The organism is Roseibium aquae, assembly GCF_008711285.1.
Lineage (GTDB): Bacteria > Pseudomonadota > Alphaproteobacteria > Rhizobiales > Stappiaceae > Roseibium > Roseibium aquae.
The window spans coordinates 170613-285955 of the sequence record NZ_VXDC01000003.1 but is presented as its reverse complement, the minus strand read 5'-3'; the positions used below and the strand labels follow the sequence as shown (position 1 = coordinate 285955).

The window sequence follows — 115343 nt, the reverse complement described above, 5'->3', positions numbered from 1 at the left end:
GCGCACCGCCGGTTTGCCGGATGCTGCGACGGCGGGTCAGGTTCTTGCGCGGAACTGGCCGGACAGGCCGTAGGGTCGCCGGCCGCTTGGGCTTCAAAGTCAAATGTTCATAACTGCGAGACTCCGTTTCAGCGAGCAAATCCCTCGATGATAGCGTTACGGCATGACATCAATGGCACGCAGCCGCGTGCGGGAACCGGCCATGCCCTCCGACACCCCTTTGAAATCAAGGCGATCCGACGCCATTCACGACATGCTGGCCGCCTGGGGTCGCGAGATTGGCGAAGCGCGCGCTCTGTATGGACTGAGTGAAGCGGCCTTTGCCAGCTGCCTCTTCGTGCCGCCCGAGACAATCCTCCGGCTCGAACGCGGCGACCCGGCCGTCAGCCTCGGACTGTTTGTCAATGCGCTATGGGCCCTTGGACTGCACGAGCAATTGGAGGGAGACTATGTCAGCCTGATGGAGATTTTCCCGCAAGCTGAAGAAGGCGCGGATGCCTTTGGCGCGCGTCCGGAGGGGGTGGATCTGGATCTTGGACAGGACCCCGGCAGCGGGGTCAAGGCCCTCCAGCAGGCGGTCGCCCGGGCGCTCGAACAGGAAAACGCAGCAGGTCAGGCACGTCCGTTCCCTGTCTCCAACGCAAAGGCCGGCCGGGTGCGAAATCTCGGCGATTTGCTTGCCGGCGCGAGGTCGGTTGGCGCAGTCCTGGTCCGGGCGCCCGTCGAAGGCGCGTCGTGGCTCCGCGGGCGGCTCGACACCGCCTTCAGGCGTTTCCGTCGGGAATACAGGGTCCGCCACAGGGCTTTGCGCCGCATGCGGGCTCACAGACTGAAGTGGCTCAAAGCCTGCGGGGTGGATTTCCGCTACCGGGCCGCCTGGGTGGTCGACATGATCCGGCGTGGGGGGCGGCGGTCCGTGCACCGCCAAGGTCCGCCGTCCCAAACGCCGCGCGTTCCGACCCGGCGCGAGTTGCGCCGGCAGATCGTCAGTCAGGCTGTTGCAAGAGCGCGCCGGCTGAACAGCGGGAACACGAATATTCCAGCGCCCGGCCGGCGCCGGGCTTAGTTCGCGTCCTCCACGAAGATCGACGACGGCCGCTCGCCGGTTTCCATCCAGTTTTCCAGGGGGGTCAGCGGATCCAGGTTGGCCTGGGACACACCGCCGGGGCTCGGCAGGATGCCGCAGTGATCCATGCCCGGAATCATGAACAAGGCCACGTTTTCCTCGAGGTTTTCCCGTCCCCCGGCGATTTCGGCGGCTTCCTCGAACCAGGCGACAGTCTTGAACGGCGTCACGATGGCATCGGCCCAGCCGTGCCAGACGATCATCTTGCCGCCCGCTTCGCGGAATTTCGAAATGTCGGGATCGTCGGAGTTGTAAACGCGCGCCATTGGCTCCATCGCGGCCGGATGGGTGTCGAAGTCGAAGTCCCGGGGGCTCCAGCCCGCGCCCGGATCTTCGGCGAAGGCCATGTGCGCGCCGAACCCGGTGGTAAAGGCGTTTACGAGCCTGCCGCCGCCCTGTTCGTTGCCGGTGAGCCAAAGCCACCAGTACGGCTCGGATCCGGCCGGAACACCCCCGGGGTAGAGTTGCTCGCCATCAGAATCGACGGGTCCCTGCCACCATTTGGCAAGGACGCCGAGTTCCGCTTCGCTCAGGCAATCGGGACCCGTTTGCGCCGTGCATTGCAGTGCGGACAGGTCCGGGGCGCAAAGGCGGGGATCGCTGATTTGACCATCCTCGGCCCCGTCGAGGCCATCGCACCCGGCCATGACCGCGGCGCCGATCAGCTTTTCTTTCCCCGGTTTCAGGATGGCGTCTCCATTGGAATCCGTATTGGCCTGCATCAGCCAGCTCATCTTGGTTCCCACGAGCCCCGTGTAGTCCAGAGCCGGAGCGCCGGAGATAATGCCGTCGAACATTTCCGGATACCGCAAGGCCGCCATATGGGCCATCCGGCCGCCGGTCGAGCAGCCCTGAAAGACCGATGTCCCGGCCGCATTTCCATAAAATGCCTCGATGAGCCGCCCCGCCACGCGATTGGTCTCACCGATGGACCGCCAGCCCCAATCGCGTTCTGCCTGCGGGTTTTCGTGGGCCCAGGTGGCATCGACCACCGAAAGCCCGTGGTGGCCGCTGTCCGATGTGGCGGTGGCGTAGCCTTTCATCAGGCCGGGGCGCATGGCGTTGATCCAGCCTGCGCTGGCATCGGCCCGCCCGAGAATGCCGCAAAACCCGCCGCATCCGGCTTGGTAGTACTTCCCATTCCAGCCGTCCAGCGGCAGGCGCACCTCGATGGTGATCGCTGGCAGGGCGACCGCCCGGATCTGGCAAAATGCCGGCAGATCGCCGGCGGCGGGTACAACGTTGGCGGATGTCACGAAGCCACCTTCCAGCGGCAGATTGGCAAGGGCCGTGCACCCCTCTGCCGTCTGGGCCGCAGATGGCAGCACGGCCCATCCGAGAATGCCGGCAGCAAATACCGGACTGATAAAAATACGCATCAAAGGTCCTCCCAAACCATGAAAACGCCACGGCACCGTGGCGTGCGGGATCATTCTCGTCCGAATGCGGGGAAGGTCTCAAGGGCGGTCTGCGGCAGACCGCCCACATTGTGGATGATCCTATCAAAGCGCCAGAACACAGTTCCAGAAGGGCAACATGGCCGCAGGCACGGGAAGACCCATGGTTGCGGCGGCCGTATCGGTTCGCTATCGTCACTCGCTGAGCGAGATGGGGAAGTCGTTGCGGCAGTATATGAATTTACGGCATGAATCCGCGAGAGCTGCGCGGGCGGTATCGCTCGTCCTGGCGCTGGTTGTCCTTCTGGCCGCCTCTACTGCGGGCCGGGCGCAGGAGCGCGCGCTTCTCGTCACCGGGTTTCAAGCTCCCCCGTTTCTGTATCTAAACGAAGCGGATGAACCGTCGGGGTTGCTGGTCGATCTTCTCCAAAAGGCGTCCGGCGATGCCGATGTTCCGGTCCGTTTTCTCGTGACCAGCTGGCCGCGGGCGCAGCATGAGGCGCGGCTCGGCAGGGCCGATCTCATCTTCCCTGTCGTTTTCACTGAGAACCGGAGCACCTGGCTGGACTACCCCGAAAAGCCGATCACCCGCTTTGAAATGATGATTTTCGCGCGCGAGGACGCCCCGTTCCAGTTTTCCGGATCGGCAGAAGACCTTCACGGTCTAACGATCGGAAAGATCGAGCGTGGCCGCATGCACCCGAATTTCAAGGCTCTGGAAGACAGTGGCCAAGCGCGGATTGAAGGACGGGAAGATATCGGGGAGTTGTTGAAGGGTACCGCGCTCGGACGCCTTGATGCTTTCATTGCCCCGCATCTCATGACGCTGTACGTGGCCCAGCAACTGTCGATCGACAGTGTCAAACCGTTCTCAACTCCGATGGGCGTTTCGGACGTCTACCTCGCCTTTGCGAAAAACAGCCCAAACCGGGATCTTTGGAATCAGCTCCAGCGTCATTTGCCGAATCTGGACGACGCCCGGCGCGGGTATCTCGCCTCGCTCGGCCTTTGAGCTCATCTGAATTGGTGGCCCGGCGGACATGATGGAAGTTGATAGGTCTGGAAATTCAGAACTCTGGTCTGTGATTTGAAGTGGTTTTGATCTTAAGTGCATGACTGTTCGTGTTTGACAGGTCTTTAAAAGAGTTCGACTCTACGTAATATGATATGAATTTGTTAATAGTATTTTTGCGAATGAGTAAAAGATTTTGCTTGTCCGGTTTAGAGGTAGATATCTGTTTCCAGTCCTTTTTAAGGGGCTGAATACAGTCGCTTAACCCTCGGGTGTCATATTCAATTTAGATGAAGAGTGCTCTCGTTGTATGCACTGTACGACTCATTGTTTCCCGCCATTTAAAATTGACAAGCTCCGGAATACACCATGCCGCTTTTCTCCCGGTCCTCTCCGTCCTCCGCCATGCCTCTCATCGCGCTGCTGTTGTCATCGACAGCCCTCGCGCCGGCCAATGCGAGTTGCTCGACAAGCGCGGACGGGCTGACACTGACGTGCTCTGGCGATGTGCAACCGATCTCCGTCAATGGCGGCACGTTTAATGTGGTCGTTCAGAACCTGACGTCGGACATGGTCCGCAGCGGCGACCAGCCGGTGCTTATTCAGGTTGAGTCGCGCGTTGTGACAGTCGGCCCCTACGATGATGGTTTCAGGGCGGTGGAAAGGGACGACGATGGCAAGACTGAGACATGGGGCAAAGGCGGAAACGGAGATGCCGGTTCCAGTCAGGTGACGACCTTGTCGCTGGGCGATGGCTTCGGCTTGACCAGCGGTGCCGGTGGCATTGCCCAGAAGTCGTTCGGCGCCAGGGGGCATAACGGGAAGGACAACTCGGGCGCCGGAGCGCACACCCACCGCGGCGGTTACGGCGGTGATGGCGGACGCGGCGGAAATATAACCCTCAATGCGTCTGGAACGGTCAAGAACGGCAAGGGTGCGGGCATTTCGGCGGGCACTCTTGCCGTGTTGGATCTTCAATCGTTTGGCGGCGGCGGCGGCTTTGGCGGAGAAGGCCATAGCGAAGGCGGTTTCAATGATGGCTATGGCGGGTTTGGCGGGGTTGGAGGCGCTGGTGGGTACGTCTCGGTCACGCTCTCCGGCGACACCCATCTGACGGCCAATACAAACGACGCTTCATCCGCCGTGGCTGGCGTCTATCTGGTCAGCGCCGGCGGAGTTGGCGGAGTGGGCGGGGAAGGTGATGGCAGGGGCGCTACGGGTGGCTATGGCGGCGACGGCGGCAGCGGGGGATCGGGCGGCAAGGTTTCGCTGTCCGCAACCTCGACCAGCAACAATATCAGCACGGCGGGCGTTCATGGGCTCGCGTTGATTTCCCGTGCGGGCGCGGGGGGAGACGGTGGCAGGGGTGTTGGCGGCGGCGCACATCCCGGAAGTGGTGGAACAGGCGGAAACGGTGGCACCGTGACCGCTGAATTCGCAGGAAAGGTGACCACCACAGGTGAGGAAATCCACGCGATCGTTTTGCAGTCCGCCGGTGGCGCCAACGGGGATGAGGGCACCGAAGGCCGCGGCGTCAGCCATCCGGGCCATCCGGGCGACCCCGGCATGGGAGGAGAGGTCAATGGCACCTTCACGGCGCTCTCCGCGACGACCAACGAAGACGGGGCGATCGGGATCCTTGCCCACAGTGTGGGCGGCTTTGCGCCGGACGCTCCGGCCAGCAGCGGTTTTTCCAGTTTCGGAGCCACCGGCGGCAGCGGCGGCGCGGCCGGGGACGTCGGCCTGCTCGTTCGCGGCGGCAGCCAGGTAACCACAAAAGGAGACTATGCCATCGCCGTCACGGCCCACAGTGTGGGCGGCGGAGGCGGCGCGGGCGGCTCATCGTCCGGCGTGACAGCGCTTGGCGGGGTTGGCGGCGCCGGGGGGTATGGCGGCGATGTGAATGTCACCCTGGAGAAGTCCGGACTTGAAACCCAGGGGCTTGCCTCGATCGGGCTCGCGGCCCTGAGCGTCGGCGGCAGCGGCGGAGTGGGCGGCAGTGCCAAGGGAATCGTTTCGCATGGCGGGAGCGCCGGGTCGGGCGGCCTTGGCGGAACGGTGAGCGTTTCGTTCGATGGAGCCACGATCAGCACCCAAAAGGATAGCGCGCTCGGCGTGATCGCGGCCAGCATCGGCGGCGGCGGCGGCGTTTCTCAAAGCCCGTCTGGTATCATCGCCCACGGCGGGTCAGGTGGCGATGGCGGCGATGGTGGCAACGTGAACTACACGTCAGGCACCGGCGGGCTTTCCGTTTCCACCAAAGGTGCCAATGCGGATGGCGTTTCACTCGTTTCCGTGGGCGGCGGCGGCGGCCAGGGCGGAAGCACTTTTGCCCTCACCCTGTTTGCCACCCACGCGATGGGCGGGAGCGGGGGCAATGGGGGCAGAGGGGGCGACATTACCCTTTCCGGTTCCGCCGAGGACACCATCACGACAACCGGTAACACGGCAGCTGGCTATGCTGTGGTGAGCGTCGGTGGCGGCGGCGGCCGTAGCGGGAGTTCGACGACCATCAACCTAATCGGTGCGGGGCCAAGCAATTCTTCCAATTCCGGCATAAACTTCGGGCTGGGATCGTCCGGCGGCGGCGGCACTGGTAATCATGGCGGCGCAATCTCCGGCAATCTGGCAGGCAAGGTGACCACATCCGGTCATGCCTCTCCGGGAGTACTGCTGGTCAGCACAGGCCAAGGCGGGGGGGCGGCCGGAAACTATTCCAAAACGACGATTGGGGTCAGTTTCTCGCATACTCTCGGCGCTTCCGGCGGCGCGGGCGGTAATGGCGGCGATATCAACGTGTCACTGGCCAACGATATTACCACGGCGGGGCATGACGCGGGTGCGATTGTTGCCGTTTCGGTCGGCGGCGGCGGTGGCCACAGCAGCAATATAGTCAATACGACGGTCGGCGTTGATCTGGCGTTCACGACCCGGCAGGGCGCCTCCGGCGGGAATGCCGGGAATGGCGGGAATGTCACGCTGAACTCGAACGGGGCTCTGACGACCGGTGGACATCTGGCCGGCGGTATTCTGGCTGTCAGCGCTGCCAAAGGTGGCGGCAAGTCGGGCAATTCAGTGATCGCGGGTGTCGATGTCGTCACGCTTTCCGACATGACGGCTGGCACAGGCGGCGCAGGCGGCACGGCGGGGGCCGTGACCGTGACCCATGGCGGGACCATCACCACGGGCGGCGGCCTGGCCTACGGCATTGTGGCCGCGTCGGTTGGCAGTGGGGGCGGCGCGTCCGGAACCTCCGTGAACGGCAACGTTTCAGCTCTCAATCTGGGCGGGGACACGGGCGGCCAGGGCGGCACCGGCGGCATCGGTGGGATCATCAATGTCACCACCAATTCCGGATCGGGCATCACGACCACGGGCGACATGGCGACAGGCCTTCTTGCGCTCAGTGTTGGCGGCAAGGGCGGCGCTGGCGGGTCTGTCTACTATGGCGCGGTGTCTGTTGTTGGAGGGGTCGCAAATATCGGCGGTGGTGGTGCCGACGGGGGCACCGGCAGCGAGGTAATTGTTACGAACTCTGGGACAATCACCACCTCTGGAAACAAGGCGGCTGCAATCCTGGCACAAAGCCGTGGCGGCAGCGGTGGTGTGGGCGGGATGGTCGCGGGCGGAACCGCAGGCATTTCGCCGGACCCGGAGGTGCCGTCGATCAATCTGAACGTCTCGATTGGCGGATCCGGCGGAGCGGGCGGCACTGCGGACACTGTCACCATAACCAACAACGGCGTCATCAAGACAAGCGGATATCAAGCCTCCGGTGCCGTTGGGATGTCGCATGGCGGAAGCGGTGGCTCCGGCGGGACCGTTTGGGCAGGAAGCGTCAATGCCGGTGCCGGAAAAAGCGGTTCTTTTACGCTGACCGTTGGTGGGAGCGGCGGCTCCGGCGGTAAAGGCGGCGCGGTTGTTCTGACCAACAATGCAGGGATTACCACAACCGGGCACTTTTCCTCCGCCATTTACGCCCAGTCTGTGGGCGGCGATGGAGGGCAGGGCGGTTCAAGCCACGGCATCATCTTGAAGGGAGGCAATCCCGGTGGGCTGAGTGCCAGCGTTACGGTTGGCGGCGGCGGCGGGGACGGCGCGGTCGGCGGTGAGGTCACGGTGACCAACTCCAGCGTCCTGGCGACAACCGGCGGCAACGCGCATGGCGTCTTCGCCCAGTCAATCGGAGGCAACGGCGGGGACGGCGGTGCGGGAATTGGCTTTCTCGGCAACTATACGCCCAAGGTTGAGAGCGACTTTATTCAGGTGAACCTGGACACCCAGGTCGGCGGCGGCGCGGGAAAAGGGATGGATGCCGGAGCCGTCAACGTAACCAATTCGGGAAACATTTCGACCACACAGGACACGTCCTACGGAGTGTTCGCTCAATCGGTCGGCGGTGGCGGCGGACAAGGGGGCAATGCCGGTGCCTATACCTTTGGTTATTCCAATCTGCCGGAAGAAGGTGAGCGGCCGGAGAACAAGGGATACAGCCTCAATGTGGCCTTGGGCGGCAGTGGCGGCGGCGCGGGCGACGGAAAGGATGTGACCGTCACCAACGACACCGGCACGACGGTCAGCACTCAGGGGATCGCCTCTTATGCCCTGTTCGCGCAATCCATCGGCGGAGGTGGTGGAACCGGCGGCAACGGTGAACCCGGACTGGAAGGATGGCTCGCAGATGTCTACGATTGGGCCGAAAAATTCAAAAGTGCCAAAGAGGCCTGGGAGCAGCTCAATGAGGTGATGAAAGGCGAGTTCAAGGACATCTTCCGCGAGAGCTTTGCGGTCAGCGTCGGTGGGACCGGCGGAGCCAGCGGGAAAGGCGGAACCGTCCTGGTAACCAACGACGGTTTCCTGACAACGTCTGGCAATGATGCAACCGCCATCTTTGCCCAGTCGGTCGGCGGCGGCGGCGGCGTCGGCGGCGACGGGGCACAAGGTCTGATGAACGAGTTCGGGATTGGCGGCTCGGGTGGCGGCAGCGGGGATGGCGGCGCGGTCACTGTCAAAAGCGGAACCATCACCACGACCGGCGACCGGGCTCTGGGCGTGTTCGCCCAGTCGATCGGCGGCGGTGGGGGTGTCAGCGGCGAAGCTGAAATGTCGATCATTGACCGGATCGGCGACACGGCCGAAGACATGATCGTTGGCGCATTCTCCGATGATCGGGATGCATCCGATGGCGATGGCGGGGCTGTCAAGGTCACGGTCCAGAGCGGGGCGTCCATCACCACCAGCGGTGAGACGGCGCATGGGATCTTTGCCCAGTCCGGCGGCGGCGGCGGCGGAGCCGCCAGCAAATACAAATACGACAAGGATGCAGCAAATTTCGTCGTTGACGAGGCCAAGGCCGGGTCGGGCGGCGGGGCCGGTGACGGTGGCCGGATCGAGATCAATATCGATGGCCGCGTCTCGGTTTCCGGCAAGAATGCCAACGCCATCTTCGCTCAAAGCGTTGCCGGTGCCGATGACAGTCTGTCTGACGGGGTTAAGGTGACGGTTAACGGGACCGTTGAAGCGAAGGGCGAGAATGGCCGCGCAATTCACCTGCAGGTCGGAGAGAGCAAAGACAGCGACTCAAGCTCTGGCGGCGTTTCGCATGTCATCGTCAACAAGGGCGGCATCGTTCAGAAACTGACCCATGAAGATGGCTTTGAAGCGATCGCGTTTGTTGGGGGCCGGTCTACCTACAACAGTGACGGGACGGTTGCGCACTCCAACCTGCTGACCAATGACGGCTATATTTTCAGTCCGACAAACGCAATCACCACTGACGGAAAGAGCGCTCTACGGGTAGAAAACACCGGGACGATCTACGGCCAGTTCAACCTCAAAGGTGATGCGCAAACCCGTATCACGAACGCGCAGGGCGGCCTCATAAACATCGGCGGTTCCAATCTCGGGACATCAAGCAAGAGCACGTTCATCAACAGCGGAACGCTGAAGCCGGGCTGGGCGAACGACACCCGTACCATCACAATCACGTCCGGTGGCTCGTTCGTGCAAACCAGCACGGGCAAGCTGAAATTTGATGTCGACCTGTCCTCGTCCGCGCCAAAGAATGGCCAGTTGGTGCTCAACACCGGATCCGCGACCCTTTCCGGCAGTTTCCTGCAGAACTTCATCCACAACCCCGATCTCGCGACCGGGGACAAGGGCACCTTTACCGACATCGTCACCTATTCCGGGTCCGGCAGCTTCTCACGAGACGGCCTGTCGGCGCCAAGCGGAACGGCGCTCGCCTATACGCTCAACTGGGGCAGCCAGAACAACTTGTCGGTCGACTACGAGGTCGATTATTCCGGTGTCAAATCCGGTGCCAATCTTGGCCGGAATGCGCAGCGCTTCGGGATCTTCTTCGATGGAGCCATGCAGGCCGTGCGCGAAGCGCGGCTCGAGGTCAACCGCCACAATGCTCTGTCCAATCTCGGCCGCCGGATTCTCAACGCTGGCAGCAATGACGAACTGAAATCGATCTATCGCGAGCACATGGCCGATGAAGCGGCCGTGGGCGCCCAAAAGGCACTGTCCGCAGGCCAGGCGATCCAGAGCCTGTTGCGCAGCTGCCCGGAACTGGACCCCAACGATCCGAAAGGGTTCTACCGGCAGCGCGAATGCGTCTGGGGCAAGGCCATCGGCGGGATCGTGGACCAGGAGACCACGGATTCCATGCCGGGCTTCGAGGAACGGGTGGCCGGGTTCGCGGTCGGCGCGCAAAGGGCCATCGGCGAAGGACTGTTTGTCGAGACCGTCGGCCAATATGAAGAGGTCTGGGTCGAGGGATCGAACTTCAAGCAGGAGGGCCACCAGATCAGCGCGGGCGTCGCCTTGAAGAAGGAGATCGGCAATCTCGAGCTGTCGGGCAGCGTCTCCGGCGGGATGTACATGTACGATCATCAGCGCACTTACTCGGCGGGGACCGGCTGGCACAACGCGAGCGGCGACATCGACGGGCAGTTTGTGTCCGGCGAGTTGCGCGCGGCGGCGATTTTCGAGGAGAACGGCACTTACGCCAAGCCGAGCGCTTCGATTGCCGTGACCCGTATCTGGCAGGACGATTTCTCCGAAACGGGCGATGGCGCCCTGAATTGGGACGTCGGTGCTGTGACCCACACGGCTGTCTATGTTCGTCCGATGCTGGAGATTGGCCGGGCGTTCGATCTGTCGGGTTCGGCCGCGGTCGGCTTTGTCCGGGCCGGCCTGGTGCATCAGCTCACCGATCCGGATATGGCATTCACGACGGAGCTCACGGGTGGCCGCGGCGATCTGGACGGTCTCAATCTCACACTCGCCTCGGAACGCACGAAACTGGAATTCGAGGCGGGCCTGAACGCGGATCTGAGCGACCGTTTGTCCCTTGAATTGCTGGGCCAGAGCGCGTTTTCCGACAGCAGCCAGGCCTTGGCCGGACAGGTGCGCTTCCGCTTGCAGTTCTGACCCTTCGCGGCTCTTCTGCCATCATGGCTTGAACAGAAAAGGCCGGGCCAAATTGGCCCGGCCTCAGTTTGCGGACAAACCCAGTTTTCGTCATCCCGGATGCAGCATAGCGGAAATCCGGGATCGGATTTGAAAGAGATTATGCAACTAAAACAAAGTCTTGAGGCTCTCCGGCCCCGGCTCGCACTCCGTTTGGCCGGGATGACCCCATAGACAGCGCTGATTTTTCATTTAGCTGAGGCCGGGCCAGATTGGCCCGGCCTTTCTAAGGGTCAACCGATTGGCCGGTTACTGCTGCAGGCTGCTCAGCGGCACGAAGGCGGGGCGTTCAGGCAGGGTGTAGCTGACGATTTCCGTGGCGCCGTCTTGAAAATCGCCGAAGCTGATGGAGTTGAACGCCATCGCATCGTGGGATCGGACATAATAGGCACCGTTCTTCATGTCCGCCATGACGGACCATTGGGTGTAGTCGTCCGCGCTGTCCTCGCCGCCTTGCTGAGCCGCGCCGGGCTGGATCCAGCCGACCGGGATATCGAAATTGTTGAGCACGTGCGCGGTGGCCCGCAGGGCGTCCTCCGCGGTGTCGCCGGTCTTGACGCTGGCTACGAAACTGGCCGCCCGGATGAAGCGGGACGGGGGTGTCGGGTCGCCGGGAAGACCAAGCCACCCCGACCCCTGGCCGAAGGAGTTGACGGTTTTTTCAAGCGCTTGGGCGCTGTCCTTGTTGACCGGCGACAGGTTCACGAAGTTGCGCAGATTGGTCAAGTGCCACTCGAACCCGGGGGAATTGGTCATGATCTGGGTGGGGTTGTCGAACACCTTCAATCCGCCGTCCACCGGTTCGATGACGATGGAGTTCCCATCCTTGTCGTGCAGCGTGTAGTGAAAAGGCGGAACGGCCCCCAAGGCCTCGAGTTTGACGCCAACAACCACGACCTCGCCCGCCTCGACGGCTTTTTTCACCTGATCCACGGTCTCGAAGTTGGCAAGTGCCCAATAGAGGAAGTCGCCCGGTGCCATTTCCCTGTCGGCGGTCTCAGCGGAGCTTTCCGCGTAATCCGCAAAACCGGGGAAATAAAGAATTCCGCCGGCCATCCCGGCTTCGTTCATCCCGTCGGAGACAAGCGTCGGGTCGTCGAACGCGTTCATGGCGATCACGTTGTGCTTGGCCGTCCAGCTCATGGGGGCGTCAGCCCCGGTCTGAGCGGCGTAGGTGTAGCCCTTCGGGATCAGCGAGACGCCGGACCGGGTTTCGATGCCGAATTCCATCGTCCGTCCGTAGACCGGCGATCCGTCGCCGGCGGTCAGGACGAAGCTTGTGCAGGCTTGGGCGCTCAGCGGAGTGAAAACCATGCTGGCGGCAACGCAGGTTGTGGCCAGAAATGATTTGAGTGAGGAACGGCGGAGGAATGCCATGGGGTGTCTCCTGAATGTCTTGGCTGTATCGCCACGCGGGGCACACTTAACGGTTGGATATCACCAAAAATTTAAGCCAGGAGACATGCTCGATCTATCCTGGTGATTATTTGGCCGCCGAGGCGGCGCTCTCGGAGATCTGTTGCGCGATCCGGGCCGCGCGCGCGATCAGCTGGTTTCGCGGGTCCCCGATATAGGCGGCGGTGAACCTGAGCGGGCTCGGTTGCCAGCCCGGATCAAAAGTGGCGATCCGCTTTTCACGCACCAGCCGCCGTCCCAGCACGCGGGGCAGGATACCGACGCCGATCCCCGAGGCGACCATCTCGAAACCGGTGGACAGCGAGTTGGTCGGAAAGATCTGCGCGGTGCTTCCGTGACGGTCGCGCAGTTCCTGGGTCAACTCCCGGTGCGGCCGGGAATTGCGGTTGTAGGTAATCACCGGGACGGCGCTCAGATCCGGTTCGCCCATGCCTACGGGCTTGTACCAGGCCAGCTCGAATGGCGGCAATTCCACATTGTCCACGCTGTATTCGGAAATCGGCCCCATCAGGATGGTCAGATCGAGTGACCGGTCGAGCAGCAGTTCGCGCAGATTGAGCGAGATGTCGACGGAGACCTCGATGGTAATCCGCGGAAACACCGCGTGAAGTTCCTTCAGGAAGTCGGGCAGCCAGGTTTGCGCCACGGTTTCCGCCACACCCAGCCGCAGCAGGTTCGTGTGGCTGTCATCCGACATCACATCGGCTTTGATCCGCTCCGTGATGGACATGATCTGTTCTGCATGCTGACGCAGCAGCACACCGTGCCGGGTCAGCACGACTCCCGTGGGTGTCCGGGAAAAAAGCTCGGTTCCCAGATAGGTTTCCAGACCCGATATGCGTGAGGAAACAGCGGGTTGCGAAATATTAAGCTGCTCGGCGGCGCGCCGGACGCCGCCCATCCGGGCAACCGCGAGAAAGGTGCGGAGCTGCTCAAATGTCATGCAGAATTCCCCCAGAGCGATAGAAAAAATGGATCACTTTGGACAAGAAATCACGATTTGACTTGATCGTGCAACCGCCTCAGCATTTGTGCCGAGATGGTGCGGAGGATACGGAGTGGACGGTTTCCAGGCAGAGCAATACGGCGGGGTTTCCTTCGGCCAGTTGGTGGCAGCCGACGTGCAAACCGTGCGCGCCGCGATACGTGCCGGTCGGTACACCGGCCACACCGCCGGACTCGCCAAAGGCCGGCTTCAGTGCAATCTCGCTATTCTACCGCTGGACGTGGCCGATGCCTTTCATGCCTATTGCCGTGAAAATCCGAAACCATGTCCGCTGGCCGGCGTCTCGGAACCGGGAAGTCCGGTGATCGGCAGGATTGGCGTGGATGTCGACATCCGCACCGATGCATCGCGTTACAACATCTATCGCGGCGGCGTGCTGGATGGCCAGGTTTCGGATCTCACCGACATCTGGCAGGACGACTTCGTCGCCTTCGCCATCGGCTGCTCCTTCACCTTTGAGGACGCGCTTTTGCGCGCTGGCATCGGGATGAGGCATATCGCACAGGATGTGACGGTTCCCATGTTCCGCTCTACGATCGAAACCGTGCCCAGCGGCCCTTTTGGCGGCGGGATGGTCGTGTCCATGCGGCCGATCCCGCAAGACAGGCTGGACGAGGCCAAGGCCATTTCGGGCCGCTATCCTCTCGCGCATGGCGCGCCGGTTCACGTTGGCGATCCCCGGACCATCGGCATTTCCGATGTGATGCGGCCCGATTGGGGCCAGCCGGTCGAGATCCGCGATGGCGAGGTTCCCGCTTTCTGGGCCTGCGGGGTCACGCCGCAGGTCGCGATCATGGCGGCGAAACTGCCGCTGGCCATCACCCACGCACCGGGCGCCATGCTGATCTGCGACGTCGACGACCGGACACCGGCTCTTTATCCGGAACAACAAGAAACGCAAGCAACCCACCCAGAGGACACAAACCCATGACATATCTTGGAAGACTGACCACATGTTCGCTGCTCGCGCTGAGCGTCGGCGGCCCGGCTCTCGCGGAAGAACTGGCCGTTGTCGGCAGCTGGAGCGGCTTGCCGCTGCACAAGCAATACGAAGCCCCGTTCTGGTCGGAAAAGCTGCCCGAGCTGTCCGGCGGCGGGCTGACGGCGGCACTGACCACCCATGACCAGATGGGCATTGGCGGGGGCGATGTGTACCGCATGCTCAGCCAGGGGGTGTTCGATGTCGGCATGACGGTGGCCGATTATGCCGTGGCGGACAGCGCCGCGCTCGAAGCGCTTGACGTACCGCTGATCGCCACCGATGCGGCCACCGCGAAAAAGGCCGTGGAGGCGGCCCGTCCGATGGTCGACGATATTTACCGCGATGTGTTCAACGCCAAGGTGCTTGGCATTGCGCCCTATCCGCCGCAGGTCGTCTTCTGCAACACCGAGATCGGTTCGCTGGACGACCTCCAGGGCAAGAAGGTCCGGGCGTCCGGCCGCATGACGGCCAAGTTTCTGGAAGCGCTGGGCGCGGAGGGTGTGAACATCGGCTTTGGCGAAGTGCCCGGAGCTCTGCAACGCGGTGTGGTCGATTGCGCCATCACGGGTGCGGGGTCGGGATACAATGCCGGCTGGTGGGAAGTGTCGACGCATCTGCTGCCCCTGCCGCTCGGCGGCTGGGACCCGGTCGTGACCGCGATCAATCTCGACAAGTGGAACACGCTTTCCGAGGATCAGCAGTCGGTGCTGGAAACCGGAGTTCGCGATCACTTTGAAGCCCCGGCATGGGAAACGGCCCAAACGGCGCTTGAGAACGATATCAAGTGCCTGACCGGCTCGGGCGAGTGCCCCTATGGCGATGCCCGCGGCATGATCCTTGTGGAGGCGAGCGCGGCGGATGCGGAAAAAGCCAAGGCCGTTCTGATTTCGGAGGTTCTTCCGGATTGGGCCGCGCGCGCGGGCGGCGATTGGGCCGAGCGCTGGAGCGCGTCGGTTGGTAAGGTGACCGGCGTCAGCATTCCGGCGAACTAAGGATCCTTGTCGTGACCCTCCCCATATCCGCTCTTCGAACGCTCAACGACCGCATTGCGATCCTTGTGGGCATCGGCCTTTTGGGCTGCGTTCTGCTGACCCTCATTGAAATCGTTGCCCGTCAGCTGGGTGGATCGCTCGGGGGGGTCGATGAGATCTCTGGGTATGCCATGGCCGTGACCACCAGTTGGGGGGTCAGTTATGCCTTGACGGAGCAGGCGCATGTGCGCATCGACCTGCTCCGTCAGCGCCTTGTTCCCCTGGGCCGGGCGGTGTTCGACATCATTTCGCTGGGGTGTCTGTCCGGCACCGCGATCATGATCGCCTGGCGCGGCTGGGACGTGGTCGCCAAGACCCTGTCTACCGGCGCGCGGGCCAACACCCCGCTGGAGACACCGCTCTGGATTCCGCAGATGCTGTGGTGGAGCGGGTGGCTGTGGTTCGCTGTCTCCGCCCTGATCCTTCTCGTTGCGGCCGGAGTGAAACTGATCTCGGCGGACTACGAGGCCGTCGACACCATTGCCGGCGCGAAGGGCGAAGCATGATTGCGTTCACATCCGCAGGCCTGCTCGGCCTACTCAGCCTGTCCATTCCGGTCGGCATCGTCCTCTTCCTGCTCGCCTTCGGCATCGATCAGTTCTTCAGCCCGTTCCCGCTGATGCGCGGGCTGGGCCAGATCGTCTGGTCCTCCTCCAACAGCGCCACGTTGATCGCGATCCCGCTCTTCGTCCTTCTCGGCGAGATCCTGGTGCGCAGCGGCGTCGCCGCCCGCACCTATGGCGCCCTTGAAAAATGGGTCGCCTGGCTTCCCGGTGGCCTGATCCACGCCAACATTGCAACGGCGACGATGTTCTCGGCCACCTCCGGGTCTTCGGTCGCGACGGCGGCGACCGTGGCGACGGTGGCCATGCCCCAGGCCGACAGGCTCGGCTACAATCAGAAGCTCTTCTCGGGCGCGATCGCGGCGGGCGGCACGCTGGGCATCATGATCCCGCCGTCGATCAATCTGATCGTCTACGGTTTCCTGACGGAAAGCTCGATCCCGCAGCTTTTCCTGGCCGGTTTGATCCCGGGGCTGATGCTGGCGGCCCTGTTCATGGTCGTCACGGCGATCCTGTGTGTGGTCAAGCCGGGTCTTGGCGGGCCGAGCCGCCCCAGTTCCTGGAGCGACAAGGTGCGCGCGCTCGCCGATCTCGGTCCGATCCTGGGTCTGTTCGGGGCAATTGTCGGCTCGATCTACGCCGGCTGGGCCACGCCCACGGAAGCGGCTGCCGTTGGCGTCGGCCTGGCGCTGCTGATCGCGGCGCACCAGAAAGCCCTGTCGCGCGCGATGATGGCGGATGCCCTGCGCGGCGCGATCAAGACCTCGGCCATGATCATGCTGGTCGTTGTCGGTGCTTATGTGTTGAATTTCGCCCTGACGGCGGCGGGCGTGAGCCGGGCGCTTCAGGACATGCTGACAGGCCTGGGTCTCAGCCCCTTTGAAATGCTGCTGGTCATCATCTTGATGTACATCGTGCTCGGCTTTTTCATCGAAACCCTGTCCTTGATGGTCGCGACCATCCCGATCGTCGTGCCGATCATTGTCGGGCTTGGCTATGACAAGATCTGGTTCGGTATCCTGATGATCATTCTGGTGGAAATGGCGCTGATCACCCCGCCGGTCGGGCTCAATCTCTATGTCGTGCAGGCCGCACGCAAGAACGGCCGGTTCGGCGACGTCATGCTTGGGATCATTCCCTACGCGCTGACGATGCTCGCCATGGTCGGCCTCCTGATCCTTGCGCCGCAGCTTGCGCTGTATCTTCCTTCGACGCTTTAACGGATAGTGGTCATGGAGTTTCAAACCGAACGGGGTATGCTGTCCTGCGCGCCGTCCCGCCTGATCGTTGCAGGCTGGACCGGCCGGGACACGGCGGCTGTGGATCATCATATCGCTGAATTGGCTGCACTCGGCGTGCCCGCACCATCCAGTGTGCCGCTCTATTATCAGTGCGCGCCCGCTCTGCTGACCCAAGAGCCCGCGATCCAGGTCCTTGGAACGGGAAGTTCCGGCGAGGCGGAGCCATTCTTGCTCCGGCAGGACGGCACGATCTGGATCGGGCTTGGCTCCGATCACACCGATCGGGATCTCGAAACCTATTCCGTCGCCCATTCGAAGCAGATCTGCGCCAAGCCAGTGGCCGGTACCCTCTGGCCTCTCGAGGAAGTGGCGGACCGGTTGGATAGCCTGAAACTCCAGTCCTGGATCTTGGAAAACGGAAGCTGGGTCCTCTACCAGGACGGTACGCTGGCCGCGATCCGTCCGCTCACGGAGCTGATGGCGGGCGCCGGATTCGGCGACGGCGATGCGATGCTGTGCGGCACGCTTCCGGCCGTCGGCGGCGTTCGGCCGGCCGCCGGTTTCAAGATGGCCCTGACCGATCCGGTAGCCGCGCGGTCCATTGAATGGGCGTATCAGACGCGGGTTTTGGACGTGGTGGGCTGACAAGGCTTGAAGCGGCCTCCTGTCCCGACTTAGGGTATGTCTGCGGACGCTGCGAAAAAGGGCGGCCGTCGCACCCGGTTCCGGCCCCTGGCGGGATCTTGCGTTCGGCGTGGCGATCCCTTGCCACGGAATTCCCACTTCACGTCAAAAAAACATCCAACTTTGTCGGCAAATCTGGAAAATTGTTGCGGTCGAAAGAAAAATGCGTGACGACAGGTTTGTCTTTGGGAGGACAGCATGAAAAAGACACTACTTCGCGGGCCGAAGGGCCTGATTGCAACGGCTGCGCTGATCGCGTTTGGTTTCGGTGCTCCGGCGCTGGCGCAAAGCCAGCTCTCGATTGCCACCGGCGGAACCGGCGGCGTTTACTACCCGATGGGCGGCGGCCTCGCAGAGGTGATCAACAACCATGTTGACGGCTATTCCGCCGCTGCCGAGGTCACCGGGGCGTCGGTTGAGAACATGGGTCTCGTGGCCACGGGCGACGCGGATCTGGGGATCGGCTTGGCCGATACGGTGGCGCAGGCCTATACAGGTACCGGCCGGTTCGAGGGCCAGCAGTTGCCGATGATTCGCGGTCTGGCCTCGCTCTATGCCAACATGATCCATATCGTGGCGCTGGAAGGCAGCGGAATTTCTACGCTCGAGGATCTGCGCGGCAAGCGCGTCTCGATCGGTGCGCCCGGTTCCGGCACGGAGGTCAACACCGCCGCGATCCTCGAAGCGAACGGCATCACCTATGACGATATCGAGGAGCAGCGTCTGAACTTCAACGAAACGGCAGACGCGCTGGCCAACGGCGACATTGATGCGGGCTTCTGGTCGGTCGGCGCGCCGACATCGTCGATCCTGAACCTGGCGACGACACAGGACATTGTCATCATCGCCCTGACCGAAGAGCAACTGGCCGCCGCCATGGCCGCCGACAGCACCTTCGCGACGACAACGCTGCCGGCCGGAACCTATAACGGCGTGGACGAGGACATCAAGGTGCTGGGTATTCCCAATGTGCTGACCGTGTCCTCCGAAATGCCGGACGACCTGGCTTATGCGATCACCAGCGCAATGTTCGAAAACATTGCCGAATTGCAGGCAGTCCACCCGGCAGCGAACCAGACCACGGTCGAGTTCACTCTGGCCGCGACGCCGGTGCCGCTGCATCCGGGCGCGATCCGCTACTTCGAGGAAATCGGAGCAGCCATCCCGGACCGCCTGCGTCCGTGAAACAGCTGATGAGAGGAGGGCTTGCAGCCCTCCTCCTGTCCGGCGCAGCGCCGGCCTGCGCGCAGACGCTGGTCGCCGCGCGGGACGACGGTTCCCAGATTGCGCGCTTTGCCATGCCCGAAGGTCAGGGCTGGTGCGTCTTGTGGAACCATTCTGTGCAGGGTTTCCCCGTCACGGACTGCTACGAGAACCGGCAGGGCCGCATGGTTCTGGTCCGCTCGCGCCAGCCCGATTTTGCCGCCGGTCTGGGACATATCCCGGGCCGTGGCCGGCAGGTCTCGGACGGCGAAGGCGGGTATTGGATTCTGGACATCGACGAACCCGTGCCCGGCAACGCCTATGTGCTGCGCCCCGGGGCGGGGCCGGTCGATCATCGGCTTCAGGTTGACGGCAAGATTGTCTCCCTGTCAAAAGCCGCCGCGCGCCAGAGGGTGCGCATTGAATTGAGGAGAGAGTGACGCGATGGTGAATGACACCGAAGGTCAACGGCTTCAGCGTCCACAACCCCGGCTCGTGCTGCGGGTCATCGCCGTGGTCGGCATCGCATTGTCGCTGTTCCAGCTTTGGGCGGCCGGCGTGCAGCCCCTGGGCCTGTTTTACCAACGGCCCATCCATCTGGGCTTCATTCTCGTCCTGTGTTTTCTGATCTACCCTGTTTTTGGCGGCCATCGACCGCGCGGGGTTGTGGGGTGGATCATTGACGGTTCACTGATCGCCGCCTCCATCGTCGTGGGCGCTTGGCTTCCCGTGAACATCGATATCATCGCCAACCAGGTCTTTCCGCGCGACATCGATGTCTGGATCGGTCTGTTGACTATGGCCGTGGTGCTCGAGGGCGCACGCCGCGCGGTGGGCCTTGGCATGACGATCATCGGAGCGGTGTTCATTGTCTATGCTTTCGCGGGTAACCGGGGCGAGTTGCCGTTCCTCGCGGACTGGATGCCGGGCATCTTGAACCATCGCGGCTATTCCCTCGACCGGCTGGCCAGCCAGATGACGCTGGGGGCGGAAGGCATCTACGGTATTCCGCTTGGCGTCGCCGCGACATTCGTCTTCATCTTCGTGCTGTTCGGCGCGTTTCTTGAGGTGACTGGCGCCGGCAAGTTCTTTATCGATCTTGCCTATGCCGCCACGGGGCGCCAGCGCGGCGGTCCGGCCAAGGCCGCGGTCATCGCGTCGGCCGGCATGGGCTCCATTTCCGGCTCGGCCATCGCCAATGTCGTCACCACCGGTGCCTTCACGATACCTCTGATGAAGCGGCTGGGGTACCGGCCCGCGCAAGCAGGGGGGATCGAGGCCGCCGCCTCCACGGGCGGCCAGATCATGCCGCCGCTGATGGGCGCAGGCGCCTTCCTCATGTCCGAATTCACCCGGATGCCCTATGTCGACATCGTCCTCGTGTCGATCTTTCCGGCCATGCTTTACTTCGGCGCGGTCTATCTCCTGGTACATATTGCCGCGGTGAAACAGGGCATGACCGGGATGACTGCCGAGGAACTGCCCAGCGTGCGCAGCGTTCTGGCCGAGGGCTGGCATTTCCTGTTGCCGCTGGTGGCGCTGGTGGGTCTCTTGGTCGCGGGCTTTTCGCCCATGCGCGTCGGGTTCTATGCCATCGTCGCGATCGCCGCCGCCGCCGCCGCCCGCGCGCTGTGGGTGTTCTCCACGGATGGGCCCACAATGGCGAAATTCCTTGCGCTCTGCGGCAGGGGGGTGTCCCTGACGCTTCAGGCGCTGGAGTTGGGCGCGCGCAACGCCGTTGCCGTCTCGATGGCCTGCGCGGTGGCCGGGATCATTGTCGGCGTGGTCGGGCTGACGGGTCTTGGGCTCAAATTCTCGGCCATGATGATCGCGTTTTCGGGCGGCAACCTGATCCTGGCGATCCTGCTGGTCGCCATCGCCAGCCTGATCCTCGGCATGGGCCTGCCGGTGACGGCGGCTTACATCGTTCTCATCATTCTTGTCGGTCCCGCACTGACGCAGGAGTTCGGCATTCCGATCCTGATCGCTCACCTGCTGGTGTTCTGGTATTCGCAGGACAGCAACGTCACGCCCCCCGTGGCGCTCGCGGGCTTTGCCGGGGCGGCGATCGCCGGATCGAAACCGATGGAGACCAGCGTTCAGGCGTGGAAATACGCCAAGGGTCTTTATCTCATTCCGCTGTTCATGGTCTTCAACGAGGAGATCATCCTCGGCGGACCGCTTCCCCTGGTTCTTTGGGGCGGCTTCATCGCCATCGTCGCCCTGGTCGGTTTCGCTGCAGCGTTGGAGGGATTCTTGTTCCGCGCCATGGCGCTCTGGCAAAGGGTGCTCATCGTGCCCGGGGTCATCGCCTGTTTCTGGCCCGACCTGATCGTGGAGATAGTGGGAGCCATCCTCATCATCGGCATTCTCCTGTTGAACAGGGCACAGGCCCGGATGGAGTCCAGCCGGCCAAAGGCGCTGGCCCCAGGCGGCAATGCCCGTCCCCCGGAACCTTCATGACGCAAGCCGGCGCGGGGCGATTGCGGCCGCGCCGCGCGGCGGGTGCGAATGATGCCATGACATTTGCGCGTCCGATTGCCCTTGCCCTGCTTCCGGCGCTTCTGGCGTGGTTCGTCGCGCAGTCGATCGGTCTTGGATCGGCCCGGCAGGGGCTTGATCAAACGCTGCTTCTGACCACCCGCGCGGTCGAGGCCGAGGTGGAGCGTCTGCGCGCCTTGCCGGCCGTGGCGGCCGAGGATGCACGCATCCGGGCGGCCCTTGCAGGGACCGGCTCCTTGCGGGACGCCAACAACTATCTTGAGCACATCGCAGCCCATGCGGGTGCGGATGAGCTTTTTCTCATTGATGGCGAGGGGCTGACCATCGCGGCCTCGAACTGGAACCGGCCGGGCAGTTTCGTGGGCGAGAACTACGCCTTCCGGCCCTATTTCCAGGATGCGTTGAGCGCCGGGCGCGGCCAGTTCTATGCCATTGGCGTGACCACGGGCGTGCCCGGCTATTTCCTGTCCGCCCGGGTCGAGGTTGGGCAAACGCTGGGTGTTCTGGTGGTGAAGCTTGACCTGCGCCCGCTGCAGGACACCTGGCGCGCGGCCGATGCGGATGTGGCTCTGGCCGACGAGCATGGGGTGGTGTTCCTCTCGGCGCGTCCCGACTGGCAGTATCGCCCGCTTCTGGATCTGGCGCCGGAGACACTAGAGCATCTGGTGGCCAGCCGCGCCTATGAAGGCGTGGGCCTCGGCCAAACAGCACCGCTTCTGACGGAGCCGCCCCGTGGTGCGGACGCGGCCGGCGCAGGCTGGATCGCGCGGCTTGGTCCCGTCCCGGCGACTGGCGGGCAGGTCATCGCGGTGCGCCCCACGCGCGGCGTTTATCTCATGGCACTCGGCTGGGCGGTGCTCGCGGCGTTGGCCACCCTGGCCACGGCCGCGGCGGTCAAGGCGCTGGACCAACGCCGCCAGATCGTCGCGTTGCGCTTGTCCCAGTCGGAAAAGCTCGAAGCGATGGTCATCGCCCGGACAGCCGATCTCGCGCGCGAAATCGAGGCCCGCACCCAGGCCGAGGGCGATCTGCGCGCAACACAGGAAGCCCTGATCCACACCGAGAAGATGGCCGCAATGGGCCGCATGTCCGCGGCGATTGTCCACGAGATTAGCCAACCGCTCTCCGCGATGGAGGCGACGCTTGCGGCCGCCGAACTGGGCATGCAACCCGGCGACAGCGGCACGGCCGGCCGGATCGCCAAGGCCCGGGACATGATCCGCCGGATGCAGCGCACCACCAAGCATCTGAAAAGCTTCGCGCGCAAGGATGCGGTGGAACTGACCCTGATTGATCTGCGCGCGCCCGTCAGTTCCGCGCTCGATCTGGTTCTGCCCCGGGCCAAGGCGGTCGGTGTGATACCGGGCCTCACCATGCCCGAGGACCCGGTTCCGGTGATGGCGGGGGTGGTGCGGATCGAGCAGGTCGTCGCGAACCTGCTTCTGAATGCCCTGGATGCGGTTGAAAAGGTTCCCGGCGCCCGGATCGGCGTCACGTTGACCGTGGTGGACCAGGAAGCCCGGATCATGGTCAGGGATACCGGGGCGGGGATTGCCGAAAGCGACCTGCCGCGCGTGACCGAGCCGTTCTTCTCCACCAAACTGACCGGGGAAGGTTTGGGCCTCGGGTTGGCCATCTGCATGGCGATCCTTGCCGATTTCCACGGAATGCTGGACATTTCGTCCGAGCCTGGGCAGGGAACGGTTGTGACGGTAACCCTGCCTTTGGCGCCGACCGGAAAGGGCGCGCGATGACCGCCATCATCAACATCGTCGACGACGATGCCGACCACCTGTCGGCGCTCTGCGATCTGGTTGAGACAGCCGGGCATCAGGTTCGGGCCTTCGGCTCGGCGCAGGCCATGCTCGCCGCTCTGCCCGACCGGGCGGACATGGTGATCAGCGACCTGCGAATGCCGGAGATGGATGGCTTGGGGCTTCTGAAGGCGTTGCGCGCGCGGTCCGTATCCTTGCCCGTGGTGCTGCTGACGGGCCATGGCGATGTGGCCCATGCGGTGGAGGCGATCCGCGCCGGGGCCGAGGATTTCCTGGAAAAGCCTTACGATTCGGCCCACCTCCTGTCTGTTATTCGGCGTACGCTCGACGCGCAGACGGCCCGCAACGAGGTCGCCCGTCTGCAGCAGGTGCTCGCCGAACGGGACAAGGCGGCCATTCTTGGCGCGTCCCGCGCCATGCGCGGCCTGCGCGCCCGGATCGCGACGCTCGCCTCGGTCGATCTGGACGTTGTCATCACCGGAGAGACCGGCACCGGCAAGGAACTCGCCGCGCGGGCGATCCATGCCGACAGTGCCCGCAGCGAGGGGCCCTTCGTCGCTCTGAACTGTGCGGTTCTTTCCGAGGCCTCTGCGGAGACCATCTTGTTCGGTCACGGGGCGGGCGTGTTCGCCCATGATGCCGGGGGGCGCGCGGGCAAGCTCGAAGCAGCCCATGGCGGCACCTTGATGCTGGACGAAGTCGAGACCATGCCGCCGACGATCCAGGCCAAGCTCTTGCGGGTCCTTCAGGAGCGCATGGTCGAGCGGATCGGAGAGACAAGGCCGCGCCCGCTCGACATCCGCGTGATCGCGACCACCAAGAAGCCTCTGAGGCTGATCGACGGATTCCGGTCCGACCTTTTCTACCGTCTCGCCGGGACAGAACTCGCCACTCCGACCTTGCGGGAAGCCGGCGAGGATATTCCGTTGATCTTCGCGCATTACGCCCAGCTTGCCGCCCGCCGCTACGGCCGTCCCGACCCGGAAGTGCCCTGGCTGCTCCAGCAGCGGCTGAAGCGCCTGGCCTGGCCCGGCAATGTCCGGGAACTGAAAGCCAGCGCCGAAGCCTACGCGCTGGGATTGTCGGAAATCTCCGGTGGGTCGCCCGCGTCCGGCCCGGCCCCGGCCCAGGCACCTGGCCCGGCGACTCTTGCCGACCGGGTCGCCGATTTCGAGGCGCGTGAAATCGCGGCCGTGCTCGATGCCCATGGGGGCAATACCCTGCGCGCGGCCGAAACGCTGGGCATTCCGCGCCGGACCCTCAATGACAAGATGCGCCGGTACGGGCTCTCCTCCGATCAAGGCGCCGCCGGGGGCGGGTCATGAGGGGCGCATCGGCCTTTTTGCCGTTGTCCGGCGGATCCGCCTTGCGCCTGGGCGCGCTCTGACCCGGCAGCTTGGCTCTTTCGCTTGGCCATGGCCGCTTGGGTCCGGTCCGTTTCCCCCGAAACGCCGCCCCCCGAAACGCCGCCCCGAAACGTTGCCCACTCAGACCGCGCGCCCATCTTCTGCTGTGGTGTTGGTCCTGCGGTCTTGTGCTGGTATAGGGGGCCGGTTGTGGGACACGGCGCGCGGCAACGGATCGTCGCGGCGGAACGGAGCGAAGTGCAATGACTGAGAAGCGGCAGGTTTCCTATGATCTGAACGATTCCGCCATTCCCCGCTTTTCCGTCGCCCCCATGATGGACTGGACGGACAGGCACTGCAGGAGCTTTCACCGGCAGTTGAGCCGTCATGCGCTGCTTTATACGGAAATGGTGACAACGGGCGCGGTGATCCACGGCGACCGGGACAAGCTTCTCGGATTTTCGCCGGGCGAGCATCCGGTCGCCTTTCAACTTGGCGGCTCCGATCCGGCCGATATGGCGGCGTCGGCCCGGATCGTCGCGCAATTCGGCTATGACGAGGTGAACATCAATTGCGGATGCCCCTCCGACCGGGTGCAGTCCGGCAGCTTTGGCGCGTGCCTGATGCGCGAGCCGGAGACCGTGGCCGCCTGCGTTTCGGAAATGAAGACGGCGGTCTCGATCCCGGTCACCGTCAAATGCCGGATCGGGGTTGACGAACAGGACACCGAACAGGCCCTCGATGCCATGGCCGCGGCGGTTTTCGCCGCGGGCGCCGACGGCCTTTGGGTGCATGCGCGCAAGGCCTGGCTGCAAGGCCTCAGCCCAAAGGAAAACCGGGATGTTCCCCCGCTTGACTATGACCGTGTCCTGCGGCTGAAAAAACAGTATCCCGACAAGTTCATCGGGCTCAATGGCGGGCTCGCCAGCCTCGAGGCGGCCGAACCCTTCGTCGGACCGCTTGATGGGGTTATGCTCGGCCGTGCCGCCTATCACGATCCGGCGCTTCTGGGGGCGGTCGACCGGCGGCTCTACGGGGCTGGGACCGGCGATGTCACGCCCTGGCAGGCGGTGGAGCGGTTCCTGCCCTATGTCGAGGCCGAACTCGTCAAGGGCACGAAGCTGTCGAACATTACACGCCATATGCTCGGCCTGTTCCATGGCCGGCCTGGTGCCCGTTCCTGGCGGCGCATCCTGACGGTGGAGGCGATCAAGCCGGGGGCGGGGCCCGAAGTGGTCGAAAAGGCCCTTGCCGCTGTCACGGCTCCGGGACAAGGTCGCTCCGTGGCCGGGAATCGCTCGGACCACGCCGCCTGACCTGACTTTGGCTTTTCCGGCCGCCCGCGCGAAAGCACCCGATCATGGAATTCAGTCTGCTCACCGGCGAAGCCCTGGGGCTCGGCCTCGCCCTCGTCGCATCCGGCCTTCTGGCGGGGTTTCTCGCCGGTCTGTTCGGGATCGGCGGTGGCGCTGTGCTGGTGCCCGTTCTCTACCAGTTCCTGAGCTTCTTGAACGTTGACGAAAGCGTGCGAATGCATGTGGCGGTGGCGACGTCGCTGGCCATCATCGTGCCCACGTCCACCCGCTCGTTTCTGGCGCACAAGAAGCGCGGCGCCGTGGACCTTCAGTTGCTGAAGACCTGGCTGATCCCGCTGCCATTGGGCGTGATCGCGGCCGCCCTCGTCGCGGCCTCCGTTTCCGGAACGGGCTTGAAGGCGATCTTTGCGGTTATCGCCCTTGTTCTCGGCCTTCGCATGTTGCTTGACCGGCCCCATTGGCGGCTCGGCACGGATATTCCCGGCAATCCGGTCCGCGCGGTGTGCGGTTTTCTGATCGGCCTGTTTTCCACCCTCATGGGGATCGGTGGCGGGGTGATGAACAACACCTTCATGACGCTGTACGGGCGGCCGATCCATCAGGCGGTGGCGACCTCGTCCGGCACCGGCCTGATGATCTCCATTCCCGGAACCATCGGGCTTATTTGGGCGGGCTGGGGCGCGGCCGGCCTGCCGGCCTTTTCCGCCGGCTATGTGAACCTGCTGGGCGTGGCGCTGATCATTCCGGTCACCACCTTCGCCGCCCCCTTTGGCGTGCGCGCGGCCCATGCCCTGTCCCGGCGCACCATGGAGATCTGTTTCGGGGTTTTCCTGCTGCTCGTTGCCGCGCGGTTCTTCGCGAGTGTGTTCGCTTAGCGGAATTCCCGGTGAACCCGAAACACCAAGCTTCGATCTGACGGGCAAGGTCTGCGCGCGTTCCTGAGATGTCAGGAGATGCCCTAAGGCGAGAGGATGAGCCGGTCGCCCTCAATCCGCCAGCTTTGCAGCCGGTCGAGGGCGGTCATGCCGAACAGGCTGGTTTCGAGCGATCCCTCGCGCGCCACGAAGGCCCGGACATTGGGAAAGTGCGCGTCCCCCACCTTCAGGTCCTCGATCCGCACAGGAGCGACCAGGGTGCGGCCGTTGGCGGTGGACACCGGCACACGGAAGGACAGATCCGCGTCCTTGAACCCGGCGCGGCGGGCGTCCTCCAGGGTCAACACGACGGCGCTGGCTCCGGTGTCGAGGAGGAACGGAATGCGCGCGCCATTGGCCCGGCCATCCAGCATGAAGTGGCCGCTCGCATCGCGCACGATCAGGATCGTGCCGTCCGGCTGGGAAACGGCAAGCCCGGGCGCCAGCGCGCCGAGAACCCGGTATCCGCCTTGCACAAGGTCGTGGCGAAAGGTGTATCCCACCACCAGAATGGCGGCGAGCCCGCCCCAGAACAAGGTGGCGCGGAGGATGTCCTTCACTTTGGGCTGGCCGAACAGCAGGCTCGCAACGAAAACGGCGGCCAGGGCTGACAGGGCGGCAAGCCGGGGACCTGTCTGGTCGAAATCAAGCTCTTCCGGCGATGCTGGCCAATCGACCAGGGCATACACCCCGGCGCCCGCGATGACACAGATCAGGACCGCAAGAACGATACCCCGGATCGGGTTGCTGCCACGCATGGCCTAACCCGCGGCGAAAGCAAGCCGCCTGCGGTCGAGATCGTTCATCACCTGGTCCCGTTGGGCATCGGTCAGCCGGGCCCATGTGGCGATCTCCTCAAGCGTGCGGAAGCACCCGAGGCACAGACGGGAGGGTTCGTCGATTTTGCAGACTTTGATACAGGGCGATTTCATAGGCTGGATATAGCTGTCGAACTGTGGCGGCGCCAAGGCCGCGTCAGCGGTTTCCGGTGGCAAGGGCGATGGGTGCGGTGATGAGTGTGATCGGCAAGGTCACGGCAATCTGGGCGGTTGATCCGACAAAGGCTCCCAGATTCGAACCGGCCGAGGTCAGGGCATCGCCCTGGTTTGGATGGATTTCTGTCACGTTGGCTTGAAACAGGGCCGATCGCAGTTCGGGGGTAAATTCGGCAAGCTGGGCAAACTTTCCGTGATTGGCGGCATCGTCGCCTTTGAGACCCGTCAGATCGACCACGACAGCGCCAAGTTCTGCGAGTTCTTCGTCATTGGAATAGGCCCCAACGCGTTCTTTGCCGCCAGCGATGGCCCGCGACGCGCGCAAGGCGCGGTCGTCCCGAGATACGACCACGATATAGGGTGTTTCCGGCTTTCCCATCCGACGCAGTTGGGCCTTGAACAAGTCGATGTCGATGTCGGGCGCCGCCATCACGACATGGTCAACCTTGCGCATAAGCTTGTCGCGCTCTTGCCTGGGCACACGGGCGCCGGTTTCCAGGAGAAGCCAGTTGCCCATCGAATGGGCCATGATGACAATATTTTCGGCCTTGCTCTCGGCTGCAATCCGCACCGTTCGTTCCAGCGAATCCCGCGCGATCGCGGCGCTGTTCAAATCATAAACGTAATCCTGAAGCTGACCGCGGGAGGCCCAGGTGAACAGCAGTGGCACTCCGGGAAATTCGGCATCATGGATAAACTGTGTGAAACGGTAGAGGCCCTCGGCAAAGTTGGTGTTGTAGCCGTGGATGAAGATGAAGATTGTCCGCTCGCCCTTCGGACGCTGTGCCAAGCTATTGTTCAACCGGGTTGTGAACGCCGCTTCGCTGTCAATATAGGACGCGCCGCGTGCAACGAATTCGGTTTGAGGATCGCCGGGAAAGGTGGCGGGCCACTCGATCTTGCCGGGCTGGTGGTTGGGTGGCACGGAGATCTGCGCTTCGGCGAAATCCAGTCCTGCCTCCCGCCGCTCGCCGTTGAAATAGGTGTCGGGCCGGTCGTCGCGGGCCCGGGTTGTCGCGATCAGGATATCGTGGACCCTTGCTTCGGGCGCCGGTGCTGTGTTGATCGCGAGAGCGCCTTCACCGGGTCTTGTGCCGCAGGCGGCCACGATCAGACACATCAAGATGGCGGCCAAAAGCCGCCAGCGGTTGATGACCTTGCCGCATCTATGGCCGGGCGGGACCGATCCGGGTGGAACGAATTGAACGAGTTGGATCGGCATTCGGGTTCTCTTGCATGATCTTTGCGCGATCCGTTGCAGGTTTCCGGCGGCAGCGCAACGCCAAAAGGCGGGTGGCCACAGATCTGAAGCCATCATGGCAGCACAAGCACACCGGTCAGGAACCCGAGGAAACCGGCCTGCTGGACCGCCCCCAGAACATCACCAGTCATCCCGCCGATCTTGGCAATTGCGAGCTGGCCGAATCCGAATGCCGCAGCCATCGCGAGCAGGGCGCCGAGGCCGGTTGCAAGGAAGCCGGACTCTATCAACACCGGAACTAGGCAAAGCAGACCGATCCCCAATGCATGAACCGTTGTGTTTCGGGAGGGTTGCCCGAACCGGGCGCCAAGCCCGCCGGGCCGGGCCGGGGGTAGCCGGTGCCATTGCCACACCATGAGCGCGCGGGACAGGGCCGCCGCCGCGAGCACACTCAACATTGCATCGGCGCTCCCGTATCGCATCAAAAGCTCGGCAATCAGCGCCGTGTTCAGTCCAAGGGTCAGGATCAGCGCGATGGCGCCAAAGGCGCCGATGCGGCTGTCTTTCATGATTTCAAGGCGCCTTTCGGGCGTCGCGCCGCCAAAAAAACCGTCTGCGGAATCCGACAGGCCGTCTTCATGAAGGGCGCCCGTAACGGCGGTCAAACCCGCCACAACCAGGACGGCCACCGCATAGGCTGGCAAGGCTGTGGCACCAAGCGCCAAACCCAGTGCCGCCGCCGGCACGGCGACGAAAAGACCTGCCAGCGGCGCGGCCCGCGCGCTGCGAGTGAAGTCGGGCAGGGAGGCGGGATCGTCCAGGCTGTTGACCGGTGGCAGGGGCAGCCTGGAGAAGAAGCGGATACAGGCCGCCGTATCCGCAGCAAAACGAAGGACCGGCAGGAACCGGTGGCCAGCCGCCGGGGCCGGTTTGGGATCTGGGCGAGTCTCAGGGGCTGCAGCCATCGAAGCCGGTCCTGCGCTTGTGTTTTGATCAGCCGCCGTTATAGATCGGCAACCTGAGAACACAAACCCACCCCGTCTGCAGCCCATCTGGAGCGAACGAGCCATGTCCTTGTCCGAAAGCGCTTTGCCCTTCAACGATATCCGGAACCTGGTCAAGTCCATGCCCGGTCCGGATGAAGGCGCAGTGGCCGCGGTTCGGGCACGGGATGCGCAACTGACGAAGCCTGCCGGGTCGCTGGGAAAGCTGGAAGACATTGCCGAATGGCTGGCCGCCTGGTCCGGCAAGGACACCCCAAAGGTCGGGCGCGGACTGGTGGCGATCTTTGCCACAAGCCACGGTGTTGTGGAGGAGGGGGTGTCGGCGTTTCCGGCCGCCGTCAACCGGCAAATGGTTGAAAATTTCGCCGCCGGCGGAGCCGCGATCAACCAGATCTGCCGCAGCTTCGATATCGGGCTCAAGGTATTCGATCTGGCGGTGGATCTGCCGACACCCAGCATCGCCCGCGAGGACGCCATGGATGAACCCAATTGCGCGGCGACGATGGCTTACGGCATGGAGGCGCTGGCCGGCGGTATCGACCTGATCTGTCTCGGGGAGATGGGGATCGGCAACACCACCGTCGCCGCGGCGATTTTCCACGCCCTTTTCGGCGGAGAGCCCGAGGAGTGGGTGGGCCGGGGCACCGGGGTCGATGATGAGGGATTGAAACGCAAGGCCGGGGCCGTTCGCGCGGCAGTCGCCCGGCTCGGTCCGGAGCGCGACCCGCTGGAAGTGCTGCGCCGCGTCGGCGGCCGGGAAATCGCGGCCATGGCGGGGCTGATCATCGCTGCGCGCCTGCAGCGCGTCCCGGTGATCGTTGATGGCTTCGTCACGACAGCCGCAGCGGCCGTTGTGCACGCGATGGACCCTGAAGGTCTCGATCATTGCCTGTTCGCCCATCTGTCGTCGGAGGCCGCGCATGGGCGGGCGCTCCAGCACATGGGCAAGACGCCGCTGTTCGACTTCGGCATGCGGCTGGGAGAGGGATCCGGTGCGGCTCTGGCCGCCGGTATCGTCAAGGCCGCGGCCGCGACCCATTCGGGCATGGCAACCTTCGACACGGCCGGTGTCTCGGAAAAAAGCGGCGCCTGATTGGCGCAGCATGGGGCGGCCGGTTGCCGTCGATCCAGGTCAGGCCATCCGGCGGGTCGAGGAGGCCGCGAAGTCGGCTTCGTCCGGATCATCGGCCGGGACGGGCTCGGTTGTGTAGTTCATCACCCGCGATTTGGGCAAGGTGACCACGGCTTCCGTGCCATGCCGCAGCTTGGAACGCAGCTTGAACTGGCCGCCATGCATGTTCACCAGGGCCTGCACGATGGACAGGCCGAGGCCGGTGCCCTGTTCCGCGCTCTTGATCGCCATGGAGCCCTGACCGAACGCTTCCATCACCGTCGGGATTTCCTCTTCCGGGATGCCCGGGCCACTGTCGCGAACGGAGACATATTGTCCGCCGCCGGACGTCCAGCCCGCTGTCACCCAGACATCGCCGCCGATCGGGGTGAATTTCACCGCGTTGGACAGCAGATTGAGGATCACCTGGCGCAGAGCTCGCTCGTCGGCCCAGACGTTCGGCAAAGTGATTTCCCTTGCGTCATGAAGGGTGATGTTTCTCGCCTTGGCCCGGATCTGCATCATGGCGATGCATTCGGCGACAATCGGACCCAGGGAGAGGGATTCTTCCTGCAACTCATGCCTGCCGGCCTCGATCCGGGACAGGTCGAGGATCTCGTTGATCAGGTTGAGCAGGTGTTGGCCGGACCCGTGAATGTCTGCCGCGTAGGATTTGTACTGATCATTCTTCATCGCCCCCAGCACCTCGTCCTTCATGACTTCGGAAAAGCCGAGGATCGCGTTCAGCGGGGTGCGCAGCTCGTGACTCATGGTCGCCAGAAATCTGGACTTGGCCATGTTGGCCGCTTCGGCCCGGCGGCGGGATTCGTCCGACAGGGCATTGGCGGTTTCCAGCTCCGCGATCAGATGATCCTTTTCCGCGCGGTATTCCAGAATCGTGTTGGCGTTCTTGATGAGCTGGTTGCCCAGAATCAGGAAGAAGCCTTGCGCCCCGATCGCCATGGCCGCGAGGGTGTAATGGATGGGCGCCGCCAGGGACAGGAAGCTGAAGGTTATCACCAGCGTGATCGGCAACGTGCTGGCGATCAGGGCCTTGGGGATCGTGGCCGATTGCATCGTGTTCATTGCCACGACGATCAGCATGGTCGCGAACTGAAAAACGAGAAAGCCCTCGGCGGTTTCCTCTCGGACAGGCAGGAGGAAGAACATCGCCCAGCTCGTGCCGTAGAGCAGGTCGCCGAGCGCGAACCGGGGCAGCCAGCGCGATTGGGCCCGGGTCTCCGAGGAGGCCCGCTCATAGGTGTTGCAGGTCAGCACCATCAGGCCGTGGGTACCGATCGTGGCCAGACACCAAAGCGCGACCAGGGTCGGTTCGATCCACAGCGTGGAGATGCCGGCCACGATCAGGGCAAGCATCGGGACGGCATAGGCCGCGCTGATCCTTGTGTCTGCGAACAGGTGCAGGCGCTCGAGCGTATACTGGGCGGCCGCCGTGTCCGGCCGGCTGTACCTGGCCCGGCTGTCATGAACTGTCTTTGCGACCTTGCGCCGGCGCATCGCCCGTTGCCGGTTGATGACCGCTCTGCCCTCGTCTGCATTGTCTGACAGTGAATCCATGAAATCGTGTGAACCGGTTGTCGAAGTATTGCATTGACCTTACGCGTTCACTTGTTGTGACTCATCCTTTCTTAAGATCGTCCTCAAACACGTGGTAAATGAAGGGTAAGCATGTGAGGTCGAATTGTTCGGATTTTGCTGGTGGTCTTGAACAGCTTGCAGCCGAAATCCGCGATTGCCGGATCTGTGTCGAGGCCCCGGAGCGTGCGCCGCTGCCGCATGATCCGCGCCCGGTTCTTCAGGTGTCCAGGACGGCCCGGCTGTGCATTTGCGGCCAGGCACCCGGTACCCGCGTTCATCGCAGCGGGCGGCCGTTCACCGATCCGTCCGGCGACCGGCTGAGAAGCTGGATGGGCATTGGCCCGGACCTCTTTTATGACCCGGATCGTCTGGCCATCGTGCCGATGGGCTTTTGTTTTCCCGGCCTCGACGCCAAGGGGGGCGATTTGCCGCCGCGCCCGGAATGCCGCAAGGCCTGGCATGATCAGCTCTTTGCGGCGATGCCGCAGATCGAGCTGGTGCTGGTGATCGGCCAATATGCGCAGGCCTATCACCTGGGCACGCGCCGTCGCAAAAGCCTGACGGAAACCGTTGCCAACTGGCGGGACTACTGGGAAGAGGCCCCGGAGCCGGGCAAGCCACGCGTCCTGCCCCTGCCGCATCCGTCCTGGCGGAACAATGCCTGGCTGAAGAAGAACCGCTGGTTCGAAACCGATCTCTTGCCCGTTCTGCGAAACGAAATCGCCCGGCTGCTTGGGCCGGGCGATGGTGATAGGGGCGGAACGTGCATGGATGTTCAGTTGGCGGCCGGGACCTGAGGAGCCGCGACCGGAAGGTCGGCGCGCTGGCTCCAGCCGACGATGCTGTCGTCATAGAGCGTCACGTTGTCCTTGCCCAAAACCTCCCGCAGGACGAACCAGTTGGTGGCGGCCCAATGGCCGGTGTTGCAATAGGACACAATATCTTCCTCCGTCTCCCGCAGGTTGGCCGGCAGGAGGGCCGCGATCTCAGACAGCGGCTTTAACCGGTTGGCCTGCGCGTCGTAGAAGGAGGCGTTGTCCAGGTGCTGGGCGCCCGGAATGTGCCCGAAGCGGGTTGCCTTGTCGTGTTTCTTTGCGCCGAGAAACTGCTCTTCCGGCCGGCCGTCGATCAGGATCGTTGACGTATTGATCCGCCCGGCCACCTCGTCGGTGGAGATGATCAGGTCCTGGTTCGGCTCGGCCACGAACAAGGCGCTCTGGGGCTGCACGTTGCCAGCCTCCAGCGTCCGTTCCTCCGCGACCCAAGCCTTGTGGCCGCCGTCGAGGATCGCGACAGATTCATGGCCCAGATACTTGAAGGTCCAATAGATGCGCGCGGCGGCGCCGAATTCCGTGTGCGATGTGCCGGCCGGAACGATCACGACAGTCTTGTCCTCGTCGACACCCAGGTTTGACAGCTCCGCTTCGAGTGTCGAAATGCTCGGAACGACCCCCACGACCCCGTCGCGGGAGGTGCGCCAGAACCCTGGATAAGGGCTCCACAGGGCGCCCGGGATATGGCCCTTCAGGTAGTCATCCTTGCCGGATTTGGCCATCTCGGAGCGGATGTCCAGCACGAGGAGGTTTTCGTTTCCGATATTGTCTTCCAGCCACTGGGTGGAGACAAGAGGGGTCACCCCGGACACGGTCGCGTGGGCCGCCGCCGGCAGGGCGATCAGGGCAGCGGCGAGGGCGGCTGCGATGCGCTTGAAGACAACCATATCGATCTCCATGGATCTATTTGAAAAAAAATTCTTCTGGGGCGGGTTATTTGACAAATGAAACGAAAAAGGCAATGGAGATCATCGTGTATTTGAGAAGAAAAATCTAAATTTCTGATCGATAGGGCTGTATTGGAATTGAATTCCATGCCGGCCCGAAACCGCGCAAGCTGAATCCAGCCCCATCCCGGCTTGTCCGCCGGTTTTGGAATTGAAAGGGCCGACAAACATGATCGACCGTATCGATCGCCGCATCCTGTCCATCCTCCAAGAAGACTGCACGGTGCCCGTTGCCGAGATCGGCCGCCGGGTCGGCCTGTCGACGACGCCCTGCTGGCGCCGGATCCAGAAAATGGAAGAGGATGGAGTGATTACCGGCCGCGTCGCGATCCTTGATCCGCGCAAGGTCAACGCCAAGGTGACCGCCTTCGTGTCGATCACAACCAACACCCATTCCGAGGATTGGTTGCGCAAATTCGCCGACGTGATTCAGGAGTTTCCCGAAGTCGTCGAGTTCTACCGCATGGCGGGGCAGGTGGACTATCTGTTGCGGGTCGCCGTCCCCGATATCGAGGCCTACGATGTGTTCTACAAGAAACTGATCTCGAAGATCGCGATTACGGATGTCTCCACCACCTTCGCGATGGAGCAGATCAAGAACACGACCGCGCTGCCGCTGAATTATGTCGCGACTGAAAAGCCGAAACCTGACAAAGATGCCTGAAGCTGGCCAATTCCGCCCTTCGAAGGCGGACCCATCCGGCTGAGGATGAATGTGCGCGGGATGAGCGGTCTCCGGATGAGCGGCCGCTCGTCGTTTGGGACGTCTTGGCCACCCGGAGGGGCGGGCGGCACCGGACACCGGCGGCGAACGACCCCTTTCTGATCAAATCAGGCCGGGTGCCGGGCAAAGAAACGGGCGGTCTCCGCGTCGGTTACCGGTTGGCCCGAGAAAATCTCGGCATAGTGCGGCATACGGTCGAGACGGGGGCGGAGCGGCTCCATCGGTCCAGTCTTCTTCATCGATATGTATCCGATCTGGGTCAGATAGACCGTGTTGGCCCGTATATTGGCCGAAAACGGCGGGTAGCCGAAGCGCTCGAACATGGCTTGAAAGGCCTCCACGCGGACCGTGTCGGCCTCATCCAGCAGATTTTGCAGATGGGCGTCGGTGTGAGCCCAGTTGCGCACGGCGAATTCCAGCCGGGAATCGAACAGATCGGGCAACAGCCAGAGGTCGAAGACGTTCAGGATCGCTTCCGTGATGCTGTCCGCGTAGTCCGAGGTGCGCCGGATCAGATTGCCGGTGTTCTTGGTCTGCCAGAGGGTGATGAGCCCATCCAGAAGTTCGGCCCGGTCTGAGAAATGACCGTAAAAACTGGTCCGGGACAGGCCCAGCCGGTCGGCAAGCGGCATGACTTTCACCGCATCGATTCCGGCCTCGATCAGCGCTTCATAGGCCGCCTGGATCCAGATCTCCCGGCTGCCCCGCCATCCCGAAGTCTTTTCGATCAGATGTCTACCCATGGCCGGTGCCTAGCAATTGAAATCCGAACCGGCAAGGAAAATTGACACCTGTGTTTTTAAAAGCGACATGAATGTCGTTTTCTCGCATTTTCAACCCAGATCCGCGATGGCTAGACTTGGCGCCTTGCCCGACTTGGCGGCGGCACCCGCATGTCTGGCCGTGCCCATCTGGAGAGGATTGCCGATGTCGAAGGACCCGTTGCTTCAGCCTTACCAGCTCAAGCATCTGACCCTGAAGAACCGGATCATGACCACGAGCCACGAGCCGGCCTATCCGGAAGACGGGATGCCGAAGGACCGGTACCGCGCCTATCACGAGGCGCGGGCGCGGGCGGGCATCGCGCTGACCATGACCGCCGGATCCGCCGCCGTCTCGCGCACCAGTCCGCCCGTCTTCAACAACATTCTGGCCTACAAGGACGAGGTGGTGCCGTGGATGGCGAGGCTCGCGGACGCCTGCCACGCACACGGTTGCGCGGTGATGATCCAACTCACCCATCTGGGCCGCCGGACCCATTGGAACAAGGGTGACTGGTTGCCATGTGTCGCGCCGGGTCACGAACGGGAGGCGGCCCACCGCGCCTTTCCGAAAAAGCTCGAGGACTGGGAGATCGCCCGGATCATCACCGACTACGCGGACGCTGCCGAGCGGATGAAGGCGGCGGGCCTCGACGGGGTCGAGCTTCAGGCCTACGGCCACTTGATGGACCAGTTCTGGTCGGAGCGCACAAACCAGCTCGATGCGCCCTATGGCGGATCGCTCGACAACCGCCTGCGGTTTTCGATGGAAGTGATTGACGCCGTTCGCGATAGGGTGGGCCCGGATTTCATCGTCGGCATTCGCTACACCGCGGACGAGGTGGCGCCGGGAGGTATTTCTGTGGAGCAGGGGATTGAGATCTCCCGCCGCCTAAAGGCAACAGGCAAGATCGATTTTCTCAACGTGATCCGTGGTCATATCGATACCGATCCCGGCCTGACAGATGTCATTCCGGTTCAGGGTATGAAGAGCGCGCCGCATCTTGACTTCGCGGGCACAATCCGGCGGGAGACCGGTCTGCCGACGTTCCATGCTGCCCGGATCCCGGATGTGGCAACCGCCCGGCACGCGATTGCCGAGGGCATTCTCGACATGGTCGGGATGACCCGGGCGCATATGGCGGATCCGCTGATCGTGAAGAAAATCCTGGAGGGGCGGGAGCACGACATCCGCCCGTGCGTGGGGGCGACCTACTGCCTCGACCGGATCTATCAGGGCGGCGAGGCGCTGTGCATTCACAATGCGGCCACGGGACGCGAGTTGTCCATGCCGCATGAGATCGGGCCGGCCCCCGAAAGCGCCCGAAAAAAAATCGCGATCGTCGGCGCGGGTCCCGGCGGACTCGAGGCCGCGCGCGTGGCGGCCGAACGCGGGCACAAGGTGACCGTGTTCGAGGCGGCCCCCGATCCCGGCGGACAGATCCGGCTGACGGCATTGTCGCCGCGTCGGCGGGAAATGATCTCGATCATCGACTGGCGCATGGACCAATGCGCGGCGCGCGATGTGGAATTCCGCTTCAACACCTTTGCCGAAGCCGAGGACGTGGAGGCGCTGTCGCCCGATGTCGTGATTATCGCGACCGGCGGCCTGCCGGATACAGAGGTTCTGGAGGCAGGCAACGAGCTTGTCGTGTCCTCCTGGGACATCATTTCCGGCGACGTGAAGCCGGGCCGCCGGGTGCTGGTCTATGACGATGCGGGCGATCATGCCGCGCTTCAGGCGGCCGAGGTCATTGCCGCGTCCGGCGCTCATGTGGAAATCATGACACCCGACCGGTCCTTCGCCCCCGATGTCATGGCCATGAACCTTGTGCCCTACATGCGCGCGCTTCAGGACAAGGATGTGACGTTCACCGTCACCTACCGGCTGAAGGCGGTGGCCAGATCCGGCAACTTGCTCAGCGCGCAGATCGGCACGGATTACTCCGCGCATCGCGAGACCCGCGAGTTCGACCAGATCGTCGTCAATCACGGCACCATTCCGCTTGACGACCTTTATTTTGACCTGCGTCCCCGGTCGCGCAATGGCGGGGCGGTCGATCAGGACGCCTTGCTGGACGGCCGGCCCCAGACCATCGTGAGCAACCCGGATGGCGCTTTCCAGCTTTTCCGGATCGGCGATGCCGTTTCCGCCCGCAACACGCACGCGGCGATCTATGACGCCCTGCGGTTGATGAAGGATATCTGAGGGCTCCGGCCCGAGCCCCCAAGGAGAGCACTGCCATGTTGTCCCATGCCGAGGTCCTGTCCGCCCTCTTGCGCCGCCGCCCGGGGTACTCGTTGCCGCGCGCGTTCTATGTCGATCCCGGCGTCTATGCCGCGGATCTGGAGCAGATCTTCTTCAAGGACTGGATCTTTGCCTGCGCGTCCGCCGAGCTGCCGAAAAGCGGGGCCTACATCACGCTGGAGATCGGCGAGGCGCCGGTCATCGTGGTTCGTGGTGCGGATGGGCAGATCCGCGCCTTTCACAATTCCTGCCGCCATCGGGGCAGCCGGATTTGCTCTGCGGCCAAGGGCTCTGCCCCCAAGCTCGTCTGTCCCTATCACCAATGGACCTATGAACTGGACGGACGGCTGCTGTATGCGCGCGACATGGGGGCGGATTTCGATCCGTCCGCGTTTCCGCTCAAGCCGGTCCATTGCCGGTCCGCCGCCGGGCTGGTGTTCATTTCGCTGGCGGAGGTTGCGCCGCCGTTCGATGCCTTCGCGCATATGGCGGCGCGCTATGTGGGGCCGCATGGGCTGGAGAACACCAAGGTTGCCCATCAAAGCACCATCGTCGAAAAGGCGAACTGGAAGCTGGTGCTGGAAAACAACCGCGAGTGCTACCACTGCTCGGGCTCGCATCCTTCGCTCTGCCGGACCTTTCCCGACAATCCGCGTCTGGTCGGCAGTTCGGCAAGCGACTCGGCTCCCGAGGGCCGGATGCATATTGAGAAGTGCGAGGCGGCAGGGCTGCCCTCCGCCTATGTGATCGATCCGGCCGAGCAGTGGCGCTTCGTGCGCATCCCCTTCCTTGGCAAGGCGGTCAGCTACACGATGGACGGCAAGGCCGCGGTCTCGAAACGCATCGGCAAGATCCCGATGGAAGATGCCGGCACCTGTCTGTTCTTCCACTATCCCAACACCTGGAACCATTTTCTGGCGGATCAGGCATTGCTGTTCCGGGTGCTGCCGATCTCGCCGATGGAAACGCAAGTCACCACCACCTGGCTGGTCCACCAGGACGCCCGGGAGGGCGAGGACTACGACTTGAACCGGCTCACAGAAGTCTGGCTGCACACCAATGATGAGGACCGCCGGATCGTGGAGGAAAACCAGCGCGGAATCCTATCGCCCGCCTATGAACCGGGGCCATACTCTGAGTTGCAGGAAAGCGGCGTCGTGCAGTTTGTCGACTGGTACGCGCAAAGCCTGCAGCGCGGCTTGACCGGAGGGACACGCCTGGCCGTGGCCGGATAGCCGGACGGGCGCGGACGGGGTCATCCCCGATCCAGGAATGTTTGACCGGTCTCCTCCGCGCAGCGTCCGGTCCCGGACCGGGCCCGGAACCGTTCTCAATTCGCCGCAGCAGGTTCTATTTCTTTTCCGCGTTTTCGAGCCGGGCGATCAGGCTTGACGTGTCCCAGCGCTGACCGCCCATGGCCTGGACTTCCGCATAGAACTGATCGACAAGGGCCGTGACAGGCAGGCGGGCGCCGGTCTCATTGGCGGTCTTGAGGCATATGCCCAGATCCTTGCGCATCCAGTCCACGGCGAAGCCGAAATCGAACTTGCCGTCCTTCATCGTCTCCCAGCGGTTTTCCATCTGCCAGGATTGCGCCGCCCCGCCACGGATGGCCGAAATCACCGTCGGCACGTCGAGATCCGCCTTCTTGGCGAAGTGGATTGCCTCGGACAGACCCTGGACAAGGCCGGCAATACAGATCTGGTTGACCATCTTGGTCAGCTGCCCGGCGCCGCTCGGCCCCATCAGCCCGGCGAACTTGGCAAAGTTCCCGATCACAGGTTTGGCCTTTTCGAAAACGGCCTCCTCGCCGCCGCACATGACGGTCAGCATCCCGTTTTCCGCGCCCGCTTGTCCGCCCGACACCGGTGCGTCGATGAACCCGCAGCCCTTTTCTGCGGCCTGGGCATGAAGCTCGCGTGCCACCTCGGCGGAGGCCGTGGTGTTGTCGATGAAGATGGAGCCCGACTTCATGCTGTGAAAAGCGCCATCCTCGCCAATGGTGACCTCCCGCAGGTCGTTGTCATTTCCGACGCAGCAAAACACGAACTCCGCGCCGTCGGCGGCCTCGCGCGGTGTTTTCGCGGCGGTGCCGCCGAACTCGGCGACCCATTTTTCGGCTTTTTCAAAAGTGCGGTTGTAGACGGTGACCTCGTGGCCGCCTTTCGTCTTCAGGTGGCCGGCCATCGGGTAGCCCATGACGCCGAGACCGATGAATGCAATCTTTGCCATGTCGTGAAAGTCCTCCGCAAACACATGAAAGGGCCCGGCGGGAAACCGGGCCCGGATCAGACATACATCGCACCGTGACTTAGACGATTATTCGCCGCTTGTCAGTCTCTCGGGTCAGATAGGTCAGATCAGATGGTGTCCGCGCAGCCAGCGGTCTGATTTTTCGGGATGCCTTCGCGCGGTCCGAAGCAGATGTGTCTGGGTCTTCGGATCCGGCCGGGTGTTGGCGGTGAAACGGGTCGCTTCGAGAAAGCTGTGGGCATAGACATCAAACATGAGCTTACATCCTTTTGGTCACGAGGTATTCCTTGGCGCCGGTTGATGATTTGACATTGGCGGAAAGCGGATCAGAATACGAGTCAGGAAGAATTTCGATATGTAAGGTAAGCTAACAAATGGATTGGTTGTTCCTGCCGCCGCTGTCGAGCCTTCGAGCCTTCGCCGCCGTTTCAGAGGCAAAGAGCTATTCGGCGGCGGGCCGCGCGTTGAACGTTACCCACGCCGCCGTCAGCCAGCAGACCCGGTCGCTGGAAGACGTCTTGGGCGTTCGTCTCGTCGTGCGCGCGGGGCGGGGCGTTGCCTTGACAGCGGAAGGCGAAATGCTGGCGGCAGGTCTGAAAGACGGCTTTTCCACCATCAGCGAGGCCGTGGACCGGTTGACCCGGTCCGGACGGACGCGCCCGCTTCATGTGACGATGACACCGTCCTTCGCTGTGAGCTGGCTCATGCCCCGGATCTCGGACTTCCGGCTCGCCCATCCCGACATCGAACTGATGCTCAACCCGACGGGGGATATTGTGGATCTGGAGCCAGGCGGCGTGGACCTTGCCATCCGGTTCGGGAATGGACGTTGGGAGGGGTTGGAGAGCGAGCTGTTGCTCCCCACCAATTATGTCGTGGTCGGTGCGACATGCCTGATCGGGGACAAGCAGGTTAGCGAACCGGAGCATCTCTTGCAGTTTCCCTGGCTGCAGGAACTTGGCACCAACGAACTGGCGCTGTGGCTGGAAAGGCAGGGCGTGATCCCGAAGGCAAAGCTGAACATCACCCACCTGCCCGGATATATGGTGCTGGAGGGGTTGCGCCGGGGCGATGGCATCACCGCAAGCGCCAAGGCGTTCGTGGAGGCGGATGTGGCCGCCGGAACGCTGCAGATCCTGTTTGAAGATCTCCGCGGCGGGGGAAGCGGCTACTATCTCGTCACCCGGCCCGGCGTCATGCGCCCCCCACTGAAGGCCTTTGTGTCCTGGATCCGCAAATTCTGCGGCGGACAATGAATGCACACCGGCCCTGGGCGGCTATACTCTGATCGGCGGTCTTCAACCGATGAGGGAGTCGCTCAGATCGTACCAAGGGCCTGATCGAAGTCGGCCTTCAGGTCGTCGATATGCTCGATGCCAACGGACAGGCGCAGCAGGTTTTCCGGTACGCCCGAGGTATCCCCCTCGATGGTGTGCCGGTGTTCCACCAGGCTTTCCACCCCCCCGAGCGATGTCGCGCGCTGGAACAGCTTGAGCGCGCCCGTGACCCGCAAGGTGTCCGCCCGCGACCCGGCGATCAAGACGGACATGAGGGAACCGAAGCCGCCGGTCATTTGTGCGACCGCCTGGTCGTGATAGGGGTCGGTTTCAAGGCCCGGAAACAGAACCCGGTCGATCTTGGGGTGTTGGTTCAGGTGTTCTGCGAGGGCAATCGCGTTGGCGTTCATCCGCTCCACTCTGAGGCCGAGCGTGCGCAGCCCGCGCAGCAGCAGCCATGCCTCGAACGACCCCATGACCGCGCCAGCCATCTTGCGTTCGGCGCAAATGTAAGCCCAGGCCGCGCTGCCTTTGTCCCGCGTTGAAACCACGCCGCCCAGAATGTCGGAGTGGCCGTTTATCGCCTTGGTGGCCGAATGCATCACGAGATCCGCGCCAAGGGTCAGCGGTTTCAGGACAAGGGGCGTGGCGGCGGTGGCATCGACACATAAAAGGGCCCCGTGCTCCCGGCACGGCGCGGAAACGGCGGGAATGTCGGCGACCTTGATATAGGGGTTGCTCGGCACTTCGATCCAGACCAGATCCGGCTTCGCGATGGCGATTTCCTCTGCGAAGGTTGTCAGATCGGTCACGTCGGTTTCGATCAGGGCGATGCCCGTATGCGTGCAGTGGTCGCGCAAGAACGCTGTTGTGCCCCAATAGATCCCGGATTGCACCATCAGTGTCCCGCCTGGCTTGACGGTTCGCGCCACAGCGGCGACCGCCGCCATGCCGGAGGCGAACAGGCGGCTGTCCTCACCCTGTTCCAGGGTTGCGATCAGGGCTTCGACTTTGCGGTAAAGGTCGTTGTCGTCGCGGCTGTAGAGGTGGGCCGGCGAGATCAGATTGTAGGCCTCGTCCCGGACGAAGGTGGTCGCCGTTTGAACCGGCGGCACCACAGCTCCTGTGGCGGGATCATGTCCGCTGCCGCCATGGGCCAGCAGGGTGTCGGCATGGAGGACGCCTTTTCGTGTTGTTTCGGGCATGCAGGTCTTTCACTCGATTCCTTGTGCGCAATGACGGCCCACACATCACCGCTTCAAGTGCCGCGTCAACCGGGCTTCGATCCGGTCCCAGATCCGGCGCAGCGTTTCCACGATGATGAGGTAAAGCACCGCCGCCCAGATGTAGGCCTGGAAGTCGTAGGAGCGCGAATAGGCGCGCCGGGTCTCGCCCATGAGATCATAGATCGTCACGATGGAGGCGATCGCCGAGCCTTTGATCATCAGGATGATTTCGTTGCCATAGGGCCGCAAAGCCACGATCAGGGCCTGGGGCAGGATGACCTTGAAAAAGATCACGGGTTTGCGCAGGCCGAGCGCCTGCCCCCCTTCCCATTGGCCGCGGGCGACATTCTGGATCGCGCCGCGCAGGATCTCCGCCTGATAGGCCGAGGTGTTCAGCGCGAAGGCGAACACCACGCAGTTGAAGGCGTCCCGGAAGAAGCCCCACAAGCCAATAGCCTGTAGTTCTGGACGGAAAGAACCGGCGCCGTAATAGATCAGGAAGGTTTGAGCCAGAAGCGGGGTGCCGCGGAAGAAATAGACATAGGCATAGGCGGGTGCCGACAGGATCCGCCAGCTCGATGCGCGCGCCAAGGCTATGGGGACAGACAGCGCCGCGCCGATCAGCAATGACAAGGAGACGATCTGAACGGTGATAACGAACCCCTCGACGTAATCATCGAAGTAGTTCTGAACGAAGGGGCTGGTTACGTTTCCAGCCAGATAGAGCAGGAGATAACCGCCGGACACGATCCACAGCGCCATCAGAACATGGCCCAGAACCCGGTCCCGGTTCCAGGGGCGCGGTTTTGGCGGCGGCGGCGCCTTGCCTGTTGCAGGGCTTGCGGCGGTCATCGCGCGGTATCCCCCCGTTTGGACCAGGCCTCAATCCGGGTGAGCCCGACCGATGAGATCATCGCCAGCACCAGATAGATCAGGCAGGCGATGCCGAAGAACAGAAACGGTTCCTTCGTGACACGGGCTGCAATGCCAGATTGACGGACGAGGTCGGACAAGCCGATCACCGACACCAGGGCGGTTTCCTTCAGCAGGATCAGCCAGAGATTGCCGAGCGCCGGCAATGCGAGGCGGATGAGTTGCGGAAAGACGACCAGCCGCATGGTTTGGCCCCGCGACAGGCCAAGCGCGTGGCCGCCTTCATATTGTCCTTTGGGAATACCCCGGAAGGCGGACAAGAATGCCTCGGAGGCATAGGAAGAGAAGACCAGTGCCAGCGCGACCATGCCGGCAGCGAAGGAGTTGACCTCAATGAAGACATCGAAGCCCAGAAGCTTGACCAGTTCTTGAAGGCCGATCTGCACGCCATAATAGACAAGGAAAAGCGTAAGCAGTTCGGGCAGGCCCCGGAAGATCGTCGTGTAGATGTTCGCGGCCATCCGGAGCGAAGGCTCTTCCGACTGCTTGGCCAGCGCGATAACGAAGCCAAGAAAAAGGCCGAAGGGAAGGGTCGCGATCGCGAGCGATATGGTGATCAGAACGCCGCGGGCGATCTCATCGCCCCAGCCGTCGGGGCCGAAAGATATGAGGGTCAGGGCCTCTTCCATGTCAGGGGCGCTGCTTTCCGGGTTGCCGGTTTGTCAGTTTGACAGTGGCTCCGCAAAAAGAGCGCGGCCTGGTGGCATCCTGGCCGCGCTCCAAACATTTGCGAGCGGCTAATTACCCGCCATAGACGTCGAAATCAAAGTACTTATCGTTGATTTCCTTGTATTTTCCGTTCTCGCGGATGGCAATGATTGCTTCATTGAACATGTCGCGGAGCGCGGTGTCTTCCTTGCGGATCGCAATGCCTGCGCCTTCGCCGTTGATCACCGGATCCGGCGTCAGGGTGGTCAGGATCTTGCAGCACGCGCCATCCTCAGTGCTCAGCCACTCGGACAGAACCACAACGTCGTCAATCACCGCATCAATCCGGCCGTTCGCGATGTCGAGCTTGTACTCGTCCGGGGTTGGATACAGTTTCAGATCGGCTTGCGGGATCTTGGCTTCCGCGTAGTTGGAGTGTGTTGTGGAAGACTGGGCCCCTAGTGCCGCTCCGGCAAGGCCGTCCACGCTGGTGATGCTGCTGTCCTTCGGCACCGCGATCGCGGGCGGAGTGTTGTAATACTTGTTGGTGAAATCGACCTTTTGCTTGCGCTCTTCCGTGATCGACATGGAGGCGATGACAGCGTCGAACTTGCCGGCCTGCAGGGCCGGGATCATGCCGTCCCAATCTTGCGTGATGAATTCGCACTCGACTTTCATCTGTTCGCAAAGCGCGTTTGCGATATCGATGTCGAAGCCGACGAGTTGGCCATCGGAGGTGAGGGTGTTGAACGGAGGATAAGCTCCTTCCGTGCCGATCCGGACCTTGGACCAATCATTTGCCTGGGCGGCGCCCAAGCCGGCCGCGACAAAGGCGGCCGCCGCGGCCAAACGCAAAATACGCATGTGGTGTTCCCCTATATCTGTTCGAGGGTCTGCCGGTCGCTTCGACCATTGCCCCCGCGGATTTATAATCGTTCCATTTTTCTTTCATTTTCAACAGGACAAGGGCAAAAATCCCGGTAGCAACAGAATTTTGCAATGTTTTTGCGCCGTGTCCCAAGGGAACTTCTCCTCAGGCTTGCAATCGGCTGAAAGCCTGTGCTCAGTTTCCGGGCATATGCGGAAAAATCAGCCTGTGCATGGGCAAATCGGGGGGCGGCATGTCTGATCTGGAACTGATCATCGCCAACAAGAACTATTCGTCCTGGTCATTCCGGCCGTGGATTGCGCTGTCGCACAAGCGCATAACTTTCACAGAAACGTTCGTGCGGTTTAACTTCGAGGCCGGCAATCCGGATATCAAGGCGCTCTCGCCAAGCGGCAAGGTGCCGGTCTTGAAGCACGGCGATGTTATGGTCTGGGAGTCCCTCGCGATCCTTGAATACGCGGCGGAGGTTTTCCCCGAAAAAGAGCTTTGGCCGGCCGACTTCAAGGCCCGCGCCCGGGCGCGGGCGGTTTCGGCGGAAATGTCCTCCGGTTTCGCCGCCTTGCGCGGGGCATGCCCCATGAACATGCGGCGGCCGGTTGAGAAACTTGCGGTCGATGCCGCGGTGAAGGCGGATGTCGCTCGCATTGTGCATCTTTGGCGCGAGTGTCTGGATGCCTCCGGCGGTCCGTACCTGTTTGGCGAGTTCACGATCGCGGACGCCATGTATGCGCCGGTCGTGAGCCGGTTCGGGACCTACATGCTGACACAGGATGCGGTCGCCGATGCCTATGGCGCCACCTTGCGCGAAACGCCCGCCTGGCAGAGTTGGGAGGCCGACGCGCTGCAGGAGCCGTGGATCGTCGAAGAAGACGAGATATAGACCATCTTCTGACAAGACTGCCGCGCTTCGCGATCAATCGGTTCAGGAAATATGTTCCAACTCTCCGATTTAACGAAGTTTCCCGGTCAGATCGGTGTGGAGCGCTTCAACCTGAGCGGGGATTGCTCTACCCCAGACCCATTCCGGAAAAAGGCAGGAACGTCACCAGCGCTCCGCGCTCGACCCGGGTCGCCTCTTCCGGGATTTCGATCAGCCCGTCCGCTTCGCGCAGCCCGGTGATCAGCCCGGACCCATCCCGGGTGAACTTGGTGACGGCCGTCCTGCCGGTTTCATCGCTGGTCAGAATACCGCGGTAGAACTCCCGCCTGTCCGGTTTCTTTTTCGGCACCTCGAAAGCGGCCGGAACCAGAAACCGCTGCGGTTCGGTGAAAGGACCGCCACCCAGCACGGAAAGGACCGGCCGGGCGTAGAGCAGAAAGCAGACCATCGCCGCGACCGGATTGCCCGGCAGCCCGAGAAACACACAATCTCCGATTTGGCCGAACATCATCGGGCGGCCCGGCTTGATTGCCAGCTGCCACATATGCCGCTCGCCCAACTGGTCCAGGCTGGTCAGGATATGGTCCTCCTCGCCCCGGCTGGCGCCGCCGGTCGTCAGCAGCATGTCGCACCGGCCGGCCGCATCCCTCATGGCGGCTTCGACCCGGTCCGCGGTATCGTTCAGGATGCCAAGATCCTCGATCTCGACATCAAGGCTTTGGCACAGGCCGCGCAACAGATAGTGGTTGGAATCGTAGACGCCGCCATCGGGCAGGTCCGTTCCGGGCCTGCGGATCTCGTCGCCTGTCGACATCAGGCCGACCTTCAAGTGCGCGTGGACCCGCACCGTTTCCTGACCGGTCGAGGCGATGGCCGCGACATCCTGCGGGCGCAGCCGCCGGCCGGGTTCCAGAAGCACCGTTCCCTGCTTCACGTCCTCGCCTGCCCGGCGCCGGTTGGCGCCCTTCGCCAGGCCGTGGGGAACGATCACGAAGGATTTGCCGTCCTGTTCATGCCGCTCGCAGTCTTCCTGCATGGCGACCGTATCGGCGCCCGGTGGCATCAGGGCGCCGGTGAAAATGCGAGCGGCGGCCCATGGGCCGATTTCCCGGTCGCTCGGGTGCCCGGCCGCGATCCGCTGTTCCAGTTTGAAAAAGCCTCCCGCCGGATCGTGGTCCTTGTGCCGGAACGCATAACCGTCCACGGCGGAATTGTCCGCGGCCGGCACATCCCGTGGCGCGGTGATCCGTTCGGCCAGGACCCGCCGGTGCGCGTCTTCCAGGGCCACGTATTCCGTTCCGGCAACGGGCCGCAGCCGGTCCTTCAGGATCTCAAGCGCTTCGTGATGCCGCAGGCGATCCTTGTCATGCAGAAAACAATCGTCGATCAGGCTGCGGTCGCTCACACGGTCTCCTTCTCAAGGCCAACAGTTTGGGCGATGAAATCGGCCATTGCGCCGATGTCGTTCAAGTCGAACACCGGCAGGACATCTTCGGCGACAGGATGGTCGGCCGCGATTGCCAGGATGTTGGGATCATTGACGCTCAGCGGCTCCTGCTTGCGCGCGTCGAGACGTCGGGCCTCGATCTTCGGGTGCGCCTCGCGCTTGTAACCCTCGATGATCACCAGATCGCAAGGCGCCAGGCGCACCAGGATGGCCTCGAGCGGGGGTTCTTCCTCGTCGCGCAGTTCATGCATCAAGGCCCAGCGGCGGCCCGACACCAGCGCCACCTCGCTGGCCCCCGCTTCCCGGTGCCGGTAACTGTCCGCGCCTGGCCGGTCGATATCGAAATTGTGGTGAGCATGCTTGACTGTGGACACCCTGTATCCGCGCCGTGTGAATTCGGCGACGAGTGCCGTTACAAGCTGGGTTTTGCCGGAGTTTTTCCAGCCGGTGATGCCGAAAATGCGGTTTTGGGTCATGCGGTCTTCTTTTGCAGCACCTGCCGTGCCCTTTCCAGATCATCCGGACGGTTGGCATTGAAAAACGGATCGAGACCATGTTCGGTCTCTTTGTCGAAGGCGACTTCCACGCTGTCGTAGCGGTCGACAAAGGCAAGCACCTTGCCGCTTTCCCCCTTTTCCAGATAGCTCTTCAGATCGTCGCAAATCTGAACCGGCCAGAGCCCGAAAACCGGATGAAGCTTGTCATGGGAACTGGCGAGCGCGATCACCGGCTTGTCAAAGGGAACCGACTTCGCCAGCCGCTTCACCAGATTCTCCGGAAAGAAAGGAGTGTCGCCCGCGACGGAAACAACATGGGTCACGTCGGGCAGCGCGTCCCTGGCATAGGTCATGCCGGCGAGGATCCCCGCCAACGGTCCGGCGAAATCGCCCACGGGATCGGGGACGACCGGCAGTTGGAAGGCCTTGAACCGGTTCGGATCCCCGTTGGCATTGAGAATGACATGGTCGACCTGTGGGGTGAGACGGTCCAGGATCACGGAGAGCATGGGGCGTCCGCCCAGATCCAGAAGCGGCTTGTCGCCGCCGCCCATGCGGCGCGACTGCCCCCCGGCCAGAACGCAGGCCAGGATCTTCGATTGTGAGACTTTCATTCCGCCGCTTCACTTCCCTTTCGCCGTGTACCCTTCGGCTCGTCCTCGGCCAGGGCCGGGTCCATGTCGAATTCGATCCGCTCCGCGCCAGACAGAGCCACAAAGCGCTTGCCGCGCGCCCGTCCGACCAGGGTCAAGCCAGCTTGCCGGGCCAGTTCCACGCCCCAGGCCGTGAAACCGGACCGTGACACGAGAATCGGAATGCCCATCATCACCGTCTTGATGACCATCTCCGATGTCAGCCGCCCGGTGGTGTAGAAGATCTTGTCGTCCGGCGAGACTCCGTTCAGCGTCATCCATCCCGCGATCTTGTCCACCGCGTTGTGTCGGCCGACATCTTCCATATAGACGAGCGCCTGGTCCTGCTGGCACAGGACGCAACCATGGATCGCGCCCGCCTCCAGATAGAGCGACGGCGTGGTGTTGATCGTCTTGGTGAGTTGGTAGAGCCAAGAGGTTTTGAGGGTTGCCCGGGGCAGGGCCATATCCTCGAAACTGTCCATCACGTCGCCGAACACGGTCCCTTGAGCGCAGCCGGAGGTGCGCACTTTCTTTTTCAGTTTTTCCTCGTAGTTGGTTTCGCGCGCGGTGCGCACCACGACCACCTCGAGATCGTCATCATAGTCGATCCCGGTGATGACATCGTCGGGCCGGAGCATGTTCTGGTTCTTGAGGTAGCCGACGGCCAGCAGATCGGGATGATCGCCAATGGTCATCATCGTCACCACTTCCTGGGCATTCAGGTAAAGGGTGAGGGCCTTTTCCGTAACGACTTTCGTTTCGACAACCGCGCCGGTGTGGTCGATGCCGCTGACGGATGTCGACAAACGGCCATCGAACGGATCGGGCTTGACGAGCAGGTCTTGTTGCACCTGAAGACTCCATTGCTTTCAGGCGCAAGAGTAGGGCGGGCCCCGGCCTTCAGGCAAGGCGCAATCGGCGGAGGTTAGACCAGCATCATTTGCCGGGTGGCATGGCCGGCGCTTAAAGACGGAGCGAACACGTCGAGGAAAGCCTGCAGGTGTGCCCGGTCGAGCCGCTCGTTCCTGTCCAAAAGGGCGCACAAGTCCTCAGCGGCGCCGAGGAAATGGATGCCCCTCAAATCCCGGAAAAACATCAAGCTGGCTGGAAAACTGCGTTCTGCCACGGGTTCGTGGCACACCGCTTCCATGTCCTCCAGCCGTTGATCCTGCATGATATGGTAGAGGGTTTCCAGGACGGGCCCCGTCCCACCCTCCAGAAGCTGCATGACATGGGTGCGGCCAAGAAACAGGGCGCCTGTCACTCCGGCCACCCGGTTGGTGCGCCGGATCCGGCCAAGGGCCTGGTCGAGCTCAGTCTCCAGAGATCCGTTGAGCCAGGTCCTGTCGATTCGGGCCCGGTAACAAATGCGGTAAAGGTCCATGTCGCCGCTCTTTTTGCTTCGCGTCCTGCGATCTCAAAAGCGTGCGCCTCAAATCTTCCCCTTTGGTTAACAAGAAATGGATTTGCACAGCTCCGGGTTGGCCCGGTTGCCGTTTCTTGAGAGCCGCCCGCAGGTCAGTTGCCCGGCAAGCGGCCCAGTTTGAGAAGCAGACCCGCCCGCACCGCAGGCCATTCGCAGGCGATGATCGAATAGACGGCGGTGTCGCGCAGGGTGCCATTGGGCATGACCTGATGCGCGCGCAATATCCCGTCCAGCTTCGCGCCGAGACGCTCGATCGCCTGCCGGCTCTGGCGGTTCAGGAAATGCGTGCGGAATTCGACGGCGATGCAGTCGAGTGCCTCGAACGCATGGGTCAACAGCAGGAGTTTCGCCTCGGTGTTGAGCGGCGTGCGCTGCACGGATTTCCGGTACCAGGTGGAGCCGATTTCCACCCGTGTGTTCACGGCATCCACATTCATGTAGGTGGTCATTCCCACCGCCTGTCCTGTACTGGGCTGGATCACCGCAAAGGGCAGCATCGATCCCGCGGCCTGGAGCGCAAGCCGCCGGTCGATTTCCGCCGGAACGGCCTCCGGAGCCGGTACGCTTGTGTACCAAAGGGCGGCCAGGTTCCCGTCCGCACTGGCTTCGGCCAGGTCGGGCGCATGATGGTGAGCCAGGGGCTCAAGACGCACGTGGGTGCCGTGAAGCGTGATCGGGGCAGGCCAGGTCATGGGAAATCTTTGAACAGCGCCGGGATTTGAACGGGTACAGGACCGGTATCTACGCGGTGCCAGGGCGAAAAGTCCAATCCAAAGAACGGAAAGGAAATCTCCCCTTTGTAATGCGGCTCAGTAGGGGCGTTCCTCGCCAGACCACTTGAAGAACTTTCCGCTGTCCTCGAGTGTTAGCCGCCCGGTCAATTCGAGGATACCTTCGGCCACCTGTCCCGGATCGTTGTCGGCATCGGCGCCGCCCATGTCGGTGCGCACCCAACCCGGATCGACCGGTACCGCCACGATGCCTTCCGGTCTCAGATCGGTGGCCAGCCCCTGCATCACCTTGTTCACGGCGGCCTTTGACGCCCGGTAGGCAATGCGGTCCGACTTCTGGTACCCCATCCAGGCCATTTGGCTGGAAATGGTCAGAATCCGGCCGAGGCTGGCCCGGCGCAGGTTCGGCAGAAAAGTCTGAGTGACCGCAAGGGGAGCAAGCGTGTTGACCTCAAGGGTTTGCGCAAAGCCGGGAAAATCCATATCGAGCGGGGACTGCCGGTCGGGTCCGATGATGCCGGCATTGTTGACCAGGATGTCCAGGGGGCTTTCGAGCCGGGTGGCGGCGCGGCCGATGGCCTCGTGATCCCTCACATCGAAAACCAGAGGCGTGAACGCCGGTCCGAACTCCGCCGCCGCTTGCTCTGCTTGCCGGGCATCGCGCACGGAACCATAGACGGTCCAGTTCCGCGATAGGGCAGATCTGGCCAGGTCGCGGCCAATCCCCCGATTGGTGGCGGTGATCAGGATCGTAGTCATGGCTGTGGGCTTTCTGTCCGGACGATTCCCGCGGAGTTTAATCGGGATGAAAAAATTTTCCAATGCAGACATATCTGAGATCTGAAATTGGAAATCTATCAGTATTAATATTTTATATTGAAATAATAATTGTGTTTTGATCGAAATGAAAAACGTAAATTCTCCGACTTGGGACGCATGATTGACTTAAGGGATGAAGCTATTAACTAACAGGGGGTGCAGGGAGCCTTGTTCTCTACACATTGCTGAAGCGCCCCCGCGGGCGTTGGCTTCCCCGGCTGCCTGTGTGTGGCCCGTGCCCTATGAATAGCCGGCAGGGTTCCCCGGGTCCGGCTTGCCAAGGGCAGCATCTGAACGGGCCCCAATTGAATGGGCCGGAGCCTGCGCGTGCCGCGGCTCGGATGACAACGGAAGGAGCACCTATGCCAATCGTGAAGAACAAGACCGAGGCGCGTCAGGCGAACTCGGAAAAAGAGAATGCGCGCGTTTTGACAATTTCGCTTGGCCTTGCTGCCATTGTCATCGCGGCGATCGCGGTACTCTGGTTCGTCTGAGGTCTTTTGGTGAAGGCGTTGATCGTCTCCTCCTGAGGAAATGCATAAGGCCGCCTTGAATGACCGGCCGGTAACCCCTTCGGCCCTTGTCGATCGTGCGGCGTTTCATTTGACGTTTCCCAGCGCCGCGCGCCGCAAGATAAGGTTGTAAGCGAACCACTGCTTTGTTCAACAGTGAAAGCCGCGTCCCCGGGGTGCGGCTTTTTTTTCGCTGCGCACGGCCCCGCGATGCCGATGAAGCCCGGCCCTGCGTGTTGCGATTGACGCGGGTTTTTACGTAGTTAGGTTAGGGCGGTGATTCCGGTGCCGTGCCGGACAGGACGCGAAAACAAGGCGCACATCATGAGCGAAACCATCAAGCAGGCTGTCATGGAGCAACTGGCCAAGGTCAAAGGGCCGGATCTTGAGGGCGATCTGGTCTCGCTGGGGCTGGTGTCCGATGTTTTTGTCTCCGACGGCCGTGTGGCCTTCTCGATCACCGTTCCAGCGGAAAGGGCCCAGGAGCTTGAGCCATTGCGGCAAGCGGCGGAGAAAGTCGTGAAAGAGGTACCCGGCGTGGAAAGTGCGATGGTCGCCTTGACGGCCGAGCGCGCAGCGGGGTCTGCCAAGGCCTCTCCTCCTCCCGCGCGTCCGGCGCCTTCCCGGGCCCAAATCGGCGCGGTTCCGCCGCCCATGCAGGCCAAGACGGCCGCCCCGCAGGAGCAGCCGGGCCCAAAACCTGGCGTGCCCGGTGTCAAGCGTATCATTGCCGTGGCCTCGGGCAAGGGCGGTGTGGGAAAATCCACCACCACCGCCAATCTGGCGCTTGGGCTTCAGGCCAACGGCTTGAAGGTCGGGGTTCTCGATGCGGATATTTACGGCCCCTCGATCCCGCGCCTGTTTCGGGTCTCGGGGCGGCCTGAGCCGGTGTCCGGGCGCATTTTGAAGCCGCTGGAAGGATATGGCGTCAAGGTGATGTCCATGGGGTTCCTTGTGGAAGAGGAAACGCCGATGATCTGGCGCGGCCCGATGGTGATTTCGGCGCTCACCCAGATGCTACGCGAAGTGGCCTGGGGAGAACTGGATGTGCTGGTGGTCGACATGCCGCCGGGGACGGGCGATGCGCAGTTGACCATGGCGCAGCAGGTGCCGCTGGCCGGGGCCGTCATCGTCTCCACGCCGCAGGACCTGGCGCTGATCGATGCGCGCAAGGGCCTCAACATGTTCCGCCGGGTCGATGTGCCGGTGCTGGGCATCGTCGAGAACATGAGCTATTTCCTGTGCCCGGATTGCGGCGGGCGGCATGACATTTTCGGTCATGGCGGCGCGCGGGCGGAGGCGGAGAAGCTCGGCGTGCCATTCCTCGGCGAAGTGCCGTTGAACATGCAGATCCGGGAAACCTCGGATGCCGGAACGCCGGTGGTCGTGTCCGATCCTGAAAGTGCCCATGCTGCCATCTACCGCGATATCGCGTCCAAGGTCATGGGCGAACTGGACCGCTACGGCGCGGATGGTCAGCGGGCCGCTCCCAGCATCGTTTACGAGTAAGACGCCGTCGGTCGGCGGCTCGGGACGGCTGCTGCCGGAATCCGGAGGGATCCGGCCCACTTTTTAACCGGACTTTCCGGGTGAGCTTTTGTCTTCCGGAACATATGTTTTGCCATATGTGCTTGCTGCGATGCCGCAAGATCGCGTCGGCCCCTGCACAAGCGGGTTTTTCCGGAGCGCGCCAAATCGATCCGGCGACCCCGATGCCGTTTGCATTCCTATTCACCTAAGTCCATGTTTTCACAGCCATTATGATGCTTGGAGCCTGAGTTGGGAGGCTATTGGCTGAAAACGCCGTCATCGCGGGTACCGGAATCGGTCCGTCAAGAGGTTTGATTTGGCGGTTTGTCGTCGGGTTTTGCGGCAGGTTGACGGTTTCTTGTGTAACTTTACGTATGAACACGTATTATGTGTTTTTATGTGAAATAATGTAATTTTTTACAGATTAGATTCAAAGAGCAAATTTAGGGTATATAGAGACACCTTATGTTGCAGGGCGGCATGGATTTCAATTGCGGCGAAATTGCGCACGCGCAATTCTTTACGCCGAGGGAGAAAAACATGACTCAAGGAGTATCTCGCGGCGCGGTGGCGCCCGAGGACGCCGATCGCGCTGATCTGTACGATTTTATTGGGGCGCTTCTTCAAGCCGCGCCAAACTCAGATCTTTTGCGCGCGGTCGCCGCTATGGAGATTGAGCCCGCGCTTTCCAGTACCGACGTCGGCAAGGCACTTGAGCGCGTGATCGGTGAGGCTCGGAAAACGGACGAAGCGACACTCAAGCGCGCCTATCACGACCTCTTCATCGGCATTGGCCGCGGCGAACTGGTGCCCTACGGGTCCTATTACCTGACCGGTTTCCTGAACGAAAAGCCGCTCGCGGATTTGCGGGCCTCGATGGCGCAGCTGGGCATAGCCCGCAACGAGGGCGTGTGCGAGCCGGAGGACCATATCGCATCGCTGATGCAGATGATGGGCGGATTGATCCGGGGAGACCTCTGGCACGAGGGTCCGTTGCCGCTGGCGGCGCAGCAGGCATTCTTCAGCGGGCACATTGGCAAGTGGGCCCCGCATTTTTTCAAGGATCTCGAAGCTCAAACCACCAGCCCCTTCTACGCGGCGGCCGGCGGTCTGGGCCGGGTTTTGATGGCTGTGGAGGCGGACGCCTTCTCGATGGCTGCTTAAGGCGGGGGAGCCCGTCACGATCGCGCCGGGTTCGGGTCTTTCGGCCCCGACAGGCAGAATGAAACCGGCACCGGGCGCAAACCGGTGCCATGAGGAGAACAGGCAATGGGTGAGAAGTTGGAAAAGGACGTCAAAGGGCGTCGCGATTTCCTCAAGCTGGCGAGCCTTGGGACCCTGGCGAGTGGCGCGACACTGATGACAGGTCAAGCCTCCGCCGCAGAGACCCCGGCGGCTGGAGCTTCCGGCTATCAGGAAACGGACCATGTGAAACGCGCCTACGAAACCGCGCGCTTCTAGACAGATCTTGCACCTTTGGCCGGACGCGACGGCGCCGGGTGCAGTCGGGACACGGATCGCTGATCCGGCCGCCCGAAGTGAGGGAGAAACGAGATGCTCAGGAAAAAGACCAGCGGTATCGCCCGGCGCGGGCGGATATCTGCCGCTCTTGCGGATGCGGCGGCCACGACGATGGACAGGCGCACGTTCCTTCGCCGGTCGGGGATTGCGGCCGGCGGATTTGCCGCCGTGGCCGCGGTCGGGTCCGCTGGCATGGTGCGCAAGGCGGAAGCCGCGGGCCCCATCGCCGGTGCCAAGGTTGAGATCAAGAAAACGGTTTGCACGCACTGTTCCGTCGGCTGCACGGTTCTGGCCGAGGTGCAAGACGGTGTGTGGACCGGTCAGGAACCGGGTTTCGACAGCCCGTTCAACCTTGGTTCGCACTGCGCCAAGGGCGCGGCTGTGCGCGAGCACGCCCATGGCGAGCGCCGGTTGAAGTATCCCACGAAGCTGGTCAACGGCCAATGGGAGCGGATTTCCTGGGAGCAGGCGATCGACGAGCTTGGCGACAAGATGCTCCAGGTCCAGCAAAACGAAGGGCCGGACAGTGTGTATTGGCTCGGGTCCGCCAAGCACAACAACGAGCAGGCGTATCTCTTGCGCAAATTCGCGGCCTTCTTCGGCACGAACAACATCGACCACCAGGCCCGTATTTGTCACTCGACCACTGTCGCAGGTGTTGCCAACACCTGGGGCTATGGCGCGATGACCAACTCCTACAACGACATTCACAACTCCAAGGCGATTTTCATCATCGGCGGCAATCCCGCCGAAGCGCACCCGGTGTCGCTGCTCCACGTGCTGAAGGCCAAGGAAGAGAACAACGCCCCGCTGATCGTCTGCGATCCGCGGTTCACCCGGACCGCCGCCCATGCCACAGAGTATGTCCGGTTCCGCCCGGGATCGGACGTTGCCCTGGTTTGGGGCATTCTCTGGCACATTTTCGACAACGGCTGGGAAGACAAGGAGTTCATCCGTCAGCGCGTTTGGGGAATGGAACAGATCAAGGAAGAAGTGGCGCGCTGGACCCCGGATGAGGTCGAGCACGTCACCGGCGTTCCCGGCTCCCAGCTCAAGCGCGTTGCCCGCACGCTGGCCAACAACCGGCCCGGCACCGTGATCTGGTGCATGGGCGGAACGCAGCACACGAACGGCAACAACAACACCCGCGCCTATTGCGTGCTTCAGCTTGCCCTCGGCAACATGGGCAAGGCCGGCGGCGGAACCAATATCTTCCGCGGCCACGACAATGTGCAGGGCGCAACCGACCTTGGCGTTTTGGCCGACACCCTGCCGGGGTACTATGGTCTTGCCGACGGTTCCTGGGCGCACTGGGCCCGTGTTTGGGACGTTGACGTCAATTACCTGCGCGACCGCTTCGCGACCATGACCAAGAACGGTCAGGAAGTGAAGATGATCAACGAGAAGGGCATTCCCGTTTCCCGCTGGATCGATGGCGTTCTGGAGGACGAGGAGAACCTGCAGCAGCCGAAGAACACCAAGGTCATGGTATTCTGGGGCCACGCCCCGAACTCGCAGACCCGGCTTCCCGACATGAAGACGGCAATGGAAAAGCTCGACACGCTCGTCGTGATCGATCCTTTCCCGACCATGTCGGCCGTCCTGTCGGACCGGAAAGACGGGGTTTACCTCCTGCCGGCCACCACGCAGTTCGAGACTTATGGATCGGCCACCGCCTCCAACCGGTCGCTTCAGTGGCGCGAAAAGGTCATCGAGCCGCTGTTCGAGAGCAAGACTGACCACGAGATCATGTATCTCCTGGCCAAGAAGCTCGGCTTCGCGGATGAAATGTTCAAGAACATCGCGGTCAATGGCAACGAGCCGGTGATCGAGGACATCACGCGCGAGTTCAACAAGGGCATGTGGACGATCGGCTATACCGGCCAGTCGCCGGAGCGGATGAAGCTTCACATGGCCAACCAGCACACATTCGACCGCACCACGCTGCGGGCCAATGGCGGACCGTGCGACGGCGATTTCTACGGCATGCCCTGGCCGTGCTGGGGCACCGCGGAGATGAAACACCCCGGATCGGCCAATCTGTATGATACGTCGATCCCGGTCGCCGAAGGCGGCATGGGTTTCCGCGCCCGGTTCGGCGTCGAGCGCGATGGCGACAATCTTCTGGCCGAAGGGTCTTACCCGGTCGGATCGGAAATCCAGGACGGCTATCCCGAATTCACCATGGCGATGCTCAAGTCGCTGGGATGGGATTCGGACCTGACCGATGCGGAGCGGGCGTCAATCGAGGCGGTCGCCGGCGACAACACCAACTGGAAGACCGACCTGTCCGGCGGGATCCAGCGGGTGGCGATCAAGCACGGTTGCGCCCCCTACGGCAACGCCAAGGCGCGCGCGGTTGTCTGGACCTTCCCGGATCCGGTTCCGGTGCACCGCGAACCGCTCTACACCAACCGCCGGGATCTTCTGGACAAGTACGCCACGTACGAAGACAAGACCTTCTGGCGCGTCCCGACCGCCTATGCCTCCATCCAGAAGAACGACTTCTCCAAGGACTTCCCGATGATCCTGACATCCGGGCGTCTTGTGGAATACGAAGGTGGCGGCGATGAAACCCGGTCCAATCCGTGGCTTGCCGAGCTGCAGCAGGACATGTTCGTGGAAATCAACCCGGGCGATGCCAACGATCTTGGGATCCGCGACGGGGAGATGGTCTGGGTTCACGGTCCGGAAGGCGGAAAGGTGAGGGTCATGGCCATGGTGACCGAACGCGTCGGGCGCGGCGTTGCCTTCATGCCGTTCCACTTCGGAGGTCACTACCAGGGTGAGGATCTGCGGTCGAAGTATCCGGCCGGTTCCGACCCCTATGTCCTGGGCGAAGCGTGCAACACGGCCCAGACCTACGGGTATGACAGTGTGACCCAGATGCAGGAAACCAAAGCAACGCTCTGCCGCATCGAGCGTGCGGCGTAAGGGAGGGAACTGACCAATGGCACGGATGAAATTCCTCTGCGACGCCGAACGCTGCATCGAGTGCAACGCCTGCGTCACCGCCTGTAAAAACGAGCATGAGGTGCCGTGGGGCATCAACCGGCGGCGCGTCGTCACCATCAATGACGGCAAGCCCGGGGAGCGGTCCATCTCTGTGGCCTGCATGCATTGTTCGGATGCCCCATGCATGGCGGTCTGCCCGGTGGACTGCTTCTATGAGACCGACGACGGGGTCATTCTCCATTCCAAGGACCTGTGCATCGGGTGCGGCTACTGCTTCTATGCTTGCCCCTTCGGCGCGCCGCAATTTCCGCAAGTCGGCAATTTCGGATCCCGCGGCAAGATGGACAAATGCACCTTCTGCGCCGGCGGCCCGGAGGCGGACAACAGCTCGGTCGAATACCAGAAATACGGCCGCAACCGCCTTGCTGAGGGCAAACTGCCGCTTTGCGCGGAAATGTGTTCCACCAAGGCCTTGCTCGCCGGGGACGGGGACGTTGTGTCTTCCATCTACCGGGAGCGCGTGGTGGCCCGTGGCTTTGGTTCGGGCGCTTGGGGCTGGGGCACGGCCTATGAGCAAAAGGCCGGCTCGCTTTAACGGCGGCCTGCACAGTGATCATGTTGGAAGGCGGCCGATGGCCGCCTTCATTTGGCTCGCGATGTAAGTATTTTTCCTTTTGGGGGAACGGCTTAATCGGGAGAAAACGTGACAAAGCGGATATAGGAATTCCTTTATGTCTTTGCCGGTTTCTGGACTTTCGAAAGCGATGCTTGTTGTCGGCCTTCTCATGAGCCTGGGAGCCTGCCGGGAGTCGGAGGAAAACCGGCCGATCAAGCTGGACAAGGGGAGTTATGACGGGCCGGCCGATACCGGGCTCAGCGAGGAACAGCGCCGGCAGTTGCAGCAACGCGGAACTCTGCAAGGGTTTTGAACTCGTGGTCGCGTTGAATGACTGGACCACGATTGAATGGACACGATGAGGAGGGGACCATTGTGATGGGTCTGACACACAGCAACAGCCGCCGCACGGGACGGGCCGGCGCCATCAGCTTGAGCGTGTTGGCCATGGCCTTCATCGTGGGGATCGTTTTGGCGATGCCGATGCAGGCGGCCGCCCAGGAGGGCACGGCGGCTCCCGCCGTGAGCGCCGATTCCCCAACCGGCGGTGCGGTGCCTGGCCAATCCATGGGCACCACCTCGGACAGCGACTACTGGCGCGCGGTTCGCGGCGGGGTGCAGGGCAATGTTTCGATCCCTGATCAGAACGCCGCGATTCTGGTCCAGTCCGAAGGCGAAGCCTGGCGGTCGTTCCGGAACGGCCCGATGTCGCTCTATGCCAGCTGGGCCTTGCTCGGCACCATCGTTCTCCTGGGTATTTTTTATGCCATTCGCGGGCGGATCAAGATCGCCCATGGCCGCTCCGGCCAGACCATCACCCGCTTCAAGGCTATTGAACGGTTCGGCCACTGGATGCTCGCATCCTCGTTCGTCGTTCTGGCGTTGACCGGTCTCAATCTGCTTTATGGGCGCTATACGCTGAAATATGTCATCGGCAACGAGGCCTTCGCCTTTGTGACCCAGATGGGCAAGTATCTGCACAATTATCTGGCCTTCGCCTTCATGGCGGGGCTGGTGATGATTTTCGTCATGTGGGTGCGGCACAACTTGCCCGACCGGACCGATATCAAATGGGCCATGCAGGGCGGTGGCATCTTTTCCGACAAACTTCACCCGCCGGCCAAGAAGTTCAATGCGGGCCAGAAGGTGATTTTTTGGCTGACCATCCTTGGCGGCGTGTCCCTGTCGCTGTCGGGCTGGCAGCTTCTCTTTCCCTTCACGACCACGTTTTTCGCCGACACGTTCGACAAGATCAATCTGGTCTTCGGAACGGATTTTCCAACGGTTCTGGCGCCAATCCAGGAGCAGCAATTGGCGGCTCTCTGGCACGCGATCATGTCCGTGTTCATGATTTGCGTCATCCTTGCCCATATCTATATCGGGTCCGTCGGAATGGAGGGAGCGTTCGATGCCATGGGATCAGGCGAGGTTGACCTGAACTGGGCAAAGGAGCACCACTCGCTTTGGGTCGAGGAGCACGTCGCCGACATTCACGACAAGAAGACCGGGCAGCAGCCTGCCGCACAACCGGCGGAATAGGCTGACATGGCTTTGACGCCACGCTTGTTTGACTGGCTCGGGGACGGTCTGGGGTTTGGCGCAAGGCGGCTGCTGTTGGCCGCGGCGATCCTGCTGCCGCCGCAGATCGCGGCTGCACAGGCATGGCCCGAAACCCTTCAGGGCCACGGCGGTCCGGTCAAGTCGGTGGCCGTCGATGCTTCCGGCGACCGCCTTTTATCGACGTCCTTCGATTACGCCGCCCTTGTTTGGGACAAGGCCGCCGGCGAGGGCGCGCTTGCCGACCCCTTGCGGCTGGTTGGCCATGACGCGGCGGTCAATCACGGCGCCTTCCTGTCCGGCAACCGCGCCGTCACCGTTGGCGACGACAGCGCGCTGATCCTCTGGGACCTCACCTCGGGTACGATCCTGCATCGCGCCGACGGGGCGGGCGAGAAAGTGCTCGGACTTGCCGTGTCCGCGGACGAGCGCTACGTGGCGGTGGCATCCTGGGCGAACGAAGCCCGGCTTTACCAACTCGAGCCGGATCGCCTGATCCTTCGTCATCGTTTGACCCAGCACCGCAACAATGTGAATGCCGTTGCCTTTTCGGCCGACGGCGGGATCCTTTACACCGCATCCTATGATGGCGGGATCCGCGCGTTCGATACGCAAAGCGGCTCCTTCCTTCGTGAGATCGCCAACCTCGGCTGGGGCGTGAACGTGATCGAGGTCTTGCCGGGTGGCGGCCGGCTTCTGTTTGGCGTCACCGATGGCAAGCTGGGGGTTCTTGACACGGAAAGCGGCCAGGAGGTGAAAATTCTGCCCCCGCATTCGCGTCCCGTCCTGTCCCTTGCCTTGTCGGCGGACGGCCAACGGGCGGCCAGTGGCGGTGGCGATGGTCTGATCCGGGTTTTTGCAACGGATGGTTTCGAACTTCTGGAAGAGTTCGAGAACCCATATGGCCCTGTCTGGGGCCTGGCCTTCACCGCGCAGGCGGACAGCTTGTTCTATGTTGGCCTGGATGACGAAGTCCATGTCTGGCAAGTGGCGCCGCGAAAGCCGTTCGAACCGGTCTTGGGAACGTTTCCCCGGCGCTTTCAGGTCGCCGAAACGGACGATCCGGGCGCGCTGCAATTTGCTCGCAAATGCTCGGTCTGCCATACTTTGACGCCGGATGACGCGAACCGCGCCGGGCCGACCCTTTATGGCGTTTTTGGCCGCAAGGCGGGAACCGTGCCGGGCTATCCGTATTCCAATGCGCTGAAGGATCTGGACCTGGTGTGGACGGCGCAGACCATATCCGATCTGTTCGATCTGGGTCCTGATGTCGTGACGCCCGGTTCCAAGATGCCCATCCAGCGGCTTAAATCGGTCGAGGATCGTGACGCTCTGGTCGCCTATCTTGAAAAGGCGACCGACCCGGACGCTCATGGCGGACCGCGGAACAACACTAAGGGAGACTGATATCAATGAACGCATTTCTTGCGGGAATAGTGGCGTGTGCCGCGATCACGATCGGCGCCTGGTATGTGATGACGCACCAGCTCGATTATTCGGCTTCGCAGGTCTATTCGAGCGCGAACGGGACCGTACGTCTCGATTGACTGCAGATAATCGCGTTTTTTCAATGTGTTGATGGCATTATTTGAATCAACATCCTTCGCACTTGAATCAATGTCTTAACCAACCAGGATAAAACTGACAGGAGCCGGCTAGGCCATGACCAACGACACATTCAACATGTCCATGCGCAAATTCTTGAAGCAGGTTGGCGTGACCTCGCAACAAGCACTTGAAGAACATGTGCGGAAAGAAGGCCTTGGCGGCGGAACCTTGAAAGTAAAGGCAACCCTGACCATCGAGGGATCCGACTTCACTCATGAGGTGAAGGGCGATATCGAACTGTGACAATCCAAGGGCGCATGACCGAGCCGCTTCCGGATCTGAAACTGGATTTGCCGCCGCTCCTGACAGGGCGGCCCGTAGTTCCCCCCGATACGGTTCAAACGGCTGCGCGCCGGGCCTTGGACGGGGGCGGGGCGGAAGCCGGCCATCTGTTCTGGTCCTGCGATCCGGACCAGGTCGGCTTGGCGCTGGTTCTGGAACCTGAGGTTGGCCCCGACCGCGCACAGGAAATGCTCTTTGCGTTGATGGTGTCCTGCGGCGATGCCATCGGGTCCGTCGGCCCGCCCGAACTGGCGTTTACGTGGACGTGGCCGGACAGGTTCCGTGCGAACGGGGCTTCTGTCGGCCGGGCTTTTTTGGAGATCAGCCCGGACTTGGACGGGGACGGAGCGCCACTGTGGCTGATAGCCGGGCTTGATCTGCGTTTGCGGCCCTATCCGGAGATCGATCCGGGCGATTTTCCAGACCGGACGAGTTTGTGGGACGAGGGCGCCGCGGATCTCGGCGCGCCGCAGGTGATCGAGGCCTGGTCCCGCCACATGTTGAGCTGGATCAATCGCTGGGAAGGGGACGGCTTTAAGCCGGTTCACGATGCCTGGTTGTTCCGGTGTAACGGCTTTCAAAAGGATGTGCGCTTGGCCGGAATGCCCAATCAGGACGGCGAGCAAGGCCGGATGCTCGGGCTGGATGAAACCGGAAACTGTCTGCTTGCGCCGGCACAGGCCCAGCGCGCTCCGGCAACCCGCGTTGTGCTGGTGAGGGATGCTCTCGCATGTGGCGCGAACGTGGTGCCCATTGACGATGTGAAGGGCGATTGACGTGGCGCGCTTCCTAAGAGCCATCCGGTTCGATGTGTCCGACACGCATGTCTTCGAGCGGGCAGCCTCGCCGGATTCGCTGGCTATTCCCGGCAGTTTTCTGTTCATGCCCCGGCCCGGGTTCGATCCGGCACAAGTGAGCGGGAAGGCCCGACAGGCTTTTGTCAGTGGTTTTCTCGGTCTGGAGAATTTCGGCTTTTCAACCCTGGTCAGTGTCGGAGAGGTCCGGCCTGAGGAGATCGACGCTGCGCGCGCCGGGTTGACCCGGTTCCTGATCGAGGACTTCGGTGCTCCAAGTGAGGAGGCCGCCGACCAGCTGTCGCGGGAGGAGGTCGCGTTCGCCGCTGGCCTGGCCAGCGATGCGCCCTTGAACATGCTGCTTGCCATCCGCCGGCAAATCGGTGAGGACGGGCAGGTCAACGAACAGTTTCACATTGTCAATCCGCCGGCGGAAAAACCGCATGCCCTTGTCTGGGATGTGGTGGAGGACCCTGAATGAGAGAGTTTTGGAAGTCGGCCGGTTATCATCTGGTCGACCGCACAAAGTCCGGCTGGCTGGCCGTGACGCCGGATCTTCTGCGCGCCTATTACACCCGTCCGGAGATCCATCCGGTGGACGAATCCTGCTCGGCCGAGCACGCCTTGTTCGAAAAGCTGATGGCTGACCCCTTTGCCAGCGTCGCCGTGACCGAGATCGGCGCGATTGCCGACAAGGATACGATTGACAACTACAACGTGGTGCTCGCCTTCCGGGACCATCTGGTCAAGCACGGAACCATCGAGGCGGCCTATGCCGCGCTGTTCCAGAACAGCGGCCTTCTCGTGCCGCCGGTGTTTCTCGATCAGCTTGTTCATCTGATTTTGCGGAATATCCTCCGCAGGACCCAGGATCCGGTCCGGTTGAAAGCGGCCGAACTGTTCTTCCGAGAGCAGGTGGTCACGCTCGAGAATGGTACGGTGATGGTGGCCGATGCCGAAATCGTCGCGATGATGTCGGAAACCGGCGGGTTCGGCGGGCTGGGTGCGTTGCTCATGGAAGCCGGAACGCCAATGCGCGAAGTCGCCCTGGACGTTCTGGGCGAAGACAACGCCGACATTTATTGGGAGCGATCGGACCGGTTCGACACGGCCCTCGATTTCCGCTTCACCCAACCGGGGCCGGACGCTTTCGCCCGTGTTCTGGAAGCCTGGATCCAGCATTTCTTTCAAACCGATGTCCGGGTCCAGCCGGTTCAAAAGATCCGGGACGACCAGTGGTCGTGGCATGTGGGGCTGGATGCGGATTCGACAGTGATCTTGAATGCGCTCTATGAGGGCAAGGCGTTGACCGAGGCGGAGAACTTGCAGATCATTTCGCTTTTCCGGCTCGACTTCGAGAACCGGTCCAGTGTTCAGCCGGCCCAGCGCGGCAAACCGGTCTGGCTCGCCCTATCCATGACAAAGGACCGGAAGATCCGCATGAAGCCGCAGAACCTGCTTGTCAATCTGCCGCTTGCCAGCCGAAGCTGATGTCCTTGCTTCAAGGCCGCCCGTTCGGGCAGGCCGGTTTTAACGACGACGGGAGAGGTCATGGACTTTCGGGAAAATGGCCGGGCCATCGGCGCGATGATGCTCGCCATGGCCGGGTTCATTCTCAACGATACGATGGTGAAGCTGACATCCGACAGTCTCCCTCTTGGACAGATCATTTTCGTGCGTGGTTTGATCAGCGGCGCCTTGCTGGCGATCGCTTGTGCCGCGACCGGGGTCTTGCGCGCCGTGCCGCGGGTGATTCATCCCTCCGTCTGCTTGCGCACGATTGGCGAAGTGACCGCGACGCTCCTCTATTTGACGGCGCTCTTTCAGCTGCCGCTCGCCAATGCGACCGCGATCCTGCAGTCGCTGCCGCTGGTCGTGACGGCAGGCGCCGCGCTTTTCTTCCGCGATGCGGTCGGCTGGCGCCGCTGGACGGCGATCCTCGTCGGGTTTGCCGGTGTTGTTCTGATCGTCCGGCCGGGGCTTGCCGGGTTCAACAGTTTTTCCTTGTTCGCGCTGGCCGGGGTCTTGTTCATGGCGCTGAGGGATCTGGCGACCCGGCGGATCCCCACGGCGATCCCCACGCTCGCGGTTGCACTGGCGACAACGGCCGCCGTCACGCTCATGGGCGGCACCATGACCCTGGTCAAGGGCTGGGTCCCTATGACCGCGGGCTCGTGGCTGTATCTTACCGTTGCAGCCGGCTTCATCATGGTGGGATACGTCTTCATCATTGCGGCCATGCGCGCCGGGGACATTTCGGTCGTCGCTCCGTTCCGCTATTCGATCGTGCTTTGGGCGATCGTCCTCGGTTTCCTGGTATGGGGGGATATTCCGGACGCCATGACAATTGCCGGAACGCTTGTCGTGGTCCTGACGGGCATATACACCTTCTTTCGAGAACGGCGTTTGCGTCATGCAGGGCCGGTTCGAGATTCGTGAATTAAAATTGGTTTCGTGAAATATCTCGCGCCATGATCAGCCGAAGGCTTGTGGCGGGGTATTCGGTCCCGAAAGTCAAAGCATATATGCCACGCAGTTCGCCGGATGCTTCAAGCGCACCGCGACAGGTGCCATCCTTGGCCATTCTGATCGCCATTTCGACCATCAGCCCCGTCGCCATGAACATCTACATGCCATCCATGTCCGGCATGGTTGAGACGTTCGATACGACGTCGGGCCGTGTCCAGCTCACGATGTCACTCTATTTCCTGTCCATCGGCATTGCCCAGCTGGTGCTCGGACCGCTGTCGGACCGGCTCGGCCGCCGCCCGGTCATCCTGGGTGGGATGGTCATGTTCGTCGCGGGCACCATCTTGTGCCTGATGGCGCCAACCGTCGAGGCCCTGATCGCCGCGCGCGTGTTGCAGGCGGCCGGCGGAGCCACCGGCCTCGTGCTGGGCCGGGCCATCGTGCGGGATCTCTATGGGCGGGACCAGGCTGCCAGCATGATCGGCTACGTCACCATGGGCATGAGTGTGGGGCCCATGGTCGCGCCCGCGATCGGCGGCCTTCTGGATGAGCAATTCGGCTGGAGCGGTGGCTTCTATCTGGTCCTTGTTCTCGGGGTCGTTGTCACCTTTGCGGCGGTCTTTGCGCTGCCCGAAACCCACCATAATCGCACCGCCGGGGGCGGCGTCTCCGGGATCGTGACGTCCTACAAGGCCATCGGCGCGGAGCGGTTGTTCTGGGGTTATGCCCTGGTGTCGATGTTCACGTCCGCGATCTACTTCGCGATCCTGGGAGGAACACCCTTCATCGCCGCGGGCGTGCTCGATATGACGCCTCCCGAGATCGGCTTCTATTTCTTCTTCATTGCCATCGGCTACATGGCCGGAAACTTTTTGTCCGGCAGGTTCGCCGCCCGCATCGGCATCTACCGGATGATTCTGATCGGATCGGTGTTTCCGGCATTGGGTGTGGGGGCCTTGGTCCTGTTTCTGGCTACTGGCCTGCTGACGCCTTTGACCTTCTTTGGCCCCATGGTGTTGATCGGGCTGGGCAACGGGCTGTGCCTGCCAAGCACGATTTCCGGAGCCGTCAGTGTGCGTCCGGATCTGGCCGGGGCCGCGTCGGGGCTGTCGGGTAGCCTCCAGATCGGTTTCGGGGCGGTGGCCAGCGCGGCCGTCGCCTGGGCCTTGTCCGACACGATGTATCCCGACACGGTCTGGCCGATGGCCGCCGTCATGGTGGCCTGCGTGATCGCGACAACCGTGTTTGTCGTTGCGGTCCGCCTCTGGGAAAAGTGATCCGTCCGGCCTCCGGTCAAGGCCCGATGCCCATGGCGGAATGCGAGTCGGATCCCGCCCGCCACCACGTGGGAGTTGGGAGCATACGCTCAAGTGATCCCGAGAACGCGAGAACGGCACGAGCGGCATTTCCGATCAAACGCCCGATGCTTTAGTTTTTCAAGAAGTCGTCCATGCTCAGCCCGCGCTTTTCGGCGTCCAGATAGTCCTCGGTGGTCCGGGGTTTGGGGCGTCCGCCAACGTTGCCAAGGTCGGGATTGGCATCCCATTGCGCCTGGATCCGGCAATCATCGCACATCTCGATCATTTGGATCTGCAGATCGGATCGGAACATGTGATGTTTGCCGGCCAGCTTTTCCTTGATCCGCGAAACCGTCGCCTTGGTTCCGAACGGCTTGCCGCAGGATATGCAGGCCGCTGGTTCATCTTCCTTCAAGATGGACGGGCGCATGGCATCGGGCAAGGTGTTGAAACGCGGTTCCAGAGTGATCACCCGTTCCGGACAGGTGGTCTGACACAGGCCGCATTGGACACAGGCGCTTTCGATGAAGCTGACCTGCGGCCGGTCCGGATTGTCCAGAAGCGCGCCGGCGGGACAGGCGGACACGCAGGACAGGCACAAGGTGCAGCCCGCGCTGTCGATATGTATCCGGCCATAGGGCGCCGTGCCGGGTAGTGGCACCACCGCAGGCGCCGCCGGACTTGCCTTGTGGACCGCGCCGATGACCATGCGCGCCACGTCGCGTTTGCCGCCCACCGGCAGGATCCTTGCCGGGCCACTCAGGCCGAGCGGCGAAAGCGGGGACATGAACACGGCGGCCAGGTCATCGGGGTCGGTCGCGGCCAGAAGTGTGATCCGGTTGCTGCCCATATGACCCATACCGGAAAGGAGCGCTTCCGTGAGCGCGATTTCCGTTTCCAGGGGCACCAGTTCGTGGCGTTTTTCGGGCGGAGACAGCAGGACGATCCGCGCCGCGCCCGCCATGAAGGCTGTCATGAGCCCATCATGCCCGATCGCCGTGACCGCATGCACGGGCAGGGGAAGCACATTGGCCGGCAAGCCGTCGCCGAATCGTGCCATCGCATTGATCACATTGGAGCCATGGTTGGCCTCGTGGAGCAGCAGAACGGGCTGTGCCCCGCCCGCGTCGCGATAGGCGCCCAGAAGGATCTGGATCCGCTCCAGAAGATCGTTGCGCGCCGGATGCTGATAGGTGATCGCCCCGGTGGGGCAGGTCGCGGAACAACTGCCGCAGCCGCCGCAGATCCCCGTGTCCACGGCGATCTTGCCGTCCAGCGACGTCAGGGCACCGGCCGGGCAAGCATCCAGGCATTTCGAGCAGCCGGTTTTTCCGGCATGGGTGTGCGCGCAGATATCGGGGTTGTAGTTGACGTAGATCGGCTTTTCGAAAGTGCCGACCATTTGCGAGGCGGCGCGCATGAGCCTTTCAACCGCGGCGCGATCCGCCGGGTCCGCCCGAAAGTATCCGTCGCGCTTTTGCGGCGCGGTGACCGCTGCCTCCCCGCCCGAGAGATCCACCACCAGGCTGCAACTCGCCTTGGCGCCATCGCGCGGCAGCTGGAATTCGGGACTTTGCCGGGATGAGGGAAGCATTTCCGCGTAGCCGTCTAGCGTCACGTCAAACCGGCCGAGCGATCCCCCGACACGTTTCAGCCGGCCCGAATAGACCGGGAACGGCAGAATGGCCGGGAGCACGACATCTTCCCAGTCACATAGGACGAGCGTTACCGAAAGGGTGTCTTCCAGAGAGAAGGCCGCGTCGAGGGCGGTCTGGCCTTTGCCGTACACCAGGCACAGGCCATCCGATTCAACTTCCCTGACAGGGGTTGGCGTTTGATCCGCCCTGGCCTGAGCATCGGCCAGCAGGGCAAGGATCTTGGCGCCCGCGCTGCCGCCGGCCGCGCCCCATCCGGCTGTCTCGCGGATATTGACGAAGGAAAGTTCAGCCGGGGCGTCCATGTCGTCGGCGACTTCGGTAAACAGCGGCGCTTCCTGGGTGCAGGCCACCAGAAGTCTCCCGCCCTCGCGCACGGCGGCCTCATAGCGGTCCATTTCACCCCGGCATAATTCGGTGCACACGGGGGCGGCAAGATCGGGTCCAAGCGCGTCGCCGACCCCCGACAGATCCATGGTTTTAAAACAATTGCAGATGAGGACGCGGCCTTGGCTGGCGGACATGAAGCGGGCTCCGGCGATCGCAGGTCTTGTTTTGAATTTTTCTAACTCTAGCGCAGCGCGGCCACGGCGCAAGCAAAGGCTTCTGCGGCGCAAGCTGGAATGCGCTGTTTCATTCGGATCCTGTGGCCGCTTTTCCAACCTGACGTTTCGCCATAAACTCGAAACCGAACAAACATGGGTGGAAGCGTCAGTGAAATCGGAAATCCTCATGCCGGTCGGGATCTTGATCGAACGCCGGAAAAGCACGCACCCCTGGGCGGACTACACATGGAAGGGGCTGGGTGTCGTGCCAAATGCGCTCCCAACGGGCGGCTGGCAGATCGCCGTTCAAGGAGATATGGCCACGCAGTTCCTCTATGCGTCCGTCAATCTGGTCTTGCATCGGCGGATGGGGGAGGCCTATGACGCCAATGTGGAGACCGGGTCTCCGGCGCTCTGGATCATGCTGGACGACGCTGATACACAGCCGGTGCCGTATCGCGTGCATGGTGTAACCGCCGATCCCTATGAAGCGCAGGGCCGGCTTGATTCGGCCGAAGGTCTTGTGGAGCGTGTTGACATGCCGCCTGAAATCCTGGCCTGGGCTGTCGACTATATCAAGCAAATGCCGGACCCTGGGGCCTTCTTGAAACGCAAGCGTGTGCCGGAAAAGCTGGAGGAGCAGAAATTCGGCAAGATGCCGATCTTCTCGCCAGAGGGCCGGCGCGTTGAGGGAGAAGACACGTGAGCCGGGTGGATGACGCAGCGCAAGGGGGATTTCTCGCCAGATGGTCGCGCAGGAAGCGGGAAAGCCAGGCGCCGGAAAAGCTGGAAGGCGAGCCGCCCCTTGAGGATCAGGCCAGTGCCGGCCTGACGCAAAGTCCCGGCGACGGCCCCCCTTCGGACAGGGCGGGCGAGGATCCGGAACAGGCCGCCAACCGCGCGGCTGCCGAAGCAATCGATCTGGAGACCCTGACCGCCGAATCCGATTTTACAGTCTTCATGAAGAAGGGCGTACCCGAAGCGCTGAAAAACCGTGCCTTGCGCAAGCTGTGGCGCAGTGATCCCGTATTCGCGGTTCTGGACGGATTGAACGATTACGACACCGACTTCCGCACGGCGGACCATCTTGTGTCCAGCTATCGCTCAGCCTGGGAAGTTGGCAAAGGCTATGCCGCAAAGGCCGAGGAAATGGCGGCGGAAGCTGCTGACGAGGCCCGGGCGCGGCAGGTTGAGGACGGTCAAGCGGCGAACCCGGCCTTGGAGACATCCCCGTCCGAGCCCGGTGGCGTTGATACTCCCGGCCCGATGAAGGCGGCGGAAGACAAGGACAAAGCCGAGTCCCCGCAAGAAACAGCGGCCGCGGTTGGGTCCGCGCCGGAATGGCAGGAGGAAGCTGCGCCGGCGAAAGTCCCGATCCGGCGGCGGATGGCGGTTCGGTTCGAGGACTGACCGGCGGCGGGACCTCAAGATCTGTCTTGAACTGGCGGACCTTATTGAGCGGGCGGGAATTGCGCCTCGCAGAAGGAGACCGCGCGCGCCTTGAAGGATTGATGCTGCGCGGGCGTGATCACACCTTCGTCCCGCATCTTGTCGACATCGCCCACCCGCTGGGCAAGACAGGCGTCGAGCTCCGGGTTTCCGGTGCCGGTTTGCTCGGCGCCCGACCCCGATAGCCCCGCCCAGACGGTGCGCAGGCCCGGGACATCATGTCGACCGATCCAGAGCATCAGGGCCAGTGCCGCCAGAGCAATGGCAAGGGCGAGGATCCGGCTGTTTCTGTCGGATTTGACGGGTTCGGAAGAGGGCGGCGGCGCCACGTCGACGCCTCAGCCGCCAGTGACGCTCATGTGCCGCGATACGGCCGGCTGTTTCGTCCGCCGGTCAATCACGAAGTCATGGCCCTTCGGCTTGCGGCCAATGGCTTCGTCGATGGCCTCGTTCAACAGTTCGTTTCCTTCCGAGGCGCGCAAGGGAGCCCTCAGATCGGCCATGTCGTCCTGACCCAGGCACATGTAGAGTTGCCCGGTGCAGGTCACCCGGACCCGGTTGCAGCTTTCGCAGAAATTATGCGTCATCGGCGTGATGAAGCCCAGGCGTCCGCCGGTCTCCCTCACCTCGACATAGCGGGCGGGACCCCCGGTCTTGTAGGGAATGTCTTCCAGGGTGAAGGCCTCGGCGAGGCGCGCCCGGACCAGGGAAAGCGGAAGGTACTGGTCTGTCCGGTCCTCGTTGATCTCTCCAAGGGGCATGGTTTCAATGATGGTCAGGTCGTGTCCGTGGGAATGGGCCCACTCCATCATCGGCACGATCTCATGTTCGTTGACGCCCTTCAGCGCAACCATGTTGATCTTGATTTTCAACCCCGCTTCCGTTGCGGCCCGCACGCCATCCATGACCTTGCCAAGTTCCCCCCAGCGGGTAACGGCCTTGAATTTCTGCGGGTCGAGCGTATCGATCGACACGTTGATCCGCCGCACGCCGGCCTCATAGAGCTCTTCCGCATACCGGGCAAGCTGGGATCCGTTGGTCGTGAGCGTCAATTCTTGCAGCAGACCGCTGTCTAGATGGCGCCCGAGGCTGCGGATCAGCGACATGATGTTCTTGCGCACCAGCGGTTCGCCGCCCGTCAATCTCAGCTTGCGGACACCCTTCTCAATGAACGCGGTACACAGCCGGTCGAGCTCTTCGAGTGAAAGAACCTCGCGTTTGGGCAGGAACGTCATGTCCTCCGCCATGCAATAGACGCAGCGGAAGTCGCAGCGGTCGGTGACGGAGACCCGCAGATAGGTCACTGCCCGGCCAAACGGATCGATCATCGCGGGTGGGGTGGCGGACGCCATGGGTGCACTCAGCGGGCTGCCGGATTTGGCGCTCGATGTCATGTCAGTCTCCCTCGGGTTCCGATGCGGGATCGGATCTTGTTTCTTAAAACTGAGAGTAATCAAATCGAACCTGAAGGCAAGAGGGGGACGCGCACTTGACCGGAGCCCGCCTGCTGCCATCTAACGGGGGCCGGGCCTTTCGCGGTCCCGGGCACCGTCCAGTCGCCGCATTCCGTCCTCCTATCAGGGTCTGACCGATGACAACCATTGTCTGGTTCCGCCAGGATCTTCGCCTTGCAGACAATCCGGCTCTGACGGCCGCCGCGTCTGCCGGGACCGTCATTCCCGTGTTCATCTGGGATGAGATGGCGGATCTAACCAACAGCCAGCCGCTTGGCGGAGCAGGCAAGTGGTGGCTGCATCACAGCCTTGCCATGCTCGCGCGCGACCTTGGCGGACTGGTGCTGCGCACCGGCGATCCGAAACAGGAACTGCTCGATCTGGTCGACAAGACAGGCGCCACCGCCGTGCGTTGGAACAGATGCTACGACCCTTATGCGATCAAACGGGATGCGGTGATCAAGACGGCCCTGAAGGACAAGGGGCTGGAGGTTGAGAGCCATCGGGCCGCGTTGATGTTCGAACCCTGGACAATCGAAACCAAATCCGGCGGACCGTACAAGGTGTTCACACCCTTCTGGCGCGCGGTTCGGGAGATCGGCCTGGATCGGCCGTTGCCGTCTCCGGCGAAACTTGTGGTCGATCCGGCGCCCGGCCTTGATCTGGGCGACCTTGCGCTCCTGCCACAGTCTCCGGACTGGGCGGAGGGATGGGATCGGATGTGGACGCCGGGTGAACGGGGAGCGCACAAGCGCCTGGCTGAGTTTGTCGAGACCGGCTTGGCAGGATACGCCGAGAAGCGGAACCGGCCGGATCTGCCCAATGTGTCGCGGCTGTCGCCCTTTCTGCGCTATGGCAACATCTCACCGCGTCAGGCGTGGGTCGCGGCCAGCGATGCCCGGGATCTCATGCCGTTCCTCCAACAGGACGCCGAGACCTTCATGAGCGAGCTCGTTTGGCGCGAATTCTCCTATCATCTTTTGTATCACTTCCCCGATCTTCCGACCGAAAACTGGAAACGGACCTTTGATGCCTATCCCTGGGTGGAGGATGCCGCCGCCTTGCGGGCGTGGCAGACCGGCCGGACCGGATACCCGATCGTCGACGCGGGCATGCGCGAACTCTGGCAAACGGGATACATGCACAACCGGGTCCGGATGATCGTTGGCAGTTTCCTGATCAAGCATTTGCGCCAGCACTGGCGCCATGGCGAGGCCTGGTTCCGCGACACGCTTCTTGATGCCGATCTGGCAAGCAACGCCGCAAGCTGGCAATGGGTTGCCGGCAGTGGAGCCGATGCCGCGCCTTATTTCCGCATCTTCAATCCCTACACACAGGGCCAGAAATTCGATCCGGAAGGCGATTATGTTCGCAAATGGGTTCCTGAACTGAAGGACCTGCCGGCACCTTATCTCCACACGCCGCATATGGCGCCGCAGTCCGCGCTTGAGAAAGCCGGGATCCGGCTCGGCGACACTTACCCGCTGCCCATCGTCGATCATGCGGCGGCCCGCAAGGCCGCCCTGGCGGGTTATGAACAGATCAAGGGGGCATGACACCCGGTATACCGGCGGGCGGGATCAGGCTGCGGCGCGGATGTAAGCCCTTGATTGGGAGATACCCACCGCTTAGAGCTTCGTGCGTTTTGTTCGAAACGTCCAAGGACACTGGGCATTTCAAGAAGAGATCAGCGGAAAACCGGGGAGACAAGACAGATGACCGATACCAGGAAGCCTTGGCCGCGCGAGTTGAAGCTGAAGGCGGACAAGAAAACCCTCGAAGTCACCTTCGACAGCGGGGAGCGCCATGAATACCCGGCGGAGTATCTGCGCGTCTGTTCCCCGTCCGCGGAAGTCCAGGGCCATGGTCCCTCGCAGAAAAAAACCATCCCCGGCAAACGCAACGTGGGCATCATGAAGCTGGACCCGGTCGGAAACTACGCCGTGCGGATCCATTTCGACGACCTTCACAACACGGGTATTTTCTCTTGGGATTACCTCTTGGACCTGGGCCGCAACCCGGACAGCCATTGGGGGGTGTATCTCAAGGAACTGGAGGAAAAAGGCCTGAGCCGGGACGGTTGAACCGGCGCAGGCCTCCGGAAGCACGCGCTCAGATCCGCCGGCGGCGCGTTCACCTATCTACTGCCTGCTTTAACCGGCCCGGCAGCGACCAGGGGCCGGTAAAGAGCAGGGACCGGTAAAGAACGGGGCCGTGAAACGGAGAAAGCCGGTGCGGGGCACCGGCTTGTTCGATTGATAAGCCGCAAAGGCCGGTTGATTCTAGCGCTTGACCACCACGCGGGAGCCGACGCTCACGTTGGAATAAAGATGCTTGATGTCTTCATTCGCGAGCCGGATGCAGCCCGACGACACGGCGCTGCCAATGGTCCAGGGCTCGTTTGTGCCATGGATGCGATACAGCGTTGAGCCGATGTAAAGGGCCCGCGCACCCAGCGGATTGTTCGGCCCGCCTTCCATATGGGCCGGCAGAATACGTCCCTTTGCACGCTCGCGGGCGCGCATTTGTGGCGGCGGTGTCCAGCCCGGCCATTCGGCTTTGCGGGTGATGCGGTGGGTTCCGGCCCACTGGAAGCCCTCGCGGCCGACGCCGACGCCATAGCGCATCGCCTTGCCCCCGGGCTGGATGTGATACAGGCGCCGTTCTTCCGTATCCACCACAATCGTGCCTGGTTCATAAGGCCCGTCATAGCTGACCATCTTGCGGCGGATCGGCGACTTGCCCCCGTGCGAGGGGCCGTAGGACACCCATTGTTTGGTGTTTGGATCGAAGAACTTGCCGCCGGGCACGGCAAGCGCCGACCCCGTGAATCCAATTAACAAGGCGGCCAGTGCCGCGATTACCGTCTTCATCATCGTCCCCCACGGTGACTGTGTCTAAAAAGGCGTGGACATGAGTGTGCATGGCGTCCGTTGCCGTCAGGTTAAGTATTCTGGCGCGAAGATGGCGTTGCGCGCTCTTCACGAGTTTGTGAGCAGGGGCTCTCGCCCATCTGTTGTCACCTTTTGGCAACGGTGCGCCAGTTACCGCAGCATCTAGCCTTGCCCGGCCTTCACGCGCTGTGATTTCCATCACCGTTTCACGGGTAGGCGGGCCGGCGCAGCGCGATCATGTTCGACACGATCAATGTTCCGATGACAATGGTCCCGCCGAGCAGCGGGTAACCGCCCGGGTCCTCCCCCAACACCGCCCAGACCAGAAGCGGTGCCAGGATCGATTCCAGAAGGATCAACAAAGCCGCCTCGGCGGGGAGGATGTAGCGGGGCCCCAGCGCCAGGAGGCAGGCGGACACGCCGATGAAGCCGCCATGAGCCAGATAAAGGGGCCAGTCCATGGCAAAGGTCGCCAGAGGCGCACCGAAGGGCGCAAGGGCGAGCGCGGTGCCCAAAAAGGCAATCGGAAGCGCGGGCACCATGGAGACGGACTTGAGCTGGCGCACCAGTGTCAGGGCGCCGGCGAAGACCACGGAGACATAGAGCGCCCACAGATCGCCTTTCCAGGATGCCGCAGCTTGGGTGTGACTGCCGAGGGCAAGAACGCCAAGTCCGACGAGAACGGCCGCTATCGTGAGCGTCATGCGGCGTGTGATCGGTTCTTTCAGGAAGATCCGGCTGAACAGAACGGCAAAGACCGGCATGGACGCCAGGATAAAAACGACATTTGCGACACTGGTGTTGGACACGGCCAGAACAAAGCCCGGAGCGGTGGATCCCATCAGGCAGATGTAAAGCCATCCCCGCCAGCCGGTCCGGAATACCGCCTTGAACCCGTTGGCGCCCATGAGGAACCACACGCCGGCCAAAATGATGACACCGGAAAACAGCGCCCGCCAGAACGCGGTGACGATCGGATCACCGTCGATCAACCGCACGAAAAGGGAATCGGGAACAACCAGCAGCACACCGGCCGAGGTGAGCAACAGGCCTTTGACATGGTCGGACATCTGACTTGCATCCGACATTTTGGCGAAGTCTTCAAGGCTACCTGCAAGGGCAGCGTTACGCGTTTCCGGAAATGGATCCGCTTTTGCAAGCGGGCCGGTTGCGCGGGCCGGTTGCGCGGGCCGGGCAAATTTGACTTTAAGGAAAGCTAAATGCAATTGCCCGCGTCCGCATTCTTTTCATTCGGGATCGTTAGTACGTGTATTGCCTTATCTGTGCCGACGAGCAACAATAGATCGGCTGGGAGTATTGAAAGTGACCATTTACGGCGCAATCGCGGCAATTTTTGCCGCAGTTCTATGTGGAACTGCCGTCCAGGCGGCTCCGGCTGCCGTGACCCTGGAGCCGGTCCTGCATCAGCCGGCGGAGCTTGTCGTCGAGGCTCCGGATGGGACGGTGACCACCTACACGCCTGAAACCCTCGAGGCACTTCCGACCTTTCGTGTCACAACGAAAACGCCATGGCGGCTGGAGCCGGCCGACTTCGATGGGGTTCTTTTGGCGGACTTGCTGAAAAAACATGGCCTGGACCAGCTTCCGGCGGTCATAGTCACTGCTGAAAACGATTTCATGGTGGAAATGCCGAAGGAAACCTGGGAGGCCGCGCCCTTTCTCATCGCAACCCGGGCAAATGGCGTCCCGCTGACACGGCGCAACCGGGGGCCGATCCTGTTCGTGGTTGATGCCGAGGATTATGAGCGTGAAACGGTCATCAGAGAGCGGCACCTGGTGTGGATGGTGAACCGGATCCATGCGCCTTAACCGCATCCAGAGTGCCCAACGCCGTTTTTTTGCCGACACAAGCACGGTCTTTTACGGCTGCGGTGTCCTGGGTTTGATCGTGGCCGTCGGCCTTGCTCTTTTTGCGATCAAGGAGACACGCAGCCAGGCTCGTATCGAAAAGCTCGCGCGTTATGAGCAATTCGTTCGCGAGGGCTACATGGCCTTGAACGACCTGCAGCGAATGCAGTCTGTGATTGCCCGCCTGCAAATGGAAACCACGATTTCGCCGCAAGATGGCCAAGAGCTGAGCCGGGCGAACGATATGCTTTATGTGAGGGCGGAAAGCCTTGAGCGGCACGCGGTCGGCGAAGTGGAGCAACACTTCTCAAAGGTTACGCACAGTTTGCGCGCAGTCGTCGATCTGGTCGATACGGCGGCACCCGAACGAACCATGTCAGGTCAACAGAACGATGTTTTGACGGCGATCGATGCGGCGCGGGCGGATACGATCCGGCTGATTGATTTCCTGCGGCGCTTCCAGGACAGTATCACCGAGACACACAACAGATCGGCCCAACAAAGAAACGCAGCTTTCCTTGCGTCCTCTCTTGTTTTCGCACTTCTCGGGATCGGTCTGTTGATCATGCTCCGCCGGGAAATCGACGGGCGGAGAAGCCGCGAAAGAGCCGAGCGACGCGCCGAGTTTCTCGCCTATCACGATCCGCTGACCCAGTTGATGAACCGGGCGCGCTTCACCGACGAAGTCAGCGCCCTCATTGCCAAAAAGCCGGCCTCGACCCTTGTGATGATCGATCTCGATCAGTTCAAATGGATCAACGACACGCTTGGGCACGAGGCGGGCGACAAGGTCTTGTGTGTCGTCGCAGACCGGCTCAGGGCCGCATGCGCTCCGCTTGAAGGCTTCGCTGCCCGGCTCGGCGGCGATGAGTTTGCTGTCTGGCTCCCGACCGATGCGCCCGCGACCATCGAAGTGTTCTGCAAGGCGCTTTTGAAAGCGTCGGAAACACCGCTCCGGCATGGGGATACATGGATCCACGCGCGGATCAGCCTGGGCGTGGCCATGGTCCGGTCCTGCGGAGGGCGTGCCCTGCGGACCTTTGACACGGTCATGAAATACGCCGACTTCGCCCTTTACATGAGCAAGGAAAAGGGCCGCGCCACCTACACGGTCTATGATGCGGACCTGGAAGCGCAATACGAGGAACGCTCAGCGCTCTTGTCCGATTTGCACGGCGCCGTGAACACCGGAAGCATCGATTTCCATCTTCAGCCCAAGGTGAACATCCACACCGGCCAGGCCTATGGTTTCGAAGCCCTGGCCCGTTGGTCGCGGAACGGGGTCCTTGTGCCGCCGGATGTGTTCATCCGCCGGGCCGAAGAAGCCGGTTTTGTGAACAAAATCGATTTCATTATCCTCGACAAGGCCGTGCGCGTCATAGCGGCCTGGAACAGGGCCAACGGCACCAGTTTTCAAGTGAGCGTCAACGTGTCTGCCCAGCATTTGGTCGGCACGATCATTGTCGACTATGTGAAGGCGGTTTTGAGGCGGCACGGCTTGCCGCCGCATCTGCTGACCCTGGAGATCACGGAGACCGTGGAGCTCAACAATTGGGAGCGCGTCAGCGACAATCTGAAGATGTTGCGCGCGATGGGCTGCCGCGTGGCGATCGACGATTTCGGTATCGGCTATTCCTCGCTGGCCTATCTGAGGTATGTCGATGCCGATGAGATCAAGATCGACCGTTCTCTGACCCAGCAAATCGATCAGTGCGAACAATCGCGCTTCATCATCGAAAGCGTACTGGAGCTTGCCCACACGTTTCTTGGTTTTGAGGTGGTTGCCGAAGGGATCGAAGCGGAGGCCCAGGCGGCGCGGCTCCGTGAGATGGGCTGCCGTAGGGCGCAAGGCTACTTCTTTGGCCACCCCGGTCCGCCGCATGCCGTCCTGAAGGCAGCGACCGAACAACGGGATCACGGTGACTTCGCCAAAGCCGTCAATTCTGACGGACGGGAATGCTAGAGCGGCGGGCGTTTCATCGGAACCGATCTCACGCCCCAAGCCGATCGCTTCTTGAGTGGCCGCGCATCTTTGGGGGTTTCAAACAAAACGCCCAAGGCGCCACGCCCGGAACTTGATCCAGACGTCCATAGCGTTGCCTGGCGAAACAGCACGGCATTCTGCAGGACAAGGTCACGGAATTGATTGCCAGATCAAGTCCACCGTTATCCGGTCCGGCAATGACGCTGGGGAATGGAGTTGACTTACCCCAGATTCAATTCCTTGAAGAAGTCGTTGCCCTTGTCGTCGATGACGATGAAGGCGGGGAAGTCCTCGACCTCGATCTTCCAGACCGCTTCCATGCCGAGTTCTTCATATTCCACGACTTCTACGGATTTGATGCAGTCCTGGGCGAGGCGTGCGGCGGGGCCGCCGATCGAGCCGAGATAGAAGCCGCCATGGGCCTGGCAGGCGCGGCGGACCTGGGGCGAGCGGTTGCCCTTGGCCAGCATGACCATGGAGCCGCCGGCCGCCTGGAACTGATCGACGAACGAATCCATCCGGCCGGCCGTGGTCGGGCCGAAGGAGCCCGAGGGCATGCCATCCGGCGTCTTGGCGGGGCCGGCGTAATAGACCGGATGATTCTTGATGTAGTCGGGTAGGGGCTCGCCGGCCTCCAGACGCTCGCGCAGCTTCGCGTGGGCCGCGTCCCGGGCGACGATCAGCGTCCCGGTCAGTGACAGGCGCGTCTTGATCGGGTGCCTGGTCAGTTCACCCAGGATTTCCGACATGGGCTTGGTCAGGTCGATCTTCACGACCTCTCCGCCCAGATGGTCGTCCGTGATTTCCGGCAGGTATTTTTCCGGCTGGGTTTCGAGCTGCTCCAGGAAGATGCCGTCCTTGGTGATCTTTCCGACGGCCTGACGGTCGGCGGAGCAGGATACCGCGAGCCCGATCGGCAGCGACGCGCCGTGGCGCGGCAAACGGATCACGCGCACATCATGGCAGAAATACTTGCCGCCGAACTGCGCGCCGACGCCTGTCGCCTGGGTCAGCTTGTGGATTTCCGCTTCCATTTCCAGATCGCGGAACGCATGGCCCAGTTCCGAGCCCGCGGTTGGCAGGCCGTCCAGATAGCGGGCGGAGGCGAGCTTGGCCGTCTTCATGGTCATTTCTGCCGAAGTGCCGCCAATGACAATCGCCAGATGATAGGGCGGGCAGGCGGCGGTGCCGAGCGTCAGGATCTTCTCTTTGAGAAAGTCGATCATCCGGTCATGGGTCAGAAGCGAGGGCGTCCCCTGGAACAGGAACGACTTGTTGGCCGAGCCGCCGCCTTTGGCCATGAACAGGAACTTGTAGGCGTCCTCGCCTTCCGAGTAGAGCTCGATCTGGGCGGGCATGTTCGACTTGGTGTTCTTTTCCTCGAACATGGAAATTGGCGCGAGCTGCGAATAGCGCAGGTTCTTCTTGAAATACGCATCGCGCGCGCCTTCCCCAAGGGCGGCCTCATCCGATCCGTCGGTCCAGATCCGGCGCCCCTTCTTGCCCATGATGATCGCTGTCCCGGTGTCCTGGCACATGGGCAAGACGCCATGGGCGGCGATGTTGGCGTTCTTCAGGAGGTCGAAGGCGACGAACTTGTCGTTCTCGGTCGCTTCCGGATCGTCGAGGATCTGACGAAGCTGCGCCAGATGGCCGGGGCGCAAATAGTGGTTGATGTCCTTGAAGGCTTCCTCGGCCAGAAGGCGCAAGCCTTCCGGCTCGACCATCAGGATCTCTTCGCCGTTGAACTCGGCTGTTTTCACGTAGTCCGAGGTCAGCTTGCGATAGGGAGTGGTGTCCGCGCCCTGCGGAAACAGAGAGCTGTGCTGATAGGCTGGCGGGGTGAGCGGAGCGTTCATGATGGCGGCCTTGGTCTCTGGAGCGCGGTCCTGGCGGTCTCGCGCGGCTTGGATCTTGTTATGCGGCCTACATAAGGCAAAAGGGCCGGCAACGCCAAGTCTCCGGCCCTTGGTCTTTTGGCGGTCGGCTGCGGCGCCCGTCAGCGTGTCGCGGTCAAGTCGATCGTGACGCTGACATCGGCGCCCACCTGATCCGGACCAACCCCTGTTCCCACGTTGTAAACCGTGCGGTCGAGCGTGGCCGTGCCTTTCGCCGTGGCTGTGTCGCCTTCGATATCCAGGGTGAACGAAAGGGTGACCGGGTGGCGGACACCTTTCAGCGCAAGGGAGCCCTCGGCGACATAACTGCCGTCATTGGCGAGGCTGATGGTCTCGGACGTGAATTCGGCCGCTGGAAACTCGGCCACATTGAAGAATTGCCCGGTCGGCAGGGTGCCATCGATCTGGCCGTTGCCGGTGGTCGCGGAGGGCAGGGCGATGCGGGCCGTGATCACAGCCGTTTCGAGATTGTCCGGATCAAGGTCGATTGATGCGCTCCAGTCGGTGAAGGTGCCCGAGATCGAGCCGGTCCCCTGCGCCACTTCGAACCCGAGCGTGCTGCCGCCTTGGTCCACGGTCCAGGTCGACGCGGCCGCTGGGGTCAGAAGTAGCGTGGCGCAAGTCAGTGTCGCGGCGGCAGCCGCGGACAAACGGATCATTTCCATGACGACATAGTCCTTTTAACTCTGGCTGTAAGGTCAGGCATTGTCCCGGGCCGGCTGGGTCGAGAGCATCCGGCGCAGCGTGCTGTCGCGTTCGATGAAATGGTGTTTTAGCGCGGCGCCCACATGTGTCACCACCAGCGCGATGGCGAGCCAGCCCAGATAGAAATGGGCACTCTTGAACAGGCCTTCGGCTTCCTCCTTCGATCCCAGGAACGCCGGGACCGGTAGATGCGGCACGTTGAGAACATTGAACACGACGGTCGGAATGTTCCAGGGTGATGCCGACACCATCAACCAGCCTGAGAGGGGCATGAGGATCATCACGGCATAGAGCCCGGTGTGCCCCAGATGCGCCGCCCACCGTTCCCAGGGTTTCATACCGCCTGGAAGTTGCGGAGCCGGATTGGCCAGCCGCCAACCCAGGCGCAACACAACCATGGTCAGGATCACGAAACCTATGGATTTGTGCAACTGATACACTTGAAAGGTAAACGGGTCGGTGATCGGCAAACGGGTCATGTAGAGCCCGCCGGCGAGCATGCCGAGGACCAGAAGGGCCATGGACCAGTGGAACAGGATCGCGACGCGCCCGTAGCCGGTTTTGGTATTGCGAAGCATGACTGTCTCCTCTCGGCCGGACCGCTGGACCCTTGGAACCCTGACCTCTGTGATCCTGGACTTCCATGGCTCTTGACCCATTGGCAGGTGGTGGATCGGCCCCGCCGGGGCGGGGCCTGTCCTGTTACTGGCTTGCGGCCACTTCCAGCGTTTCGGCATGGAAGGTGATTGTGATCTCGTCTCCAACATAGGGCACATACAGATCCATGCCGTAGTCGGAGCGCTTGATGGTGGTAGTGACCTTAAACCCTGCGGCCGGTTTCTTGGCCATCGGATGCTCACCCATGGCGGTGACGATGACATCCAGCGTGGCCGGCTTGGTGATCCCCTTGATCGTGAGGTCGCCGGCCACAGCGAGTTGATTCTCCCCAACCTGCTCAACGCTGGTGCTTGCGAAAGTTGCCTGCGGGTATTGTGCGACATCAAAGAAGTCAGCGCTTTTCAGATGCGCGTCCCGCTCGGCCCAGAAGGTGTCCAAGCTGTCGACGTCGATGGTGAAATTGATGCTCGAATTGGCCGGGGTTTCCTTGTCGATGAGGAGTTGGGCCTCCCAGGCGCCGAAACGGCCATCGGTAATGGAGTAGCCAAGGTGATCGTAGGTAAAGGACAAGTTGGAATGGGATTTGTCGAATTCATAGGCGACAGGGTCTGCGAATGCCGTGCCGGTGAGGAGCGACAAGGCGAAGGCGGAAGCAGCTAGACGGATCATGAGTGGTCCTTTGTCGATGGTCGTGGATCAGCGCCCGGTCCCGAACGCTTCGCTGCCAAGATAGGTATGAACGCCGTTGCCGCAATTGAACTCACTGTTTCAAGGGAGTTGACAATTGGCGGGCTTTAGACTGCCCGAAACAGGCATCCTGCCGGGAAGGGGCCGGTCGCGTGCAAGTTGTTCCATGACGGGAACGATTTCATGTGCACCTTGCGCGTCTTTGTCATCATTCTATGATGCAAATCAGGCACTCCTGATCCAATAGAGAGAAATAAAAGTGACGCCGCCCGGGTTCTGGGGCATACGGCGCCGAACCAAACCAGCCACGCTGGAGCTGAACCTTGACCACCGCGAAGATTGTCTGCCATCGCGGCGCCTGCCTCAGCGCGCCGGAAAACACCGTCGCATCCTTGGAAGGCGCGATTGCCCTCGGCGCGTTCGCCGTTGAATTCGATATCCGCACCAGCCGCGACGGGGTCCTCTACGTCTTCCACGACGAGACGGTTGACCGTACCACGGATGGGACCGGGCGGTTTGGCGATCTGACGTCCGCGCAAATTGACGCGCTCGATGCGGGCAGCTGGTTTGCTCCGGAATTCGCGGGCGAGCGGGTGCCACGGCTGGACCGTTTTCTGGATGCCTGTGTGGGTCGCATCGCGACCTACGCGGAAATCAAGGATGCCGATCCGGCCCGGGTGCGCGATATGCTGGCCGCCCGGTATCTCCTGCGCGACGCTTGGACATTTTCGTTTGATCAAAGCATCCGGGCCGCGGCCCGCGCCCGCGTCCCCGACTTGCGGCGGATGGTGTTGTGGAGCCATGTCGGGTCGGTCGAACGGGCTGTTGCGCTGAACGCCAGCATTCTTGAATTTGATTCCGGTGATCTGTCTGCGGACAGGGTCAATGCGGCCAAATCCGCCGGTTTGATCACGCAAATGTTTTATGACGGCAAGGATGAAGCGGTGTTTGAAGACGCCGTCCGTTTTGGGATCGAGCAGATGAATATCGACCATGTCGAGCTGTTCCGCGAGGTCGAAGCGCGCATGAAGTCGATCTTACCGGCTTAAGTCTTACCAGCTTGAAATTACACTGGCCGGGCCCGTGACCCGGCCATAGCACAGCCGAGACCGGTTCCCCGGCCCAGCCGAATTCAGACGTTGCTGTCTGGGAAAGAGGCCTTGCGCTCTTCCATGAAGGAGACAAGCGCCTCGTCAATTCCCGGATCCAGTTCCGGTCCCGTGTATCCGGCCAGCATGTCCTTCCAGATCTTGTTGGCGCGGGTGGCCGCGTCCAGTTGCCCGTCTGCCAGCCACTGCTCATAGGAATTGTTGTCGGCAATCGTGGAGCGATAGAACGCGCTTTCGAAATTGCGCTGGGTGTGTGCCGCTCCGAGGAAGTGGCCACCGGGGCCGACCTCCTGAAAAGCGTCCATCGCCATCGCCTCGTCGGACACATCGATCCCCTTTGCCAGCACATGCATCATGGCCAGCTGATCCGCGTCCATCACGAATTTTTCGTAGGACGAGCACAGGCCGCCTTCGAGCCATCCTGCGGCATGCAGGCAGAAATTCACGCCCGCCTGAACCGTCGCCGCGATGGTTTGTGCCGATTCTTGCGCGGATTGCGCGTCCGGCGTTTTCGACGCCGTGAACGATCCACCTGACCGGAACGGCAAACCGAGACGCCGCGCCAGTTTCGCCGCGCCGTTCAACAGGAGCGAGCCTTCCGGGCTGCCGAAGGTCGGGGCCCCGGATTGCATGGAAATCGAACTGACAAAGGCCCCGAACACCACCGGAGCGCCCGGGCGGATGAGCTGCGTGAGGGCGCATCCGGCCATAGCCTCGGCCAGGACCTGGGACAACGTGCCGGCGACCGTGACCGGGCTCATCGCACCTGCCAGAATGAAGGGCGAGACGATGCAGGCTTGGTTGGCCGAGGCATAGACCTTCAAGGCGCCCAGCATTGTGGCATCGAAAACCAGCGGAGAGTTGGCGTTGATGAGCTGGATCATCACGCAATTCTGGTCGACGAAGTCGTCGCCAAACACGATCCGCGCCATGTTCACCGAATCTTCCGCGCGCTCGGGCGCGGTCACCGAGCCCATGAAGGGCTTGTCGGAATATTTGATATGCGCATAGACCATGTCGAAGTGGCGCTTGTTCACCGGCAGATCCACCGGTTCACAGACCGTCCCGCCCGAATGGTGCAGCCATGGCGACATGTAGGCCAGCTTCACGAAATTGCGGAAATCCTCGATGGTTCCGTAGCGGCGCCCCTTGTCGAGATCGGTGACGAAGGGCGGTCCGTAAACCGGCGCGAAGATGATGTTGTTGCCGCCCACCTCGACGTTCCGGGCCGGATTACGCGCATGTTGCGTAAACTGCGCGGGTGCCGTCTTGAGGACCTCCCGCAGCATACCCTTTGGAAAGCGCACGCGCTCGCCGTCAACCTCGGCACCCGCGGCCTTCCAGATCTGCAGGATCTCCGGCGCTTCGCGGAATTCAAGACCGATTTCCCACAAAAGCCGGTCGGCTTGCGCCTCGATCTTTTCCGCCCCTTCGTCGCTCAGAACATCGAAGACGGGAATGTTGCGGGTGATGTAGGGTGCGCCGATCATGCCGGGTGCGGACTGGCGGCGCTCGCGTCGGGCGGATCGTCCCCGGCGGGCTGCGGGTGCTGCTACGTCAGACATGATGGGCTCCCTGGAGATTGCGTTTGGCTCGTTATGACAAGTCTTAGGCCGCTTGGCCAGCGGTCCCGCTCCAGATGCGTCTTGGCCTGCTCTAATTGCGGCATCTGATCCGCATGGGCCGGATCCGGGCGGTTTCCGGGCGCAAACCGGGAGACGATCGCTGTCGCCTTGGTCCCCGTTTGCCGATGGTCTCGCACCGCCAGTTCCCGGCCATGCCGGACGTGATCCAGCGTCGGCGCACCTCGAAGGGCGGGTGTCGTGGAGATGGTGCCGCCATGACGCAATTAAGCTACTCACCCCCGGCTTCTGCCGCGATACTGCCGCCAAGGATCGCGCCTTTGGCCTCCGGTTGCTCCTCCGGGACAAACGGCCCGCGGCTCGGACATATCCATCAACATTGGTCGTAACATCAGGGGAAGCCGGTACGCGCCGGCCCCGGTGCACGGAAGAGGAATGAAAGATGTCAGCGTTTCCTGACAAGGCACAAATCGTCATCGTCGGTCTGGGCGGCATTGTCGGCGCATCGGTGGCCCATCACCTGATCGAGCGCGGCTGGACCGACATCGTCGGGATCGACAAGTCGGGCATTCCGACCGACATCGGTTCGACCGCCCACGCTTCGGACTTCTGCTACACGACCAGCCACGATTACTTGTCCACCTGGACATCGCTCTATTCCGTCGCGTTTTTCGAGAAAATGGGCGCTTACGAGAAAATCGGCGGTTTGGAAGTCGCCCGCACCGGCGATGATTTCTGGATGGATGAGATCAAGCGGAAAGTGTCTTCCGGCAAAGCCTTCGGCACGCGCGCGCATCTTGTGACCCCGGCGGAGATCAAGGAAAAATTCCCGTTGATCGAGGAGGATCAGGTGCAGGGCGGTCTTTACGACCCGGATGCCGGCCTTGTGGTGCCGCGTTCCCAGGCACTGTCCGGCAAGCTGGTCGACATGGGGGTAGAAAGCGGCAAGCTGAAATCCTTCGCCAACACGCCCGCGCAATCCCTGATCGTGGAAGACGGCCGCATTAAGGGGGTCAAGACCCACCGCGGCACGATCATGGCTGATCACGTGATCGTCTGCGCTGGCCTGTGGGGCCGCCTCATCGCCGAGATGGTGGGCGAAGATCTGCCGGTGATGCCGGTGGACCACCCGCTGACGTTTTTCGGCCCCTTCAACGAGTTCGAGGGCACCGGCAAGGACATCGGCTACCCGCTGCTGCGCGACCAGGGCAACTCGGCCTATATGCGTGACACGGGCGATCCCAAGACAACCGAGGGCGGCCAGATCGAGTGGGGCTATTATGAGACCACCCATCCGCGCATGTGCCACCCGCGCGACCTGCAGGAAAAGGAAGAGGCGCGTCTGTCGCCATCCCAGCGCGATCTGGAACTGGAGCAGGTGATCGAGCCGCTCGAGCGCGCGATGGAGCTGACCCCGATCCTGAGCGAACTGGGCTACAATGAGAGCTGGTCGTTCAACGGCCTGCTGCAGGTCTCGGCAGCCGGTGGCCCCTCCGTGGGCGAAAGCCAGAAGGTGCGCGGTCTTTGGTACTGCGTTGCGATCTGGGTGAAGGACGGCCCGGGCTACGGCAAGCTGGTGGCCGACTGGATCACCGATGGCCGGACTGAAATCGACCACGCCTCCATCGACTATTCGCGGTTTTATGCCCATCAGCTGACCGAGGACTTCATCGAGGGCCGCTGCTACGAGGCGGCGCAGAAGATCTATTTTCCCGCGATCCATCCGCGCGAGCCTTATGCCAACGGCCGCAACATCAAGCGCTCGCCATTTTATGAGCGCGAGGTGGAGCTTGGCGGTTACTGCATGGAGCTGGGCGGCTGGGAGCGTGCCCACGGCTACGCGGCCAACGAGCACCTTCTGGAAAAATACGGCAACCAGGTTCCCGTTCGCGAGAACGAGTGGGACAACCGTCATTTCTGGCGGGTGTCGAATGCCGAACATCTGGCACTCAGCGAGGATTGCGGCCTCATCAACCTGTCGCACTTTTACATGTTCGACGTGTCCGGACCCGACCATGTTGCGCTGATGGAATGGCTCTGCGCCGCGAAAATCGGCGGGGATGCCAATATCGGCAAGGGGATCTACACCCATTTCCTCGATGACGAGGGCATGGTCCGCGCCGACCTCACCATATTCCGCATGGCCGACCGCTGCCGCGTGGTGGATGGGGCCGACGCCGGACCGCGCGACCTTCACTACGTCAAGCGCGTCGCGCAGGACAAGGGTTTCAATGTCACCGTCACCGATGTCAGCGAGCAATTCACCACCATCGGGATCTGGGGTCCGAACGCGCGCGAGAATCTGAAAAAGGCCGTGTCCGATCCGGCAGCCCTCGATCCGGAGAATTTCCCCTTCGCGGCCATCCGCGAAATCGAGATTGCGGGCAAGAAGGTCATGGCGCTGCGGCTGTCCTATGTCGGCGAGCAGGGCTGGGAGCTTCATATGAAGTATGAGGACGGCCTGGCTGTCTGGGACGCCCTGCGCGATCTCGGCATCATGGCCGTCGGCATCGAGACCTACGCGAATTCCCGCCGTATGGAAAAGTCGCTCCGCCTGCAGAACGCGGACTTGCTCACCCAGTACAATCTGTACGAGGCGGATCTGGCGCGCCCGAAAGTCAAGGAGGCCGATTTCCGCGGCAAGGCCAAGCATTTGGAATACCGGGCGCGCGATCACCAGCCCGCCATGTTGTGCACTTTGGTCATGACTGAGAACACCGACATTACCGGCATCAAGCGCTATCCTGTCGGGATTCTGCCGGTGCTGGATCCGGAAACGGGGGAAACATTGGTCGACGAGCTTGGCCGCCGGTCGTACACGACGTCGATCGCTTATGGCCCGACGATCGGCAAAAATATCGCGCTGGCCTATCTGCCGCACGAGTATGCTCAGGTCGGCCGGAAGCTGAATGTCGAATATTTCGCCGAGACCTACCCGGTCGAAGTCGCCGGTGTCGGCTACGCGCCCCTCTACGATCCGGAAAACCTCAAGCCGCGCAGTTAAGCGCCCATATAGGTGTCATTGCTGGGCTCGACCCTTGGCTGCGGTCGGTTGTTTGAGCCAAAGGTCTCGGCTCGCGCTCGGGATTGCCATATGGGGCTTGCACCCCGTCCAGCCCGGGTCAAGCCCTGTCAAGTCGTGGCATAGTTTGAAACTCGAAAACCCGCGTGGAGATCCGCGCGGGTTCTGCTATGGCAGAGAAAACAAGAACCAACGTGGCGGTTTGCTGCAAACAGGGGCTCGAATCCATGTCGAAACTTCACACTCTCCTCGCCATGAAAGGCGCTCTGCTGGCCGATGGCGCGACCGGAACCACGCTCTTCGACATGGGACTCACGTCGGGCGATGCACCGGAACTCTGGAATGTCGATGAGCCGGACAAGATCCGGACGCTGCATCAGGGATTTGTCGATGCCGGATCGGACATCATCCTGACCAACACATTCGGCGCGAACCGGCACCGGCTGAAACTGCACAACGCCGAAGGCCGCGTGAAGGAATTGAACGCGGCCGGTGCCCGGCTCGCGCGCGAGGTGGCGGAGGCCACTGGGCGCGAGGTTCTTGTCGGCGGCTCGATCGGTCCGACCGGCGAATTGTTCCAGCCGCTCGGCGCGCTCAGCTACGAAGAGGCGGTTGACGCCTTTGCCGAGCAGATCGACGGCCTGATCGAGGGCGGGGCCGATATTCTGTGGGTCGAGACCATGTCCGCGGCCGAGGAAATGAAGGCCGCTGCGGAAGCGGCCAAGGGCCGCGATATCCCGCTTGTCGTGACGGCGAGTTTCGACACGGCCGGCAAGACCATGATGGGTCTGAGCCCAAGGGGTATGGCGCGACTGAAATCCGAATTCGCCTGCACCCCGGCGGCACTCGGTTCCAATTGCGGCGTTGGCGCATCCGATCTTCTGGCCGCGGTCCTGGAAATGACCGCTGAAGACCCGGACCTGATCGTTGTGGCCAAGGCCAATTGCGGCATTCCGGAAATTCGCGGTGACGAAGTGGTCTATACCGGCACGCCCGAGTTGATGGCCAAATATGCACATATGGCGCTGGATGCCGGTGCGCGGATCATCGGCGGCTGTTGCGGCACGTCAGCGGGCCACCTGGCCGCCATGCGCCAGGCACTCGACACTCACATGAAGGGCAACCGCCCCGATGTCGGTCTCGTGGTCTCGGAAATTGGGCCCCTTGTCTCGCCGCCCAATCTGGAAGCGGATGCGGCCCGCGCCGAAGCGGAGGCGGAGGGAACAGGCGGTGGCCGCCGCCGGGGGCGCCGGAGGGGGTAGGGCCGAAGCAGGGACAAGCCGTGCCGGTTCGCGCGGGCCCGTTCCTTGAGGCCCTTATGAGGGGGGTGTTTTGCGGACCTGGGTCCGCAGACATCGGATTTGCCCGGTCCAAGACGGGTCATTCACGCAGACGTGACCGCTGGGCGTCCGTTCCCCGTGCGCCCCCGCCCGGTTTTTCGCCTAACCTTACGGCATGAAAAAATGGTTCCTGCATTTCCCGCTTCTGCTGGCGGTTGCGAGCCTCTTGGGTCTGGCGGCCGCGCGCGCGCAAGAACCCGTCGATGTCGCGCTGGTCCTTGCCGTCGACGTGTCGCTGTCCATGTCCTACGAGGAAATGGGCATCCAGCGGAGCGGCTATGCGGCGGCGCTCACCAGCGACGAAGTCCTGGCGACGATTGCCGGCGGCTTCCATGGCCGGATCGCGGTGACATTCTTCGAATGGGCCAATAACAGCTGGGCCCGTGAACTGGTTGGCTGGACCATCATCGAGACCCGGGAAGACGCGGAAGCTATCGCCAAGGAACTCCGAACCGCCCACCGGCGCGGCGAACGGCGCACGTCCATATCGGGCGGGATCGAGGCGGCGATGGAAAAACTCGAGAACCTGCCCTTCGAGGTCGACCGCAAGGTGATCGACATTTCCGGCGACGGCCCGAACAATCAGGGCGTTCCGGTCACCCAGGCGCGCGACGAGGCGATAGCCCGGGGCATCACTATCAACGGCCTGCCGCTGCTCACCTCAGGTGGCTTCGGCGGGATCTTCAATATCCCGGATCTGGACGAATATTACCGGCGTTGCGTGATCGGCGGTCCGGCCAGCTTCATGATCCCGGTCAACAGCTGGGACCAGTTTCCCGAGGCGGTGCGGCGGAAACTGGTGCTGGAGATCGGCGCGGTTCCCCCTGCCGATCTGGCGCCGGTCATCCCGGCACAGATCACCTTCGGCGAACCTTATGACTGCCTGATTGGCGAAAAACTCTGGCAGCAGCGCCGGATGTTTCTGGACCGGTAGGCGGCGGGCCAGGGCCGCGCCCGTTTGCCCGGCGGGGCCCTTGATCCGGAAGGCGCTCATGCAGCCGTTCAGGCAGCCGCGATCATCTTTCGCGGATCGTAGAACGGCTTTTCGACAATGATCGCGCGCTGCGCACCGCTGGGCAAGTCAACCTGCAACTCCGCGCCGAGCCAGTTCACGTCGGTCGAAACCATGGCGAGGGCAATGTTTTGCTGAAGCCGCGGAGAAAACACCGCAGAGGTCACCTTGCCCACGGTCTCCTCGTCCTTCCGTATGGTCCAGAACGTGGTGTTGGGACCGCGAAGCGGCTCGCCGTCAATGATCAGGCCGACCTGGGTCCGTTTCACCCCGGCCGCCTGGATGCGCTGCAGGGCGGCCTTGCCGATGAAATCGGTGTCCATGGTCAGGTCCACCAGCCGGTCGAGCCCGAGTTCGAACGGGTTGGTCTGAAGATCGGCATCCGCGTGATAGGAGAGCATGCCACCCTCGATCCGGCGGATGGAAGAGGTATGGCCGGGCCGCAGGTTGAACGGCGCTCCGGCCGCCATGATCTTTTCCCACAACTCATCGCCGCGGCTGCCGTCGCGCAGATAAAGTTCGTAGCCCAGTTCGCTCGACCATCCTGTCCGCGACACGATCAGGGGAATCCCGTCAAGCTCCACCTCACGCAGCCAATAGTAACGCAGATCCATGATGGACGGGCCGAACAGGGCCTGCATGATCATGCCCGATTTCGGACCCTGGAGTTGCAGCGGGGAAACATCCGGTTCGCGGATCGTCACATCCATCCCGGAATGGACCGCGACGCCTTGCGCCCAAAGCAGGACGTCGCTGTCGGCAATCGAGATCCAGAAGTGGTTCTCGCCGAGCCGCAGCAGGATCGGGTCGTTGATGATGCCGCCGTCCGCGTTGGTCAACAGGATGTACTTGCATTGCCCGACCGCCATTCCGGACAGGTTGCGGGGGGTCAGCTTCTGGACGAATGCGGCCGCGTCCGGCCCGGTGATTTCCACCTGTCGTTCGACCGCGACATCACACAGGATCGCGTCGTTGACCAGGTTCCAGAAATTCTGTTCCGGATCCCCGAAGTCACGCGGAATGTACATGTGATTGTAAATGGAGAAGGCTTGCGCGCCCCATCGCACAGTGGCGTCGAAATAGGGTGATTTGCGGATTTGGGTTCCGAAACCGAATTCAGCTGCCGAGGTCATGTGCGCCTCCCACGCTCCATGTGAACAACTTGCTTTTGCCGAACACAGACCGCCCGGGACTGCGCCTGAAAAAGGCACAAACAATCGCCCGGTTCGATCTGGTCCGAGGAAGATGACGCCGCGTCGGCCCTGGCACTTGTCTGCAAGTGCCGCGTTTCGTCGCAAGAACGACATCGGGAATTTACGTGAGACTTTTCGGCAAGAGGCCGTGGCGCAGGGGACCGTATCCGAGGCGCGACCACTGAAGTTCAATGCCGCACTACCGGCATCTCACAGGGGAGAGGTCGGTCAGCCTAAACCGATATCAGGATGAAAGCTGGAGAGCCAAAACGCGGCAGAGGCGGCCGGCCGGGAGCGCGCTGGCAGGCACGCTCTCAAAGCCAGCCAACGTCATTCACTTCCCGGCGATTGCGCGGACAGCCTTGGCGGAGGTGCGTTTGGTCGCAAAACCAAAGATCCCATAGGCTGCCAGCGTTGCCGCGGTTACCGCCGCCAGGCCGATCGCCACATCAGTCATCGGCGAGAAGGGCAGGCTCATCGCTGCCATGAAGGTCCCGAAGAAGCTCACCGTAAAAAGGGCGAAGAGCCCGAAGGTGAGCAGCATGGCGCGATTCTCGCTGGCCAGCCAACCGGTTCGTTCCTCGGATTCGAGTTGCTTCTGCACGGCGAAAAAGCCGATTTCACTGGCAGTGAAGGAGGCGCTCAGGCCAATGAGCGGGATCAGTTTTACAAGGATTGCCATCATCTTATCCGTTGAGAAGAACGGCGGGCGAATTACCCGTCACTTTGCCTGAACCTTCAGGTTAGCTCATCATATGATAGCGGCTAGCTTTAGAGATTGCCAGTATGCGATTGCAGTTGTGACAGGTGCGGTGGGCAGGCCGGGGCAACGTGTTTGGGAATGGTGTATTCAAGCCGGTGCCAGAAAGGGGCTCTGGCTTGCATTGAGGGGGCCTAAACCGACGCTGTTCGCGAGTTCGGAAAGCGCTGCTTGGTTGCTTCAAGCACCCCTCGATGATCGGCTAACCCACCTGGAATTTCGGCAGACGAACGCAGAACCTCGCGCCCCCTTTGGAGGATGTGTCCACCGACACAGTGCCGCCATGGGCCTTCACGACATTGCCTACGATGGCAAGCCCAAGCCCCGAGCCGCCGGTTTTCCGATCCCGGGATTCTTCAAGCCGCGTAAAGGGTTCGAACAGGTAAGCGCGCTTTTCAGGCGGGATGCCGGGACCGGCATCATCGACGATGAGCTCGATTGTTTCTCCCGACGCTTTCAGGGTAACGTTGGCCTCAAGGCCGTATTTCAAGGCGTTTTCTAGCAAGTTGGCAACCATCCGCCGCAAGGCGAGCCGGTCGCCCAGCACGGATTCTTTAAGGTGGGGTTCCAAGATTTGCAGATCGATATTTGCCCCGGCCTGAACCCTGTCGGACACTTCGGCACGGACTAGCGCGGAGAACTCTATCAGTTCTTCATCCAACTCGTTGGCGCCCGTGCGCGTCGCTAGAAGGGCGTCGTTCAAAAGCGCGATAATGTCATCGATATCGTGGACAGCGCGGGCCCGTTCGCCATCGTCTTCAATCTTGTCGACACGGAGCCGCAGCCGGGTGGTGAATGTTCTCAAGTCGTGCTGAATACCGCCGATCAGGGCAAGACGCGCCTTGATCAGCGTTCGCAACCGGCCCTGCAAATGCTGGAACGCGGCAATCAGGGCTTTGAGTTCTGGAGACTGGGCTTTGATGTCCGGCACATCTACCAGCGGGCCTTCAGGGTCCACCTTGTTCAACACTGCAGCCAGTTGTTTCAGCGGCCGGATTTCACGGTTCAAGATGATCAATGCGCCGAGCGCGATCAAAACGCCGGTCAGACCGGCGCTAAGTCCAAGGGGAAGGCCCAAAGGATCGGTGAGATAGGGGCTCCAAGATGTCACGATCATCCATCCGCCTGAGTCCAGCTTGACACTGATGACATAGGGATTGAGGCGGTGGGCTAGATACCGTGGAAAAAAAGCTGCCCGTTTCTGAAAAACCCGAACATCCCGATCCCCGAACACGGCCCGATGATCGGAATAAAGATCCGCAGGGGCAAGGTCTTGTTCATTGTTGTCCAGCCCGGCGGGCGCATCGGAAAAGCGCACCGAAAATGAAAGGGCCTCAACTGCAGCCAACACGTCAACCCGCTCTGCGCCTTGCGAGGTTTCAATCAGTCTGATGGTCGCTGCTAGCCGGTGTGCATCGGGCAGGGCGCTCACTTGAATGCGCAAGCCGTACGAGATGTAGCTTAGAATAATGACCGCGAGCCACAGGCCGATCAGGGCCACTATCACCAAAATGCCGAGCCGCCAGCGCAGGCTTAGTTGGGCCATGATGGCCTGTCCTCGACAACGGCTGTGAACAGATACCCGCTGTTGCGCACTGTGGTGATCAGCTCCGCATGCGGACTGACGGCAGCCAGTTTTCGCCGGAGGCGCGAGACAAGCATGTCGACAGATCTGTCAAACGGATCGGCGTTGCGGCCGTGCAACTGGTCGAGGATCTGATCCCGGGAAATCACACGGCGGGCCCGCTGCACGAAGCAGCACAGCAGATCGAACTCGCCGCTCGTCAGCGTCAGCGGACGCCCTTGAGTGTCGCTCAATTGCCTTGCGTCCACATCCAGAACAAACCGGTCGAATGTGTAACGCTTCGATGCCGGTGTAGCCGGCGCGAGCTGGTGTTTTCCCCGGCGCAATATGGCGCGGATCCGAGCCAGCAATTCCCGTGGGCCGAACGGTTTGCCAAGGTAGTCATCTGCCCCGATTTCCAGCCCGACCACCCGGTCGATCTCATCGGTCTTGGCGGTCAGCATCAGGATCGCCGGCCCTGTTTCGACGCGCAAGCGACGGCAGATGGACAGACCATCCTCACCGGGCAGCATGAGATCAAGAACGATCAGGTCGGGTTGGCGCTGAGCCAGCAGGGCGTCCATTTCGCGCGCGTCCATGGCCCCGTCTACCTCCAGCCCTTCCCGGGTCAGGTATTCGGCCACGAGCCGCCGGATATCGGCATCGTCATCAACAATCAGTATGTAGGGGCTCCGTTCGTTCATGCCGGAACTTTTATGGGCGTTTCCATCAGACACAAGCCCCACATGACCAGTATTACATACTGTTACACGGCGTTGACCAATCGATACGAAGTGTTTCGGTTTCGAGATATTCACGTGACGCATCTTTTCTAGTGTCTTTTCGAACACGGCGGCACCAACGCGTCGCTGGTCCCCAAACGGGGGATGAAAAACGAGGAGCAGATCATGAACTTGGTTTTGAAGGCGCTCGCAGCAGCGGCCGTGATGGTGGCCGGAACATCTTCTTTTGCCATGGCAGAGACCCCGCGGCAGAAAGCTCAGGCCAACTATCTGGCATCGGACGCAAACGGAGATGGCGCTCTTTCATTTGCAGAGTTCAAATCCTTCATTGACCTCAATGCGCAAGACGGCATTGGCCAGTCTGGCCTCATCAAGCGCACCAACCGGTATGCGATGGCGTTTGAACGCCTCGACGCGGACAGAAATGGCATCATCAGCCCCGCCGAACTGCAAGCCGCTGCTAATCAACGGTAGCGCGGTTTGAGTTCGGCCCGGGCGGTTTCCTCTCGCCCCCCGATCTTGGAAACCGCCCGGACCTTATGTAACACTTCCTTTTCAAGGATCGAAACACCATGCCGAATGCCCGGACCATATTCGCAGCGATTATCTTGAATGTTGCCGCGCTCACCGCTTGGGCCGGCTTTGCTCAAGCCGCAGTGACATCCGTTGCCACCGCTAATGTTAATCTACGCGCAGGGCCATCCACGGCCTATCCGGTGATTGTGACGGTTCCGGCAGGCGCGGGGGTCGTGACCTATGGCTGTACCGACGGCTATACTTGGTGCGACGTGAGCTACAGCACCCACAGGGGCTGGGTTGCCGCATCCTATCTTCAAACGGTCTACAACGGCAGAACCGTTGTCCTGACGCCGGCAGTTGCTCCAGTCGTTGGGGTGACCGTTGTCACCTATAACCGAGCCTATTGGGACCGTTACTATGCCGCCTATCCCTGGTATGGGCGCTGGACGGCGTATCCGGCCGGCGCTGCCACGGTGCGGTCCGGCACTGTTGTCGGGCCTGCTGGCGCAACGGCAACAGGCAGCGCCGGGTGCGGCCCCTATGGGTGCGGCAGAGCGGGAACCGCAACTGGCGTCAACGGTGGAACGGCCACAGGCGGCGCCGCGTGTGGGCGGTATGGGTGCGGGCGGGCCGGAACCGTCACCGGCCCGGCTGGCAACACGGCCAGCGGTGCGGCTCGGTGCGGACCCCATGGCTGCCGGGGTGTCGCTGTCGGCCCTGATGGGACCGTTATGGGCGGTGCCCGGCTTCGGTAAAAACGCTCGGCCCCGCGCCGGCTCCTGGAAAGTCCTTAGGCCGTCTGGTCAATTGTCCCCGTGGACATAAGATAACCTGGACCAAACAGTTTTTCCGCACCAGAACTGCAGGAGGACAGGCGTTGGTTTCAAGGGGGGAATATGAACTGGGCGGGATGGGCAGCAACTGGCGTTTTGGGTCTGGTGATTGCAACGGGCGCCTATATCCGTCTCATTCCCGTGATGATTGATGACGTTCCGGCACGCCCGGTGTCTCAGCCCCCGGGAGAGTATTCGTTCGCAGGAGGGCACTACGTCGTGCGGTCCCCCGGAACGCTGGATCTTATGGACCTTGAAAAACGAATTGCAGCCACCCCGCGGACGCGGCGTTTGTCCGGCGGTGCGGGCGATCTACCCATGGCCTTCGTCCATCGGACTTGGTTCTGGGGATTTCCAGACGTGACACAGGTCTGGGTGGAAGGTGGGAACGTACACATCCACTCCCACCTTATCTACGGCGGCAGCGATCTGGGTGTGAACAGGCGCCGGATGCAGCGGTGGCTGGCCGAATAAGGCTCTACCGTCGTTCGGTTCCGGGGGCGGCGGAAGTCGGCTTCACCTCCGGATCGGTCCCGTTCGGCGTCTCCTCTTGGGCCGCGTCCGGCGCGCTTCCTTGCTCTTCGGTCTGCTCTTCAGCCTGTTCGGCGGCCCACACACCGGCGGCCTCGACGGCGATGGGCGTGGCGGTGGGCAGAACACTGAGGTAGCTCTCGGTCTCTTCCACCGGCGTCGGCGGGCGCTGGGTCATGCGGTAAAGCGCATAAATCGCGATCAGCGCGAAACTGCCCCCCAAGACCGCCCAGAACGCGATCGGGCCAAGCTGCTGCATGGCCCAACCGGTCACGAGGGGACCCAGGATCGCCCCGATCCCGAAGGTCAGCACCAGACCGCCGGACGCCGCCGGCATATCTTCAAGCGGCAGCCCGTCATTCGTATAGGCGAGAAATAGAGCGTAGAGTGGGGTCGTCACGCCGCCGGCGAAAAAGGCCGAGGCCATCAGGGGCCAGAACCCTCCGCCGATCGCAATGCCAACAACACAGGACAAGGCCCCCAGAACGGACGCGCCAAAGATCAGCCAGCGCCGGTCGATCCGGTCGGACAGCCAGCCGATCGGATACTGAAGCACCAGCGCGCCGGCAAAAAGCATCGCCACGAAAAAGGCGATCTGATCTGCGGTCAATCCGATCGCGGTGCCATAAACCGCGCCCATGCCGGACTGGGTGGCATAGATACTGCCCAGAATGAAGATGCCGACGGTGCCAAGCGGCGAGCCGAGAAACAATTCCCGAAGCGGCATGGGCCGCGTCATCTGGGCGGCCGGCACGTGGCCGACCGACAGGAGGATCGGAGAGAAGGAAATCGAAACGAGGATCGACGCGCCGATGAACAGCACCGCGGTTCCGGCATCGCCCAGGGTCAAAAGCGCCTGCGCCCCGATGATCCCAAGGGTTTGCGCAATCATGTAGGCGGACAGCACCTTGCCGCGCGTCTCGTTGGTCGCCGCGTCGTTCAGCCAGCTTTCAGCGGTCACGTAAATGCCCGACATGCAAAAGCCGACAAGAATCCGCAGGATCGTCCAGGCCCAAGGTTCTGCCATCAGCGGGAATGCGATCAAGGCAGCGGACATGAAGCTGCCAAGCGCCGCGAACACACGGACATGACCCACACGGCGGATAAGAACCGGGGTCAGCCGTGCGCCCGACAAAAACCCCATGAAGTAGCCCGACGTGACGATGGCGAGTTCGGCGGCCGAGAAACCCTCGATGTCGCCCCGCAACCCGATCAACGTGAACTGCATGCCGTTGCCCAGCATGATCAGGACGATGCCGACCAAAAGAGCCCAAATGCTTGATAAGACAGAAATCATGCGCGGCCCCATCGGTATCCCGGCTGGTTTCGTGGGCAGAAGTCATGCCCTACGCACCTAAGGCGGTTTGATTGGAAATCGACCTCTTTTTCAGATTGGCGAGCGGTTGAGATCAACCGCGCCGCCGGCGCCGTCTGCCGCCGGTTCCTTCCGTGCTCAAAGACGCCTCCTTGCGTTCGGGCAGGGCAATCGCCGCGCGCAGGTTCGGGAACGGATCGACCTTGTTGGGCAGCGCCATGGCGTTCACGAAATGCTCCTGGAACTTCGGCTCCAGCGCCGTTTCGATCTTCTCGATTTCACGCACGGTTTGCTCAATCTCGCGCCGGTGACCGGTGTTGAGCAGGGCCATGCGCGCGCCGGTTCCGGCCGCGTTGCCAACGCCCGAGACGCCGTCGATCGGACAATCTGGGATCAGCCCAAGCACCATGGCGTAAGTCGGGTCGATGTAGCTGCCGAAGGCGCCTGCCAGTTTGATCCGGTCCAGCTGTGCCGTTCCCAGCTTGTCCTGCAACAGCTTTACGCCGGCATACAGTGCCGCCTTGGCAAGCTGAATGGCGCGGATGTCGGTCTGCAGGATGGAGATGTCCACGTCGCGGTCAGCAATGTGATAGGAAAATGTCCGGCCTTTGGGCCGAATGCGCGGCGTCCGCTCCGCCATCGCCCCGTCGATCACCCCGTCTTCGGTGATCAGCCTGGCCAGATACATCTCGGCAACCGCTTCAATGATGCCGGATCCGCAAATGCCGGTCACACCGACTCCGTCGATCTTGTTTTCAAACCCTTCTTCATCGGACCATTCATCGACGCCGATCACCTTGTAGCGCGGTTCCAGAGTGTCCTTGTCGATGCGGATGCGCTCGATGGCGCCGGGCGCGGCGCGCTGGCCGGAGGAAATCTCTGCCCCCTCAAAGGCCGGACCGGTGGGAGAGGAGGCGGCCAAAAGCCGGTCCTTGTTGCCCAGAACGATCTCCGCATTGGTGCCGACGTCGACAAGCAGCGTGATGTCTTCGGCCTTGTGCGGGGCTTCCGAGAGCGTGGCGGCGGCGGCATCGGCGCCGACATGCCCGGCAATACAGGGCAGCATATAGACCCGCGCGCCCGGATTAAGCTCGAGGTCGAGATCGCGGGCCTTCAGCACCATGGCGTCGGAGGCGGCAAGCGCAAACGGCGCGCCGCCCAGTTCCACCGGATCAATGCCGAGGAAGAGGTGATGCATCACCGGGTTGCCGACGAAAGTGGCGTCCAAAATGTCCGAGCGCTCCGCGCCGACATCGCCGACCAGCTTGCCGACCAGAGCATTGATCGCATTGCGCACGGCCTTGGTCAGGTCCGGGAGTTTGGACGGGTTCATCTGCACATAGGACACCCGGGACATCAGGTCTTCGCCGAAGCGGATCTGGGGATTGGAGGTGCCTTGGGAGGAGACCGTGCGCCCGTTCTGGAGATTGCACAAATGCGCGGCGATGGTCGTTGACCCGATATCGACCGCAAGCCCGTAGACGGCGGACTTCTCGCCCGGCCAGAGCGCCGTCAGGGTCGCAGGCTCGAGGGCGTCACGGTAGATCGCGGCGGTCACGGTCCATTTGCCCTGGCGCAGGATTGCCTGGACCCGCGGCAGCAGGGCCGGATCGACAGCCAGGTCTGTGAGGCCAGCGGCGTCTTTCAAGGCTTCGCGCAACCGGTCCACGTCGCCGCGCGGCACATGCATGTCCGGTTCGGCAAGCGTGACAGTGTGCAGCGAGACCGCGGATTTCGGCTCGATCGCCTTGGCCTCGGCCCGTTTGCGCACGACCTGACGGTTGGTCTGGGCATCGGTCGGGACATCAATGACGAGATCGCCAAGGATCTTGGCCTGGCAGGACAGGCGCCTGTCGGCGGGCAGGTTGCGCAGCTCCGCATAGCGGTTTTCAGCCTCCGTCGCCCCGGCCAGGTTACCCGCGCTGCTGGTCACGTTTTCCTTGGCGAAAGCCCCTTCGGAGACCGAGATCTGGCAGCGCCCGCAGATCCCGCGTCCGCCGCAAACCGATTCCACGTAAACCCCGAGCGAACGGGCCGCGTCCAGGAGCGGCGTTCCGATCGGAAACGTTCCGCGGCGGCCGCTGGGTTGAAACACGACTTTGGCTTGGCGTTGTGTATCAGTCATGTGCGTGTCTTCTTGATGCACTCATCGGATGTCCTTTTCCCCACCCCTGACCCCTCCCCACGAGGGGGAGGGGGATTTGGGATCGTGCCTGATGGTCATCATCTTCCATATCGCAACTCAATCCGGGACGCGCGTGATGGCCGAGCGAACAGGGGCCTTTGTCTCCCTCCCGAAAAGTAGGAGGGGAACGCAAAGCGGGTTTTGGCTTTGGACTGGTTGGCTGCCAACCGCCTGGGAACTGAAGCGATAGGGCAGAGCCTCCCTCCACCCTTGTCCCTTCCCCACAGAGGCGAGGGGATTCTGGGATCGGATTCGATACTGATGTTGTGCGTGACCTGGCCGATACGGGTAGGGCGTTCGAAGGGACGAGGCCTTCGATGCTCAAGTTCCCCTCCCCCTTGTGGGGAGGGGCTAGGGGTGGGGGGCAACGAAAGCGAGAGGATTGGGATCTTGAGCCGATCATCACGGGTCCACCGTCAGAGCGTTCAAGATGGCCTCGATGCAGCCGTTTTTATTTTCGTGAAGATCTCCGCTGCTGATCCGCAAGGTCCGGTAGCCGTTTTGGAAAAACCAGGCATCGCGTTTTCCGTCGCGATCCATGCGCTCTTCGCGTTGATGAAACTCGCCGTCCACTTCGATGACAAGCTTTTGCGCATGAATGACGAAATCCGCGATATAGAGACCGATTGGAGCTTGGCGGCGCACGTGAAGGCCGTGTGATTTTTTCAGTTGGCGCAAGTCGTTCCAGAGGGATCTTTCACCTTCGGTCATTTCCTTGCGCAATGCGCGGGCCCGTCTGACAGCCGGTTTCGTCATGGTTTTCAGCCCCCCACCCCTAGCCCCTTCCCACGAGGGGGAGGGGGATTTGAGATCCTGCATTTTGGACGTGTTCCGGCGTGGCGCAACCATTGTTTCAGAACTCGGTGAGCCCTCTTTCCCGATAACCAGCATCAGACTTGTCGACAGGATCACGACCTTATCGCCCGGTTTACGTCTTTAGGTTCGGATTCCCGATTCCGAAGCGTTTTCGGTGCTTCTGGCCTCTCCCCCTCGTGGGGAGGGGTTAGGGGTGGGGGGTCCTTTCAACTTCAAAATAGATCGGGGATGCTGCGCACCCAAAACGTACCGAAACGCACCGGACCACACCCTCAGCCCGCCGCGCGCCGTCCAGCCCGGCCGCCGCGGCGGCGGCCACTCCCAGATGCATCGGCGGGGGCGGACGCTGTGGCTCCGGCCGCTGCCGGTTGATGGTCGCGGTAGGTCATGATCCAGGTGTGGCAGTTCGGGTCGGTGCCGTTGAGCACGTTGGCGGCGCGCACCGCCTCCATTTCCTGCGGACGGCACGGGTTCATGATCGCAGACGTCATACCGGTGGCGATCACCATCGGAATGAAGGCGGCGTTGATGCCGTGACGATGCGGCAGGCCGAAGGAGACGTTCGAGAGGCCGCAGGTCGTGTTGACCTTGAGTTCCTCGCGCAGGCGGCGCAGCAGCTGGAACACCTGCTGACCGGCGGTGCCCATCGCGCCGATCGGCATGACCAACGGATCGACCACGATGTCATGAGCGGGAATGCCGTAATCTGCGGCACGCTCGACGATCTTTTTGGCGACGGCGAAGCGCACGTCCGGATCCTCGGAAATGCCGCTTTCATCGTTGGAGATGGCAACCACCGGCACATCGTATTTCTTGATGAGCGGCAGGATGGCCTCCAGTTTTTCTTCCTCGCCGGTGACAGAGTTGACCAGCGGGCGGCCCTTGGCGACCTTGAGACCGGCTTCGATCGCGGCGGTAACCGAGGAATCGATGGACAAGGGGACGTCGACCAGTTCCTGAACGATTTCAAGCGTCTTGACCAGCAGTGGTGGCTCGGTCTCGTTCGGGTTGACGGCTGTCACCCCCGCATTGACGTCGAGCATCGTGGCACCTGCGGCGACCTGGGCAAGCGCGTCGGCCTTCACCGTGTCGAAATTGCCCTCGATCATTTCCGCGGCGAGCTTCTTGCGCCCGGTCGGGTTGATACGCTCGCCAATGACGCAGAAGGGCTGGTCAAAGCCGATGATGATTTCCTTGGTGGCCGAAGCGACGACGGTGCGTGTCATGAAAACGGGTCTTTCAAGCGGTCAGGGTCGATGATGCGGGAGTGCGAAAGGACCAGCTTCCGCGTGCCGCCAGCCACTCGCCGGTCTTTTGGATGCCGCCAAACGGGTAGACATGCAGTTGCGCAAGCTGCGAATGCGGGCGCGTTTGCAGCCGGGTTTCCAGTGGGGCGGCCATGGTTTCGGGATCATAGCCCGCGAGCATCGAGACGACGGAACCGCCGCGCTTTTTAAGGAAATTCAGCGAATTCTCGACACCCGCGAAGGCGGCGTACTTGATCAAGGTCGTCATCTTGGCCGGTCCCGCCACGCCTATGTGAACAGGGAACTTGTTGCCCCAGGCGGCGATCTCGTCGAGCCACAGATTGACCCGGGCCGGATCAAAGCCGAACTGGGTGACAAGGAGGAAATGGGCGTCGCTTTCAAGGGCTAGCTCATGCTTGCGCAGCAAAAACGACTTGATGACCTCGGGCTTGATATCCGGTGCCCCTTCCGGGTGCCCGGCAATGGCAATGGTTTTGATGCCGAGCTTGTCGAACAGTCCGGTTTCCAGCAGGGCCACGGAAGAGGTGAGGGGGCCGGAGGTGTCGGCTTCGCCCGCGATCGCCAGCACATCCGTTACACCGGCTTCCTGGGTCAGACGGCTGATCCGGCGGGTGAACGCGTCCAGGGACGCATAGCGGCGCGCAGCCATGTGCGGCACCGGCGTCAATCCGTTGTCCCGCAAGATGCGGGCCGCCGACACAATCATGTCCTCCGGAGCGTTGCCCAGATCGGTGACATAGACCCGCGTTCCGGCCGGAATGAAGTCCAGAAGCTCGCTCTTTTCGGTCACCTGTTTGGGGGACATCTCGGTCGAGGCGGCAAGGCGGCCCTGCGGCGTCAGGCGGGGGTCAGTCATCTTCCTTGCCTCCCTGGTCAAGCAGCGTCTTCAGGCGGTCCTTGGGATAGGCCGCAGTCAGTTCGGCAAGGGCGGCGTCCGCCTCCTGCTCCAGATCATCGGACACGTCGATGGGGCCGGCCCGGCGCCATTCCGCCATATAGGCGTCGCTGTCCTTGGCGCCGATCCGCATGGCGCAGGCGTCGATCGCTTCCATGAAGGCGGGCGGCATTTCCCGGCGGGCGGACTTGCGTCCATTCTTGACCAGGATCTGGGCCGGGATATCCCGCCAGAAAACGATTATCTTCTGTGCCATGTGCAACGTCCTCTTGACCCCATGATTGCGGGTTTTGGTCCCTCGCAAGACGCTTGAAAACGGCACTGGAAAATCAAAAAACGACTTTGGTTTTTTGCGTATGCCGCAACGTTCTTTCGGGCGTCATGCCGCCGAAGTGTTTTTCAGAAAGCCGGTCAGCATGCCGTAGCCGGTTTTCTGAATTTCGAAGGGCAGGCCGAGCCGGTCCGCGGCGGCTCTTGCCGCCGCTTCCAGCGCCGGGTCCTCCGTCTGCGCCAGATAGAGCACGCGGGTGTAGTGGGCGAAATACATGTCCCGCAATTGCGGATGCCAGTCGAGACCGAGCGGTTCGATCACCATGGTCTGGAAGTGCCGGGCCAGAAAATCGGTCAGGTAGAACGTCCCGAGTTGACCGTCTTCAAGCCGGTCGAACGCCTCAAGGCCAGTGAAGAAGGCATAGCAATGCGCCCCTTCGATGCGCCTTGTGCCGGTGTCTTCCAGAACCTTGTCCAAAAGACCGCCGGTGCCGCAATCGGCATACGCAATCAGGATCTCGTCATAAAATGGCTGTTGCGCGAGGATTTCGCGTTTGACCTCACCGGGGATCTTGTCCGGCGTATTGTGCAACTGGGCGGGCAGGCAGGTCAGGTCGATGTGGTCCAGCCCGTTGGCCGCCTTGATCGCAAGAATTTCGCGGGCGAGCGCGCCACACGCAATCACGAGAACCCGGCCAGTTTTCCTGGCCGGGTCCGGAGTGTCTGCAAATTCGAAAAGGGGAACGCCGGCCGTCATGGCGTCATCCCGTCAAACCGGTGGTCAGGCCCTGCCGGCAAGCTGGTTGTGCCGTCTTGCGATCAGGTCCTTTGCCATTTCGACTGCCACAGCCGCGTCCCGGCAATACCCGTCGGCGCCGACGGCTTCTCCGAATTCCTCGTTGAGCGGTGCGCCGCCCACCAGCACGATATAGTCGTCCCGGATTCCCTTGGCCTTCATCTCGTCGATCACGACCTTCATATAGGGCATGGTGGTCGTCAAAAGGGCCGACATGCCGAGAATGTCTGGCTGGTGTTCCTCAAGAGCGGCCAGATAGTTCTCGACCGGATTGTTGATGCCGATGTCGATGACCTCGAACCCGGCTCCTTCCATCATCATCGAGACGAGGTTCTTGCCGATGTCGTGGATGTCGCCCTTCACGGTGCCGATCACCATCTTGCCGACCTTCGGCGCGCCGGTTTCCGCCAGAAGCGGGCGCAGGATGCTCATGCCCGCCTTCATCGCGTTGGCGGACAGCAGGACTTCCGGCACGAACAGAATGCCATCGCGGAAATCAACCCCAACAATGCGCATGCCCTCGACCAGCGCCTTGGTCAAAATGTCATAGGGCGCCCAGCCGCGGTCCAGCAGGATGTTGACCGCGTCCCGGATCTCCTCCTGCAAACCGTCATAAAGGTCGTCATGCATCTGCTCGACAAGCTCGTCGTCGGAAAGGGCCGACAGGTCGATGTCTTCATCGTTGGACATGGGAGGTCTCCAGAACAGCGCCGGGGCACCGAAAAGCGCAATCAATCCGACGCTCAGGTTATGGATAAGAGCTCGGTTGCAGGTATTCCTAAAACGACATGCCAAGTCGTACCTGCGACAGCCTGCTGCGCTGGCTTGCCTTCCGTCGCTCCGGGTTTGGAAAAGGTGAAGGACGCCTTAAAGTATCAGTGGCTTTCGAGTGAGTTGGGGCGGGGGCGCGCGCGCTGCTGGGGAAGCCGCGCGGCATGTCTTAATCGGGCAAGGGCATGTCGTTTTCGCGTGCTGGAAACCCATAGGCGGGTGATATCCACCCTCGACGCAAGGTGCAGCGAAAGCTGAGAATTGGGAAGCCGGTGAGAGACCGGCACTGCCCCCGCAACGGTAACGGGAAAAGGCGCGGCAAGGGCCACTGGGGAGGATCCGGGAAGGCGCTGCGACCGGCTGGAACAAAGCCGTCCGGAGTCCGGAAACCAGCCTTGCTTATACGAATGATGCCGGAACGCGGCGGGCGGTCTGGGCGCAGGGTTTTTGCAAGGGTCGGTATCGGCCCTTCAGCCTGTTGCTCGCGTCCTCTTCCCGGTGAATTGAGGGATTGGTCTGCCGCCATTGTGCGGCCGTTGGAGAACCGACATGCAGGCAGAGCACAAGGCGCTCGCGATGCTTCAGGAACGCAAGCCGGGCTACGCGCTCGAGCAGGGGTTTTATGTTGATCCGGACATTTTCGCCCTCGATCTGGAGACGATCTTCTACCGGGAGTGGCTGTTTGCGATCCCGGCCTGCGAGGTTCCCAAAGCGGGCAACTATGTCACGCACAAGATCGGCGCCTACCGTATCGTGATCGTGCGCGGCCAGGATGGTGAAATCCGGGCTTTTCACAACACGTGCCGGCATCGCGGGTCGATCCTTTGCAAGGCCCAGAAGGGCACGGCGCCCAAGCTTGTGTGCCCGTACCACCAGTGGACCTACGAGTTGGATGGATCCTTGCTCTGGGCACGGGATATGGGCTCCGATTTCGATCCGGGCGCGCATGGCCTGAAGACTGTTCACTGCCGCGAAGTGGCCGGGCTGGTCTATATCTGTCTTGCGGAGACGCCACCGGCCTTTGACGCGTTCGCCGAGCTGGCCGAAACCTATCTGGCGCCGCACGATCTCGCCAATGCCAAGGTCGCGTTCGAGAGTTCGATCATCGAGAACGGCAACTGGAAGCTTGTCTGGGAAAACAACCGCGAATGCTATCATTGCGGCGGGAACCATCCCGCGTTGTGCCGTTCGTTCCCGGACGACCCGAACGTGACCGGGATTTCCGGCGGGGACATGCCCGAAAACCTGGCGGCGCATTTCGCCCGGCTGGAAGCCGTCAATCTCCCCTCGGCTTTCACGCTTGCCGAAGACGGCCAGTATCGCCTCGCCCGCATGCCGCTGAAAAGCGGCGCCGTGAGCTACACCATGACGGGCAAGGCCGCCGTGACGAAGCCGCTTGGCCGGGTTCCGTTCGCCGATGCGGGCGCCTTGTTGAAGTTCCACTATCCGACCACGTGGAATCATTTCCTGCCCGATCACTCGCTGGTTTTCAGGGTCACGCCGATCAGTCCGATGGAGACGGAAGTGACAACCAAGTGGCTGGTGCACAAGGACGCGGTCGAGGGCCGCGACTATGACCTGAAGACCTTGACGGAGGTTTGGACCGCGACGAATGACGAGGATCGCCGGGTGGTGGAGGACAACCAGCACGGCATTCTGTCGCCCGCCTACGAGCCCGGACCCTACTCGCGGCTTCAAGAAAGCGGCGTCATCCAGTTTGTCGACTGGTATTGCGAGGCGCTGCGGCGCCGGGTGCAGCCGCTCATGCTGGCCGCGGAGTAAGCCATGACCGAGATCACGTCGCCTGCCGCCGCCGCCGGATCCCTGATCTGGCATGACAGCGAGCTTCTTGAGTGCACCTCCGTGATCCCGGAGGGGCCGAACGTGGCGACGTTTTGCTTCCGGGCGCCGTCCGGGGCGATGTTCGACTATCTGCCGGGGCAGTTTCTGACCCTGGAGTTGCCGGTGCCCGGCGGGCCGCTCTACCGCACCTATACCATCTCGTCCTCCCCCTCGCGTCCTCTTGCGATCTCCGTAACCGTGAAGGCGCAAGCGGACAGCTTGGGAACGCGGTGGATGCTCGACAATCTCGAACCCGGCATGCGGATAAAGGCGATGGGACCGGCTGGCGTGTTCAGCCACAAGCTCGCGCCTTGCGACAAGTATCTCTTGATCTCGGCAGGGTCCGGAATCACGCCGATGATGTCGATGGTCACCTACATGTTCGATCAGGGCAGCGAACCGGATGTGGTTCTGATAAATTGCGCCAAGCGGCCCTCGGAGATCATTTTCCGGGACCGCCTGGAGCACATGGCCAGCCGCGTCCCCGGGATCGACCTGAAATTTGTGGTCGGGACGAATGACCGGTTCAAGGTTTGGACCGGCTATCAGGGCCGGTTGAACCAGGTGATGCTGGGCCTGATGGCACCGGATTACCTGGAGCGGGAAGTCTTCTGCTGCGGGCCGGAAGAGTTCATGCAGGCGGTCCGCGATGCGCTCACCGCCCTCGGTTTCGATATGACCCGGTATCATCAGGAGAGCTTCCACGCCCCGGCCGCAACGGCGGCGGAGGTTCCCGTGCTCGACGATGTTGTGCCGGATGAAACGGAAACCGCCGAGATCTATTTCCTGCACTCCGACGTTCGGACCCGGTGCACGGAAACCGATACGGTGCTCAATGCGGCCCGGTCTGCCGGTCTGAATATTCCCTCGGGCTGCACCTTCGGTGTGTGTGGCACGTGCAAGATAAAGAAAACGGCCGGTGAAGTGCACATGGTCCACAGCGGCGGCATTTCGGAAGACGACATTGAAGCAGGCTACATCCTTGCCTGTTGTTCCCACCCGATGGGCAAGGTCGAGGTCGAAGTCTAGGTGAGCGGGCGTTTCAAACAAAACGCCCGATCCGTTGAATGAGTTCCCGGTCAGATTGATACCGCAGCGCGCTCCGATCTGACCGGGTTGATACGGCCCGTCCCGGTCTGTTCCGCGTTTAGAACAATCCCTCGATCATCCCCTGGTCGTTCAGCTTGATGTGATTGGCCGAGGGCACGCGCGGCAGGCCGGGCATTGTCATGATTTCGCCGCAGATCGCGACGACGAACCCGGCACCGGCGGACAGGCGCACCTCGCGCACCGGCACGCTGTGGCCGTTGGGCGCGCCCAGCCGGCTCGGATCGGTCGAGAACGAGTATTGCGTCTTGGCCATGCACACGGGCAGGTGGCCGAACCCGTCGGCTTCCCAGCGTCTCAATTGATCACGAACGGAATTGTCGGCCAGCACATCGTCCGCACGGTATATCCGCTTGGCGATGGCCTCGATTTTCCCAAGGAGCGACAGGCCGTCCTCGTAAAGCGGGGCGAATTGGGCCATTCCGCTTTCTGCGAGCACGGCGACCTTTTCCGCCAGTTCCACCGTACCCTCCGAGCCCTCGGCCCAATGGGACGCCAGCACAGCCTCGACACCCAGCCCCGCGCAAAATTCCTTCACCGCCTCGACTTCCGCTCCGGTGTCGGCGGTGAAGTGGTTGATCGCGACGATTGCCGGTACCCCGAATTGTTTGATGTTCTCGATGTGGCGGCCAAGATTGACGCAGCCATTTTTCACCGCTTGGACGTTTTCCGCGCCCAGATCTTCCTTGGCGACGCCGCCGTTCATCTTCAGCGCGCGCACGGTTGCCACGATGACGGCCGCGTCGGGATGCAGCCCGGCCTTGCGGCATTTGATGTCGAAAAACTTTTCCGCGCCCAGATCGGCGCCGAAACCGGCCTCGGTGACGACATAGTCGGCCAGTTTCAAGGCGGAGCGGGTTGCCATCACCGAGTTGCAGCCGTGGGCGATGTTCGCAAACGGTCCGCCGTGGATGAAAGCGGGGTTGTTTTCCAGCGTCTGCACCAGGTTCGGCTGGATCGCTTCCTTCAGGAGAACCGTCATCGCCCCATCGGCCTGAAGATCGCGGGCGGTGACGGCCGTCCGGTCGCGCCGGTAGGCGACAATGATATCACCCAGCCGCTGCTGAAGATCGGTCAGATCCGTCGCAAGGCACAGGATCGCCATGATCTCGGAGGCCACCGTGATGTCGAAGCCGCCTTCACGCGGAAAACCGTTGGACACCCCTCCGAGCGAGCACACGATTTGGCGCAACGCCCGGTCATTCATGTCCATGACCCGGCGCCAGACGACCCGCCTCTGATCGATTTCCAGTTCGTTGCCCCAATAGATGTGATTCTCGATCAAGGCCGAGAGCAGATTGTGGGCGGAGGTGATGGCGTGGAAGTCGCCGGTGAAATGGAGATTGATATCCTCCATCGGCACGACCTGCGCTTTGCCGCCGCCCGCCGCGCCGCCTTTCATGCCAAAGCAGGGGCCGAGCGATGGCTCCCGCAGGCAGATCACAGCTTTCCGGCCGATCCTGTTGAGACCATCTCCAAGACCGACTGTGGTGGTCGTCTTGCCTTCACCGGCGGGTGTCGGGTTGATGGCGGTCACCAGTATGAGCTTGCCGTCCGGCCGATGTTCAAGGGATTTCAGGAACTCCCCGGAGATCTTCGCTTTTGTTCTTCCATAAGGGATCAGCGCATCGTCGGGCACCCCGATCCGCGCCGCGATGTCCTGAATGGGCTTCAGTTTGGCTGCTCTGGCAATGTCGATGTCGCTCGCCATGAATGTTTCCTCGTGATGGTCTGCCGTCGGCCGGACTGGCAGGGATATGCCTTTTCACGAAGGAAGGCGAGTGTGCTTTGCACGCAACGGGCACGAAACAGCACAGGCTTACAGCTGGAGCTATCGGGGAAAACGGCAGGCGCTTTCCCCGGAAGATTTTGCCCGGCGGATCAACACCGCTTCAGCCAGCGTGACAACGTGCCGTTGGCCAGCGTGACAACTTGCCGTTGGGCACGCGATTACATCAGGCAAAACCGGCTTTTTGCGGCAGCCCGATTTTCTTCAGCACCATCACAACGGGGCACAGGCCGGTGAATGACGCTTGCATGAGATGCGCGCCAAGAATGCCGGTGAGCCAGAGCCAATTGATATTGACATAAACGGCAAGGAGGACGGAGGCGAGCACAAGAAGACCCACCACGAAAAGAATAGCGCGTTCAACGGTCATAAGAACCTCCTGGAAGTTAAATTTCGAATGTTTGAAACTATGCGCCATGCCACGGGGAAAAGCGAGTCCCGATCATGCGGCAAGCCGTCCTTCGGGAAACCGCTTACCCGCCGGATCCGGCAGTTGATCGACCGGAAGAGCGATGCGCCCATGGGGTCGGGGAGGGGGAGGCTTGTCGCGTGTGGGGCGGGATCTCAGATCGGGGACCGCAGCCAGTCCGGGTCGAAGGTCAGGGTCCCGCATCCTGCGAACCTGGCCATGCGGTGGAGTTCGGCCTCCAGTTTCGAAAGCCGGGTCCGGGTTGGCCGGACCCCCGGTTCCGGCCAGAAGGCGCGCACATGCAACCGGTCCTCGGCCCGGACCGCTTTCATGTCGATCCGGCCGGCCAGCCGGTCCCCCTCCAGAACGGGAAAGACGTAGTACCCGTATTGCCGCTGGGCTTCGGGCACAAAGACCTCGATCCGGTAGTGGAAACCGAACAGGCGCTCGGCGCGCTTGCGGTCGCGCAAGACAGGGTCGAAGGGTGACAGGATGCGCACCCGGCCGGGAGGCTCGGGCAGGTGTGCCAGCCCGTCCAGGGTTTCGGGGCGCAGAAAGACCCGCCTTGGCTTGTGGCCATGCCCGCAGCTAATCTCCGCTTCGACGACCTCGCCGGCCGCTTGTGCTCGCTCACACCAGGTCTTGGCTTCGCCCGGCGTAATCAGATCGAAGAATGCGGCAATCTCGCCGGATGTCGCGAATCCCAGCCGATCGAGGGCGGCCCCTGCCGCCCAGTCAATCGTCTCTTCCGGCTCCGGAACAGACGCGCGGTACTTTGCCGGGATCACCCGCTCGGTCAGATCATAGACCTTTTGGAAGCCGGACCGGCGGCACACGGAGAGTTCGCCGGCGCGCCACAGATATTCCAGGGCGGTTTTGGATGGATGCCAGTCCCACCAGCCACCGCTCTTGCGATCCTCGTTCTCCCCCACGTCGCTCGAGGTAACCGGCCCGTGATCGGCGATCTTTTTCAGAACCTCGTCGAACTTGTCGTGAAAGCCGTCGCGCCTCCACTTTTGCCAGCGTTCGCCGAGCCGTTCGCGGTCGCGCGCGAATTTCAGCCGCCAATGGCCATAAAACGCGGTCGGGATGATCGATGCGTCGTGTGTCCAATGTTCGAACACGCTGCGATCGCGTTCCAGAAGCCGTTTCAACGCCTTTTCCCTGTAGGCGGGACGGCGGGCGAACAGGATCATGTGATGGGCCCGCGCGACGGTATTGATGCTGTCGACTTGAACAAAACCGAGCTGATTGATCACCGACATGAGATCCTCCCTCTTGCCGGTACCGGCAAGAGAGGCGGACAGGCCATGGCGGTGGAGAAAAAGATGGCGGGCCCGGGTGTTGGTGATCTGGGGCAGGGTGGTTGAGGTCATAGGCCGATTTAGCCGCATGTCCGCTTTGGCGCGCAACCCGTTTCCAGCAAAAGGCCCGCGAAGCACCAGGCGTATCTCGTGAACCCGCCAGAAAATTCGCGGCGGAAGGCCTCCGCCTTTCCGACCCGCGGTCACGCTGTGGTGAACGGTGCCCGGCTGATCACCACTGTTGGAGCGCGGGCGGGCCGGGCGCGATCTTGGCGTTGGGACCGCCGAGGTCCGCCAGCGGGGTTATTTCACCACGATCCGGACCGCGTTTTCCTGGGTTTGTCCGGTCCGCCCCTGGCGGTTCGCCCATTGATACGACTGGCGTTCTTCCGTTGGGGTGCACAAGAACCGTTCCCGGTAGCATTTGGTGAAGTGGGAGGTGGAGGCGAACCCGCAGGCGAGCGCCACATCCAGCACCGGGCGGCTAGTCCGGCGCAACAGATCGCGGGCGGTCTCGAGCCGGAGCCGAAGATAATACTGCCCGGGGGTGCAGTTGAAATGCCGCCGGAACAAACGCTCCAACTGGCGCGGTGACAAACTGACGGTCATCGCCAGTTGCTGGCAGCTGAGGGGGTCCTCAATGTGCAGATCCATGATCCGGATCGCATCCAGGATCTTGGTGTTTGAAATCCCCGTGCGCGCTTCAATGTCATGGCGCTGGGCGGATTCTCCGGACCGCATGTTCTGATAAAGGGCCACCTCCGCAACCTCATGGGCCAGATAGGCCCCGTGCTGGATCGCGATCAGCCGCAGCATCATGTCCAGCGATGCCATGCCGCCGGCGCAGGTGATGCAGTTCCGGTCGATGGCGAAGATTTCCGAGGTCACGTCGACATTGGGGAACTCTTCGCGCAGGGAGCGCAGGTTTTCCCAGTGAATGGTGCAGCGCCTTCCATCGAGGAGGTTGTAGCGGGCCAGAAGGTAGGCGCCGGTGCAGATCGCGCCGAATGTCCGGCCCATGGCATTCAGCCGGCGCAGCTTGTGCCCAAGCTCGGCCTCGACAGGCAGGCGCTCCACATCCAGGCCGGTGCACAAAAGTGTAACATCGGCATCGTGCAGTTCTTTGACTGATTTCTGGACGTTGATCTCAATGCCATTGCTCGCCATGACGGGTTTCCCGTCCATGGAAAAGGTTGTCCAGCGGTAAAATTCCCGGCCAATCATTCGATTTGCCAGCCGCATCGGTTCCACGACGGACGAGAATGCGATCAAGGAAAACCGGTCTATCACGATCAATGCTATCGTCTGGCCGAATTCCTCTTCTGTTTCTCTGGACATTTACTTTGGCCCTTCGCCGATATCCGGAAGTTTATCGTTATATATAAGGAAAATCATGTTTTTTGAAAGGCGAGTCAAATAGAATTGAGTGCGGCGCTGTGTATTTGTCAATTTGTCATTTTTGCGCTGCACAGCCTTCCCGCGGTGCTCGGGAACCGGTATGTCTTTGGCCTTGCAGGCGGTTCGGCGCGGAGGCGCCCTTAACAGTGACCCTGGCAGGTTTCGGCGGGGTAGTTATGTAAAATGAAAGCCTGATCTTGCTTGCCCGAGTGTGGAGGCCTGCCGATTGCGAGGAGCAGACGGTTGAAATTCAACTCGCGAGAGGGCTGTCTTGAAACGGGTGCCGATACAACGCTCGCTGATCTGGGTCGCGCCGATGGGCTCCAAGGGCGTGCCGGCTCGTCCGGCGCTTTGGGGGCGGCGTCCTTGAACCTTGCCAAATCCGACACGGCCTGCCATGTGACCGGATATGCGAAGTTTGAAGCGTGTCCGGGATGATTTTCCGCAAAAAGCCCGTCAGCTGGTTTTCTATTGCTTCAGATCAAGGACCGCTCAATTGTATTCGGTCACCACTAAGCACCGAGATATGTCACTGGAAAGCGCCGTTTGATGAATGTGATCACCAAGCCAGAGGACGTGCAGGCAACTGCACCTGCCGGGGTCTTCGTTGAGGAAGTGAAGTCCGTCCGGCACTACACCGAGCGCCTGTTCAAGTTCCGAATGACCCGGCCGGCCAGTTTCCGGTTCCGCTCCGGCGAATTCGTGATGATCGGTTTGATGATCGATGGCAAGCCCTTGTACCGCGCCTACTCGATCGCGAGCCCGTCCTGGGATGAGGAATTGGAGTTTTTCTCCATCAAGGTCCCCGATGGACCGCTCACATCCCATCTCCAGACAATCAAGCCGGGCGATGCTGTCTTGATGAAGAAGAAGCCGACCGGCACCTTGGTCAATGATGCGCTCATTCCCGGAAAACGGGTCTACATGTTTTCGACCGGCACTGGAATTGCGCCCTTTGCCAGCCTGATCCGCGACCCGGACACATATGAGAAATTCGATCAGGTCATTCTCACCCACACGTGCCGTGAAGTCGCGGAACTCAAGTATGGCGAGGATCTTGTCGCTGAAACCCGAAATGATCCCCTGATCGGTGAGTTCGCGCGAGAAAAGCTTGTTCATTACACATCCGTCACGCGCGAGGATTTCCCTCGCCAGGGCCGGATCACGACATTGATCGAGACCGGCAAGCTGTTTCAGGATCTGGGCGTTCCCCCGCTCGATCCGGCTGTCGATCGCGGCATGATTTGTGGCTCCATGGACATGCTGCGCGACACAAAGGCACTCCTCGAGCGCGCGGGCCTGAGCGAAGGGGCGAACAACAAGCCCGCCGAATTCGTGGTCGAACGCGCCTTTGTGGGATAGGCGGCGCGCGGTTGCATTTTGAAGCGTTTTGAGGCCCGCACACGCGGGCCTCAATCCTGTTGGCCAAGCGGTGCGAATGTCGACCAGAGGATAGCCTTGGCGCAGGCCGGCGGTGTAGTGTCGATCAAACGGAATGGTGTGGGGCGCCTCATGGATTGGGTCGATATTGGCAGGGCACGGGAGGCCTACAGGGCCGGCCAGAACGTTATGGCCGTCCTCAAGCGGGAAGCGAACATCACGGCGAATACCAGCGAGATCATCGAAATCGCGTATGATCTGCAAGCGGGCAGCTATATCGACCTTCTTGAGTCGGATCTTCCGCGTTTTCTGGATATCGGACGGGAAGTCAGAACCCACCTTCAAGCGCACATTACCGAGGATTGCGTTTTGCTGGATGTCGGGTCCGGCGAATTGACGATGTTGAGCCTTGTGTTCCGGGAAGCTGGTTTGACCGTTTCCGAACTCCTGGCATGCGACTTGAGCTGGTCGCGCATTTACAAGGGGCGCGATTATTGGAACTCGACCGTGCCCAACAGGCAACCGAGACTCACCCCTTTCGTTGCGGACATGGCCCATATCCCTCTGGCGTCGAAATCGGTTGATTTTGTCATGACAACCCATGCGCTGGAG

General features: G+C 62.1%; 105 protein-coding genes and 1 riboswitch (2 of these 106 cut by a window edge). Of the genes, 56 read left to right on the top strand and 49 right to left on the bottom strand.

Going from position 1 to position 115343, the window contains the following annotated elements; genetic code table 11:
* Together F0184_RS06950 and F0184_RS06945 are read left to right on the top strand one after the other, a co-directional pair.
* Window positions 1–73 carry the final stretch of a serine protease gene (locus tag F0184_RS06950; RefSeq protein WP_172972015.1) on the top strand. It extends 1973 nt beyond the left edge of the window, so only the last 73 of its 2046 coding nucleotides appear in the window; the start codon falls outside the window, past its left edge; it ends in the stop codon at window positions 71–73.
* A 129-nt stretch (window positions 74–202) separates the two neighbouring features.
* Window positions 203–1066: a hypothetical protein gene (locus F0184_RS06945; protein ID WP_150495435.1), complete on the top strand. Its 864-nt coding sequence runs from the start codon at window positions 203–205 to the stop codon at window positions 1064–1066.
* Here F0184_RS06945 and F0184_RS06940 read toward each other — a convergent pair.
* Window positions 1063–2505, bottom strand: coding sequence for a tannase/feruloyl esterase family alpha/beta hydrolase (locus F0184_RS06940; protein ID WP_150495434.1), 1443 nt, complete (start codon window positions 2503–2505; stop codon window positions 1063–1065). The two genes, F0184_RS06945 and F0184_RS06940, sit on opposite strands and share 4 nt — an antisense overlap.
* A 157-nt stretch (window positions 2506–2662) precedes the next feature.
* On the opposite strand from F0184_RS06940, the gene F0184_RS06935 reads away from it, so the two are divergent.
* Complete coding sequence (locus F0184_RS06935) at window positions 2663–3535, top strand: transporter substrate-binding domain-containing protein (RefSeq protein WP_150495433.1); 873 nt, start codon at window positions 2663–2665, stop codon at window positions 3533–3535.
* Between the two features lie 369 nt (window positions 3536–3904).
* Complete coding sequence (locus F0184_RS21025) at window positions 3905–10975, top strand: autotransporter outer membrane beta-barrel domain-containing protein (RefSeq protein ID WP_150495432.1); 7071 nt, start codon at window positions 3905–3907, stop codon at window positions 10973–10975.
* Window positions 10976–11263: 288 nt separating this feature from the next.
* Here F0184_RS21025 and F0184_RS06925 read toward each other — a convergent pair whose 3' ends face one another.
* Entirely contained in the window at window positions 11264–12391 is a 1128-nt protein-coding gene (locus F0184_RS06925) for a linear amide C-N hydrolase (protein WP_150495431.1), read from the bottom strand.
* 106 nt (window positions 12392–12497) lie between these two features.
* Window positions 12498–13373: a LysR family transcriptional regulator gene (locus F0184_RS06920; protein WP_150495430.1), complete on the bottom strand. Its 876-nt coding sequence runs from the start codon at window positions 13371–13373 to the stop codon at window positions 12498–12500.
* A 115-nt stretch (window positions 13374–13488) separates the two neighbouring features.
* On the opposite strand from F0184_RS06920, the gene F0184_RS06915 reads away from it, so the two are divergent.
* The 12 genes from F0184_RS06915 to F0184_RS06860 all read left to right on the top strand — a co-directional run bounded on the left by F0184_RS06915 (window position 13489) and on the right by F0184_RS06860 (window position 26954).
* A complete protein-coding gene (locus F0184_RS06915) occupies window positions 13489–14367 on the top strand; it encodes a putative hydro-lyase (RefSeq protein ID WP_150495429.1) in 879 nt (292 codons plus the stop codon).
* Window positions 14364–15410 carry a TRAP transporter substrate-binding protein gene (locus F0184_RS06910; RefSeq protein ID WP_150495428.1) on the top strand — a complete coding sequence of 349 codons (1047 nt, stop codon included), beginning with the start codon at window positions 14364–14366 and terminating at the stop codon, window positions 15408–15410. Before F0184_RS06915 ends, F0184_RS06910 begins: the two co-directional genes overlap by 4 nt.
* Window positions 15411–15421: 11 nt before the next feature.
* Window positions 15422–15955 carry a TRAP transporter small permease subunit gene (locus F0184_RS06905; RefSeq protein WP_208998355.1) on the top strand — a complete coding sequence of 178 codons (534 nt, stop codon included), beginning with the start codon at window positions 15422–15424 and terminating at the stop codon, window positions 15953–15955.
* Entirely contained in the window at window positions 15952–17232 is a 1281-nt protein-coding gene (locus F0184_RS06900; RefSeq protein ID WP_150495427.1) for a TRAP transporter large permease, read from the top strand. The genes F0184_RS06905 and F0184_RS06900 overlap by 4 nt, the downstream gene beginning before the upstream one ends.
* A gap of 12 nt (window positions 17233–17244) precedes the next feature.
* Window positions 17245–17898 carry a DUF2848 domain-containing protein gene (locus F0184_RS06895; RefSeq protein ID WP_150495426.1) on the top strand — a complete coding sequence of 218 codons (654 nt, stop codon included), beginning with the start codon at window positions 17245–17247 and terminating at the stop codon, window positions 17896–17898.
* 237 nt (window positions 17899–18135) lie between these two features.
* A complete protein-coding gene (locus F0184_RS06890; RefSeq protein WP_150495425.1) occupies window positions 18136–19122 on the top strand; it encodes a TAXI family TRAP transporter solute-binding subunit in 987 nt (328 codons plus the stop codon).
* Window positions 19119–19580 (top strand): DUF1850 domain-containing protein, encoded by a 462-nt coding sequence (locus F0184_RS06885; protein ID WP_244299020.1) that lies wholly within the window; start codon window positions 19119–19121, stop codon window positions 19578–19580. Before F0184_RS06890 ends, F0184_RS06885 begins: the two co-directional genes overlap by 4 nt.
* 4 nt (window positions 19581–19584) lie before the next feature.
* Window positions 19585–21603, top strand: coding sequence for a TRAP transporter permease (locus tag F0184_RS06880; RefSeq protein WP_150495424.1), 2019 nt, complete (start codon window positions 19585–19587; stop codon window positions 21601–21603).
* Between the two features lie 56 nt (window positions 21604–21659).
* Window positions 21660–23396, top strand: a complete 1737-nt coding sequence (locus tag F0184_RS06875; protein ID WP_172972014.1) for a sensor histidine kinase — start codon at window positions 21660–21662, stop codon at window positions 23394–23396.
* The gene (locus F0184_RS06870; protein ID WP_150495422.1) at window positions 23393–24742 is read left to right on the top strand and encodes a sigma-54-dependent transcriptional regulator; all 1350 of its coding nucleotides are present in this window, start codon (window positions 23393–23395) and stop codon (window positions 24740–24742) included. Before F0184_RS06875 ends, F0184_RS06870 begins: the two co-directional genes overlap by 4 nt.
* A 284-nt stretch (window positions 24743–25026) precedes the next feature.
* Window positions 25027–26079, top strand: a complete 1053-nt coding sequence (dusA, locus tag F0184_RS06865; protein WP_150495421.1) for a tRNA dihydrouridine(20/20a) synthase DusA — start codon at window positions 25027–25029, stop codon at window positions 26077–26079.
* 44 nt (window positions 26080–26123) lie between these two features.
* Window positions 26124–26954, top strand: coding sequence for a sulfite exporter TauE/SafE family protein (locus F0184_RS06860; RefSeq protein ID WP_150495420.1), 831 nt, complete (start codon window positions 26124–26126; stop codon window positions 26952–26954).
* 83 nt (window positions 26955–27037) lie between these two features.
* Here the strand turns inward: F0184_RS06860 and F0184_RS06855 are convergent, their stop codons facing one another.
* The 4 genes from F0184_RS06855 to cobS form a co-directional block, all read right to left on the bottom strand.
* Window positions 27038–27751, bottom strand: coding sequence for a retropepsin-like aspartic protease family protein (locus tag F0184_RS06855; protein WP_150495419.1), 714 nt, complete (start codon window positions 27749–27751; stop codon window positions 27038–27040).
* A gap of 3 nt (window positions 27752–27754) precedes the next feature.
* Window positions 27755–27961: a DUF1289 domain-containing protein gene (locus F0184_RS06850; RefSeq protein WP_244299017.1), complete on the bottom strand. Its 207-nt coding sequence runs from the start codon at window positions 27959–27961 to the stop codon at window positions 27755–27757.
* Between the two features lie 7 nt (window positions 27962–27968).
* On the bottom strand, window positions 27969–29210 hold the full coding sequence (locus tag F0184_RS06845) for an alpha/beta hydrolase (RefSeq protein WP_150495418.1): 1242 nt from the start codon (window positions 29208–29210) through the stop codon (window positions 27969–27971).
* A 92-nt stretch (window positions 29211–29302) separates the two neighbouring features.
* Entirely contained in the window at window positions 29303–30154 is an 852-nt protein-coding gene (gene cobS, locus F0184_RS06840; RefSeq protein ID WP_150495417.1) for an adenosylcobinamide-GDP ribazoletransferase, read from the bottom strand.
* 103 nt (window positions 30155–30257) lie between these two features.
* Between cobS and cobT the strand changes: the two genes are divergently transcribed.
* Window positions 30258–31286 carry a nicotinate-nucleotide--dimethylbenzimidazole phosphoribosyltransferase gene (cobT, locus tag F0184_RS06835; RefSeq protein ID WP_150495416.1) on the top strand — a complete coding sequence of 343 codons (1029 nt, stop codon included), beginning with the start codon at window positions 30258–30260 and terminating at the stop codon, window positions 31284–31286.
* 39 nt (window positions 31287–31325) lie between these two features.
* Here the strand turns inward: cobT and F0184_RS06830 are convergent, their stop codons facing one another.
* Window positions 31326–32882: a sensor histidine kinase gene (locus F0184_RS06830; RefSeq protein WP_150495415.1), complete on the bottom strand. Its 1557-nt coding sequence runs from the start codon at window positions 32880–32882 to the stop codon at window positions 31326–31328.
* Window positions 32883–32995: 113 nt separating this feature from the next.
* Here F0184_RS06830 and F0184_RS06825 point away from each other — a divergent pair, with 113 nt between their 5' ends.
* Window positions 32996–33700, top strand: a complete 705-nt coding sequence (locus tag F0184_RS06825; protein WP_244299014.1) for a uracil-DNA glycosylase family protein — start codon at window positions 32996–32998, stop codon at window positions 33698–33700.
* Here the strand turns inward: F0184_RS06825 and F0184_RS06820 are convergent.
* The gene (locus F0184_RS06820; RefSeq protein ID WP_150495413.1) at window positions 33679–34623 is read right to left on the bottom strand and encodes a sulfurtransferase; all 945 of its coding nucleotides are present in this window, start codon (window positions 34621–34623) and stop codon (window positions 33679–33681) included. The genes F0184_RS06825 and F0184_RS06820 overlap by 22 nt on opposite strands.
* A 232-nt stretch (window positions 34624–34855) precedes the next feature.
* Here F0184_RS06820 and F0184_RS06815 point away from each other — a divergent pair, with 232 nt between their 5' ends.
* Entirely contained in the window at window positions 34856–35347 is a 492-nt protein-coding gene (locus F0184_RS06815) for an Lrp/AsnC family transcriptional regulator (RefSeq protein WP_208998368.1), read from the top strand.
* Between the two features lie 167 nt (window positions 35348–35514).
* Here the strand turns inward: F0184_RS06815 and F0184_RS06810 are convergent, their stop codons facing one another.
* Window positions 35515–36150, bottom strand: coding sequence for a TetR/AcrR family transcriptional regulator (locus tag F0184_RS06810; protein ID WP_150495411.1), 636 nt, complete (start codon window positions 36148–36150; stop codon window positions 35515–35517).
* A gap of 184 nt (window positions 36151–36334) precedes the next feature.
* Between F0184_RS06810 and F0184_RS06805 the strand changes: the two genes are divergently transcribed.
* Window positions 36335–38377 (top strand): NADH:flavin oxidoreductase, encoded by a 2043-nt coding sequence (locus F0184_RS06805; RefSeq protein WP_150495410.1) that lies wholly within the window; start codon window positions 36335–36337, stop codon window positions 38375–38377.
* Between the two features lie 35 nt (window positions 38378–38412).
* Complete coding sequence (locus F0184_RS06800; RefSeq protein ID WP_150495409.1) at window positions 38413–39651, top strand: aromatic ring-hydroxylating oxygenase subunit alpha; 1239 nt, start codon at window positions 38413–38415, stop codon at window positions 39649–39651.
* Window positions 39652–39766: 115 nt separating this feature from the next.
* On the opposite strand, the gene F0184_RS06795 is transcribed toward F0184_RS06800, so the two are convergent.
* Both F0184_RS06795 and F0184_RS20500 read right to left on the bottom strand, forming a co-directional pair.
* The gene (locus F0184_RS06795; RefSeq protein ID WP_150495408.1) at window positions 39767–40648 is read right to left on the bottom strand and encodes an NAD(P)-dependent oxidoreductase; all 882 of its coding nucleotides are present in this window, start codon (window positions 40646–40648) and stop codon (window positions 39767–39769) included.
* Between the two features lie 123 nt (window positions 40649–40771).
* The gene (locus F0184_RS20500) at window positions 40772–40924 is read right to left on the bottom strand and encodes a hypothetical protein (protein ID WP_172972013.1); all 153 of its coding nucleotides are present in this window, start codon (window positions 40922–40924) and stop codon (window positions 40772–40774) included.
* 119 nt (window positions 40925–41043) lie between these two features.
* On the opposite strand from F0184_RS20500, the gene F0184_RS06790 reads away from it, so the two are divergent.
* On the top strand, window positions 41044–41925 hold the full coding sequence (locus F0184_RS06790; RefSeq protein ID WP_150495407.1) for a LysR family transcriptional regulator: 882 nt from the start codon (window positions 41044–41046) through the stop codon (window positions 41923–41925).
* A gap of 62 nt (window positions 41926–41987) precedes the next feature.
* Here F0184_RS06790 and F0184_RS06785 read toward each other — a convergent pair whose 3' ends face one another.
* The 4 genes from F0184_RS06785 to F0184_RS06770 form a co-directional block, all read right to left on the bottom strand.
* Window positions 41988–43151 carry a trans-sulfuration enzyme family protein gene (locus F0184_RS06785; protein WP_150495406.1) on the bottom strand — a complete coding sequence of 388 codons (1164 nt, stop codon included), beginning with the start codon at window positions 43149–43151 and terminating at the stop codon, window positions 41988–41990.
* 45 nt (window positions 43152–43196) lie between these two features.
* Complete coding sequence (locus F0184_RS06780) at window positions 43197–44024, bottom strand: ABC transporter permease (RefSeq protein ID WP_150495405.1); 828 nt, start codon at window positions 44022–44024, stop codon at window positions 43197–43199.
* Window positions 44021–44734 (bottom strand): ABC transporter permease, encoded by a 714-nt coding sequence (locus tag F0184_RS06775; protein ID WP_150495404.1) that lies wholly within the window; start codon window positions 44732–44734, stop codon window positions 44021–44023. Before F0184_RS06775 ends, F0184_RS06780 begins: the two co-directional genes overlap by 4 nt.
* Window positions 44735–44846: 112 nt before the next feature.
* The gene (locus F0184_RS06770) at window positions 44847–45617 is read right to left on the bottom strand and encodes an ABC transporter substrate-binding protein (protein WP_150495403.1); all 771 of its coding nucleotides are present in this window, start codon (window positions 45615–45617) and stop codon (window positions 44847–44849) included.
* Between the two features lie 257 nt (window positions 45618–45874).
* On the opposite strand from F0184_RS06770, the gene F0184_RS06765 reads away from it, so the two are divergent.
* Window positions 45875–46522 (top strand): glutathione S-transferase family protein, encoded by a 648-nt coding sequence (locus F0184_RS06765; protein ID WP_150495402.1) that lies wholly within the window; start codon window positions 45875–45877, stop codon window positions 46520–46522.
* Window positions 46523–46649: 127 nt separating this feature from the next.
* Here F0184_RS06765 and F0184_RS06760 read toward each other — a convergent pair whose 3' ends face one another.
* The 7 genes from F0184_RS06760 to F0184_RS06730 all read right to left on the bottom strand — a co-directional run bounded on the left by F0184_RS06760 (window position 46650) and on the right by F0184_RS06730 (window position 52017).
* Window positions 46650–47927 carry a molybdopterin molybdotransferase MoeA gene (locus F0184_RS06760; RefSeq protein ID WP_150495401.1) on the bottom strand — a complete coding sequence of 426 codons (1278 nt, stop codon included), beginning with the start codon at window positions 47925–47927 and terminating at the stop codon, window positions 46650–46652.
* The gene (gene mobB, locus F0184_RS06755) at window positions 47924–48445 is read right to left on the bottom strand and encodes a molybdopterin-guanine dinucleotide biosynthesis protein B (RefSeq protein WP_150495400.1); all 522 of its coding nucleotides are present in this window, start codon (window positions 48443–48445) and stop codon (window positions 47924–47926) included. The genes F0184_RS06760 and mobB overlap by 4 nt, the downstream gene beginning before the upstream one ends.
* On the bottom strand, window positions 48442–49080 hold the full coding sequence (gene mobA / locus F0184_RS06750; protein WP_150495399.1) for a molybdenum cofactor guanylyltransferase MobA: 639 nt from the start codon (window positions 49078–49080) through the stop codon (window positions 48442–48444). The genes mobB and mobA overlap by 4 nt, the downstream gene beginning before the upstream one ends.
* Complete coding sequence (gene fdhD / locus F0184_RS06745; protein ID WP_150495398.1) at window positions 49077–49952, bottom strand: formate dehydrogenase accessory sulfurtransferase FdhD; 876 nt, start codon at window positions 49950–49952, stop codon at window positions 49077–49079. The genes mobA and fdhD overlap by 4 nt, the downstream gene beginning before the upstream one ends.
* Before the next feature lie 74 nt (window positions 49953–50026).
* Window positions 50027–50485, bottom strand: coding sequence for a BLUF domain-containing protein (locus F0184_RS06740; RefSeq protein ID WP_150495397.1), 459 nt, complete (start codon window positions 50483–50485; stop codon window positions 50027–50029).
* 134 nt (window positions 50486–50619) lie between these two features.
* On the bottom strand, window positions 50620–51219 hold the full coding sequence (locus tag F0184_RS06735; RefSeq protein ID WP_150495396.1) for a GNAT family N-acetyltransferase: 600 nt from the start codon (window positions 51217–51219) through the stop codon (window positions 50620–50622).
* 117 nt (window positions 51220–51336) lie between these two features.
* The gene (locus F0184_RS06730; RefSeq protein ID WP_150495395.1) at window positions 51337–52017 is read right to left on the bottom strand and encodes an SDR family NAD(P)-dependent oxidoreductase; all 681 of its coding nucleotides are present in this window, start codon (window positions 52015–52017) and stop codon (window positions 51337–51339) included.
* A 422-nt stretch (window positions 52018–52439) separates the two neighbouring features.
* On the opposite strand from F0184_RS06730, the gene F0184_RS21020 reads away from it, so the two are divergent.
* From F0184_RS21020 to F0184_RS06660, 16 genes are all read left to right on the top strand, one after another.
* Window positions 52440–52571 (top strand): hypothetical protein, encoded by a 132-nt coding sequence (locus F0184_RS21020; RefSeq protein ID WP_280176933.1) that lies wholly within the window; start codon window positions 52440–52442, stop codon window positions 52569–52571.
* A gap of 342 nt (window positions 52572–52913) precedes the next feature.
* Window positions 52914–54098 carry an iron-sulfur cluster carrier protein ApbC gene (gene apbC / locus F0184_RS06725; RefSeq protein ID WP_150495394.1) on the top strand — a complete coding sequence of 395 codons (1185 nt, stop codon included), beginning with the start codon at window positions 52914–52916 and terminating at the stop codon, window positions 54096–54098.
* Between the two features lie 561 nt (window positions 54099–54659).
* On the top strand, window positions 54660–55283 hold the full coding sequence (locus F0184_RS06720) for a TorD/DmsD family molecular chaperone (protein ID WP_150495393.1): 624 nt from the start codon (window positions 54660–54662) through the stop codon (window positions 55281–55283).
* A 105-nt stretch (window positions 55284–55388) separates the two neighbouring features.
* Window positions 55389–55580, top strand: a complete 192-nt coding sequence (locus F0184_RS06715; RefSeq protein WP_150495392.1) for a twin-arginine translocation signal domain-containing protein — start codon at window positions 55389–55391, stop codon at window positions 55578–55580.
* A 93-nt stretch (window positions 55581–55673) separates the two neighbouring features.
* Window positions 55674–58574, top strand: a complete 2901-nt coding sequence (locus tag F0184_RS06710) for a formate dehydrogenase subunit alpha (protein WP_150495391.1) — start codon at window positions 55674–55676, stop codon at window positions 58572–58574.
* A 16-nt stretch (window positions 58575–58590) separates the two neighbouring features.
* The gene (gene fdh3B / locus F0184_RS06705; protein ID WP_150495390.1) at window positions 58591–59190 is read left to right on the top strand and encodes a formate dehydrogenase FDH3 subunit beta; all 600 of its coding nucleotides are present in this window, start codon (window positions 58591–58593) and stop codon (window positions 59188–59190) included.
* A gap of 136 nt (window positions 59191–59326) precedes the next feature.
* Window positions 59327–59524, top strand: a complete 198-nt coding sequence (locus F0184_RS06700) for a hypothetical protein (RefSeq protein ID WP_150495389.1) — start codon at window positions 59327–59329, stop codon at window positions 59522–59524.
* 65 nt (window positions 59525–59589) lie between these two features.
* Window positions 59590–60750, top strand: coding sequence for a formate dehydrogenase subunit gamma (locus F0184_RS06695; RefSeq protein WP_206668311.1), 1161 nt, complete (start codon window positions 59590–59592; stop codon window positions 60748–60750).
* Between the two features lie 6 nt (window positions 60751–60756).
* Entirely contained in the window at window positions 60757–62175 is a 1419-nt protein-coding gene (locus tag F0184_RS06690; RefSeq protein ID WP_150495388.1) for a c-type cytochrome, read from the top strand.
* Between the two features lie 5 nt (window positions 62176–62180).
* Window positions 62181–62315 carry a hypothetical protein gene (locus F0184_RS21015; RefSeq protein ID WP_280176932.1) on the top strand — a complete coding sequence of 45 codons (135 nt, stop codon included), beginning with the start codon at window positions 62181–62183 and terminating at the stop codon, window positions 62313–62315.
* Between the two features lie 115 nt (window positions 62316–62430).
* Window positions 62431–62619 carry a DUF6494 family protein gene (locus F0184_RS06685; protein WP_150495387.1) on the top strand — a complete coding sequence of 63 codons (189 nt, stop codon included), beginning with the start codon at window positions 62431–62433 and terminating at the stop codon, window positions 62617–62619.
* Window positions 62620–62633: 14 nt separating this feature from the next.
* A complete protein-coding gene (locus F0184_RS06680; RefSeq protein WP_150495386.1) occupies window positions 62634–63434 on the top strand; it encodes a biotin/lipoate--protein ligase family protein in 801 nt (266 codons plus the stop codon).
* 1 nt (window position 63435) lies between these two features.
* Entirely contained in the window at window positions 63436–63933 is a 498-nt protein-coding gene (locus tag F0184_RS06675; RefSeq protein WP_150495385.1) for a DUF6505 family protein, read from the top strand.
* Complete coding sequence (locus F0184_RS06670; RefSeq protein ID WP_150495384.1) at window positions 63930–64943, top strand: DUF6352 family protein; 1014 nt, start codon at window positions 63930–63932, stop codon at window positions 64941–64943. Before F0184_RS06675 ends, F0184_RS06670 begins: the two co-directional genes overlap by 4 nt.
* Window positions 64944–65003: 60 nt before the next feature.
* On the top strand, window positions 65004–65891 hold the full coding sequence (locus tag F0184_RS06665) for a DMT family transporter (protein ID WP_150495383.1): 888 nt from the start codon (window positions 65004–65006) through the stop codon (window positions 65889–65891).
* Window positions 65892–66019: 128 nt separating this feature from the next.
* Window positions 66020–67198, top strand: coding sequence for a multidrug effflux MFS transporter (locus F0184_RS06660; protein WP_244299011.1), 1179 nt, complete (start codon window positions 66020–66022; stop codon window positions 67196–67198).
* Between the two features lie 151 nt (window positions 67199–67349).
* Here the strand turns inward: F0184_RS06660 and F0184_RS06655 are convergent, their stop codons facing one another.
* Entirely contained in the window at window positions 67350–69398 is a 2049-nt protein-coding gene (locus F0184_RS06655) for a 4Fe-4S binding protein (RefSeq protein ID WP_150495381.1), read from the bottom strand.
* A gap of 190 nt (window positions 69399–69588) precedes the next feature.
* Here F0184_RS06655 and F0184_RS06650 point away from each other — a divergent pair, with 190 nt between their 5' ends.
* Window positions 69589–70125, top strand: a complete 537-nt coding sequence (locus tag F0184_RS06650; RefSeq protein ID WP_172972012.1) for a DUF3305 domain-containing protein — start codon at window positions 69589–69591, stop codon at window positions 70123–70125.
* A complete protein-coding gene (locus F0184_RS06645) occupies window positions 70122–70829 on the top strand; it encodes a DUF3306 domain-containing protein (protein ID WP_150495379.1) in 708 nt (235 codons plus the stop codon). The genes F0184_RS06650 and F0184_RS06645 overlap by 4 nt, the downstream gene beginning before the upstream one ends.
* A gap of 41 nt (window positions 70830–70870) precedes the next feature.
* Here F0184_RS06645 and F0184_RS06640 read toward each other — a convergent pair whose 3' ends face one another.
* Both F0184_RS06640 and moaA read right to left on the bottom strand, forming a co-directional pair.
* The gene (locus tag F0184_RS06640) at window positions 70871–71197 is read right to left on the bottom strand and encodes a hypothetical protein (protein ID WP_150495378.1); all 327 of its coding nucleotides are present in this window, start codon (window positions 71195–71197) and stop codon (window positions 70871–70873) included.
* A 9-nt stretch (window positions 71198–71206) separates the two neighbouring features.
* Complete coding sequence (moaA, locus tag F0184_RS06635; protein ID WP_208998366.1) at window positions 71207–72220, bottom strand: GTP 3',8-cyclase MoaA; 1014 nt, start codon at window positions 72218–72220, stop codon at window positions 71207–71209.
* Window positions 72221–72459: 239 nt separating this feature from the next.
* Between moaA and F0184_RS06630 the strand changes: the two genes are divergently transcribed.
* A complete protein-coding gene (locus tag F0184_RS06630; RefSeq protein ID WP_150495376.1) occupies window positions 72460–73878 on the top strand; it encodes a cryptochrome/photolyase family protein in 1419 nt (472 codons plus the stop codon).
* Between the two features lie 159 nt (window positions 73879–74037).
* Window positions 74038–74406: a gamma-butyrobetaine hydroxylase family protein gene (locus F0184_RS06625; protein ID WP_150495375.1), complete on the top strand. Its 369-nt coding sequence runs from the start codon at window positions 74038–74040 to the stop codon at window positions 74404–74406.
* Between the two features lie 198 nt (window positions 74407–74604).
* Here F0184_RS06625 and F0184_RS06620 read toward each other — a convergent pair whose 3' ends face one another.
* Together F0184_RS06620 and F0184_RS06615 are read right to left on the bottom strand one after the other, a co-directional pair.
* Window positions 74605–75195: a L,D-transpeptidase gene (locus F0184_RS06620; RefSeq protein WP_150495506.1), complete on the bottom strand. Its 591-nt coding sequence runs from the start codon at window positions 75193–75195 to the stop codon at window positions 74605–74607.
* A 227-nt stretch (window positions 75196–75422) separates the two neighbouring features.
* Window positions 75423–76286, bottom strand: a complete 864-nt coding sequence (locus tag F0184_RS06615) for a DMT family transporter (protein ID WP_150495374.1) — start codon at window positions 76284–76286, stop codon at window positions 75423–75425.
* Between the two features lie 253 nt (window positions 76287–76539).
* On the opposite strand from F0184_RS06615, the gene F0184_RS06610 reads away from it, so the two are divergent.
* Window positions 76540–77046, top strand: a complete 507-nt coding sequence (locus F0184_RS06610; protein ID WP_150495373.1) for a hypothetical protein — start codon at window positions 76540–76542, stop codon at window positions 77044–77046.
* Complete coding sequence (locus tag F0184_RS06605; RefSeq protein ID WP_150495372.1) at window positions 77036–79048, top strand: putative bifunctional diguanylate cyclase/phosphodiesterase; 2013 nt, start codon at window positions 77036–77038, stop codon at window positions 79046–79048. The genes F0184_RS06610 and F0184_RS06605 overlap by 11 nt, the downstream gene beginning before the upstream one ends.
* 242 nt (window positions 79049–79290) lie before the next feature.
* Here the strand turns inward: F0184_RS06605 and F0184_RS06600 are convergent, their stop codons facing one another.
* The 4 genes from F0184_RS06600 to F0184_RS06585 form a co-directional block, all read right to left on the bottom strand.
* The gene (locus F0184_RS06600) at window positions 79291–80928 is read right to left on the bottom strand and encodes a fumarate hydratase (RefSeq protein ID WP_150495371.1); all 1638 of its coding nucleotides are present in this window, start codon (window positions 80926–80928) and stop codon (window positions 79291–79293) included.
* Window positions 80929–81068: 140 nt separating this feature from the next.
* Window positions 81069–81632, bottom strand: a complete 564-nt coding sequence (locus F0184_RS06595; protein WP_208998353.1) for a YceI family protein — start codon at window positions 81630–81632, stop codon at window positions 81069–81071.
* A gap of 33 nt (window positions 81633–81665) precedes the next feature.
* On the bottom strand, window positions 81666–82250 hold the full coding sequence (locus F0184_RS06590; RefSeq protein WP_150495370.1) for a cytochrome b: 585 nt from the start codon (window positions 82248–82250) through the stop codon (window positions 81666–81668).
* A gap of 124 nt (window positions 82251–82374) precedes the next feature.
* Complete coding sequence (locus F0184_RS06585; protein WP_150495369.1) at window positions 82375–82959, bottom strand: YceI family protein; 585 nt, start codon at window positions 82957–82959, stop codon at window positions 82375–82377.
* A 341-nt stretch (window positions 82960–83300) separates the two neighbouring features.
* Here F0184_RS06585 and F0184_RS06580 point away from each other — a divergent pair, with 341 nt between their 5' ends.
* Entirely contained in the window at window positions 83301–84026 is a 726-nt protein-coding gene (locus tag F0184_RS06580; RefSeq protein WP_150495368.1) for a glycerophosphodiester phosphodiesterase, read from the top strand.
* An 83-nt stretch (window positions 84027–84109) separates the two neighbouring features.
* Here F0184_RS06580 and F0184_RS06575 read toward each other — a convergent pair whose 3' ends face one another.
* Window positions 84110–85651, bottom strand: a complete 1542-nt coding sequence (locus tag F0184_RS06575; protein WP_150495367.1) for a trimethylamine methyltransferase family protein — start codon at window positions 85649–85651, stop codon at window positions 84110–84112.
* 460 nt (window positions 85652–86111) lie between these two features.
* On the opposite strand from F0184_RS06575, the gene F0184_RS06570 reads away from it, so the two are divergent.
* From F0184_RS06570 to F0184_RS06560, 3 genes are all read left to right on the top strand, one after another.
* Complete coding sequence (locus tag F0184_RS06570) at window positions 86112–88673, top strand: GcvT family protein (RefSeq protein ID WP_150495366.1); 2562 nt, start codon at window positions 86112–86114, stop codon at window positions 88671–88673.
* Between the two features lie 245 nt (window positions 88674–88918).
* Window positions 88919–89953 carry a betaine--homocysteine S-methyltransferase gene (bmt, locus tag F0184_RS06565; protein ID WP_150495365.1) on the top strand — a complete coding sequence of 345 codons (1035 nt, stop codon included), beginning with the start codon at window positions 88919–88921 and terminating at the stop codon, window positions 89951–89953.
* 193 nt (window positions 89954–90146) lie between these two features.
* The gene (locus F0184_RS06560; protein WP_150495364.1) at window positions 90147–90965 is read left to right on the top strand and encodes a DUF1194 domain-containing protein; all 819 of its coding nucleotides are present in this window, start codon (window positions 90147–90149) and stop codon (window positions 90963–90965) included.
* A 68-nt stretch (window positions 90966–91033) separates the two neighbouring features.
* Here the strand turns inward: F0184_RS06560 and F0184_RS06555 are convergent, their stop codons facing one another.
* The 4 genes from F0184_RS06555 to F0184_RS06540 form a co-directional block, all read right to left on the bottom strand.
* Window positions 91034–92176 carry a glycine cleavage T C-terminal barrel domain-containing protein gene (locus F0184_RS06555; protein WP_150495363.1) on the bottom strand — a complete coding sequence of 381 codons (1143 nt, stop codon included), beginning with the start codon at window positions 92174–92176 and terminating at the stop codon, window positions 91034–91036.
* Between the two features lie 394 nt (window positions 92177–92570).
* Window positions 92571–92918, bottom strand: coding sequence for a hypothetical protein (locus tag F0184_RS06550; RefSeq protein WP_150495362.1), 348 nt, complete (start codon window positions 92916–92918; stop codon window positions 92571–92573).
* 280 nt (window positions 92919–93198) lie between these two features.
* A complete protein-coding gene (locus F0184_RS06545; RefSeq protein WP_150495361.1) occupies window positions 93199–94542 on the bottom strand; it encodes a sensor histidine kinase in 1344 nt (447 codons plus the stop codon).
* Window positions 94530–95264 (bottom strand): response regulator, encoded by a 735-nt coding sequence (locus F0184_RS06540; protein ID WP_150495360.1) that lies wholly within the window; start codon window positions 95262–95264, stop codon window positions 94530–94532. Before F0184_RS06540 ends, F0184_RS06545 begins: the two co-directional genes overlap by 13 nt.
* A 204-nt stretch (window positions 95265–95468) precedes the next feature.
* On the opposite strand from F0184_RS06540, the gene F0184_RS06535 reads away from it, so the two are divergent.
* The 3 genes from F0184_RS06535 to F0184_RS06525 all read left to right on the top strand — a co-directional run bounded on the left by F0184_RS06535 (window position 95469) and on the right by F0184_RS06525 (window position 97129).
* On the top strand, window positions 95469–95777 hold the full coding sequence (locus F0184_RS06535) for an EF-hand domain-containing protein (protein WP_172972011.1): 309 nt from the start codon (window positions 95469–95471) through the stop codon (window positions 95775–95777).
* A 98-nt stretch (window positions 95778–95875) separates the two neighbouring features.
* Window positions 95876–96577: an SH3 domain-containing protein gene (locus F0184_RS20680; protein WP_206668310.1), complete on the top strand. Its 702-nt coding sequence runs from the start codon at window positions 95876–95878 to the stop codon at window positions 96575–96577.
* 141 nt (window positions 96578–96718) lie between these two features.
* A complete protein-coding gene (locus F0184_RS06525; RefSeq protein WP_150495359.1) occupies window positions 96719–97129 on the top strand; it encodes a DUF1499 domain-containing protein in 411 nt (136 codons plus the stop codon).
* Window positions 97130–97133: 4 nt separating this feature from the next.
* Here the strand turns inward: F0184_RS06525 and F0184_RS06520 are convergent, their stop codons facing one another.
* The 8 genes from F0184_RS06520 to F0184_RS06485 all read right to left on the bottom strand — a co-directional run bounded on the left by F0184_RS06520 (window position 97134) and on the right by F0184_RS06485 (window position 105421).
* Window positions 97134–98483: an MFS transporter gene (locus tag F0184_RS06520; protein WP_150495358.1), complete on the bottom strand. Its 1350-nt coding sequence runs from the start codon at window positions 98481–98483 to the stop codon at window positions 97134–97136.
* Window positions 98484–98595: 112 nt separating this feature from the next.
* Window positions 98596–100626, bottom strand: coding sequence for an ASKHA domain-containing protein (locus tag F0184_RS06515; protein WP_150495357.1), 2031 nt, complete (start codon window positions 100624–100626; stop codon window positions 98596–98598).
* Window positions 100627–101088: 462 nt separating this feature from the next.
* Complete coding sequence (locus F0184_RS06510) at window positions 101089–101442, bottom strand: endonuclease domain-containing protein (protein WP_150495356.1); 354 nt, start codon at window positions 101440–101442, stop codon at window positions 101089–101091.
* Window positions 101443–101774: 332 nt separating this feature from the next.
* The gene (locus F0184_RS06505) at window positions 101775–102728 is read right to left on the bottom strand and encodes a methyltetrahydrofolate cobalamin methyltransferase (protein WP_150495355.1); all 954 of its coding nucleotides are present in this window, start codon (window positions 102726–102728) and stop codon (window positions 101775–101777) included.
* A gap of 13 nt (window positions 102729–102741) precedes the next feature.
* On the bottom strand, window positions 102742–103626 hold the full coding sequence (locus F0184_RS06500; RefSeq protein WP_150495354.1) for a methylenetetrahydrofolate reductase: 885 nt from the start codon (window positions 103624–103626) through the stop codon (window positions 102742–102744).
* Entirely contained in the window at window positions 103619–103921 is a 303-nt protein-coding gene (locus F0184_RS06495) for a virulence factor (protein ID WP_150495353.1), read from the bottom strand. Before F0184_RS06495 ends, F0184_RS06500 begins: the two co-directional genes overlap by 8 nt.
* 123 nt (window positions 103922–104044) lie before the next feature.
* Window positions 104045–104692: a DUF1638 domain-containing protein gene (locus F0184_RS06490; protein ID WP_150495352.1), complete on the bottom strand. Its 648-nt coding sequence runs from the start codon at window positions 104690–104692 to the stop codon at window positions 104045–104047.
* A gap of 24 nt (window positions 104693–104716) precedes the next feature.
* Window positions 104717–105421, bottom strand: a complete 705-nt coding sequence (locus F0184_RS06485) for a corrinoid protein (RefSeq protein ID WP_150495351.1) — start codon at window positions 105419–105421, stop codon at window positions 104717–104719.
* 304 nt (window positions 105422–105725) lie between these two features.
* A riboswitch (cobalamin riboswitch) is annotated at window positions 105726–105914 on the top strand.
* Between the two features lie 137 nt (window positions 105915–106051).
* Between F0184_RS06485 and F0184_RS06480 the strand changes: the two genes are divergently transcribed.
* A complete protein-coding gene (locus F0184_RS06480; protein ID WP_150495350.1) occupies window positions 106052–107284 on the top strand; it encodes an aromatic ring-hydroxylating oxygenase subunit alpha in 1233 nt (410 codons plus the stop codon).
* A 3-nt stretch (window positions 107285–107287) separates the two neighbouring features.
* Complete coding sequence (locus tag F0184_RS06475; RefSeq protein WP_150495349.1) at window positions 107288–108373, top strand: FAD-binding oxidoreductase; 1086 nt, start codon at window positions 107288–107290, stop codon at window positions 108371–108373.
* Between the two features lie 118 nt (window positions 108374–108491).
* Here F0184_RS06475 and F0184_RS06470 read toward each other — a convergent pair whose 3' ends face one another.
* The 4 genes from F0184_RS06470 to F0184_RS06455 all read right to left on the bottom strand — a co-directional run bounded on the left by F0184_RS06470 (window position 108492) and on the right by F0184_RS06455 (window position 113291).
* Complete coding sequence (locus F0184_RS06470; RefSeq protein WP_150495348.1) at window positions 108492–110162, bottom strand: formate--tetrahydrofolate ligase; 1671 nt, start codon at window positions 110160–110162, stop codon at window positions 108492–108494.
* 244 nt (window positions 110163–110406) lie between these two features.
* Complete coding sequence (locus F0184_RS06465) at window positions 110407–110610, bottom strand: YgaP-like transmembrane domain (RefSeq protein WP_150495347.1); 204 nt, start codon at window positions 110608–110610, stop codon at window positions 110407–110409.
* A gap of 194 nt (window positions 110611–110804) precedes the next feature.
* Window positions 110805–112025, bottom strand: a complete 1221-nt coding sequence (locus F0184_RS06460) for a winged helix-turn-helix domain-containing protein (RefSeq protein ID WP_150495346.1) — start codon at window positions 112023–112025, stop codon at window positions 110805–110807.
* Window positions 112026–112256: 231 nt separating this feature from the next.
* Window positions 112257–113291 carry a GlxA family transcriptional regulator gene (locus F0184_RS06455; protein WP_150495345.1) on the bottom strand — a complete coding sequence of 345 codons (1035 nt, stop codon included), beginning with the start codon at window positions 113289–113291 and terminating at the stop codon, window positions 112257–112259.
* 609 nt (window positions 113292–113900) lie between these two features.
* On the opposite strand from F0184_RS06455, the gene F0184_RS06450 reads away from it, so the two are divergent.
* Together F0184_RS06450 and F0184_RS06445 are read left to right on the top strand one after the other, a co-directional pair.
* Window positions 113901–114713, top strand: coding sequence for a ferredoxin--NADP reductase (locus tag F0184_RS06450; protein ID WP_150495344.1), 813 nt, complete (start codon window positions 113901–113903; stop codon window positions 114711–114713).
* A gap of 150 nt (window positions 114714–114863) precedes the next feature.
* On the top strand, window positions 114864–115343 hold the 5' portion of the coding sequence (locus tag F0184_RS06445) for a class I SAM-dependent methyltransferase (protein ID WP_150495343.1). 456 nt of this gene lie beyond the right edge of the window; 480 of the gene's 936 nt are visible here — the first part of the coding sequence; the start codon lies at window positions 114864–114866; the stop codon falls past the right edge of the window.

Excerpts from the sequence above, each read along its gene's own strand:
- F0184_RS06450 (WP_150495344.1), top strand. The coding sequence starts at position 113,901 with ATGAATGTGATCACCAAGCCAGAGGACGTGCAGGCAACTGCACCTGCC.
- F0184_RS06895 (WP_150495426.1), top strand. The coding sequence starts at position 17,245 with ATGGAGTTTCAAACCGAACGGGGTATGCTGTCCTGCGCGCCGTCCCGC.
- F0184_RS06625 (WP_150495375.1), top strand. The coding sequence starts at position 74,038 with ATGACCGATACCAGGAAGCCTTGGCCGCGCGAGTTGAAGCTGAAGGCG.
- F0184_RS06715 (WP_150495392.1), top strand. The coding sequence starts at position 55,389 with ATGGGTGAGAAGTTGGAAAAGGACGTCAAAGGGCGTCGCGATTTCCTC.
- mobB (WP_150495400.1), bottom strand. The coding sequence starts at position 48,445 with ATGACCCAAAACCGCATTTTCGGCATCACCGGCTGGAAAAACTCCGGC.
- F0184_RS21025 (WP_150495432.1), top strand. The coding sequence starts at position 3,905 with ATGCCGCTTTTCTCCCGGTCCTCTCCGTCCTCCGCCATGCCTCTCATC.
- F0184_RS06600 (WP_150495371.1), bottom strand. The coding sequence starts at position 80,928 with ATGAACGCTCCGCTCACCCCGCCAGCCTATCAGCACAGCTCTCTGTTT.
- F0184_RS06520 (WP_150495358.1), bottom strand. The coding sequence starts at position 98,483 with ATGATTTCTGTCTTATCAAGCATTTGGGCTCTTTTGGTCGGCATCGTC.
- F0184_RS06680 (WP_150495386.1), top strand. The coding sequence starts at position 62,634 with ATGACCGAGCCGCTTCCGGATCTGAAACTGGATTTGCCGCCGCTCCTG.
- F0184_RS06585 (WP_150495369.1), bottom strand. The coding sequence starts at position 82,959 with ATGATCCGTCTAGCTGCTTCCGCCTTCGCCTTGTCGCTCCTCACCGGC.
- F0184_RS06595 (WP_208998353.1), bottom strand. The coding sequence starts at position 81,632 with ATGGAAATGATCCGTTTGTCCGCGGCTGCCGCCGCGACACTGACTTGC.
- F0184_RS21015 (WP_280176932.1), top strand. The coding sequence starts at position 62,181 with ATGAACGCATTTCTTGCGGGAATAGTGGCGTGTGCCGCGATCACGATC.
- F0184_RS06945 (WP_150495435.1), top strand. The coding sequence starts at position 203 with ATGCCCTCCGACACCCCTTTGAAATCAAGGCGATCCGACGCCATTCAC.
- F0184_RS06910 (WP_150495428.1), top strand. The coding sequence starts at position 14,364 with ATGACATATCTTGGAAGACTGACCACATGTTCGCTGCTCGCGCTGAGC.
- F0184_RS06925 (WP_150495431.1), bottom strand. The coding sequence starts at position 12,391 with ATGGCATTCCTCCGCCGTTCCTCACTCAAATCATTTCTGGCCACAACC.
- F0184_RS06845 (WP_150495418.1), bottom strand. The coding sequence starts at position 29,210 with ATGCCGATCCAACTCGTTCAATTCGTTCCACCCGGATCGGTCCCGCCC.
- cobS (WP_150495417.1), bottom strand. The coding sequence starts at position 30,154 with ATGGCTGCAGCCCCTGAGACTCGCCCAGATCCCAAACCGGCCCCGGCG.
- F0184_RS06470 (WP_150495348.1), bottom strand. The coding sequence starts at position 110,162 with ATGGCGAGCGACATCGACATTGCCAGAGCAGCCAAACTGAAGCCCATT.
- F0184_RS06560 (WP_150495364.1), top strand. The coding sequence starts at position 90,147 with ATGAAAAAATGGTTCCTGCATTTCCCGCTTCTGCTGGCGGTTGCGAGC.
- fdh3B (WP_150495390.1), top strand. The coding sequence starts at position 58,591 with ATGGCACGGATGAAATTCCTCTGCGACGCCGAACGCTGCATCGAGTGC.
- F0184_RS06720 (WP_150495393.1), top strand. The coding sequence starts at position 54,660 with ATGACTCAAGGAGTATCTCGCGGCGCGGTGGCGCCCGAGGACGCCGAT.
- F0184_RS06555 (WP_150495363.1), bottom strand. The coding sequence starts at position 92,176 with ATGACCTCGGCAGCTGAATTCGGTTTCGGAACCCAAATCCGCAAATCA.
- F0184_RS06455 (WP_150495345.1), bottom strand. The coding sequence starts at position 113,291 with ATGTCCAGAGAAACAGAAGAGGAATTCGGCCAGACGATAGCATTGATC.
- F0184_RS06770 (WP_150495403.1), bottom strand. The coding sequence starts at position 45,617 with ATGCGTATTTTGCGTTTGGCCGCGGCGGCCGCCTTTGTCGCGGCCGGC.
- F0184_RS06615 (WP_150495374.1), bottom strand. The coding sequence starts at position 76,286 with ATGTCCGACCATGTCAAAGGCCTGTTGCTCACCTCGGCCGGTGTGCTG.
- F0184_RS06790 (WP_150495407.1), top strand. The coding sequence starts at position 41,044 with ATGGATTGGTTGTTCCTGCCGCCGCTGTCGAGCCTTCGAGCCTTCGCC.
- F0184_RS06690 (WP_150495388.1), top strand. The coding sequence starts at position 60,757 with ATGGCTTTGACGCCACGCTTGTTTGACTGGCTCGGGGACGGTCTGGGG.
- F0184_RS06515 (WP_150495357.1), bottom strand. The coding sequence starts at position 100,626 with ATGACTGATACACAACGCCAAGCCAAAGTCGTGTTTCAACCCAGCGGC.
- F0184_RS06485 (WP_150495351.1), bottom strand. The coding sequence starts at position 105,421 with ATGTCCAACGATGAAGACATCGACCTGTCGGCCCTTTCCGACGACGAG.
- F0184_RS06490 (WP_150495352.1), bottom strand. The coding sequence starts at position 104,692 with ATGACGGCCGGCGTTCCCCTTTTCGAATTTGCAGACACTCCGGACCCG.
- F0184_RS06480 (WP_150495350.1), top strand. The coding sequence starts at position 106,052 with ATGCAGGCAGAGCACAAGGCGCTCGCGATGCTTCAGGAACGCAAGCCG.
- F0184_RS06860 (WP_150495420.1), top strand. The coding sequence starts at position 26,124 with ATGGAATTCAGTCTGCTCACCGGCGAAGCCCTGGGGCTCGGCCTCGCC.
- F0184_RS06475 (WP_150495349.1), top strand. The coding sequence starts at position 107,288 with ATGACCGAGATCACGTCGCCTGCCGCCGCCGCCGGATCCCTGATCTGG.
- F0184_RS06735 (WP_150495396.1), bottom strand. The coding sequence starts at position 51,219 with ATGACCTGGCCTGCCCCGATCACGCTTCACGGCACCCACGTGCGTCTT.
- F0184_RS06855 (WP_150495419.1), bottom strand. The coding sequence starts at position 27,751 with ATGCGTGGCAGCAACCCGATCCGGGGTATCGTTCTTGCGGTCCTGATC.
- F0184_RS06880 (WP_150495424.1), top strand. The coding sequence starts at position 19,585 with ATGGTGAATGACACCGAAGGTCAACGGCTTCAGCGTCCACAACCCCGG.
- F0184_RS06935 (WP_150495433.1), top strand. The coding sequence starts at position 2,663 with ATGGCCGCAGGCACGGGAAGACCCATGGTTGCGGCGGCCGTATCGGTT.
- dusA (WP_150495421.1), top strand. The coding sequence starts at position 25,027 with ATGACTGAGAAGCGGCAGGTTTCCTATGATCTGAACGATTCCGCCATT.
- F0184_RS06505 (WP_150495355.1), bottom strand. The coding sequence starts at position 102,728 with ATGACACGCACCGTCGTCGCTTCGGCCACCAAGGAAATCATCATCGGC.
- F0184_RS06940 (WP_150495434.1), bottom strand. The coding sequence starts at position 2,505 with ATGCGTATTTTTATCAGTCCGGTATTTGCTGCCGGCATTCTCGGATGG.
- F0184_RS06820 (WP_150495413.1), bottom strand. The coding sequence starts at position 34,623 with ATGGTTGTCTTCAAGCGCATCGCAGCCGCCCTCGCCGCTGCCCTGATC.
- cobT (WP_150495416.1), top strand. The coding sequence starts at position 30,258 with ATGTCCTTGTCCGAAAGCGCTTTGCCCTTCAACGATATCCGGAACCTG.
- F0184_RS06570 (WP_150495366.1), top strand. The coding sequence starts at position 86,112 with ATGTCAGCGTTTCCTGACAAGGCACAAATCGTCATCGTCGGTCTGGGC.
- F0184_RS06620 (WP_150495506.1), bottom strand. The coding sequence starts at position 75,195 with ATGAAGACGGTAATCGCGGCACTGGCCGCCTTGTTAATTGGATTCACG.
- mobA (WP_150495399.1), bottom strand. The coding sequence starts at position 49,080 with ATGAAAGTCTCACAATCGAAGATCCTGGCCTGCGTTCTGGCCGGGGGG.
- F0184_RS06890 (WP_150495425.1), top strand. The coding sequence starts at position 18,136 with ATGAAAAAGACACTACTTCGCGGGCCGAAGGGCCTGATTGCAACGGCT.
- F0184_RS06730 (WP_150495395.1), bottom strand. The coding sequence starts at position 52,017 with ATGACTACGATCCTGATCACCGCCACCAATCGGGGGATTGGCCGCGAC.
- F0184_RS06605 (WP_150495372.1), top strand. The coding sequence starts at position 77,036 with ATGCGCCTTAACCGCATCCAGAGTGCCCAACGCCGTTTTTTTGCCGAC.
- F0184_RS06655 (WP_150495381.1), bottom strand. The coding sequence starts at position 69,398 with ATGTCCGCCAGCCAAGGCCGCGTCCTCATCTGCAATTGTTTTAAAACC.
- F0184_RS06780 (WP_150495405.1), bottom strand. The coding sequence starts at position 44,024 with ATGACCGCCGCAAGCCCTGCAACAGGCAAGGCGCCGCCGCCGCCAAAA.
- F0184_RS06870 (WP_150495422.1), top strand. The coding sequence starts at position 23,393 with ATGACCGCCATCATCAACATCGTCGACGACGATGCCGACCACCTGTCG.
- F0184_RS06685 (WP_150495387.1), top strand. The coding sequence starts at position 62,431 with ATGACCAACGACACATTCAACATGTCCATGCGCAAATTCTTGAAGCAG.
- F0184_RS06630 (WP_150495376.1), top strand. The coding sequence starts at position 72,460 with ATGACAACCATTGTCTGGTTCCGCCAGGATCTTCGCCTTGCAGACAAT.
- F0184_RS06900 (WP_150495427.1), top strand. The coding sequence starts at position 15,952 with ATGATTGCGTTCACATCCGCAGGCCTGCTCGGCCTACTCAGCCTGTCC.
- F0184_RS06800 (WP_150495409.1), top strand. The coding sequence starts at position 38,413 with ATGTTGTCCCATGCCGAGGTCCTGTCCGCCCTCTTGCGCCGCCGCCCG.
- F0184_RS06575 (WP_150495367.1), bottom strand. The coding sequence starts at position 85,651 with ATGTCTGACGTAGCAGCACCCGCAGCCCGCCGGGGACGATCCGCCCGA.
- apbC (WP_150495394.1), top strand. The coding sequence starts at position 52,914 with ATGAGCGAAACCATCAAGCAGGCTGTCATGGAGCAACTGGCCAAGGTC.
- moaA (WP_208998366.1), bottom strand. The coding sequence starts at position 72,220 with ATGGCGTCCGCCACCCCACCCGCGATGATCGATCCGTTTGGCCGGGCA.
- F0184_RS06810 (WP_150495411.1), bottom strand. The coding sequence starts at position 36,150 with ATGGGTAGACATCTGATCGAAAAGACTTCGGGATGGCGGGGCAGCCGG.
- F0184_RS06465 (WP_150495347.1), bottom strand. The coding sequence starts at position 110,610 with ATGACCGTTGAACGCGCTATTCTTTTCGTGGTGGGTCTTCTTGTGCTC.
- F0184_RS06500 (WP_150495354.1), bottom strand. The coding sequence starts at position 103,626 with ATGACTGACCCCCGCCTGACGCCGCAGGGCCGCCTTGCCGCCTCGACC.
- F0184_RS06495 (WP_150495353.1), bottom strand. The coding sequence starts at position 103,921 with ATGGCACAGAAGATAATCGTTTTCTGGCGGGATATCCCGGCCCAGATC.
- F0184_RS06535 (WP_172972011.1), top strand. The coding sequence starts at position 95,469 with ATGAACTTGGTTTTGAAGGCGCTCGCAGCAGCGGCCGTGATGGTGGCC.
- F0184_RS06665 (WP_150495383.1), top strand. The coding sequence starts at position 65,004 with ATGGACTTTCGGGAAAATGGCCGGGCCATCGGCGCGATGATGCTCGCC.
- F0184_RS06740 (WP_150495397.1), bottom strand. The coding sequence starts at position 50,485 with ATGGACCTTTACCGCATTTGTTACCGGGCCCGAATCGACAGGACCTGG.
- F0184_RS20680 (WP_206668310.1), top strand. The coding sequence starts at position 95,876 with ATGCCGAATGCCCGGACCATATTCGCAGCGATTATCTTGAATGTTGCC.
- F0184_RS06710 (WP_150495391.1), top strand. The coding sequence starts at position 55,674 with ATGCTCAGGAAAAAGACCAGCGGTATCGCCCGGCGCGGGCGGATATCT.
- F0184_RS06795 (WP_150495408.1), bottom strand. The coding sequence starts at position 40,648 with ATGGCAAAGATTGCATTCATCGGTCTCGGCGTCATGGGCTACCCGATG.
- F0184_RS06670 (WP_150495384.1), top strand. The coding sequence starts at position 63,930 with ATGAGAGAGTTTTGGAAGTCGGCCGGTTATCATCTGGTCGACCGCACA.
- F0184_RS06540 (WP_150495360.1), bottom strand. The coding sequence starts at position 95,264 with ATGAACGAACGGAGCCCCTACATACTGATTGTTGATGACGATGCCGAT.
- F0184_RS20500 (WP_172972013.1), bottom strand. The coding sequence starts at position 40,924 with ATGTTTGATGTCTATGCCCACAGCTTTCTCGAAGCGACCCGTTTCACC.
- F0184_RS06830 (WP_150495415.1), bottom strand. The coding sequence starts at position 32,882 with ATGGATTCACTGTCAGACAATGCAGACGAGGGCAGAGCGGTCATCAAC.
- F0184_RS06590 (WP_150495370.1), bottom strand. The coding sequence starts at position 82,250 with ATGCTTCGCAATACCAAAACCGGCTACGGGCGCGTCGCGATCCTGTTC.
- F0184_RS06875 (WP_172972014.1), top strand. The coding sequence starts at position 21,660 with ATGACATTTGCGCGTCCGATTGCCCTTGCCCTGCTTCCGGCGCTTCTG.
- F0184_RS06550 (WP_150495362.1), bottom strand. The coding sequence starts at position 92,918 with ATGGCAATCCTTGTAAAACTGATCCCGCTCATTGGCCTGAGCGCCTCC.
- bmt (WP_150495365.1), top strand. The coding sequence starts at position 88,919 with ATGTCGAAACTTCACACTCTCCTCGCCATGAAAGGCGCTCTGCTGGCC.
- F0184_RS06805 (WP_150495410.1), top strand. The coding sequence starts at position 36,335 with ATGTCGAAGGACCCGTTGCTTCAGCCTTACCAGCTCAAGCATCTGACC.
- F0184_RS06510 (WP_150495356.1), bottom strand. The coding sequence starts at position 101,442 with ATGACGAAACCGGCTGTCAGACGGGCCCGCGCATTGCGCAAGGAAATG.
- F0184_RS06545 (WP_150495361.1), bottom strand. The coding sequence starts at position 94,542 with ATGGCCCAACTAAGCCTGCGCTGGCGGCTCGGCATTTTGGTGATAGTG.
- F0184_RS06525 (WP_150495359.1), top strand. The coding sequence starts at position 96,719 with ATGAACTGGGCGGGATGGGCAGCAACTGGCGTTTTGGGTCTGGTGATT.
- F0184_RS06765 (WP_150495402.1), top strand. The coding sequence starts at position 45,875 with ATGTCTGATCTGGAACTGATCATCGCCAACAAGAACTATTCGTCCTGG.
- F0184_RS06700 (WP_150495389.1), top strand. The coding sequence starts at position 59,327 with ATGTCTTTGCCGGTTTCTGGACTTTCGAAAGCGATGCTTGTTGTCGGC.
- F0184_RS06785 (WP_150495406.1), bottom strand. The coding sequence starts at position 43,151 with ATGCCCGAAACAACACGAAAAGGCGTCCTCCATGCCGACACCCTGCTG.
- F0184_RS21020 (WP_280176933.1), top strand. The coding sequence starts at position 52,440 with ATGCCAATCGTGAAGAACAAGACCGAGGCGCGTCAGGCGAACTCGGAA.
- F0184_RS06920 (WP_150495430.1), bottom strand. The coding sequence starts at position 13,373 with ATGACATTTGAGCAGCTCCGCACCTTTCTCGCGGTTGCCCGGATGGGC.
- F0184_RS06775 (WP_150495404.1), bottom strand. The coding sequence starts at position 44,734 with ATGGAAGAGGCCCTGACCCTCATATCTTTCGGCCCCGACGGCTGGGGC.
- F0184_RS06460 (WP_150495346.1), bottom strand. The coding sequence starts at position 112,025 with ATGACCTCAACCACCCTGCCCCAGATCACCAACACCCGGGCCCGCCAT.
- F0184_RS06695 (WP_206668311.1), top strand. The coding sequence starts at position 59,590 with ATGGGTCTGACACACAGCAACAGCCGCCGCACGGGACGGGCCGGCGCC.